The sequence below is a fragment of the Faecalicatena faecalis genome (assembly GCF_012524165.2).
Lineage (GTDB): Bacteria > Bacillota > Clostridia > Lachnospirales > Lachnospiraceae > Faecalicatena_A > Faecalicatena_A faecalis.
This window is the reverse complement of record NZ_JABACJ020000001.1, coordinates 173,015-288,357: the sequence shown is the minus strand read 5'-3', so window position 1 is coordinate 288,357 and position 115,343 is coordinate 173,015. Positions and strand designations below refer to the sequence as shown.

The 115,343-nt window shown below is 44.6% G+C and carries 123 protein-coding genes, 3 tRNA genes and 1 riboswitch (2 of these 127 running past the window's edge); of the genes, 14 read left to right on the top strand and 112 right to left on the bottom strand.

Annotated features, from left to right (window positions below):
- Positions 1–648, bottom strand: partial view of a UDP-galactopyranose mutase gene (glf, locus tag HGO97_RS01345; RefSeq protein WP_216238656.1) — the 5' portion only. It extends 450 nt beyond the left edge of the window; 648 of the gene's 1,098 nt are visible here — the first part of the coding sequence; it begins with the start codon at positions 646–648; its stop codon lies off the left edge, out of view.
- A gap of 414 nt (positions 649–1,062) precedes the next feature.
- On the opposite strand from glf, the gene HGO97_RS01340 reads away from it, so the two are divergent.
- Together HGO97_RS01340 and HGO97_RS01335 are read left to right on the top strand one after the other, a co-directional pair.
- Positions 1,063–2,295 (top strand): 6-phosphofructokinase, encoded by a 1,233-nt coding sequence (locus HGO97_RS01340; RefSeq protein ID WP_216238655.1) that lies wholly within the window; start codon positions 1,063–1,065, stop codon positions 2,293–2,295.
- 128 nt (positions 2,296–2,423) lie between these two features.
- Positions 2,424–2,497 (top strand) — tRNA-Arg (locus HGO97_RS01335).
- 61 nt (positions 2,498–2,558) lie between these two features.
- Here HGO97_RS01335 and HGO97_RS01330 read toward each other — a convergent pair.
- From HGO97_RS01330 to HGO97_RS01215, 23 genes are all read right to left on the bottom strand, one after another.
- Positions 2,559–4,778: a bifunctional diguanylate cyclase/phosphodiesterase gene (locus HGO97_RS01330; protein ID WP_216239176.1), complete on the bottom strand. Its 2,220-nt coding sequence runs from the start codon at positions 4,776–4,778 to the stop codon at positions 2,559–2,561.
- Positions 4,779–4,798: 20 nt separating this feature from the next.
- A complete protein-coding gene (trpS, locus tag HGO97_RS01325) occupies positions 4,799–5,884 on the bottom strand; it encodes a tryptophan--tRNA ligase (protein WP_216238649.1) in 1,086 nt (361 codons plus the stop codon).
- A gap of 241 nt (positions 5,885–6,125) precedes the next feature.
- Positions 6,126–6,806 (bottom strand): phosphatase PAP2 family protein, encoded by a 681-nt coding sequence (locus tag HGO97_RS01320; RefSeq protein WP_216238647.1) that lies wholly within the window; start codon positions 6,804–6,806, stop codon positions 6,126–6,128.
- 144 nt (positions 6,807–6,950) lie between these two features.
- Positions 6,951–7,766: a glycerophosphodiester phosphodiesterase gene (locus HGO97_RS01315; protein ID WP_330641428.1), complete on the bottom strand. Its 816-nt coding sequence runs from the start codon at positions 7,764–7,766 to the stop codon at positions 6,951–6,953.
- Between the two features lie 25 nt (positions 7,767–7,791).
- The gene (locus HGO97_RS01310) at positions 7,792–8,712 is read right to left on the bottom strand and encodes a diacylglycerol/lipid kinase family protein (protein WP_216238646.1); all 921 of its coding nucleotides are present in this window, start codon (positions 8,710–8,712) and stop codon (positions 7,792–7,794) included.
- A 24-nt stretch (positions 8,713–8,736) separates the two neighbouring features.
- Complete coding sequence (locus HGO97_RS01305; RefSeq protein ID WP_216238645.1) at positions 8,737–9,345, bottom strand: TetR/AcrR family transcriptional regulator; 609 nt, start codon at positions 9,343–9,345, stop codon at positions 8,737–8,739.
- 169 nt (positions 9,346–9,514) lie between these two features.
- Positions 9,515–11,254: an A/G-specific adenine glycosylase gene (gene mutY / locus HGO97_RS01300; protein ID WP_216238644.1), complete on the bottom strand. Its 1,740-nt coding sequence runs from the start codon at positions 11,252–11,254 to the stop codon at positions 9,515–9,517.
- 231 nt (positions 11,255–11,485) lie between these two features.
- Positions 11,486–12,232, bottom strand: a complete 747-nt coding sequence (locus tag HGO97_RS01295; protein WP_216238643.1) for an amino acid ABC transporter ATP-binding protein — start codon at positions 12,230–12,232, stop codon at positions 11,486–11,488.
- Positions 12,222–12,914, bottom strand: coding sequence for an amino acid ABC transporter permease (locus tag HGO97_RS01290; RefSeq protein WP_216238642.1), 693 nt, complete (start codon positions 12,912–12,914; stop codon positions 12,222–12,224). The genes HGO97_RS01295 and HGO97_RS01290 overlap by 11 nt, the downstream gene beginning before the upstream one ends.
- Before the next feature lie 14 nt (positions 12,915–12,928).
- Positions 12,929–13,705 carry a basic amino acid ABC transporter substrate-binding protein gene (locus HGO97_RS01285; protein ID WP_216238641.1) on the bottom strand — a complete coding sequence of 259 codons (777 nt, stop codon included), beginning with the start codon at positions 13,703–13,705 and terminating at the stop codon, positions 12,929–12,931.
- Positions 13,706–13,982: 277 nt separating this feature from the next.
- Positions 13,983–15,152, bottom strand: coding sequence for a putative hydroxymethylpyrimidine transporter CytX (gene cytX / locus HGO97_RS01280; RefSeq protein WP_216238639.1), 1,170 nt, complete (start codon positions 15,150–15,152; stop codon positions 13,983–13,985).
- A 1-nt stretch (position 15,153) separates the two neighbouring features.
- Positions 15,154–15,960, bottom strand: a complete 807-nt coding sequence (thiD, locus tag HGO97_RS01275) for a bifunctional hydroxymethylpyrimidine kinase/phosphomethylpyrimidine kinase (protein WP_216238638.1) — start codon at positions 15,958–15,960, stop codon at positions 15,154–15,156.
- 136 nt (positions 15,961–16,096) lie between these two features.
- Positions 16,097–16,735 (bottom strand): HAD family hydrolase, encoded by a 639-nt coding sequence (locus HGO97_RS01270; RefSeq protein ID WP_216238636.1) that lies wholly within the window; start codon positions 16,733–16,735, stop codon positions 16,097–16,099.
- Positions 16,728–17,390, bottom strand: coding sequence for a thiamine phosphate synthase (gene thiE, locus HGO97_RS01265; protein ID WP_216238634.1), 663 nt, complete (start codon positions 17,388–17,390; stop codon positions 16,728–16,730). Before thiE ends, HGO97_RS01270 begins: the two co-directional genes overlap by 8 nt.
- Positions 17,371–18,201 carry a hydroxyethylthiazole kinase gene (gene thiM / locus HGO97_RS01260; RefSeq protein ID WP_216238632.1) on the bottom strand — a complete coding sequence of 277 codons (831 nt, stop codon included), beginning with the start codon at positions 18,199–18,201 and terminating at the stop codon, positions 17,371–17,373. Before thiM ends, thiE begins: the two co-directional genes overlap by 20 nt.
- 126 nt (positions 18,202–18,327) lie before the next feature.
- Positions 18,328–18,858 (bottom strand): energy coupling factor transporter S component ThiW, encoded by a 531-nt coding sequence (gene thiW / locus HGO97_RS01255; protein ID WP_216238629.1) that lies wholly within the window; start codon positions 18,856–18,858, stop codon positions 18,328–18,330.
- Between the two features lie 90 nt (positions 18,859–18,948).
- A riboswitch (TPP riboswitch) is annotated at positions 18,949–19,052 on the bottom strand.
- Positions 19,053–19,178: 126 nt separating this feature from the next.
- Positions 19,179–21,203: a CotH kinase family protein gene (locus HGO97_RS01250; protein ID WP_246597246.1), complete on the bottom strand. Its 2,025-nt coding sequence runs from the start codon at positions 21,201–21,203 to the stop codon at positions 19,179–19,181.
- A 9-nt stretch (positions 21,204–21,212) separates the two neighbouring features.
- On the bottom strand, positions 21,213–21,908 hold the full coding sequence (locus tag HGO97_RS01240; RefSeq protein ID WP_330654135.1) for a DUF4956 domain-containing protein: 696 nt from the start codon (positions 21,906–21,908) through the stop codon (positions 21,213–21,215).
- Between the two features lie 101 nt (positions 21,909–22,009).
- Positions 22,010–22,681: a polyphosphate polymerase domain-containing protein gene (locus tag HGO97_RS01235; RefSeq protein WP_216238627.1), complete on the bottom strand. Its 672-nt coding sequence runs from the start codon at positions 22,679–22,681 to the stop codon at positions 22,010–22,012.
- Between the two features lie 300 nt (positions 22,682–22,981).
- The gene (locus HGO97_RS01230) at positions 22,982–24,217 is read right to left on the bottom strand and encodes a sensor histidine kinase (protein WP_216238626.1); all 1,236 of its coding nucleotides are present in this window, start codon (positions 24,215–24,217) and stop codon (positions 22,982–22,984) included.
- Positions 24,214–24,888 (bottom strand): response regulator transcription factor, encoded by a 675-nt coding sequence (locus HGO97_RS01225; protein WP_216238625.1) that lies wholly within the window; start codon positions 24,886–24,888, stop codon positions 24,214–24,216. The genes HGO97_RS01230 and HGO97_RS01225 overlap by 4 nt, the downstream gene beginning before the upstream one ends.
- A gap of 206 nt (positions 24,889–25,094) precedes the next feature.
- Positions 25,095–25,925: an undecaprenyl-diphosphate phosphatase gene (locus tag HGO97_RS01220; protein ID WP_216238624.1), complete on the bottom strand. Its 831-nt coding sequence runs from the start codon at positions 25,923–25,925 to the stop codon at positions 25,095–25,097.
- Positions 25,919–26,764 (bottom strand): Cof-type HAD-IIB family hydrolase, encoded by an 846-nt coding sequence (locus HGO97_RS01215; RefSeq protein WP_216238623.1) that lies wholly within the window; start codon positions 26,762–26,764, stop codon positions 25,919–25,921. The genes HGO97_RS01220 and HGO97_RS01215 overlap by 7 nt, the downstream gene beginning before the upstream one ends.
- Before the next feature lie 118 nt (positions 26,765–26,882).
- On the opposite strand from HGO97_RS01215, the gene HGO97_RS01210 reads away from it, so the two are divergent.
- Positions 26,883–28,043: a cell wall hydrolase gene (locus HGO97_RS01210; RefSeq protein WP_216238622.1), complete on the top strand. Its 1,161-nt coding sequence runs from the start codon at positions 26,883–26,885 to the stop codon at positions 28,041–28,043.
- A gap of 67 nt (positions 28,044–28,110) precedes the next feature.
- On the opposite strand, the gene HGO97_RS01205 is transcribed toward HGO97_RS01210, so the two are convergent.
- The 49 genes from HGO97_RS01205 to HGO97_RS00965 form a co-directional block, all read right to left on the bottom strand.
- Positions 28,111–28,866, bottom strand: a complete 756-nt coding sequence (locus HGO97_RS01205; protein WP_216238620.1) for an aminoglycoside phosphotransferase family protein — start codon at positions 28,864–28,866, stop codon at positions 28,111–28,113.
- A gap of 256 nt (positions 28,867–29,122) precedes the next feature.
- Positions 29,123–31,741, bottom strand: coding sequence for a bifunctional acetaldehyde-CoA/alcohol dehydrogenase (gene adhE, locus HGO97_RS01200; RefSeq protein WP_216238619.1), 2,619 nt, complete (start codon positions 31,739–31,741; stop codon positions 29,123–29,125).
- Between the two features lie 848 nt (positions 31,742–32,589).
- Complete coding sequence (gene gatY / locus HGO97_RS01195) at positions 32,590–33,441, bottom strand: tagatose-bisphosphate aldolase subunit GatY (RefSeq protein ID WP_216238618.1); 852 nt, start codon at positions 33,439–33,441, stop codon at positions 32,590–32,592.
- Positions 33,442–33,456: 15 nt separating this feature from the next.
- Complete coding sequence (locus HGO97_RS01190; RefSeq protein ID WP_246597245.1) at positions 33,457–34,419, bottom strand: ABC transporter permease; 963 nt, start codon at positions 34,417–34,419, stop codon at positions 33,457–33,459.
- 12 nt (positions 34,420–34,431) lie between these two features.
- Positions 34,432–35,931, bottom strand: coding sequence for a sugar ABC transporter ATP-binding protein (locus HGO97_RS01185; RefSeq protein WP_216238617.1), 1,500 nt, complete (start codon positions 35,929–35,931; stop codon positions 34,432–34,434).
- A gap of 73 nt (positions 35,932–36,004) precedes the next feature.
- Complete coding sequence (locus HGO97_RS01180) at positions 36,005–36,985, bottom strand: substrate-binding domain-containing protein (RefSeq protein ID WP_246597244.1); 981 nt, start codon at positions 36,983–36,985, stop codon at positions 36,005–36,007.
- Between the two features lie 2 nt (positions 36,986–36,987).
- Positions 36,988–37,941, bottom strand: coding sequence for a 1-phosphofructokinase (gene pfkB, locus HGO97_RS01175; protein ID WP_216238611.1), 954 nt, complete (start codon positions 37,939–37,941; stop codon positions 36,988–36,990).
- The gene (dhaL, locus tag HGO97_RS01170) at positions 37,934–38,566 is read right to left on the bottom strand and encodes a dihydroxyacetone kinase subunit DhaL (protein WP_216238608.1); all 633 of its coding nucleotides are present in this window, start codon (positions 38,564–38,566) and stop codon (positions 37,934–37,936) included. Before dhaL ends, pfkB begins: the two co-directional genes overlap by 8 nt.
- A gap of 6 nt (positions 38,567–38,572) precedes the next feature.
- Complete coding sequence (locus HGO97_RS01165) at positions 38,573–39,574, bottom strand: dihydroxyacetone kinase subunit DhaK (RefSeq protein WP_216238607.1); 1,002 nt, start codon at positions 39,572–39,574, stop codon at positions 38,573–38,575.
- A 14-nt stretch (positions 39,575–39,588) separates the two neighbouring features.
- Complete coding sequence (locus tag HGO97_RS01160; RefSeq protein WP_216238606.1) at positions 39,589–40,479, bottom strand: class II fructose-bisphosphate aldolase; 891 nt, start codon at positions 40,477–40,479, stop codon at positions 39,589–39,591.
- A 20-nt stretch (positions 40,480–40,499) separates the two neighbouring features.
- Complete coding sequence (locus tag HGO97_RS01155) at positions 40,500–41,360, bottom strand: MurR/RpiR family transcriptional regulator (protein ID WP_246597243.1); 861 nt, start codon at positions 41,358–41,360, stop codon at positions 40,500–40,502.
- 493 nt (positions 41,361–41,853) lie between these two features.
- Positions 41,854–42,390, bottom strand: coding sequence for a bL17 family ribosomal protein (locus HGO97_RS01150; protein WP_216238603.1), 537 nt, complete (start codon positions 42,388–42,390; stop codon positions 41,854–41,856).
- A 124-nt stretch (positions 42,391–42,514) separates the two neighbouring features.
- The gene (locus HGO97_RS01145) at positions 42,515–43,474 is read right to left on the bottom strand and encodes a DNA-directed RNA polymerase subunit alpha (protein WP_216238602.1); all 960 of its coding nucleotides are present in this window, start codon (positions 43,472–43,474) and stop codon (positions 42,515–42,517) included.
- A gap of 54 nt (positions 43,475–43,528) precedes the next feature.
- Entirely contained in the window at positions 43,529–44,122 is a 594-nt protein-coding gene (gene rpsD / locus HGO97_RS01140; RefSeq protein WP_216238601.1) for a 30S ribosomal protein S4, read from the bottom strand.
- 100 nt (positions 44,123–44,222) lie between these two features.
- Positions 44,223–44,618, bottom strand: a complete 396-nt coding sequence (rpsK, locus tag HGO97_RS01135; RefSeq protein ID WP_009001882.1) for a 30S ribosomal protein S11 — start codon at positions 44,616–44,618, stop codon at positions 44,223–44,225.
- Between the two features lie 89 nt (positions 44,619–44,707).
- Complete coding sequence (gene rpsM, locus HGO97_RS01130) at positions 44,708–45,076, bottom strand: 30S ribosomal protein S13 (protein WP_216238592.1); 369 nt, start codon at positions 45,074–45,076, stop codon at positions 44,708–44,710.
- A gap of 361 nt (positions 45,077–45,437) precedes the next feature.
- Positions 45,438–45,551, bottom strand: coding sequence for a 50S ribosomal protein L36 (gene rpmJ, locus HGO97_RS01125; protein ID WP_073105013.1), 114 nt, complete (start codon positions 45,549–45,551; stop codon positions 45,438–45,440).
- 121 nt (positions 45,552–45,672) lie between these two features.
- Entirely contained in the window at positions 45,673–45,891 is a 219-nt protein-coding gene (gene infA, locus HGO97_RS01120) for a translation initiation factor IF-1 (RefSeq protein WP_109732278.1), read from the bottom strand.
- Positions 45,892–45,896: 5 nt separating this feature from the next.
- Positions 45,897–46,178, bottom strand: coding sequence for a KOW domain-containing RNA-binding protein (locus HGO97_RS01115; RefSeq protein ID WP_216238591.1), 282 nt, complete (start codon positions 46,176–46,178; stop codon positions 45,897–45,899).
- Positions 46,179–46,235: 57 nt separating this feature from the next.
- Positions 46,236–46,880 carry an adenylate kinase gene (locus tag HGO97_RS01110; RefSeq protein ID WP_216238590.1) on the bottom strand — a complete coding sequence of 215 codons (645 nt, stop codon included), beginning with the start codon at positions 46,878–46,880 and terminating at the stop codon, positions 46,236–46,238.
- 92 nt (positions 46,881–46,972) lie between these two features.
- Positions 46,973–48,325 carry a preprotein translocase subunit SecY gene (secY, locus tag HGO97_RS01105; protein ID WP_216238589.1) on the bottom strand — a complete coding sequence of 451 codons (1,353 nt, stop codon included), beginning with the start codon at positions 48,323–48,325 and terminating at the stop codon, positions 46,973–46,975.
- Positions 48,325–48,765 carry a 50S ribosomal protein L15 gene (rplO, locus tag HGO97_RS01100; protein WP_216238588.1) on the bottom strand — a complete coding sequence of 147 codons (441 nt, stop codon included), beginning with the start codon at positions 48,763–48,765 and terminating at the stop codon, positions 48,325–48,327. The genes secY and rplO overlap by 1 nt, the downstream gene beginning before the upstream one ends.
- Before the next feature lie 26 nt (positions 48,766–48,791).
- Positions 48,792–48,974 carry a 50S ribosomal protein L30 gene (rpmD, locus tag HGO97_RS01095; protein WP_216238587.1) on the bottom strand — a complete coding sequence of 61 codons (183 nt, stop codon included), beginning with the start codon at positions 48,972–48,974 and terminating at the stop codon, positions 48,792–48,794.
- 155 nt (positions 48,975–49,129) lie between these two features.
- On the bottom strand, positions 49,130–49,639 hold the full coding sequence (gene rpsE / locus HGO97_RS01090; protein ID WP_216238586.1) for a 30S ribosomal protein S5: 510 nt from the start codon (positions 49,637–49,639) through the stop codon (positions 49,130–49,132).
- A gap of 15 nt (positions 49,640–49,654) precedes the next feature.
- Positions 49,655–50,023, bottom strand: coding sequence for a 50S ribosomal protein L18 (rplR, locus tag HGO97_RS01085; RefSeq protein ID WP_216238585.1), 369 nt, complete (start codon positions 50,021–50,023; stop codon positions 49,655–49,657).
- 17 nt (positions 50,024–50,040) lie between these two features.
- On the bottom strand, positions 50,041–50,583 hold the full coding sequence (rplF, locus tag HGO97_RS01080) for a 50S ribosomal protein L6 (RefSeq protein WP_216238584.1): 543 nt from the start codon (positions 50,581–50,583) through the stop codon (positions 50,041–50,043).
- Positions 50,584–50,797: 214 nt separating this feature from the next.
- Positions 50,798–51,199, bottom strand: coding sequence for a 30S ribosomal protein S8 (gene rpsH, locus HGO97_RS01075; protein ID WP_216238583.1), 402 nt, complete (start codon positions 51,197–51,199; stop codon positions 50,798–50,800).
- Between the two features lie 33 nt (positions 51,200–51,232).
- Entirely contained in the window at positions 51,233–51,418 is a 186-nt protein-coding gene (locus tag HGO97_RS01070) for a type Z 30S ribosomal protein S14 (protein ID WP_216238582.1), read from the bottom strand.
- A gap of 13 nt (positions 51,419–51,431) precedes the next feature.
- Complete coding sequence (rplE, locus tag HGO97_RS01065; protein ID WP_216238581.1) at positions 51,432–51,971, bottom strand: 50S ribosomal protein L5; 540 nt, start codon at positions 51,969–51,971, stop codon at positions 51,432–51,434.
- Positions 51,972–51,994: 23 nt separating this feature from the next.
- Complete coding sequence (gene rplX / locus HGO97_RS01060) at positions 51,995–52,306, bottom strand: 50S ribosomal protein L24 (protein ID WP_216238580.1); 312 nt, start codon at positions 52,304–52,306, stop codon at positions 51,995–51,997.
- A 13-nt stretch (positions 52,307–52,319) separates the two neighbouring features.
- On the bottom strand, positions 52,320–52,688 hold the full coding sequence (rplN, locus tag HGO97_RS01055; protein ID WP_025654671.1) for a 50S ribosomal protein L14: 369 nt from the start codon (positions 52,686–52,688) through the stop codon (positions 52,320–52,322).
- A 92-nt stretch (positions 52,689–52,780) separates the two neighbouring features.
- On the bottom strand, positions 52,781–53,038 hold the full coding sequence (gene rpsQ / locus HGO97_RS01050; protein WP_216238578.1) for a 30S ribosomal protein S17: 258 nt from the start codon (positions 53,036–53,038) through the stop codon (positions 52,781–52,783).
- Between the two features lie 11 nt (positions 53,039–53,049).
- Positions 53,050–53,256 (bottom strand): 50S ribosomal protein L29, encoded by a 207-nt coding sequence (rpmC, locus tag HGO97_RS01045; protein ID WP_025654669.1) that lies wholly within the window; start codon positions 53,254–53,256, stop codon positions 53,050–53,052.
- Entirely contained in the window at positions 53,246–53,683 is a 438-nt protein-coding gene (rplP, locus tag HGO97_RS01040; RefSeq protein ID WP_216238577.1) for a 50S ribosomal protein L16, read from the bottom strand. The genes rpmC and rplP overlap by 11 nt, the downstream gene beginning before the upstream one ends.
- Positions 53,683–54,339, bottom strand: coding sequence for a 30S ribosomal protein S3 (gene rpsC, locus HGO97_RS01035; RefSeq protein ID WP_109732262.1), 657 nt, complete (start codon positions 54,337–54,339; stop codon positions 53,683–53,685). Before rpsC ends, rplP begins: the two co-directional genes overlap by 1 nt.
- Positions 54,340–54,353: 14 nt before the next feature.
- The gene (rplV, locus tag HGO97_RS01030; RefSeq protein ID WP_122641714.1) at positions 54,354–54,740 is read right to left on the bottom strand and encodes a 50S ribosomal protein L22; all 387 of its coding nucleotides are present in this window, start codon (positions 54,738–54,740) and stop codon (positions 54,354–54,356) included.
- Between the two features lie 29 nt (positions 54,741–54,769).
- Positions 54,770–55,051 (bottom strand): 30S ribosomal protein S19, encoded by a 282-nt coding sequence (gene rpsS, locus HGO97_RS01025; RefSeq protein ID WP_216238576.1) that lies wholly within the window; start codon positions 55,049–55,051, stop codon positions 54,770–54,772.
- Positions 55,052–55,076: 25 nt separating this feature from the next.
- Complete coding sequence (gene rplB / locus HGO97_RS01020) at positions 55,077–55,919, bottom strand: 50S ribosomal protein L2 (RefSeq protein WP_216238575.1); 843 nt, start codon at positions 55,917–55,919, stop codon at positions 55,077–55,079.
- 209 nt (positions 55,920–56,128) lie between these two features.
- Positions 56,129–56,428, bottom strand: coding sequence for a 50S ribosomal protein L23 (rplW, locus tag HGO97_RS01015; protein ID WP_109732258.1), 300 nt, complete (start codon positions 56,426–56,428; stop codon positions 56,129–56,131).
- The gene (gene rplD, locus HGO97_RS01010; protein ID WP_216238574.1) at positions 56,428–57,048 is read right to left on the bottom strand and encodes a 50S ribosomal protein L4; all 621 of its coding nucleotides are present in this window, start codon (positions 57,046–57,048) and stop codon (positions 56,428–56,430) included. Before rplD ends, rplW begins: the two co-directional genes overlap by 1 nt.
- A gap of 32 nt (positions 57,049–57,080) precedes the next feature.
- On the bottom strand, positions 57,081–57,764 hold the full coding sequence (rplC, locus tag HGO97_RS01005; protein WP_216238573.1) for a 50S ribosomal protein L3: 684 nt from the start codon (positions 57,762–57,764) through the stop codon (positions 57,081–57,083).
- 80 nt (positions 57,765–57,844) lie between these two features.
- On the bottom strand, positions 57,845–58,162 hold the full coding sequence (gene rpsJ, locus HGO97_RS01000; protein ID WP_004607300.1) for a 30S ribosomal protein S10: 318 nt from the start codon (positions 58,160–58,162) through the stop codon (positions 57,845–57,847).
- A gap of 904 nt (positions 58,163–59,066) precedes the next feature.
- Entirely contained in the window at positions 59,067–59,534 is a 468-nt protein-coding gene (locus HGO97_RS00995) for a glycine/sarcosine/betaine reductase component B subunit (protein WP_216238572.1), read from the bottom strand.
- Between the two features lie 31 nt (positions 59,535–59,565).
- Positions 59,566–60,333 carry a proline reductase cluster protein PrdD gene (gene prdD / locus HGO97_RS00990; RefSeq protein WP_216238570.1) on the bottom strand — a complete coding sequence of 256 codons (768 nt, stop codon included), beginning with the start codon at positions 60,331–60,333 and terminating at the stop codon, positions 59,566–59,568.
- 130 nt (positions 60,334–60,463) lie between these two features.
- Positions 60,464–61,189 carry a D-proline reductase (dithiol) protein PrdB gene (gene prdB / locus HGO97_RS00985; protein ID WP_216238568.1) on the bottom strand — a complete coding sequence of 242 codons (726 nt, stop codon included), beginning with the start codon at positions 61,187–61,189 and terminating at the stop codon, positions 60,464–60,466.
- On the bottom strand, positions 61,186–61,485 hold the full coding sequence (locus tag HGO97_RS00980) for a CBO2463/CBO2479 domain-containing protein (protein ID WP_216238565.1): 300 nt from the start codon (positions 61,483–61,485) through the stop codon (positions 61,186–61,188). The genes prdB and HGO97_RS00980 overlap by 4 nt, the downstream gene beginning before the upstream one ends.
- A gap of 1 nt (position 61,486) precedes the next feature.
- Entirely contained in the window at positions 61,487–63,334 is a 1,848-nt protein-coding gene (prdA, locus tag HGO97_RS00975) for a D-proline reductase (dithiol) proprotein PrdA (protein WP_216238564.1), read from the bottom strand.
- 188 nt (positions 63,335–63,522) lie between these two features.
- A complete protein-coding gene (gene prdC / locus HGO97_RS00970; RefSeq protein WP_216238562.1) occupies positions 63,523–64,848 on the bottom strand; it encodes a proline reductase-associated electron transfer protein PrdC in 1,326 nt (441 codons plus the stop codon).
- Positions 64,849–65,047: 199 nt separating this feature from the next.
- Positions 65,048–65,145: transfer RNA gene (locus HGO97_RS00965), tRNA-Sec, on the bottom strand.
- 334 nt (positions 65,146–65,479) lie between these two features.
- Between HGO97_RS00965 and HGO97_RS00960 the strand changes: the two genes are divergently transcribed.
- From HGO97_RS00960 to HGO97_RS00950, 3 genes are all read left to right on the top strand, one after another.
- The gene (locus HGO97_RS00960; protein ID WP_216238560.1) at positions 65,480–66,514 is read left to right on the top strand and encodes a proline racemase family protein; all 1,035 of its coding nucleotides are present in this window, start codon (positions 65,480–65,482) and stop codon (positions 66,512–66,514) included.
- A 260-nt stretch (positions 66,515–66,774) separates the two neighbouring features.
- A complete protein-coding gene (locus HGO97_RS00955) occupies positions 66,775–67,362 on the top strand; it encodes a TetR/AcrR family transcriptional regulator (protein WP_216238558.1) in 588 nt (195 codons plus the stop codon).
- A 71-nt stretch (positions 67,363–67,433) separates the two neighbouring features.
- Positions 67,434–68,105 (top strand): hypothetical protein, encoded by a 672-nt coding sequence (locus HGO97_RS00950; RefSeq protein ID WP_216238556.1) that lies wholly within the window; start codon positions 67,434–67,436, stop codon positions 68,103–68,105.
- 93 nt (positions 68,106–68,198) lie between these two features.
- On the opposite strand, the gene HGO97_RS00945 is transcribed toward HGO97_RS00950, so the two are convergent.
- The 9 genes from HGO97_RS00945 to yedF all read right to left on the bottom strand — a co-directional run bounded on the left by HGO97_RS00945 (position 68,199) and on the right by yedF (position 77,196).
- Entirely contained in the window at positions 68,199–68,435 is a 237-nt protein-coding gene (locus HGO97_RS00945; RefSeq protein ID WP_216238554.1) for a DUF3343 domain-containing protein, read from the bottom strand.
- Between the two features lie 6 nt (positions 68,436–68,441).
- Positions 68,442–68,645 (bottom strand): sulfurtransferase TusA family protein, encoded by a 204-nt coding sequence (locus tag HGO97_RS00940; protein WP_216238553.1) that lies wholly within the window; start codon positions 68,643–68,645, stop codon positions 68,442–68,444.
- Between the two features lie 154 nt (positions 68,646–68,799).
- The gene (yedE, locus tag HGO97_RS00935) at positions 68,800–69,894 is read right to left on the bottom strand and encodes a YedE family putative selenium transporter (RefSeq protein ID WP_216238551.1); all 1,095 of its coding nucleotides are present in this window, start codon (positions 69,892–69,894) and stop codon (positions 68,800–68,802) included.
- Positions 69,895–69,907: 13 nt separating this feature from the next.
- Positions 69,908–71,044 (bottom strand): aminotransferase class V-fold PLP-dependent enzyme, encoded by a 1,137-nt coding sequence (locus HGO97_RS00930; protein ID WP_216238549.1) that lies wholly within the window; start codon positions 71,042–71,044, stop codon positions 69,908–69,910.
- A 148-nt stretch (positions 71,045–71,192) separates the two neighbouring features.
- Positions 71,193–72,113, bottom strand: coding sequence for a selenium metabolism-associated LysR family transcriptional regulator (locus tag HGO97_RS00925; RefSeq protein ID WP_216238547.1), 921 nt, complete (start codon positions 72,111–72,113; stop codon positions 71,193–71,195).
- Positions 72,110–74,026 (bottom strand): selenocysteine-specific translation elongation factor, encoded by a 1,917-nt coding sequence (gene selB / locus HGO97_RS00920; RefSeq protein ID WP_216238544.1) that lies wholly within the window; start codon positions 74,024–74,026, stop codon positions 72,110–72,112. Before selB ends, HGO97_RS00925 begins: the two co-directional genes overlap by 4 nt.
- A complete protein-coding gene (gene selA / locus HGO97_RS00915; RefSeq protein WP_216238542.1) occupies positions 73,989–75,443 on the bottom strand; it encodes an L-seryl-tRNA(Sec) selenium transferase in 1,455 nt (484 codons plus the stop codon). Before selA ends, selB begins: the two co-directional genes overlap by 38 nt.
- 40 nt (positions 75,444–75,483) lie before the next feature.
- On the bottom strand, positions 75,484–76,530 hold the full coding sequence (gene selD / locus HGO97_RS00910; RefSeq protein WP_216238540.1) for a selenide, water dikinase SelD: 1,047 nt from the start codon (positions 76,528–76,530) through the stop codon (positions 75,484–75,486).
- A 54-nt stretch (positions 76,531–76,584) separates the two neighbouring features.
- Complete coding sequence (gene yedF, locus HGO97_RS00905) at positions 76,585–77,196, bottom strand: sulfurtransferase-like selenium metabolism protein YedF (protein ID WP_216238539.1); 612 nt, start codon at positions 77,194–77,196, stop codon at positions 76,585–76,587.
- A gap of 237 nt (positions 77,197–77,433) precedes the next feature.
- Here yedF and HGO97_RS00900 point away from each other — a divergent pair, with 237 nt between their 5' ends.
- Positions 77,434–78,294, top strand: coding sequence for a class I SAM-dependent methyltransferase (locus HGO97_RS00900; RefSeq protein ID WP_216238537.1), 861 nt, complete (start codon positions 77,434–77,436; stop codon positions 78,292–78,294).
- A 124-nt stretch (positions 78,295–78,418) separates the two neighbouring features.
- Here the strand turns inward: HGO97_RS00900 and HGO97_RS00895 are convergent, their stop codons facing one another.
- From HGO97_RS00895 to HGO97_RS00820, 16 genes are all read right to left on the bottom strand, one after another.
- Entirely contained in the window at positions 78,419–78,943 is a 525-nt protein-coding gene (locus tag HGO97_RS00895; RefSeq protein WP_216238536.1) for a nitroreductase family protein, read from the bottom strand.
- A 38-nt stretch (positions 78,944–78,981) separates the two neighbouring features.
- Entirely contained in the window at positions 78,982–79,710 is a 729-nt protein-coding gene (locus tag HGO97_RS00890) for an NAD-dependent protein deacylase (protein WP_216238535.1), read from the bottom strand.
- Positions 79,711–79,734: 24 nt separating this feature from the next.
- Positions 79,735–80,319: an HD domain-containing protein gene (locus HGO97_RS00885; RefSeq protein WP_216238534.1), complete on the bottom strand. Its 585-nt coding sequence runs from the start codon at positions 80,317–80,319 to the stop codon at positions 79,735–79,737.
- A gap of 236 nt (positions 80,320–80,555) precedes the next feature.
- Positions 80,556–81,221 (bottom strand): DUF6465 family protein, encoded by a 666-nt coding sequence (locus tag HGO97_RS00880; RefSeq protein ID WP_216238533.1) that lies wholly within the window; start codon positions 81,219–81,221, stop codon positions 80,556–80,558.
- A 117-nt stretch (positions 81,222–81,338) separates the two neighbouring features.
- Complete coding sequence (locus HGO97_RS00875) at positions 81,339–81,785, bottom strand: MarR family winged helix-turn-helix transcriptional regulator (protein ID WP_216238532.1); 447 nt, start codon at positions 81,783–81,785, stop codon at positions 81,339–81,341.
- A gap of 41 nt (positions 81,786–81,826) precedes the next feature.
- The gene (locus HGO97_RS00870) at positions 81,827–82,888 is read right to left on the bottom strand and encodes an NAD(P)H-dependent flavin oxidoreductase (protein WP_216238531.1); all 1,062 of its coding nucleotides are present in this window, start codon (positions 82,886–82,888) and stop codon (positions 81,827–81,829) included.
- Between the two features lie 20 nt (positions 82,889–82,908).
- The gene (locus tag HGO97_RS00865; RefSeq protein WP_216238529.1) at positions 82,909–84,621 is read right to left on the bottom strand and encodes an acetyl-CoA carboxylase carboxyltransferase subunit alpha; all 1,713 of its coding nucleotides are present in this window, start codon (positions 84,619–84,621) and stop codon (positions 82,909–82,911) included.
- A 98-nt stretch (positions 84,622–84,719) separates the two neighbouring features.
- On the bottom strand, positions 84,720–86,057 hold the full coding sequence (locus tag HGO97_RS00860; RefSeq protein ID WP_216238527.1) for an acetyl-CoA carboxylase biotin carboxylase subunit: 1,338 nt from the start codon (positions 86,055–86,057) through the stop codon (positions 84,720–84,722).
- Positions 86,058–86,071: 14 nt separating this feature from the next.
- Positions 86,072–86,503 (bottom strand): 3-hydroxyacyl-ACP dehydratase FabZ, encoded by a 432-nt coding sequence (gene fabZ, locus HGO97_RS00855; RefSeq protein WP_216238526.1) that lies wholly within the window; start codon positions 86,501–86,503, stop codon positions 86,072–86,074.
- A gap of 125 nt (positions 86,504–86,628) precedes the next feature.
- The gene (gene accB / locus HGO97_RS00850) at positions 86,629–87,132 is read right to left on the bottom strand and encodes an acetyl-CoA carboxylase biotin carboxyl carrier protein (protein ID WP_216238525.1); all 504 of its coding nucleotides are present in this window, start codon (positions 87,130–87,132) and stop codon (positions 86,629–86,631) included.
- A 46-nt stretch (positions 87,133–87,178) separates the two neighbouring features.
- Positions 87,179–88,417, bottom strand: coding sequence for a beta-ketoacyl-ACP synthase II (gene fabF / locus HGO97_RS00845; protein ID WP_216238524.1), 1,239 nt, complete (start codon positions 88,415–88,417; stop codon positions 87,179–87,181).
- A gap of 12 nt (positions 88,418–88,429) precedes the next feature.
- A complete protein-coding gene (gene fabG / locus HGO97_RS00840; protein ID WP_216238523.1) occupies positions 88,430–89,170 on the bottom strand; it encodes a 3-oxoacyl-[acyl-carrier-protein] reductase in 741 nt (246 codons plus the stop codon).
- Positions 89,164–90,084 carry an ACP S-malonyltransferase gene (fabD, locus tag HGO97_RS00835; protein WP_216238522.1) on the bottom strand — a complete coding sequence of 307 codons (921 nt, stop codon included), beginning with the start codon at positions 90,082–90,084 and terminating at the stop codon, positions 89,164–89,166. Before fabD ends, fabG begins: the two co-directional genes overlap by 7 nt.
- The gene (fabK, locus tag HGO97_RS00830) at positions 90,077–91,015 is read right to left on the bottom strand and encodes an enoyl-[acyl-carrier-protein] reductase FabK (RefSeq protein ID WP_216238521.1); all 939 of its coding nucleotides are present in this window, start codon (positions 91,013–91,015) and stop codon (positions 90,077–90,079) included. Before fabK ends, fabD begins: the two co-directional genes overlap by 8 nt.
- A 50-nt stretch (positions 91,016–91,065) precedes the next feature.
- Positions 91,066–91,290 (bottom strand): acyl carrier protein, encoded by a 225-nt coding sequence (acpP, locus tag HGO97_RS00825; RefSeq protein WP_216238519.1) that lies wholly within the window; start codon positions 91,288–91,290, stop codon positions 91,066–91,068.
- A 170-nt stretch (positions 91,291–91,460) separates the two neighbouring features.
- Entirely contained in the window at positions 91,461–92,423 is a 963-nt protein-coding gene (locus HGO97_RS00820) for a beta-ketoacyl-ACP synthase III (RefSeq protein WP_216238517.1), read from the bottom strand.
- A gap of 356 nt (positions 92,424–92,779) precedes the next feature.
- Here HGO97_RS00820 and HGO97_RS00815 point away from each other — a divergent pair, with 356 nt between their 5' ends.
- The 7 genes from HGO97_RS00815 (at position 92,780) to HGO97_RS00785 (ending at position 96,800) form a co-directional block, all read left to right on the top strand.
- A complete protein-coding gene (locus tag HGO97_RS00815) occupies positions 92,780–93,142 on the top strand; it encodes a hypothetical protein (RefSeq protein ID WP_216238515.1) in 363 nt (120 codons plus the stop codon).
- Positions 93,143–93,157: 15 nt separating this feature from the next.
- Entirely contained in the window at positions 93,158–93,397 is a 240-nt protein-coding gene (locus tag HGO97_RS00810; RefSeq protein ID WP_216238514.1) for a hypothetical protein, read from the top strand.
- A 253-nt stretch (positions 93,398–93,650) separates the two neighbouring features.
- Positions 93,651–93,770 carry a winged helix-turn-helix domain-containing protein gene (locus tag HGO97_RS23620; RefSeq protein WP_330641341.1) on the top strand — a complete coding sequence of 40 codons (120 nt, stop codon included), beginning with the start codon at positions 93,651–93,653 and terminating at the stop codon, positions 93,768–93,770.
- 222 nt (positions 93,771–93,992) lie between these two features.
- Positions 93,993–95,009 (top strand): PD-(D/E)XK nuclease family transposase, encoded by a 1,017-nt coding sequence (locus HGO97_RS00800; protein ID WP_216238511.1) that lies wholly within the window; start codon positions 93,993–93,995, stop codon positions 95,007–95,009.
- A gap of 336 nt (positions 95,010–95,345) precedes the next feature.
- The gene (locus tag HGO97_RS00795) at positions 95,346–95,495 is read left to right on the top strand and encodes a hypothetical protein (RefSeq protein ID WP_216238509.1); all 150 of its coding nucleotides are present in this window, start codon (positions 95,346–95,348) and stop codon (positions 95,493–95,495) included.
- A gap of 18 nt (positions 95,496–95,513) precedes the next feature.
- Positions 95,514–95,597: transfer RNA gene (locus tag HGO97_RS00790), tRNA-Leu, on the top strand.
- A 186-nt stretch (positions 95,598–95,783) separates the two neighbouring features.
- The gene (locus tag HGO97_RS00785; protein ID WP_216238507.1) at positions 95,784–96,800 is read left to right on the top strand and encodes a uroporphyrinogen decarboxylase family protein; all 1,017 of its coding nucleotides are present in this window, start codon (positions 95,784–95,786) and stop codon (positions 96,798–96,800) included.
- A gap of 102 nt (positions 96,801–96,902) precedes the next feature.
- On the opposite strand, the gene HGO97_RS00780 is transcribed toward HGO97_RS00785, so the two are convergent.
- The 14 genes from HGO97_RS00780 to HGO97_RS00715 form a co-directional block, all read right to left on the bottom strand.
- Positions 96,903–97,655 carry a J domain-containing protein gene (locus tag HGO97_RS00780; protein WP_216238499.1) on the bottom strand — a complete coding sequence of 251 codons (753 nt, stop codon included), beginning with the start codon at positions 97,653–97,655 and terminating at the stop codon, positions 96,903–96,905.
- 95 nt (positions 97,656–97,750) lie between these two features.
- The gene (locus HGO97_RS00775; protein ID WP_216238497.1) at positions 97,751–98,158 is read right to left on the bottom strand and encodes a zinc-ribbon domain-containing protein; all 408 of its coding nucleotides are present in this window, start codon (positions 98,156–98,158) and stop codon (positions 97,751–97,753) included.
- A 135-nt stretch (positions 98,159–98,293) separates the two neighbouring features.
- Complete coding sequence (locus HGO97_RS00770) at positions 98,294–99,202, bottom strand: DUF4340 domain-containing protein (RefSeq protein WP_216238493.1); 909 nt, start codon at positions 99,200–99,202, stop codon at positions 98,294–98,296.
- 9 nt (positions 99,203–99,211) lie between these two features.
- Positions 99,212–100,717, bottom strand: coding sequence for a Gldg family protein (locus tag HGO97_RS00765; RefSeq protein WP_216238490.1), 1,506 nt, complete (start codon positions 100,715–100,717; stop codon positions 99,212–99,214).
- Positions 100,718–100,729: 12 nt separating this feature from the next.
- Positions 100,730–101,596, bottom strand: a complete 867-nt coding sequence (locus tag HGO97_RS00760; protein WP_216238488.1) for an ABC transporter permease subunit — start codon at positions 101,594–101,596, stop codon at positions 100,730–100,732.
- Positions 101,580–102,563: an ABC transporter ATP-binding protein gene (locus HGO97_RS00755; RefSeq protein WP_216238486.1), complete on the bottom strand. Its 984-nt coding sequence runs from the start codon at positions 102,561–102,563 to the stop codon at positions 101,580–101,582. The genes HGO97_RS00760 and HGO97_RS00755 overlap by 17 nt, the downstream gene beginning before the upstream one ends.
- A 179-nt stretch (positions 102,564–102,742) precedes the next feature.
- The gene (locus HGO97_RS00750; RefSeq protein WP_246597242.1) at positions 102,743–103,681 is read right to left on the bottom strand and encodes an SGNH/GDSL hydrolase family protein; all 939 of its coding nucleotides are present in this window, start codon (positions 103,679–103,681) and stop codon (positions 102,743–102,745) included.
- 44 nt (positions 103,682–103,725) lie between these two features.
- Complete coding sequence (locus HGO97_RS00745; protein ID WP_216238485.1) at positions 103,726–106,380, bottom strand: SbcC/MukB-like Walker B domain-containing protein; 2,655 nt, start codon at positions 106,378–106,380, stop codon at positions 103,726–103,728.
- Between the two features lies 1 nt (position 106,381).
- Complete coding sequence (locus HGO97_RS00740) at positions 106,382–107,542, bottom strand: exonuclease SbcCD subunit D (protein ID WP_216238483.1); 1,161 nt, start codon at positions 107,540–107,542, stop codon at positions 106,382–106,384.
- 38 nt (positions 107,543–107,580) lie between these two features.
- Entirely contained in the window at positions 107,581–109,284 is a 1,704-nt protein-coding gene (locus tag HGO97_RS00735) for an ABC-ATPase domain-containing protein (protein WP_216238481.1), read from the bottom strand.
- A 27-nt stretch (positions 109,285–109,311) separates the two neighbouring features.
- Positions 109,312–110,577, bottom strand: coding sequence for a serpin family protein (locus HGO97_RS00730; RefSeq protein ID WP_216238479.1), 1,266 nt, complete (start codon positions 110,575–110,577; stop codon positions 109,312–109,314).
- 101 nt (positions 110,578–110,678) lie between these two features.
- Positions 110,679–112,235, bottom strand: a complete 1,557-nt coding sequence (locus tag HGO97_RS00725) for an ABC-F family ATP-binding cassette domain-containing protein (protein ID WP_216238477.1) — start codon at positions 112,233–112,235, stop codon at positions 110,679–110,681.
- Between the two features lie 304 nt (positions 112,236–112,539).
- A complete protein-coding gene (locus HGO97_RS00720; protein ID WP_216238475.1) occupies positions 112,540–115,065 on the bottom strand; it encodes a heavy metal translocating P-type ATPase in 2,526 nt (841 codons plus the stop codon).
- Between the two features lie 10 nt (positions 115,066–115,075).
- Positions 115,076–115,343: the 3' portion of a metal-sensing transcriptional repressor gene (locus HGO97_RS00715; RefSeq protein WP_216238474.1), read on the bottom strand. It continues 35 nt past the right edge of the window; the window shows 268 of its 303 coding nt (coding positions 36–303); its start codon lies off the right edge, out of view; its stop codon occupies positions 115,076–115,078.

Genomic DNA, 115,343 nt, shown 5'->3' with positions numbered 1-115,343 from the left:
GAAGAAGTCCACACCTGTTCTTACCTCGATTCCCTCCAGCATCTTCTCTACGATTGCTGTATACCCGCCAATAGGGATTCCCTGATATCTGTCATTAAAATAGTTATTATCATAAGTGAATCTAAAGGGAAGACGCTTGATAATGAATGCCGGAAGCTCCTTGCAGTCTCTTCCCCACTGCTTTTCTGTATACCCCTTGATCAGTTTTTCATATACATCATGACCGCCCAGAGACAGTGCCTGTTCCTCCAGGTTCTTTGGCTCCGTGATTCCAGTCTCCGCAACCTGCTTCGCGATCATCGCCTTCGCTTCCTGTGGAGTTCTGATTCCCCACATCTTGCTGAATGTATTCATATTGAACGGCAGATTATACAGCTCGTCCTTATAGACTGCGATCGGAGAATTAATATAATGATTGAACTCCGCGAACTGGTTCATATATTCCCAAATCTTTTTATTAGAAGTATGAAAAATATGTGCACCATACTTATGCACATGAATTCCTTCTACATCCTCACAATAGATATTCCCCGCAATATGGTCCCGCTTGTCGATCACAAGACACTTCTTTCCCCTTTTATTCAATTCATGGGCCATCACAGCCCCATAAAGGCCTGATCCCACAATCAGATAGTCATACTGATGCATTTCTCGCTTTCCTCCTAAAAATCCATTCTGACTGCCTTCAAATTCTTTCTACGGCAGCATAACCAAAACCACCTACGTCTAATCTGTCAGGACACAGCCAGATACAGATTACTTCTCGCTGCGCACCTTATTCCGGGCAATATTATAACATTTTCCCACCTTTCTGTATATAGAAACTCCTTACAAAAAACTGGCTTGCAGCCCAAATTTGTTACCATTCATATCACGAGGCATATGCAGCAGCTTCATTTCATCCTTTCATTTACAACCACAGCAATGTCGAATTTAGTCATTTTTACCAGATTTTTATTTTTTTCATTTACAAATTAGTCATTATGCACTAAACTAGGACTATAGGTTGTTTTCCGGGGGGAAAGCAGGACTGACAATAATTAAGACACGGAGGTAACATACATGAAAGGAAACGTAATCGTCGGACAATCCGGTGGCCCTACTGCCGCCATCAACTCAAGTCTCGCAGGTGTATACCGCACTGCGAAGGACCGTGGAGCAAAGAAGGTATATGGAATGCTGCATGGTATCCAGGGACTGATGCAGGAGAGATATATTGATCTGTCCGAATATATACAGACAGAACTCGATGCAGAGCTTCTGAAAAGAACTCCTGCTGCATTCTTAGGTTCCTGCCGCTATAAGCTGCCTGAGATCCATGAGGATGGTTCCGTTTATGAGAAGATTTTTGCAATATTGAATAAATTAGAGATAGAGGCTTTCATTTATATCGGAGGCAATGACTCTATGGATACCATTAAGAAGTTATCCGATTATGCCATTGTCACAGGACATCCGACCCGTTTTATCGGCTGTCCTAAGACCATTGACAATGATCTCGCTCTGACTGACCACACTCCTGGCTTCGGAAGTGCAGCCAAGTATATCGGCACCTCCGTGAAGGAGATTATCCGTGACAGCTTCTGTCTGGAATATGAGAAGGGACTTGTTTCTGTTGTAGAGATCATGGGGCGTAATGCCGGATGGCTCACTGGGGCCGCAGCCCTTGCCAAAGGCGAAGACTGTGCCGGTCCAGACCTGATTTATCTTCCTGAGCTGCCGTTCGATATTGAGAAATTTGGTGCAAAGGTCAGAGAATTACTGGCAAAGAAACCGTCCGTTGTAGTGGCTGTCTCCGAGGGAATCCGTCTTGCTGATGGACGTTATGTCTGTGAACTTGGACAGAGCATCGACTTTGTGGATGCATTTGGACACAAACAGCTCTCCGGTACTGCGAACTACCTGGCTAGCTATATTGCCGGTGAGATCGGCAGTAAGACACGCGCGATCGAGCTGAGCAGCCTGCAGCGTTCCGCTTCTCACTGCGCATCCCGTGTTGATATCCTGGAGGCTTATCAGGTAGGAGGTGCTGCTGTGAAAGCTGCCGATGAGGGCGATTCCGGCAAGATGGTAGTCATCCAAAGACTTTCCGATGATCCATACCAGAGCGGTACAGAAGTAAAGGATGTACACAAAATCGCAAATGATGAGAAGCTCGTACCAAGAGAATGGGTGAATGAAGATGGAAACTATGTAACTGACGAATTTGTAAACTATGTGCGCCCACTCATCCAGGGAGACGTATCGCCAGTCATGGTAGATGGAATCCCAAGGCATTTATTCCGTACATTATAAAATCTGTCATAAAGGTGGTTCCAGAAAAAACTTTTTTCAAATTTCACAAACTTTTTTTCTGGAACCGCTTGACAAAACCTAAAATCTATTATATACTGAATTTCGCTGTGAACGAGTTATTACAGCATGTGCGCGTAGCTCAGCTGGATAGAGCGTCTGGCTACGGACCAGAAGGTCGGGAGTTCGAATCTTCTCGCGCACGTTAAAAGGGACTACATACTAAGCAATTAGTACATAGTCCTTTTTTATTTTTTAAGAACCTTCTAAAAATATCTTTTTTCAAACATCTCCGGGACAATTGGTTCCCCAAAATAAAATCCCTGAATCAGATCTAATCCAATATCTTTTACTATGTCGTACTCCTCCTGAGTCTCAACACCTTCCATACAGACGCGTTTTCCTACATTATGACACAGTTCTGTAATAGAACGGATAAAGGTTCCCGTAAAAATATCGGAAGTCAGACCTTTTACAAAGGCTCTGTCAATCTTAATAATATCCGCCGGAGTATTCTTCAGCTCAAATAAGGAAGAATATCCTACCCCAAAATCGTCCATGGCGACCTTAATGCCCTTTTTCTGCAGACATTCCATCATATCATGCACCATGCCATCCTGCTCGATCAGATAGCTTTCCGTCAGCTCCAGAGTTATATTCTCATAAGGTACCCCCAGCGACTCCATGGTCTCATCTACAAAAGAAACAAAATCCTCTTCCAGTAGCTGCAGATAGGAAAGGTTAATGCTCATTTTAAAATCTGATTTTAACCTTCTCCACTCACGGCATTGTCTGACTGCCTTCTCAAAGATCCACTTTCCTACCTGAATGATCATGCCGCTTTGTTCCAGAATCGGAATAAACTCTAATGGTGAGACCCTTCCATATACAGAACAGTTCCATCTTGCAAGAGCTTCTGCACCATACAATTCCTTTGTCACTGAATCCACCTGTGGCTGGTAACTAACGGAAAATCCAGCATATTCTCTCTCAATGCTTTCCCGGAGCAGCTCCGTTAATTTCAGTTTCTTTTCCTTCCTCTGCAGGATTTCAAACGAAAAAACAGTGATTTTATTCTTTCCCATTGCCTTTGAGCATTCCAGTGAATAATTTGCAAACTTCAAAAGCTCCTGATAATTATCAGAATCATTGGGATAGGAGACATAACCCCCAGAAATTGTACAGTAATACTTGCGTCCATTATAATCCTGCTGCTTTTGGAACTTCTGCTGTATTCTGTTGAAAATCTCCAATGCCTCATCTTCATTGCCATTCAGGATCAGAACGCCAAATTCGTCCCCGTCGAGACGGTAGACTCTGGCATTATATGGAAGCAGCGCTGCAATCTTCTGTGCTGTCACACGCAGGATTTCATCTCCAAAAGAACGATTGTACAGGTCATTGATGTTGCGGAAGCTATCCATATCCAATATCATGATACCCAGCTCTTTTGTGCCCTCTTGGTCCACCAGATACTTCTTAGCATCCCCCTCGAACTCAAAACGGTTGTACAGCCCTGTCATATGATCTATCTGATCCTTACGTCCCAGGTTCGTAATCATGCCCGCAAACATATTCGGGACTCCTTGTTCATCACGAAACATCTTCCCGCGGCAGCGCAGCCAAATCCACTCTCCTCTGACATTCTTTGCCCGATATTCGATATCATGATATTCGGTACGTCCATCTGCGATGTCCTGGTTACTCTCCAAAAATCCCTTTTCATCATGTGGATGGATAATTTCTCCCCAGAAAGCGGCTGCATTTTCCACGATCTGCCCTGGAAGCCCAAATTCCTCTACCATCGCCGGTGGATATCGGAAGGTCCCTGTCTTCATGTTGCCCACGAAAATGTAATCATCTGTACTATATAAAAGTGCATCAAATAAATGCTCTTTATCGTATTCAAACTGCTGAATCCCATTTATGCCATCCTGATGCTGCTTTAACTTCTGCTTAGCCCGCTTGATATGATAGCTGCGCTTTTGGATATACATCTTAGCATCCGCCTTCGCGATGATATCTGAAACCGTATAGTGCTCTTCTGGATAGATCTCCACGAACCCATATGAAAAAGAGACGTCATAAAAAATGCCGTTCTCCTTTCTTTTTGCCTCAAGATTGTCTAATATATCCGCCATTCGTCTCTCTGCATTGCGCTGGTCTTCATCGTAATACGCCATGACAAATTCATCACCGCTCAACCTGAAGACCAGGTCATATGCTCTCAATTGACGAGTCATTAATGATGCAACATATCGGAGCATATGGTCGCCTTCCCTATGCCCGAACTTATCGTTCACATATTTCAGATCATTAATATCACAAAGAGCCACCGAAAGGACCTTCCTCTCGCACTTTGCCTTATCCAGCAGCCCTTCCAGATACTCCTTCCCTGCCCGGCGGTTCAATACCTTGGTCAGGTCATCATAATTTGCCCGCTCCAAAAGCAGTTTATATTCCTCTGACTCCCTCATATCCAGCATCATAATGACTCCTCTATCAATTATTCACGGAACTTCTCAGACTGCGTATTGATTAATTCCTGATCTTCGAAGTAATTGATTTTCATGGCTTCTTTTACATCACGCAATGTCTCTGCAGCCACCTGTTCTGCTTTCTCACTGCCCTTTTTCAGAATCTCATATACATATGGAATATCCTTCTGATACTCTTTTCTTCTGTTCCTGATCGGCTCTAGTTCTGCCTGCAGGACATTATTCAGGAAACGCTTCACCTTCATGTCTCCCAATCCGCCTCGCTGATAATGCGCTTTCAGCTCATCCAAATTCGCATAATCCGGCAGGAATTCTGCAAAATATTCTGGTCTGCAAAAGGCATCCAGATAAGTAAATACTGTATTGCCTTCTAATTTTCCCGGATCCGTCACCTTGATATGAGTCGGGTCCGTAAACATGCTAAATACCTTCTGCTTAATCTCATCCGGCTCCTCTGAGAGGTAAATGCAGTTGTTCAAAGACTTACTCATCTTTGCCTTCCCATCAATTCCAGGAAGTCTTAAGCAGGCAGAATTCTCTGGAAGGAGGATATCCGGCTCAACAAGTGTGTCCCCGTAGATCGAATTGAACTTACGCACAATCTCCTTTGTCTGCTCCAGCATCGGAAGCTGATCCTCCCCAACCGGAACGGTAGTTGCCTTAAATGCAGTGATATCGGCTGCCTGACTGATCGGATAGGTAAAGAATCCGACCGGAATACTTGCTTCAAAATTACGCATCTGAATCTCTGACTTCACGGTAGGATTACGCTGAAGTCTGGATACTGTAACAAGATTCATATAATAAAAGGATAATTCACATAACTCCGGTATCTGTGATTGAATGAATAAAGTCGACTTTTCCGGGTCCAGCCCGCATGCCAGATAATCCAGGGCCACCTCGATAATATTCTGGCGCACCTTCTCCGGGTTGTCCGCATTGTCAGTCAAAGCCTGTGCATCTGCGATCATAATAAATATATCATCAAACTCTCCTGTATTCTGCAGTTCCACTCTGCGCTTTAAAGAGCCCACATAATGTCCCACATGCAGCCTTCCAGTCGGTCTGTCACCTGTTAACATAATCTTTCCCATAACTTTCTACATTCCTCCTAAATAAATTTCTCATCGTGTGTTAACATTATAACACTAACATCACATTCTTGGCTAGTTAATAACGTATCTATTTCATAGATTCTCTCTATATAAAAAGGAAAAGGGCCCTATCAGATGGGTCACCGGCGTATATACGCCGTAACTGTTCATCTGAAAGAACCTTTTTGTACTCAGTTCATTTTCTATTATCAATCACACCTAATACTCTGTTCTACTTTCCCTACTTATGACCCAGAGCAGTCTGTCTCGACATCTTGGGAACCTTCTTTCTGCTTGTCTCATAGACAAACTGGTACAAGGTATATGCCATCAAAAATGCCGCCATAACATCAATTACCGAATGCTGCTTCAAAAACATCGTCGCTAAAATAATCAGTCCTGCTAAAATATAAGCACCCGCACAAATCACCTTATGCTTACGCAGTGCCTCACTGTGGTAAATTGCGATACACGCCCCCAGCGAATTAAATACATGAAGGCTCGGAAGGACGTTCGTTGGAGTGTCCGCCCGATAAAGAGTCCTCACCATATCTACAAAAATATTATCCCGTTCAAAATAGATGGGCCGCAGATTCAATCCATTCGGCATCAGTGTGGAAATCACGAGGAAAATCGTCATCCCTGTAAACATCAGCTTAGAGAGCTTATAAAAACCTTCCACATCTGTAAAGAAAAAGTAGAGGAATACGGCAGCTATAAATACGAACCATAATAAATATGGTACGATAAAATATTCAATAAATGGAATCTTATCATCAATCGCTGAGTGGATGACATGATAATTCACGGTCACATGCTTTTCCAGATACATGAACCAGGGCATGTAAATGAGTATATAGGCAAATACCCACCCATGCTTATACTTTCTTATGAGGCCTGCCGCCTTACTTTTCATGTTCATATTGAACGCTCCCTTTTCGAATCCGAACCTGTATCTTTTATACTGTCCCCTTTAACTAGCCCCGATTATAACACGATTTTGAACTGACAACAATAAAGTTCATAAAACATTAACAAAATCTTTTGAATTTCCGGGTATCTTTGCTTATTTTGCGCCCCCTCTCTCGAATATATACATATCAAATCTTCTCTGAGCTTCCCTCAGTTCATCCTCTGTCCGCAGCGTCCACACAGCAACGGGCGCCCCGAACAGATGTTGCACAAGCCACAGGCTGATATTGTGACTGTCCTTTAACTTATATGAAACAAAATCTGGCTTCCCGTAACAATTGCTTAACAAATATTTCACACAAAACCGCAGTATATAATGTGGCGCTTTATCACTCTTGACCAAATCAGAGGATAACTGTCCCCGCAGAATCCCAGGCCGGTTCTTCCTAAGCCACCCTAGGACCAGACAGTTAAAGGACTGTACAAGGTATGCCCCCTGGTATTCGTCTAACAATGCAGCAAGCTTGGCACAGATGTGTGTATCCTTTGTAGGCTGCTTTACCTCGATCAGCAGAGGTACCCTTCCATTAATATAAGTCAGGACCTCTGAAAAAAGCGGGATGCGCTCTGAAGTTCCACTAAGATAGCACTGCTTGAGTTCTTCCCAATCCATGTCCTCTATCTTCCCTTTTTTCCCACAGATTCTATCCAGGGTATCGTCGTGAAAAACCACTACTTTCCCATCCCGGGTCAGATGTATATCCAACTCAATTCCGTATCCCTCCTTAACAGCCAGCCGAAAGGCTGCCATGGAGTTCTCCGGGACTCCTTTTTCAACGCAATGAAGCCCTCTATGGGCCCACATCGTTCCCAAAAAGGGCTTCATCTGACTGCGCTTTGTCATCCGCGGCGCAATCATACATAAGTAAAAAAGTAAGAACAGCAAGAATAATATTAATATCCACATCATGTTCTGCAATCCCCTCTTCCTTCTTTTAAACTGTCAGCACGCGTATCTTTTCTTTTAACAATTCCGCCTTGATTTCTTTTCTCAAAAATACTGGTTCCCCGTCTGTATGAACAGCAAGGGCTCTTTTTGTCCTGATGCACACCTTATGACAGCGCATTACCGAAATCCCCGGGAAATGCACATGCCATCCCTTATATGCCGTCGGCAGAAGAAGCAGCACGACCAGTTTCGGAAGATTGGATATCACAATCACATCCAACATTCCATCATCACTCCTAGCCTTTGGGCAAAAATAAAAACCGCCTCCCTCATATGGATGATTCATTGCTGCCGCAAAATATACCTTTTTATATTTCTTAGGCTCTCCCTCATCCAATATGATCTCTGCCTCCACGGGCTTATCATGGAACAAACGATTCAGCGCAATCCCTACATAGGTCAGCTTTCCCAATTTCAGGCGGTTCAATAACACTTTAAGCCCAGAGACCGCTGCCTGATGGCAGATTGCCGCGTCAAAACCAATCCCTGTACTGACTGCAAATCTCCGTTCTTTTCCCGCGCGTGTCAGAAGCCCTACATCCATCTTCTTTATCTGACCAGGATGTAGGACCACCTCCAGGGCTTTATCCGGGTCCTTTGGAAGGCCAAGCCCACGGGCAAAGTCGTTACTGGAACCTGTAGGAATATATCCAAGGATTACCTTCTCGACATTCTCAATCCCATTTATCACCTCATTGACTGTACCATCCCCGCCAAGTACGACCAGGGTATGCTCACAGCCGTCAGATGTAATCTGACGAACGAGCTTCGTTGCGTGCCCTGGATAAGTTGTGCGGTAACATTCATATTCTATCTGCTTCTTGATCAATTCAGGCTCAATGACTTCCCATATCATACCTCCCATACCGGAGCGTGAATTTGGATTCACTATAAAAGTATATCTCATGCTATGCACCTCCGCGTCTGCCTGCTAGCTTTCGTAAAGTGTACTGTCCAGATACTTTCCAAGAGAACGTCTCATATTTCCTTCGAAATCTGCCTCTCCGTTTCTCAGACACCACTCAAATACATTTCCAATCACAATCATTCGGATATCTGTCGTAAACTCATCAATGTCTACATTAATCTTGATAATCCCTTCCCTGACAGCTTTCTCCACATATGTCTGAACCGTTACGATCGGATACGGGCGTTCTGTACGAATGGCTGGGTTCAATGCCTGATTCTTGGTATCATAATAGCCGGACATGAACTCTACCCCCAATTCTCTGCAGTACTCTACATAATTCAGATAGACATGTATAATCGCGATCTTGGCCTCGTCAGCATTCCTTGGCAGGTCCAGAAGATCTGGATTGATATTCGGCTGATCTTCTATATAGTAAGAAAGAAGATCGTCCTTTGTCTTAAAATGGTGATAGAAGCTCCCATTAGAAACCCCTGCCTCCTCACAAATATTTTTGATAGAAAGCTCTTCATATCCTTTTTTCTGCAGAATCCTCTTCGCCGCCCTGAAAATACGCTCCTTGGTCTCCTTAGACTTCTGCTGCTGCCTGGATAATTCTACTTTATCGCTCATAACTATACACTCCTTATCATCAGATGAGAATCACACCGGGCAGTCATTATATACACACCACCGTGCCAAATGTACGACACTGCCTGATTCCTGAATCATTTATCGGGTCCTATGGCTTAGTATAGCATAAAAGTACATTGCTTTCAAGAAAACAGAGTGAGCTCTAAATTTATATCAAACTTCCTCTATAAGCCTCGAACGCAGAGGGTATTGGATACTTTTCATCCAGTTCAGACTTCCGTGCAAAAATCATTTCCTCACTGCAGTTCTTTTCCAATTCATCCACCTTAATCTCATATCCGATCATATGCCATTCTACATGACTGAAAATATGTTTGGCTTTCTCTGCCTTTTTCACATGAATTGGGGCCAGTCCAATAGAATTACTATATTCTATGACCTGTTTCCGGGTCAAATGCCCCTCCAGGTTGGGCAATTCATATAAACCGGCAAGAAGTCCCTTGGAAGGGCGTTTTCTAATAGCAAGCGTATCACCGTCTTTGAAAATCAAGACCGTCCGCTTCTCTATCCTGCGCGCCTTCGCTTTCGCCTTCACCGGAAGCTTTGTCTCCATCCCCTTCGCCCTGGCCTGGCAGAGCTGTGCAGCCGGGCATTCCTCACACTTGGGCTCTCCATTCGGAACACAGACAATCGCCCCCAGTTCGATCAGACCCTGGTTAAAATCTCCAGGTGCATCTGCGGGAATCACTTCCTCCAGCGCCTTCTCGATATCTGCTCTCACACTTGCTTTCATAATATCTTCCTCGCTTGCCAAAAGCCGGGACACGACTCTTAGTACATTCCCATCCACAGCCGGCTTTGGCAGCCCATAAGCAAAGGAACTGATTGCCCCTGCGGTATAGCTTCCTATTCCCGTCAAAGATAAAATTTCCTCATATGTTTCTGGAAATTTCCCATGAAAATCCACCATGATCTGCTGTGCTGCCTTCTGCATATTCCGTACCCGGTTATAATATCCCAGCCCCTCCCACAGCTTTAACAGTTGATCTTCCTCCACCTCGGCCAGATCCTTCACTGTGGGAAGCTTACTAAGAAATCTATCATAGTACGGCTTCACAGCCTCTACCCGGGTCTGTTGAAGCATAATTTCAGATACCCATACACGGTAAGCACTGATATCATGTCTCCACGGCAGATCCCGTTTATGTTCCCTGTACCATCGGATCAATGGGACTGCCGCCTCTTTTAAAATAGGATTCCCCAGCACGACGGATACAGGTTCATCCAGAACAATCGAATCAGGAGTGACCTGACAGTCATATGCCAGGATATTCACACCTGAGGCCTTCGCCTTTTTCAGCGCCTCACCAAATGCAGGCTGTGTATCCACATTTGGAGTAAAGTAGCGGATTCCTTTCATCTGAATCACAAAGATAATATAGGCTTCATACCCATCCTTCACTGCCTGACATAATTCCTCCACATGCTTGACTGCACGTTCACTCGGAGCATCCGGGAAACGTGCCACTCCATTTTCCTCCAGGGTAACGCCCTTTACCTCTATAAAAATTTTTCGATTCTCTAGCTCTCTGGTTTCGACGTACAGATCGAACCGTGAGTTCCCATAGGTGGTCTCCGGTCTTACATAAGGCGCCTCTCCAAAAAGGCCTCCTCCCTCGATCCATTCCTGAACCACCCGGTTCGGAATCTGAGAATCCATATTTACCATGGTGCTCCCTTTTTCCACTGCGATCAGATCCCACTTTGTCTTTCTCTCTGGGTTATCGCTCTTCTGTACATAGATGTCCGCTCGGGGCCTTAAAAGCTCGGCGCAGCGTCCAGTATTCTTCACATGAATCGTTTCTTTCCTTCCATTTATTTCCGCGTAAGCGATAAATCGGTTCGGCCGCTCCAGAAATACTGCTTTCTCTATTCTTTCATATCTCATATGTCTTCCATTTTTCTCCGTCTTTTTATTCTATAAATCTCCTGTCTTACCTGGATTTAGTTTAACATGCAGCAAACATTTTGTAAAAATATTTTCTCTTATAATTTCATCCAATCCTTCCAAAATCAGACATACAAATGAAAAAGCCCTGCCGGAATGACTCTCTCCGACAGGGCAGCTCATTATGGGAAAGGCAGCCTTCACCCACTGCCTTTTCCATACTATATTTTTTTATAAAATCTTAGATAAGAACTCTTTTAATCTTGGGTCCTTCGGATGGTCAAAGAACTCTGCTGGTGCTCCCTGCTCCTTGATTTTGCCCTCATCCATGAAAATGACCCTTGTCGCAACTTCCTTGGCAAATCCCATCTCATGTGTCACGACAACCATTGTCATACCGTCATCGGCAAGTCTCTTCATCAATTCCAGAACCTCCCCGACCATTTCCGGGTCCAGGGCAGATGTTGGCTCATCAAACAGCATTACATCCGGGTCCATTGCCAGAGAACGGATAATCGCGATACGCTGCTTCTGGCCACCTGATAACTGGGATGGATAAGAATTGGCTTTCGCCTCCAGTCCTACTAGCTTAAGAAGTTCCATTGCACGGCTCTCCGCCTCTGCCCTGCTCTTTTTCAAAAGCTTGATCGGAGCAAGTGTAATATTTTCCAGGATCGTCTTGTGAGGGAACAGGTTAAAGTGCTGGAACACCATCCCCATCTTCTGACGGTGGTGGTCAATATTCGTCTCCTTGCTCGTAATATCCACGCCCTCAAAATATACATGCCCTGAGGTCGGAACCTCCAGTAGATTCAGAGAACGCAGGAAAGTAGACTTACCGGAACCGGACGGACCGACAATTACAACGACCTCTCCTTTTAAGATTTCCTCTGAAACCCCATCCAATGCATGAAGCTTATTATGATAGACCTTGTGCAGATCTTCCACTTTAATTAAAATATCTCCATTAATGGTCACTGTTTCTCAGCCTCCTCTCCAGTATATTCACCAGTTTGGTAAAGATCATTACCATAACAAGGTATACCAAGGCTACGGCTACCAGTGGGAACATTGCATCGTATGTACGGCTGCGGATGATATCTCCGCCCTTTGTAAGATCCTGCAGTGCGATATAACCGGAAACAGAGGTTTCCTTCAAAAGTACAATAAACTCATTTCCCAATGCCGGAAGTACATTCTTAAAGGCCTGCGGCATAATGATATGAATCATCGTCTGCACATAGTTAAATCCAAGGCTCCGTCCTGCTTCAAACTGTCCGTTGTCGATGGACATGATACCAGAACGGAAAATCTCCGCAACGTAAGCCCCCGAGTTCAATCCAAAGGCCATGATCGCTACCAGCACCTTGCTGATATCTACACTCGCAAAAATTCCAAAGTATATAATCAAAAGCTGAACAACGACCGGCGTTCCACGGATGACCGTGAGATAAACTTTACAGATGACATTTAATATTTTTAATTTTCCTGTCTTATCATACGTAGACCGTATGATCGCTACCAGAAAACCAAGGACAATACCAATGATGACCGCAAAAAATGTAACCTGTAACGTAACCTTCAGTCCGTCTGCAATATATTTCCAATGATCATCTTTGATAAAATTTTGGTAAAACTTATCCTGCAATGTCTGCAACATCGTTCATTCCTCTTTTACTCTGCGTTATCAGCGCTGATATACTTCGCTACGATCTCATCCAGTTTTCCAGAATCCTTCAGGCTTGCAAGCGCTTCATTGATTTTATCTTTCAGTTCGTCATTTCCTTTTTTCACTGCAATTGCATACTCTTCTTCTGTAAATGCTTCATCCAGGATTTTAAGGTCTTCTGCTTCTTTTACGAATTCTTTTGCCGGTTCACCATCGATCACTACTGCATCGATCTTGCCCTGCTGTAATGCCTGAACAGCTTCGAAGCCTTTGTTGTAACGCTCTACTTCTGCATCCTCGATATCATCTGCATAGATATCGCCTGTTGTTCCAAGCTGAACACCGATCTTCTTACCTGTCAGATCATCTGGTCCTGCGATTGCACTGTCATTCTTTACAATGATGACCTGTGTTGCTTTCGCATATGTATCTGTAAAATCAACATTTTCCAAACGGTCTTCTGTCACTGTCATTCCGGCAGCTCCGATATCTGCTTTTCCGCTTGTCACTGCTGCGATGATGGAATCAAATGCCATATCTTCAATCTTTAACTCCATACCCATCTCTTCTGCGACTGCTGCTGCAATGTCTGCATCAATTCCGACTACCTTGTCACCCTCATAAAATTCATATGGTGGGAATTCTGCATTTGTAGCCATGACCAGAGTCTCTTTCTTATCTCCTGAGTCAGATTTTCCTGCATCATCCTTCTTGGAACCACATGCTGCCATAGAGAATACACACGCTGTCACTAATAACAAGCTTAAAAATTTCTTCTTCATCTTTCCATTCCTCCAAATTTATCTTACTATGCATAAAAATACACATTATTTTTATATTCTATCACGTTTTTAACAAAAAACAAGAGGAAACTGCGTTTTTCCAATAATCTTCGTAACTATTCAGCCATGCGGGGATATTTGTACAGGCTGTGTGTGAGCTTGCTCACTAAGCACAGCCTGTACAAATATCCCCATACGGCGTTTAGCCGAAGCGAGATGAAGCGGTTTTAGCGGAATCAAGCTTGCATGGCTGCAGGCAGTTTCTTCCTTTTATCATTTATTTATGAGCTCTTTTTACTTTCTCTGCTAAAATACAGATCAGAATCGTAATGGCCATATCCGGCAATGTGTTTCCTACAATGATATCTACTTTCATCAGCATCCGGTACACAGCAAACCCAATCACCCATATAACCAGATTCTGCACATGGACATTCCTGCCGCTGTGATCCTCTTTTAATATGAAGTAATCCGCAATCTGAATTGCGATCATCGGTGCAAATACCGATCCGATCAGATAGAGGAAATCCGTGATATCATCCATCCGAAACAGAACTGCACCGATGGTTCCAAGCACTGCTGCGCCGACTGCGAACCATTTTCCATTGATCTTTGCAAACACAGTCTCGCTGGACACACCTGCGGAGTAGGCGTCCAGAAAGGTGGTCGTCACTGTGGAAAATACGATGATGATCAGGCCTGCCACTCCAAGCCCTGCTTTAACAAGGATCTGAGCGATATCAGATTCCCCAGTAAAAATAGCGGCTCCCATACCAATCACATACATCCAGCAGCTGACAACTCCATAGACGATCACGCTTACAGCAGTTGCCTTGAAAGGAGATTCCGCCTCCCTGGTGTAATCACTGATCAGCGGCAGCCAGGATAACGGCATAGCAACAGAAAGCTCCACAGCTGCCCCGAAGGTCATTCCTTCACCCGAAACTCCGCCAACTGAGCCATCTGCAAAAATCACAAAGCTCAAGACGATTGTCAGGACAAACAGTGCCGTCATGGCAACAGTATTGATCTTTCCAAGATTCTGAATTCCAATCAGAATCCACAGTGCGATCAGTCCTCCGATCACAATGCACCAGACCAGACGGCCCGTCTTCCAGATTCCATCGGCAGCCACAGCACCATCATAGATCATGATAGCAGTCCACCCGACCAATTGTATAATATTCAGGACGGCGAACAGCAGGCTTCCCTTCTGCCCAAAACTGATTTTCACAGTCTCCATTGCACTTTTTCGTGAGCGGCCGCCGATCATTCCTGAGAAGAATAACATGCAGCATCCAATGACATGCCCGATCAGGATTGCAAGAATCCCCTTTCCAAATCCAAGCGGCGCGAAATAAGTCCCCGTCAGGATTTCCGCAATGGAGACTCCTGCGCCAAACCAGATCAGACCATTTTCGAAAACAGACGTGCGTCTTTTCTCCATCTTACTCTGCCTCCTTTGCGAATTCACCACTCAGATCAAAGGCATGGTTCATCGGACCGCTGCCCTTCCCAAGATCCAGATTAGCAGACAATGCCCGGGAAATATAGTCTTTTGCCCGCTGTACAGAAGTTTCAAGGTCAAATCCTTTGGCCAGATTGGAGGCGATTGCACTGGATAAGGTGCAGCCTGTACCGTGGGTATTGGATGTGGCAATCCGTCTTCCCGTAAACCATCTTGCCTTTCCATCCACGTAAAGCAAGTCATTTGCATCATTCACACTATGTCCGCCCTTGCACAGGACTGCACAGTGATACATTTCACTGATTTTTATGGCGGCTGCCACCATACCATCCTCATTATGGATCGTTTCACCGGACAGGATTTCTGCTTCCGGGATATTCGGTGTGACAACTGTGGCGAGTGGCAGTAGTTCTTCTTTCAATGTCTCGATTGCCTCCTCCTTGATCAGCCGTGCGCCGCTGGTCGCTGCCATAACAGGATCAACTACAATATTAGCCGCCTCATATGCACGCAGCCGCTGTGCAATGGTCCTGATCAGTTCAGAAGAAGCAACCATTCCGATCTTTACCGCATCAGGGCGGATATCCTCAAATACTGCGTCAATCTGGTTCTGTAAAAACTGTGGAGTGACCTCCATTACTGCTGTTACGCCGGTCGTGTTCTGTGCCGTCAGTGCAGTGAGCGCACTCATGGCAAAAACACCATTCATCGTCATTGTCTTCAAATCTGCTTGAATTCCGGCGCCTCCACTGGAATCACTTCCAGCGATTGATAATGCTGTTCTCATCTTGTTGTCTCCTTTTCTTCTTTTGCAATTTTTTTGCATCATTTTTCTTCTACAATATTCTTGCTTTGCATTACTTTTCTTAAGCGACAGAAGGTGGTGCCCCCAATCTGCCGCTGACAGACATTTTTATGGTAAATCAAGCTGTTCGCCAGTCCAGGATTACTTCGTCTGCAATTTCTTTCATTTCCTCCCAACGGGACGCTATACTCTCTTCATAGATTCCTACTACATAAAATCCTTCTCTCTTTGCCGTCCTGGCCGCGTAAAGCGCGTCCTCATAAATGGCTGCGTCCTGCACACCTGCGCCCAGCCTTTTTACTGCCGCATAGTAGACATCCGGCCTGTCCTTCCCGGCTCCTACACTTTCGCAGGAAATCAGGAATTCAAAACAATCCAGAACTCCAAGACGGCGCAGACATGCCTCCATCAGCGGCTCTGCCGTGGCAGATGCCACACACATGGATACCCCCTCTTCCTTAAGCTTGTGAAGGTAAGCTTTTACCCCCGGCTTTAGCGGAATGTCACTCTTATAGTGAAGGTCCATCATTTGATTCATTTCCTCCTCAACAGCCTTAGGTGTGCCGGACAGATGAAGCTCTTGGACAAACAGGGCTGCAGATTCGGACATTGTCATTGGTTTGATTTTCTCAAAAAGCTCCTGTGATATCTTGGGGATCCCTTTTGTTTTCAAATACTCTCCTGCTAAGGACTGCCAGTATTTCATAGAATCGATCAGGGTACCGTCCATATCAAAAATAGCGTACTTTTTATTCATTTTGACCTGCCATTTCCCCGGCAAGCTTAAGCAGATGCGCCGTGGCCTCTCCCGGATTTTCTGCCGCAAATATCGCAGAAACTACTGCCACACCGTCCACACCACTGCCAGACAGCTGCATCAGATTCGACGCATTGATCCCACCGATGGCGACCACAGGAATCTGCACTGCATTGACGATTTCCCGCAGTTTTTCCATGGACAGGTTCCGTGCATCTTTCTTGGTACTGGTTCCGAAAACCGCTCCAACACCTATGTAATCCGCTCCCGACTTCTCAGCCGCAACCGCCTCTTCTACTGTCCCTGCCGAGATGCCAAGGATTTTATCGGGACCGATCATCGCGCGGATATCGCGGCCTTTAATATCAGACTGCCCCACGTGTACCCCGTCTGCATTACATTGCATTGCAATCTCTACACTGTCATTGACAACGAACGGGACATGGAATTCTTCACATAAACTGCGCAGTTCCTCCGCTTCCTTCTCAAAGGAAGACTCATTCAGGTCCTTTTCCCTGATCTGCAGAAAAGTAGCCCCATTTTCCAGCACATCTTTGCACACTGAGTATAAGGTCTCCCCTTCTTTCAGCCACATCCGGTCAGTTACCGCATATAAAAGCATTGATCTTCGTATCTCATCCTTCGTAAATTTCATATTGAATTCCCTCCATTAATTGTTCTTCTGTTAAATTGAAAACTGCATCAATCAGGTCCGTACGGAATGTTGCATTTCCAGTCCCTTTCTGCAGACGCTGCTGCTCTGCAATCTCCCCACAAACACCCATGGCTGCCGTGGCAGTTACGGCTGCCGTAAATGAATCCCCAGGCAGGGCACCGCAGAAGGCACCGATCAGAGAGGTCAGCATACAGCCGCTGCCTGTGATTCTGGACATCATAGGGCAGCCATTATGGATGACCACCGTACGTGTTCCATCTGAAATCACATCCATTTTCCCGGATACGGCAATCACCGTTTTTATGCGCTGCGCAAACTGCCGGACCAGTTCTATATTTTCCATCAGGTTATCCTCTGTGATCACATCCGATACACTCACGTCTACTCCGCTTCCTGCTGCCTGTCCTCCGGCGAGACTGCGGATCTCGGATGCATTTCCCCGGATCACAGAAAAATGTACCTCATGAAGCAGACGTGCGGCAGCATCACGCCTGAGCTGTGTTCCGCCTGCTGCCACGGGGTCAAGCACTACCGGTTTGCCCAATTGGTTCGCCCGCTTTCCCGCAAGTACCATGGCCTCTGTATCCTCGATTGCACCCATGTTGCATACGAGAGCCTGAACTCCCTCCACGGCTTCCTCAACTTCCCGGATATCGTGCGCCATAGAGGGCGAGCCGCCTGCTGCCAGGATGATGTTGGCACAGTCATTAACTGTCACAAAATTTGTGATGCACTGGACAAGAGGCGCTTCCTTCCTGATTCCCGCCATTGCCTCTTTAAAATGAATCATCTTACTTTCCCTTCTTTCTTTTGTAAAATATTTTCATATTTGCTTTGTGCGTTCGTTTTCTTTTATACGGTCTGTTTCCACGTATTCTATCTTCATACATTCAGTTCAATATGCATGTATAGCGTTTTACACATTCAGTTCATTTTTCATGCGTTCCAGAAGCCTTGTCTTCCTCAGTGTCAGCAACACTGCAACGCCCATTCCTGCGCCCACGACAGCGGCAGGTGTATAAAATGGAATATAATAGAACGGCGACTGTGCATCCAGCCCATAGAACAGCTTCATCAATGGATAGGATACCATCGCCCCCACAAAACCGGTGCCGACTACCTCTCCGATAAATGTCATCACAAAACTGCCTGTCCTGCGGTAAAGAAGGCCGCCTATAATCGGTCCGAATACCGCACCTGCAACTGCCTGGATCGTACGCCCGGAGAGCATACGCATGACACCGCACAGGAAAGCGGCTGCGCAGGCATACCAGGGGCCTAAAAAAACCGCTGCCAGTACATCTACAAAGTGCTGGAACGGAGCCATCGCCGGAAAGTAGACGAATGTGTTGAGCACAAACGCCAGACAGGCAAACATGGCTGTCAGTACCATTTTTTTGGTTCTGCAATGAACACTTTGGTTCATCTTGAGTTGATTTTCTTTCATTTACAAGTCCTCCTTATGCTTCAGATTGGATAAGGTTTTTCAGAGCACGAAAAAAGGGAAGTTACCAAATGTAGTAACTTCCCATTAAAATCAATAAATTTTCCGTTTCCCTACGTTGGCATTATCCAAATCAGGTTATGGGTCGAAGGTCATACCTTCCTCTCAGCCTGTCATACAAGCTCCCCGCTATTTAATTTTCGTAGGTTATTGTACACCCTCTGCCTGTAAAATACAAGAGAATTTTATTGAAGTTTCCATATTGTCTGCCGATTCATTATCTCAATCACATTTTACTGAACATGATTTCCTGAAAAAATATTTTACTGAGCGTTGTCTCCTGCAGGTATATTCTGCTGAGCATTGCCTCCTGCAGGTATATTCTGCTGAATGTGCTCTTCGCGGGATTCATTATTTCTGCCTCCCTTTCCCATGGTATTCCCCATGCTCCCCATCGCAGAAATCGTAATACCGCTGGCATCGATCAGTGTGCTTTCATCTTCCTTCTGTGCGTCTGACGTGGAAGGAATCGAGCCGTCCAACTGTCCTGTCACGCTTTTGGCACGGAGCAGGCAGAATTCTTTCAGGGTGGAAACACCTTCCTCGAACTCTTCATAGGTACAGAACTTCGTCGGATCTTTTTCTACATAAGGAGCGATCATCTCCGAAACGGAATCAATCATTTCCTCGAAATAACCGCTGTCAAAATACTCAGAAATAAAGTCCGCGAAGTACTCATGGTACATCTCTGTATATTCCTCTTGATTGAAAATCCATGCCAGCATAGGTCTTGAATCCACAGTGCCTCCTGACACCGGGGTATCGATCGGATAGTTCACCAGGGAGTCTGCGTCCGAACCTGACATGAATCCGCCGAAAGCAAGATTGTAATCCCAGGGAATCATGGACATGACGCCATCCTTTTCATATAAGTAATAATTATGAATCATTGAACCGGTGTAACTGTCAAAATTACAAACAAAATTGTGAACAACAAAATAGCGCAGTACTTCATCCACGTCCACGACGCTTTCAATATCCTCACCTTCATTCAGTATTTTCAGAGATTCGATCAGGCGGGTCTTATCCGTATCCGAAATTTTTGTTTTGGCATTCTCAAAAATATTACTGTAGCTGTCAAAATCATCATCCGAATAAATCAGGGACACGTCATCACTGCCCATGCCTCTTCCGCCTCCCATACCGCCATTGGCCGGGAAGGCACCACCGTCCGGCATCTCCTGATCCTGGGGCGGTTTACCCATCTCCGGGAATGTACCATCCTCAGGCGGCACTCCCATCTCCGGAAATGTACCATCCTCAGGCGGCTCACCCATTTCCGGAAATGTACCATCCTCAGGCGGCTCCCCCATCTCCGGGAATGCTCCGTCTTCTGGCATCTCTCCATTTTCAGAAATGTTATCTCCTTCTTTCATCTCCCCATTTCCTGGAACGTTTTCGCCTTCTGTGGTCGTTCCATTTCCCGGGAAATTTCCCCTTCCAGGGCGCTGCATACCGGATACGGAGTCCTCATTTTCATCTGCCTCTATATTTCCCTCTGCATTTTCCTGGCTACTCTCTTCTGCTGTTCTGCCACTGTCCTTCTGGAGACTCTTCTCTGCCCCATCACTGCTTCCGGCCTCGGCACTCTCATCCGATTCCCCGTCCCCGAATTTCTCCTTGAACTCCTCCATATCGAACTCTCCGCCATTCCCACGACCGCCGCCCATGCTCATGCTGTCCGGCTTATAGAGTTCTCCGGAATCACTGCCATAATTCCGCTCCAGAAAGCTGTCTTCCACGCCTTCCACCGCAAGATACAGCCCCCAGTCCTCGCCATTCACCGTAATATACGTATAGCTGCACAGCGGGGCATCCACCCCAAAATATCCCATCATCTGATAGGAGAGGTAATCTTTCATATACGTATTATCCTGAATGATATTATTGAGACTTAGCTTATCCAGCCCATAATAATTCTTTGTATCGTCATAGTGGTCAAATTCTATCTTAAAGCTGTACCTGTCATTTCCATATGCTGCCACTGAACTGAGCGAAGTGTTGCCTTTTGCACGGATTCCCACGTTTTTATATGCCTCATTATCTATGACCACGGAGCATACGGCATATTCCTCGTTCTCACAGGAATCCAGAAATTCATCCCAGTCATCCATCACAATATTAATGGTATGTACGTTTGATGTGTCAAACAGCTTCGCTTCATACCCGGCAGTAGTTGCCATCGTCTCGACTCCCAGAGCTTTTGCATTGCAGAATACTCCTGTCAGGACCAGCACAAAAATCAGGACGGCACAGCATATTTTATCAATGTGCCTGCTTGTTGACATAATGCCTCCTTATCCCATATATTCCCCATTGTAGCTAACCAGTACCGCACTGTTCACCCCATCCATCTCGGAAAGGATATTTACAAAATCCGTATTCTCTTCTTTCATACGGATCTCCAGATTCAGCTCCACACGCCCTTTCTGTACGGTTTTGCTCTTCACCACACATTTCTGCACTTCTTTTTTCAGAAATTCTCTCGCCTTTACTTCGCTGTCATGATCTTCACACTGAATCACAACAATATAAGGATTCAGATGGCTCTTCTTGTTCACAAACACCAGCAGAATCACACCGATCACAACACTGCCGATCACAGCCAGAGGAATCATCCCTGCTGCCAGCACGATTCCCACTGCAATAGACCAGAACAGAAATGCAATATCCAGCGGCTCCTTTATCGCCGTCCTAAAACGTACGATAGACAGCGCGCCGACCATACCAAGGGACAGGACAACATTCGATGTCACAGCCAGGATCACAACGGTTGTGATCATTGTCAGGGCAATCAGAGTTACGCCAAAACTGGAGGAATACATCACCCCAGAAAACGTTTTTTTGTAAACGAAAAAGATAAACATCCCAAGCCCAAATGCAAGCACCAGAGCGATCAGCATATCCAGAATGCTCACACTTCCTATATTTTCAAGAAAACTAGATTTAAACACATCATTAAAAGTCATTTTTTCTTCTCCTTTTTCTTTCATTCTTCATTTTACATCAGATTTCCTGATATGACTGGACTGCTCAATTTGCAGGTAGCCTGGCATATCCAGTTTGATAAATCATGCCATTTTTCTAATTCTTATCAGCCATAGATACGACATGCCGCATATTTTGAAAACGCCGATGTGCGCCGTCCCTCAAGCTGTACCGCATCCCGGATGATGGAAGGCAGGAATTCATCCCACTTCACCTCCAGTATGATCTGAGCATCCCCTGCCGGGACCATCACACAATCCGGATTCAGGAAATCCGTACATTGCATCCCCGTGCGTATATTGTAATCCATCGTAACTCTGACATTTCCCGGCGCATATACGAACGGCTCTCTCGTATAATCCACGATTGTCCTCGGCATCAGCCCCTGGAAACGCATTTTTAAATACAATTCCCGGACCAGTTCCCGGTCACTGTCCATCATCCAGTTACAGCGTCCTTCCACAATTGCCTGCGCTTCTTCCTTTGTCAGAGTCGTGCTTTCCTTACTGCAAAGACCATTTAACTTACTCTTCTTTTCCAGATGTATCAGAGAAGTATCCCCATTATAAAAGCGGATACGAAACTTTTCCCTTGCGTTCACTCCGTCCAGCTTTTCCCGGAGGACCTTGTCTGAGAGGTTATCAAAATACAGGCTCCTGATCTCATACCGTCCGTTTACCGCGTGTACATCCATATCTGCCACGGCGCGAAGCCGCTGGCGAAGTGTGATCATATCTGAAACATGAATCTCATGCTTCCACTCATGTCTGAATTTCATCGAGTTGTCTCCTTTCTTTCGTTGTCACAAGTGGTATTGTACAGACAGAACCTTAGCTGAAACTTAGAGGATTTTTTCTTGTTGTGAAAAAACTGTGTCGTCAGAAAGTGCCTGCGGCTGATGTATGATCTCAACCCTCCCTTATATCCAAGATATCCGCGCATTATAAAAAGAGCAGAACACGCTGCCTGCATTCAGCCTGTTCCACTCTTCATAAAACTTTTCCTGTCCTATTGTCAAACCGGATATTCAAAATCCGCTCCGCTGCTTCCCTGATGAGGTTAAACTGCTTTACATTGCTCATATTCTGACTGTAAACGCAATCCTGTTCCCGTCCTCATACTCCGCAGTGATCGTCCCCTTATGTGCCTCCACGATAGCCTGCGCCACAGACAGTCCGATCCCATATCCTCCGCTCTTCTGTGTCCTCGCACTGTCTCCCCTGTAAAACCTGTCGAACAGCTTCTCCGGCTCTCCTTCCGGCAGTTTTTCACAGGTATTCTTCACCCGCAGGACCACTCTTTTCTCTGCTTTCTCCAGGCAGACGTCAATCTCTCCGCCTTCATTTGTATACTTCACGGCATTATCCAGTAAAACAGAAACCAGCTGTGTAAAATGCTCCTTATTTGCCCGGATCATCACATCCTGCTGAATCTCCTTTCGTATCTCTATCTGTTTCAATGCCGCAGATTCGTAAAATGGATGCAGCATCTCTTCTGTCAGCTGGCTCATGGAGAATTCTGAGGCGTGAAGTCTCAATACCTCCTCGTCCATGCGGGATAATGTCAGAAGATTCTGCATCAGGCCATTTAACCGAATCGTCTGGTTCCTGATATTCCGGCTCCATTTACTCTCCCCCTGATGCAATTCCATCGCATCCGTATTCGCCATGATAATCGCCAGCGGAGTCTTGATCTCGTGTCCTGCATTCGTCACAAACTGTTTTTGTTTTTCCATATTTGCTGCAATCGGCAGAATCGCTTTTTTCGACAGCAGGATCACCAGCAAAAGCATCAGTCCCCAGCAGATGATTCCTATAAATATAGAAAGAGCCAGCACCAGCAGAAAATTACGGCGCTGAATGGAAGTATCCAAAAACAAAAAGACCGTTCCCTGCCCATCCCGGGTCTGTGATATCCTGTAGCGGAATCCATTCATCCTGCCTGAGTCTTTCTTCTCGCTGGCAGCATCCTTGGCATATTCCCGCGCCTCATCTTCTGTCACGGATGAAATCCGGCTCACATCCGTCCTGACAATTTTGCCGTCAGAATCCATATAAACCGTAAAAAACCTCGCCGACATGGCAGTGTCCTCATTCATCGGCGGTCCGAAAAGAGTTCCCTTTTCCTTTCCCTGAGGTCCCATATCGTGCGGAGGCATCCCCTCATTCTTCGCCAACATGTCAAGCAGCACCTTTTCCTGCTGCCCTGACACCAGATAATACCCAACATTGATTGCTCCCAGCAGGACCAACAGCAGGATGGAAATCGCGAGCATAGCAGTTGTAATGAATTTTTTCTGAAGCGTCCTGATCATCCCACTACCTCCAATGTATAGCCGATATTACGTTTCGCCTTGATCTGCACATTCGCATCCAAGGCGGCCAGCCGTTTGCGCAGATAGGAAATGTATACCCAGACCGTGCCCAGCTCCGCCTCAGTCTCGTATCCCCACACCTTCACAAGCAGATCTTCTGTGGACAGGTAAATCCCCTGATTCAGCATAAAGAGCTCCATCAGCTGATATTCCAGCTTCGGCAGCACAAAGGACTGGCTTTCCCCGCTGAGTTCATAATTTTTAAGATTCAGCGAAATATTGCCGCAGGTCAGGATATCCGGCGTAAACTCTTCCCGCCTGCGCAGCATGGCACGTATCCTTGCCAGCAGTTCTCCCATGGCAAAGGGCTTCGGAAGATAGTCATCCGCTCCCAGGTCAAGCCCCTGAATCCGGTCCTCCACCTCTGCCTTTGCGGTCAACAAAAGGATCGGCGTCCTGCATCCCTCATGTCTGAGAGTTTCCAACACCTTAAGCCCACTCATTTTCGGCATCATAATATCCAGAATGATTCCGTCATAGTGTTCTGCACGCGCATATGCCAGAGCCTCCTCTCCATCATACACCGCGTCTACTACATATTTATGAAACGTCAGTATATCTACGACCGCCTCTGACATTTCCACCTCATCCTCTGCGAACAATAATTTCATCTTCTACACCTCAATTTCATGAAAGTATCCCCTTGAAGCATCATTTCCTATACTTCATTATTCTTCATCATTAAAACAGATCAAACTTAGCTGGACCTTAGATTTCCCGATAAAATCAGATTATATAAGAAGGAAGCGCCTAAAGTAAAATCCCGCACATAAACTGGATCTTACCTTAAACGCTCCCCTTTCTTAAGCTTTATTCTCTATGCTGCAAACATCGCCGTCATTCCAAAGTAAAGCAGAACGATGATACCAAGCACGATACGATAGTATCCAAATGCCTTGAAGTCATGGTTCTTGATATACTGCATCAGGAACTTGATCGCGTACACAGAAACTGCGAAGGAAATCACACATCCGAGCAGCAGCAGGAACACTTCCATCCCTGTAAAATGGAATCCGAACTTAATAATCTTCAAAAAGCTTGCCCCGAACATAACTGGAATGGCAAGGAAAAATGTAAACTCTGCCGCAACTCCTCTGGCTGCCCCAATCAGCAGTCCACCGATGATCGTAGCACCGGAACGGGAAGTTCCCGGAATCAGAGCGAGCACCTGGAAGCATCCAATTACCAACACCATCGGAATCGTCAGGTCTGACAATCTCTTCACTGCCGGCTTTGCATTCTCATGACGCTTCTCAACCACAATAAAAGCAACACCGTAAAGAATCAATGTAATCGCAACGACTACATAGTTCATTAAATGTGCATCAATAAAGTCATCAAACAAAAGTCCAATGATGGCCGCCGGTACAGACGCAATCAGAACCTTCACCCACAGCTGCAGTGTCAGCAGCTTCTGCTTCTCCGTCTTCTTCGGTGAAAATGGATTCAGCTTATGGAAATAAATCAGAACAACTGCCATGATCGCACCTAACTGTATCACTACATTAAACATGGAAACAAAGCTATCACTCATATCCAGTTTGATAAACTCCTCTACCAGGATCAGATGCCCGGTACTGCTGATTGGCAGCCACTCCGTGATTCCTTCTACAATCCCCAGTACTATTACCTTTAACGCTTCTAACATAATTCTCCTCCTCTAAGAGCAAATCTTTCTATTGCTTTTGCAGCCCCCTGCTCATCATTGGTCACAGTAATATAATCGGCTGCTTCTTTTACCTTATCTATGGCGTTTTCCATGGCCACACCAAAACCTACCTCTCTTAACATGTCAGCATCGTTATCCCCGTCGCCGCATGCCATGATTTCTTCCCGGTCGATTCCCAACATCCTGCCAAGCTCCACAAGCGCTGTGCCCTTATTCACCCCGGATGCATTGATCTCAATATTGTATCCCAGAGAACCTACAAGGGCCAGGCCCTCCTGCTGGCTAAGTTCCTTCCAGGCAGCATCCCTTTCCTCCATATCGGCAAACAAGCCCTGTATCTTATCCATATCCCGGTCCTGCTTCTCAACAAATTCTCTGATATCCGGCACTGGCTTTCTGGTCGTCAGCAAGTACTCCCACATATAGGGATTATGGTGATACCGCCCGATATGCTTCATCTTATCCTCCGGTGCATATGCCTGACCACCAAAGTACACCTCTTGTAATGTATCATATTTTGACAAAGTTTCCAATGCTTTCTTTGCCCTTTCTAATGGTAAAAGGTGTTCAATCAATACCTTTTCCCCTTCTATCTCAAGCACACGTGCCCCGTTGGATGTGAGTGCATAGCGTATGCCGGGATAGTACCTTAACTCCTCTGGGATTCCCATAAACGGCCTTCCTGTCGCCATCAGAACAAGGATTCCCTCCTTGATTGCTTTATCCAGGACTTGCCTGGTATAGGGAAGAAGCTCCTTCTTTTCTGTCAGAAGCGTACCATCCAGATCCAGTCCGATCATCTTAATTCTGCGTTCCATATATTAGTCTACCTCGTTTTTTTCTCGTTTTTATAACTTATTCTATCAAAATTTGCGTAATAAAGCAATTTATAGTATAATACTATAGCAAAATCAATTTAGAAAGGAATTGGAAATTATGAAATTGCGTTCAAAACGCAGGGGACATGCTCTCCTCGCGCTGTTTTGCTCACTTGTATTCCTCTTTTCTGCCTTCCCTGTATACGCTGAGGATCAGAAAAGCCTGGAAAGCAAAACATCTGATCTGCAGGAACAGCTTGCCGGTATCAACCAGGATCTTCTTTCCATAAGTGACAAGATTTCCACTGCAGAGATGCAAGTTGAGATAACCAATGGTGAGATCCAAAGGACAAAAGATTCCTTAGCTGAAGCGAAGGCAAACGAGGCCAGACAATATGACGACATGAAGACCCGTATTAAGTATATGTATGAAACTGGTAATGCAACACTGTTAGAGATGCTGTTTTCAGCGGAAAATATGACAGATTTCTTAAATAAAGCCGATTTTATACAGAATATCAGTAATTACGACCGGGACATGCTTGTCCAGCTTCAGAAGACCAGAAAGGAAATCAACGATAAGAAGGAGACGCTGGAAGACCAGCAGACTTCTCTGGTCAAGATTCAGAAGGACCTGGAAAAACAGCAGGATGAGCTGGAACAGAAAGCCAAAGAGACTTCAACAGATTTAGAGACATATCAAGCACAATTAGCACAGCTTCGTGCAGAAGAGGCGGCAAAGGCAAAAGCGAAGGCTGAAGCAGAAGCTAAAGCAAAAGCCGAGGCTGAGGCCAATGCTAATATCTCCGGCGGGAACCATTCTGGAGGCGGTTCCAATAGCGGCAATACTGACGGCGGAAATAGCGGCGGCGGTTCAGGCGGCGGATATGATGATACGGTCGTGAATGGCGGTGCATCTAATATCGGTGGAAGCGACCTGGATGTATTTGCAGCGATTCTGGATTGCGAGGCTATGCATGACTATAATTCCATGCTTGCTGTTGCGACAGTTATTATGAACCGTGTCAACAGCCCGATCTTCCCGAACAGCATTACTGATGTTGTCTATGCAAGCGGGCAGTTTGAACCTGTATGGAGCGGCCGTCTGGATAGTGTTCTTTCAAGCGGACCAAGCAGTCTGGCATATAATGTTGCACAGGATGCGATCAATGGGGCACGGCTTGCTGCTGTGCAGGACTGCTACTATTTCCTGTATGCAGGGGCTACCGACAGACCCGGTGTGAATATTGGCAATAACCTGTTCTTCCAAAGCTGGTAGATAGAAGAGAAAAGGCTGTCTGAAAATGAGATTTTCATTTTCAGACAGCCTTAAGTTTTCCCCATCTTTATTGATAATCAATAACGTCAATCCATTTCATCAGGAAGTCTTTCTCCAGTTCATTATCCTTGGTAAGCTGTGCTGCAGCGACGATCGGCAGCCACTGCTGTACATACTGCATCGCTGTATCGCTCTTCTTGCAGAAAAGCTTGAGATACAGATCTGCTGCCTTCTGATCCTTTAGAGCAAAGAGCAGATATGTCATAGCCGCATCAGCACTTGCATTTCCCTGTGTTGCATGGGCCCAGTCTACTACAGTCATCTTGCCGTTCTTTGCTACGATTACGTTGCTCGGATTAAAGTCGCCGTGGCATACTTTGTTGTGCTTCGGCATACTCTCCAGTCTTGTCAGGAGCTCATATCTGGTTGTCGCATCCAGCTCCTTTAAGCCATTGATCTGGCTGGACAGCTTATCTTTCAGCTTATTCAGACGCGGAGAAGTTTTACTGTGTACGGAAAGCTGGAGATCTACAAAGTCCTCCATATATTTCTCAAGATTTCCCTTATCTGTCTCCATCATGTCTTCCAGCGTCTTGCCGGCTTTATATTCAATCGCGATTGCCCATTTGCCGTCCACCTGGGTCACTTCTTTTACTTTCGGGATATCCAGGCCTGTTTCTTCTACACGTGCAGTATTCAGTGCTTCGTTAAATACGTCTGACTTCGGATGTGTCGGTTCGAATACTTTCACTACACAGTCATCGCATTTGTATACTTTCTTATAAGAACGTTCCACGATTAAGTTTTTTTCTTCCAGTTTCATAAGCCATACCTCCTGATTTTTGTTGCCGTTGTTTTAAGTTGGTTTTATTATATCTCATATTTTTTAACAATGTAAGTACCCTTCTTTATTTTTGTGCAATTTTTAACTAACTTTTTTATGCACATTTTATTGTTAGTTTTATAACAATCTAAAGTAAGCCGGAGGCACGCATATAATAATAGAAGAGGCATGACGCTGAACGCCGTGCCTCTTCCAAGTGAGAAATAAGGTATGTCTTTTGGGTCTATTTTAAATCCTATTTGCCATAGTAGCATTTCAGGTAGATCTCTTTGATCTCCTTCATCAGTGGGTATCTCGGGTTTGCTCCTGTACACTGGTCGTTGAATGCCTGTTCTACCATGTCATCCAGAGTATCCAGGAAGTATTTCTCGTCAATACCGTAATCTTTGATTGTCTTCTTGATGCCGATCTTCTCTTTCAGGTCTTCCAGTTTTGCGATAAAGTTATCGAATACTTCCTGGTCGTCCTTACCTGTGCATCCTGCGAAACGTCCTAATTCAGCGTATCTTGCAAGTGCGTGTGGGTACTGGTACTGTGAGAAGGTACCCATCTTAGTTGGAGCTTCTGCTGAGTTGTACTTCATAACCTCTGTCAGGATGACTGCGTTTGCAACACCGTGTGGCAGATGATGGAAAGCACCCAGTTTGTGAGCCATGGAGTGGTTCAGTCCAAGGAATGCATTTGCGAATGCCATACCTGCCATACAGGAAGCATTTGCCATCATTTCACGTGCCTTCGGATCATTTGCTCCATTCTCATATGCTGACGGCAGGTATTCGAATACGCTCTTTACTGCCTTCATAGCAAGACCATCTGTGTAGTCTGTAGCCATGATTGATACATATGCCTCGATGGCATGTGTCATAACGTCGATACCGGAAGCGCTTGTCAGTCCCTTCGGCTGTGTCATCATGTTGTCCACATCTACGATTGCCATGTTCGGAAGCAGCTCGTAGTCTGCCAGCGGCCACTTAACGCCTGTCTCTGCATCTGTGATGATTGCAAATGGTGTTACCTCTGAACCTGTTCCTGAGGATGTCGGGATTGCTACAAAGTATGCTTTCTCGCCCATCTTAGGGAATGTAAATACTCTCTTTCTGATGTCCATGAAATCCATAGCCATATCTTCGAAGTTTGCTTCCGGATGCTCATACATTACCCACATGATCTTAGCTGCATCCATTGCAGAACCACCACCGAGAGCGATGATCGTGTCAGGCTCGAAGGATCTCATCATATCTGCACCCTTCTGTGCACACTGCAGTGTCGGGTCCGGAGCTACTTCGTAGAAGCATGTGTGCTGGATTCCCATTTCGTCCAGTTTTGCTTCGATCGGTTTTACGTATCCGTTCTTGTACAGGAAGGAGTCTGTTACGATAAATGCTTTCTTCTTGTGCATTACTGTTCCTAACTCATCCAGTGCAACCGGCATACAGCCTTTCTTGAAGTAAACCTTTTCAGGTGTTCTGAACCAAAGCATATTTTCTCTCCTCTCAGCTACTGTCTTCACATTCAGTAAGTGTTTTACTCCTACGTTTTCAGAAACGGAGTTACCGCCCCAGGAACCGCATCCCAGTGTCAGGGATGGAGCCATCTTGAAGTTGTACAGGTCTCCGATACCGCCGTGAGAAGAAGGTGTATTGATCAGTACACGGCATGTCTTCATTGCTGCCGCATGTTTAGCGATCTTTTCTGTCTGTGCCGGATGGATGTAAAGGGATGATGTATGTCCATATCCACCATCAGCTACAAGCTGTGCTGCTTTTTCAAGTGCTTCATCAAATGATTTTGCTCTATACATACCAAGTACAGGAGATAATTTTTCATGAGCAAATTCTTCGGAAATGTCAACGGATTCTACTTCACCGATCAGGATCTTTGTATTCTCAGGAACATCTACGCCTGCCATCTTGGCAATCTCGTATGCAGACTTTCCAGGGATCTTACTGTTCAGTGCGCCATTGATAATGATGGTCTTGCGGACTTTATCAAGCTCAGCGCCTTTTTTCAGGAAGTAGCATCCACGGTATGCGAACTCTTTCTTTACTTCGTCATAAATGCTGTCCAGTACTGTTACAGACTGCTCAGAAGCACAGATCATACCATTATCAAAAGTCTTGGAGTGGATAATGGAGTTGACTGCCATCTTGATGTCTGCTGTCTCATCGATGATAACCGGTGTGTTTCCAGGTCCTACACCAAGTGCCGGCTTTCCTGATGAATAAGCTGCCTTTACCATTCCTGGGCCGCCTGTTGCAAGGATGATGTCGGAATCTCTCATAACTGTGTTAGTCAGTTCCAATGAAGGAACGTCGATCCATCCGATGATTCCCTCTGGAGCGCCTGCTTTTACTGCTGCATCCAGAACAACCTTAGCTGCTGCGATTGTACATGCCTTTGCAGCCGGGTGTGGGCTGATGATGATTGCATTTCTTGTCTTTAAGCAGATCAGAGTCTTGAAGATTGCAGTAGAAGTCGGGTTCGTTGTCGGAATAACCGCTGCTACCAGACCGATCGGCTCTGCCACTTTCTTGATTCCATATGCAGTGTCTTCTTCGATCACTCCACATGTCTTTGTGTCTTTATATGCATTATAGATGTACTCTGCTGCGTAGTGGTTCTTGATTACCTTGTCTTCTACGATACCTCTCTGAGTCTCTTCTACAGCCATCTTTGCGAGCGGAATTCTCATCTTGTTGGCTGCCATGGCTGCCTCGTAGAAAATTTTATCTACTTGTTCCTGTGTGAATGTAGCAAATACTTTTTGCGCTTCGCGCATTGCTTTCATTTTTGCTTCGAGTGTTTCCACGCTGTCAACAATCTCAGGTACTACGACCGTTTCCTTCTTTGCCATTTCAATTCTTCCTCCCGTAATTGAATTGTTCTCTTTCTTACAGGTCTCAGTATATCTCATCGTTAAAATATTGTCAATGCCGCAATTGACAAATATTTAACGTTATTTTTTTAACGTTTATTGTGTAAATTGCACAAATCTCAATAGATTTGACTTAAAAATCAAAGATCTCCAAACTGAGTCGTTCTCTAATCCATCAGTTTGGAGGTCCATATAATCTCTTTATTACATTCTGATTCAGTAATCTTTTTCCATGGTTATCTTAATAACATCATGATTGTCATCTCTATGCTTCACAAAAAATAGTTCTATATTGTCTAATGGGAATGTCTTCGTAATAAAACCATCCTAGTCAATAATTTTATGTCTCAATAGTTCAATTTCCCTCGCCATCCAAAATGCCGGTGCTGCAAAGGACGACCTCGGCTAGCGCTTCTTGAAATGAAATTGATTGGCATCGAATGTGACCGCGCCATGTTCCATATCAATCCCCCTAAAGCTGTAATATCGATTACATCCGACAGAACATGTGGTGTCGCTGTGACCATTATTTTGTTGATTACTTTTCTGGGGAATGGAAAGGTCTTTAATCTGCTTCTGAAATCAGGATTACATCTGCTGCCCCCCACAGTTTCTTTGCCAACTCAATACGTGCTTCTGCCCTGACGCTTCGCTGTACCGTATAAACATTTCGTACGCCTGTTGCCTTAACCAGCGCACGTTCTTACGTCTATAAGGACCTGACTCTCCCCCGGCTCAGTAATCGGTACATCATTGATTTCAAATATGTATGGTGCCTTAAGCATATACTACTCTCATATGTTCTCCTTCTATCCGTACAATCCCCCTCATGCCTGTCCAGCACAGCCGCAGACGCACATCTTATCCTTCACATATTGTTTGACCGCTTTTCTCCCGGCTGCACCGTATTTTTTAGGGTCTATGGCGTCGGGATGCTCGCTCAGATATTTCGTTACTCCTTTGGTAAATGCGATTCTAAGATCTGTCGCATAATTCACCTTACAGATTCCTCGTCTGATACACTCCTTTACGACATCATCCAGCACTCCAGATGTGCCATGAAGTACTAACGGCACTGTCACAAGGCTTCTGATTTCACTCAGCCTCTCTAGATCCAAATGCGGCTCACCTTTATATACACCGTGTGCAGTTCCTATTGCAACGGCAAGGTAATCAATACCGGTCCTCTCAGCAAAAATTCTTGCTTTTTCAGGATCTGTATAGAGATTCTCTTCTCCACCGACCAAATCATCTTCCTTGCCGCCTACCTTTCCCAATTCAGCTTCCACAGAAACCTTTCCCGGATGACATGCATCCACGACTGCCTTCGATATTTCAACATTATCATCAAATCCATCATGCGATCCATCTATCATGATAGAAGTATACCCCGCTCGATACGCCTGCATCGCAAGTTCAAACGAATTTCCATGATCCAAATGAATCACGACTGGGACATTCGTCTGTTCTGCTGCGACTCTAATGTTTGCATAAAAGTATTCCACGCTGGCATATTGTATCGTAGATGGAGTGGTCTGCAGAATTACAGGAGACCTCATCTCTTCTGCAGCCGCCACAACTGCCTGTACCATCTCCATATTTTCTACATTGAATGCACCAACTGCATACCCTGAATCCTGTGCTTTTATCAATAATTCTTTTGCTGCTACAAGTGACATTTTATCTCCCCTATCCTATTTTCTGAATTGATCCATGATTACAGCGATTAAAATTATGATACCCATCGCCACGGTCTGCCAATAGGACGAAACCCCCAGCAGACTCAGTGCATTATTGATGATTCCGATTACGAATAATCCGAATACAGTCTGAATGATGCCGCCACGTCCACCTGACATGCTGGTTCCCCCCATTGCTACGGCGGCGATTGCGTTCAACTCGTATCCCTGTGCTGCCGTTGCCTGTCCATTCTGCAGCTTTGACGCAAGCACCAGGCCACCCAGAGCAGAAAGCATACCAGAAATGATATAAACAGAAAACTTAATTTTCATAACACTGATGCCCGTAAGCTTTGCCACTTCCTGATTACTCCCGACCGCATAAATGTGTCGTCCGTAAGCCGTTTTTGAAAGAATGACATAAGCGATTACCAAAACGATTACCATAAGGATAATCGACACTGGTATCGCCCCCAGTTTTCTTAAGCCAACGAATCCGAAACTAGCAGGAAGCCCAAACACCGGTTTTGCATCCGTCGCAACATAAGCAAGTCCTCGCGCGACATTCATCATCGCAAGTGTCGCAATAAACGGAGGAACATTTAATTTGGATATACAGAAACCATTCACACAGCCACAGATTCCACCAATCACGACAGAAACCAGAATAATCAGCAGCAGCGACAAGCCTACGCTCGCAACAGGAAACTGTTTGATTAAGGAAGCTCCTACAACGCCTGACAGTGCAGCAACAGAACCAACTGATAAATCGATTCCATCAGACAGAATAACAAAAGTCATACCACATGCTATCAATGCATTGATCGATACCTGTATTAATACGTTTAAGATATTTCCACCTGATGCAAATCTTGGAACAAATAGCATCGACAGAATAAATAATATAATCAGAAAAAATAACATCGTATTGTTCTTAACAAAATTTTTCCCTTGTACCATCGTCTTTTTATCACTCATAATTGCACCACCTTATACTTTTCCAACACTCGCCAATGACATAATCACTTCTTCTGCTGCGTCTTTTTCATCAACAAATCCGGTTACCCGTCCTTCCCTCATAACCATTATTCTATTAGCAACCCCTAATATTTCCGGCAATTCAGATGAGATCATGATAATGCTTCCACCATTTTCTACAAAGGATTTCATCAATGCATAAATCTCAGATTTCGCATTCACATCAATACCTCTCGTCGGCTCATCCATAATTAAAATCTTCGATTCTGCTAAAAGCCATTTTGCAATTACGACCTTTTGCTGATTACCACCCGATAAATTCTTGGTTATCTCATTTTCGGAAGGTGTCTTTATGCTCATCTTCTTAATATATTCCTTAGAGGCATTTTTTTCCCATTTAAAATTGATAAATCCTTTATGTGATTTTTTCTTTATAGCAGCTAACGACGCATTTTCCTTTACCGACTTTTCAAGCAGGAGCCCCTGCTGTCTTCTGTCCTCAGGAATCAATCCAACGCCCAACCGAATTACATCTCTTGGTGTCCTGGCCTGATACAACTGGCCGAAGAGTTTACATTCGCCACTATCTGCCTTCTCTGCTCCAAACACCGTTCTCATCACTTCTGTGCGACCTGCTCCGATCAATCCGGCAATACCTAATATTTCCCCTTTATAAAGTTGGAAGGAGACATCTTCAAACTCCCCTTTTTTTGTCAGATGTGATACATCTAAGACAACTTCGTTTTCATCACTGCAGTGAGCCTTGTAATAATATTGTTTCATCTCCCGGCCGACCATCATGGCAACCATCTGATTCTCTGTGATATCCGCCACTGGAACCGTATCTATCAGTATTCCATCCCGTAATACGGTCAGCGTGTCTCCGATTTCTAATATTTCTTTCAGTCTGTGAGAAATATAGATGACGGCCACATTATCCTCCCGCAATTTGTTAATTACTTTAAATAATGCCTTCACCTCAAAATCGGATAGCGAAGAAGTCGGTTCATCCATGATTACCATTTCACTGTTCTGTGAAACTGCTCTTGCAATCTCGACCATCTGCTTTTCACCATTATTCAGGTCTCTGATGTATGATTTAGGATTGATAGATATCCCAATCGTATTCATTAATTTCTGGGCTTCTTTTATCATCTCTGACTTGTTTAAAATTTTTCCGCCTTTCTTAATCTCACGCCCCAGAAAAATATTCTCGTATACCGTCAGATCTTCAATCACACTGAGTTCCTGGTGTATCACACTTATACCATGCTGCTGTGATTGTCGGATATTTGTATAATTAGCCTTTTCTCCTCTAACGAAAACATCTCCCTTGTCGGCGTAATAAACTCCAGATATAATCTTTATAATCGTAGATTTACCAGCTCCATTTTCTCCGAGAAGGACATGCACCTTCCCCGGATAAAATGAGATTGAAATATCTTGCAGAACCTTAACACCAGGGAATTCTTTATATATATGTTTTAATTCTACTATTGGAGTTTTTTCCATTCTGCATTTCCTCCTTTTATAATGGGGATGGAAACCTTTCCATCCCCTGCCCTTTTTGTATAACTAATTCCGATTACTCTGCATTTTCCTTATCAATAATATAAGGTGCGATCTTAATTTGCTTTTCAGGTGTACCGCCATCAAGCTTTGTTTTAACAGCCTCTAATGTCTCGTTTGCAATTGCTTCAGGGTCCTGTGCCACATCAGCGACCCAGTTTCCACCAGATTTAATGGCCTCAACACCTTCTGGATTCCCATCATAACCAATAATCTTTGTATCTTTTCCTGCTGCATCAATAGAGGATAATGCACCAATAGCTGCCGGATCGCCTACTGCAAATACAACATCAATATTTTCATATTTAAGCAGCATATTCTGCATTACGTCAGCTGCTTTCTGCTGATCTCCAGAATAATTCTGAATATCGACGACATTGATGTCAGGAGCATTTTCTTTTACATAATCAGTAAATCCTTTTTCTCTCTGGATACAGGCTTCAATCTCAGAATATGTTATTACCGCAGCATCCCCCTTCTTGTCCGTAAGGATCTTGTCAATCATATATTCTGCTGCCAACTGTCCACCTGTATAATTATCAGTTGCAACGTGGCTTACTACCTCGCCGTCTGACTGAATGTCCATCGTGAAAACAGGAATACCAGCTTCATCAGCTAACTCGACCATCGATTTGCTGCCTGCTGAATTCGTAGGACAGATAATAATCGCATCTACACCCTGGGTAATAAAATCTTGTACCTGACTTAACTGTTTATTAGCATCGGCCGCTGCATCCTGGATAAGCAGATCCCATCCTAATTCATCAGCCTTGCTCTCAAGTCCCTTCTGAATATTGTTGTAGAACACATGTGTACTGTTCAGCAGACTGACGCCTACAACCACCTTATCATCCTTTGATGTACCTTCACTCTTGGTATCTGTGTCTGCTGAACTCTTTTTTGATGTATCCGGGTCTGAACCACATCCAACCGCCATGACTACTACCATCGATAATACCAGCCCAAATGATACCAATTTCTTCAAACCATTTTTCATAATCATATTCCTCCATTTCTCTTTTCAGTGATTTCTACATCGTTTACCAAATCCAATAATTCAGCTTTCTCACACAACTCTGTTCCTTCGTGGAGCAATGACCCCGTAGCCGCTGCCACTGCATATCTGAGGTATTCCGACTCGCTTAAGCCGTGATGAATCGCATAACAGATTCCTGCAACCATAGAATCACCGGCTCCCTGGATTCCTCTGATCTCCACAGACAATCCCTTCGCTGAATATACGGTATCCTTCGATATTAAAACAGCTCCCTTGCTGCCCCTAGAGACACATACATACTTCACCCCCTCCTTTATAATCATATTGGCTGCTTTAATAATTTCTTCTTCTGTTTTCGTTGGCAGATTAAATGTCAGTCTCAACTCATCCTCATTGGGCTTAATTAGAAATGGTTTCGCTTTTATCGCCTGAACCAGCAACTCCCCGGTGGCATCAACAATCACTTTGACCCCATATAGACCGGCTGTTTCTGCAATCTCTTTATAAATTTTCTGACTAATCCCCGGTGGTATGCTTCCTGATAAAATTAAAATATCCGTATGAGTCATAAGCGCTTTCATTAAATCTAATAACGCTTTCTGATACTTCCTGTCTACATTTTCCCCTTTATCGTTAAATTCACTCATCACTTTACGGGAATGATCGAAGATCTTCACATTTGTCCTGAGTTCTCCTGGAATCTGGATCAAGCGCGTTTCAATGTTTTTTCTATTCAAGAATCCCTTAAACTGGGAAGAATCTTTTGTGAATGAAAAACCTGCGACTACGTTCTCCAAATCAAAATGATCCAAAACGATACTCGTATTGATACCTTTCCCTGAAATATCTTTTTGGGTTTTTATTACTTTATTTGTGCCCCCATATAGAAACTCTTCAATCGTGACCGTCAAATCAACACAAGGATTCAAAGTAACCGTAACAATCTTCTTACTCATGCGCGTTCACCCAATCTGACATTTCCTGAAATATAATCCATATAGAAGTAGCACCGGCATCCTGATAACCAATTGCATTGTCACCAAAATATTTAGCACGTCCAAATCTAGCTCTATATTTTTTGGTATCTTCCGCTCCATTTCTTGCTGCGAGGGCTGCCCTGTTCAATGCCTGTTTCATTGTCTCTTTATTCTCTGCGCTCTCTTCAAGGGATATCACTGCTGGTTCAAAAGCATCTACCATTGTCTTATCCCCAGGTTTCGCCTTTCCCCTTTTTTTCAGAACATCTAGTGATTTTCTAAAAATATCCGCAAAATCTCCGACTATTATCTCCTGATGCGGTTCCCTTTCGGAAATACCGCTGATAAAAATGGTTCCAAACAACACTCCAGACGCTCCCCCCATCGTATCTAGAAGTGTCATCCCGACTGTTTTGAAAACAGCTTCTACAGACACGGCCTCCAACTCTTCAAGCTCCTTTTTCACATTCCGAAATCCGAATGCCATTCCAATGCCATGATCTCCATCCCCAATTTTCTCATCAATCTCTGTCAGCATTGCTTCGCTATTTACCATTTTTTCAGCTACAGCCAGGAACATCTGTCTGCACTCTTCTGAAGTCATTTCACATCACCTCTTTTCCATAATCTTGAAAAATGGCGCATCTGCCGGTGTATTATAATATTTCTCCAGCTCCTCATCTAGTTTCAGCATTGAAATGGATAAGCCAGCTGCTCCAGGTGTCACATATAGCCTTTCTATCTGAATATCATATAATTGAATCTTCTTCTCTAATAATAAATCACAGCACCTGCCTGCTATGATACTAAGCTCAATCTGACTGGTCATACTATAACCATTTAACCAAATGGCCACCCTGTCGCCGGACCGAACCCCTAAATCTTCCAGCAGGCCTTCCATCAGTGTCTCTGCGATATCGTCAGCGGTTGAGATATCCGTTCTCAGGATTCCAGTCTCTCCATTGAACCCCATCCCATATTCCATCTTACCATCCTCCAGAGCAAAGCACTGCTTGCCTGTCACCGGTGAATACGAAGGGGCCGTTGTAACACTAAACGTCCCAATGCTGTCCTTTGCTTTTTCAAGCAGCCTGAACGTCTCATCAAGGCTGTTTCCTGCATCGGTTACTGCACCTGCAAGCTTTGTAAGAATCGCGATACCGCCTATACCGCGCCGCTCTTCTTTTTCATCACTGCCTGCAGAAGTAATATCATCATTAATATAAATCTGTCTTGTTTTAATTCCCTCCATGCCGGCCAGCTCACTTACAAGCTCAAAGTTCAGGACATCTCCGGCATGGTTTGTTACAATATATACGATACCCCTTTCATGCGGAACATTTCTCGTTACTTCCAAAATTGATTTGGCAGGAGGAGCACAGAACACATTGCCAACTGCGGCTCCATCAGCGAGTCCCTCGCCCACATAGCCAATCGGCCAAGGGTCCAGGCCGCTTCCGCCTCCAACAACAACTGACACCTTCTCTTTACAGTTCGTTTTCATGATTGCATTTACACCTGGAACACTCTGTACTTTTCCCTGACTCAGTTTCACATATCCATCAATCATATCTGATATCATACGTTCTTCTTGATTCACTAATCTTTTCATGTCCATCACCCTCATCACTTAGATAATGCGAATATTTTCATGACCTCTTTTACGTTTTCTTTCATGCTGTTTATTGCACATAGTGGAATCTCATGGAAAAAGACATTATTATTATCGCCTTTCTCCACTATCATCTCTCTCACAGCTTTCCCGCCTGCCAGGGCCATGTATGTATAATAATTAATCTTTTTTACTCCATTCTTGATTGCCTGCTTGTATTCATCCTCTGACAACCCAGAACCTCCATGCATAACGAATGGGATATCAATCTTATTCTTGATTTCTGTGATCCGGTCGAGATCCAGGACCGGTTTTTTGATGTATACGCCATGGCTTGTACCGAACGCTATTGCTAAGACATCTACTCCTGTCTCTTCTACAAATTTTTTTGCCACCTCAGGATTCGTATACACATCATCCACATTCTCAAAATCCTCTGCACTTTCGATTTCATCATATGTTTTTTTCTTTCCGACTCCCATGTCAGATGTAAAGATATGTCCCAGCTCAGCCTCCACAGTAATTCCCATATTGTGTGCGATGCTAACGACTTGTTTGGTGACTCTTACATTGTCTTCATAACCCGAAGCTGATGCATCAATCATCACAGACGTAAAGCCTTCCTTCATCGCCTCTACACAGCTTTCCAGTGATTCCCCATGATCAAAATGCACACACACTGGTACTATAGCTTTTCTTGCAAAGTGAAGCATAATTGGAGCAATGTCGCTAATGGAGATGATATCCTTATGCACCTCTGCATAACTGATGATGACTGGAAGATTCACTTCTTCTGCTGCTGTTACAACTGCACATACAGACTCATAATTGCAGCAATTAAATGCACCAATCGCATTTCCATGTTCTTTCGCATATGCCATTACCTCTTTTAGTGATACTAACATTTTCTTCCTCCTTATTTGGGTTATTTTTTTATATGTTCACTTTTCAGTTCCTCTGAAATAGTCTCATATACATCACAAGTCCTCTTTTCATCCTGCATTGCTAGAAGCATATAGATACAATCCATGACCGTAACCTGAGGAATATTCTCACAAGAAGGTTCGTAATATTTCCCCATTTCTCCCGCTTCATAATCATATGCACTGAAAATACAATATTTTGATGCCCTGGCTAATGGTGATTGTGCTACACTTGTTATTCCTACCGTTGTTGCTCCGTTCTTATTCGCCCGGAGCACACCTTCGACAACAGATTTTGATACCCCGAAATTACTTACTGCAATCACTAAATCATGTTCTCTGACCAAACTTGTAATAATGACCTGCTCGTGCGGATCATTAAATACCTGAACATTATATCCGAGTCTGTACAGCCTGGAGAATAATGCTTCTGTTGTAACTTTTGACCTTCCTACGCTTAATAAAATAATGCGTTCTGCCTCGGATATTAGCTTAGTTACGTTCTCGATGCCTGAAATATCAAGGTTCTTCCAAGTGTCTTCGAGCATTTGAATACTTCGTTGGAAAATTGTTCTGCACACGTCCTTTGTATTATTTCCATCCATCTGACCACTATACTGCATCCACGTATTGCCCGTTTTTCTTTCCGGTTTCTCGGACAGCGATGACACGAGCGCAAGCTGAAATAATTTATAATTTTCATATCCCATAATCTGAACAAATCTCGATACGGATGCATCGCTCACACCACTTTTCTGAGCCATCATATGCGCCCCTTCACGGGATGCATCTTCTGAATTTGCTATGATATAATCTGCAATTTTCTTCATTGCTGCATTCATCTGCGGATACATATTTCTCATCTTAATTATAATTTCTGACATATTTTCACCTATTTTTATGAAAGTTTATTTCATGAATATTTTTTTCTTGTTTGTAATTTTAATATACTCTTTACAGTCAATATTGTCAATATAATTTCTTTCTTCTTTTTCTATTTGTGTATTTTATACAATTTTACGTTTCATTTTTCTATATAAAGCTTTTTATTTTTGTTAGTTTTCTTTTTATCTTATGTTTTGTTGTCTTGTAATATTCACCTTAGAATATGTTTGAAAATTTGCAACATACGTTTAACCGTCTCAGAGCGTAAAAAACGTATGAGAAAGTCCGCATTATTACCGGTAATCTTTCCCATACGTCTTAAGTAGTAAAATCTGCTGTTAAGGGATTCAATGATTCTAAGTAGAGTCAAAAATGCAGATTTCTGCAATCAAGTACTGAGGCTGAAAAATAAACAGACGGTAGACGTAAGCGTTTTTCAATCCGCTTTGCGTCCCCGTCTGTCTAAGATGTTTAAACTAATTCAATCAGTACTTCCATAGCTGCATCACCTTTACGCTGGCCAATCTTTACGATTCTTGTGTAACCACCGTTGCGGTCTGCATACTTAGGAGCGATCTCTGTGAATAATTTCTCTACAAGATCAACTTCCTTTGTGTTTTTCTTTCTGCCTGCAGCCTGAGTAGGAACTTCTTTAACTGGGTAAAGAACTTTCAGCATCTCTCTTCTTGCATGAAGTCTGCTTGGCATATCTTTCTTGATCTTCTTGTCAACTTCGTCGTAAACAGTTACTTTCTTACCATCAACAACTTCTTTGACTCTCTTGCCATCTTTGTCTTTACGAGCAACTTTAGCTTTTACTGTAACTTCTTCGAAGTTATCTTTTTCTTTTACTGCCATAGCAATTAATCCTTCTGCTACTTTACGGATTTCTTTTGCTTTAGCTTCTGTTGTAACAATCTTACCGTTGTTCAGTAAAGCTGTTACTTGGTTTCTGATTAAGGCTTTTCTCTGGCTGGATGTTCTGCCGAGTTTTCTATACTTTGCCATTGTTTTTATCCTCCATTTTTCAACATTTGGTTATGCATCTTCGGGCTTATTAATCAAATGCTCCTGACATGCTCTTCGGACTTACTGACAGGATAATTCAAATAATAATATCATTGACAGGGAATTATTCGTCTCCCTGGTTCAACTCAAGGTCTAACTCTTTTAACTTAGCCAACACTTCTTCAAGTGACTTACGTCCAAGGTTACGCACCTTCATCATATCTTCCGGTGTCTTGTTCGTAAGTTCCTCTACAGTATTGATGCCGGCTCTCTTCAAGCAGTTGTATGAACGTACGGAAAGTTCTAATTCGTCGATGCTCATTTCCAGTACTTTTTCCTTCTCATCATCTTCTTTTTCAATCATAACCTCAGCGGCCTGTGCAACCTCTGATAAGTCGATGAATAATTTCAGATGTTCGCTAAGTACTTTCGCAGCAAGGCTGACTGCCTCGTCTGGAAGTAATGTACCTTTTGTCCATACATCTAATGTAAGTTTGTCGTAGTCTGTGATCTGACCAACACGTGTGTTCTGTACTGTCAGGTTTACACGCTCTACCGGTGTATAGATGGAATCAATCGGAATCACATCGATCGGTAAGTCTTCGCTCTTATTCTTATCTGCGCTTACGTATCCTCTGCCTTTTGTAATGGTAAGTTCCATGTACAGCTTGCTGTCTTTGCCGCCGCTTAATGTGGCAATGACCTGCTCAGGATTCATAATCTCGATATCAGAATCCGCCTGGATGTCAGCACCTGTTACAACGCCTTCACCTTCAAATTCGATATATGCGGTCTTTACTTCGTCTGATTCTGATGTGTTCTTGATTGCCAGTGATTTTAAATTCATGATAATCTCGGTCACATCTTCTTTTACACCCGGTATGGAGCTGAACTCATGCAGAACTCCATCAATCTTTACAGAACTGATAGCCGCTCCCGGAAGAGAAGAAAGCATAATTCTTCTCAGAGAGTTGCCGAGGGTCGTTCCATATCCTCTCTCAAGAGGTTCTACAACAAATCTTCCATATTTTTTATCTTCTGAAATTTCTGTAATTTCAATATTAGGTTTATTAAAATCAAACACTACACAGACCCTCCTTATGGGTTAAAGAATGTTTCCGTTTGCTATATTCAGGGATTATTTAGAATATAACTCGACGATCAGCATCTCATCAACAGGAACATCGATTGCTTCTCTTCTTGGAAGCTCTTTTACTGTACCTTTCAGGTTTTCAGCATCCACCTCTAACCATTCAGGAACCATGTTTCCGCCTGTTGCCTCTAAGATATCTTTGTATCTCTGGCTTCCTTTGTGTTTTTCTTTGATTTCAATTGTATCTCCAGCTTTCACAAGGTAAGATGGAATGTTTACCTGCTTGCCGTTAACAAGTACATGCTTGTGGTCAACAATCTGTCTTGCTTCTTTTCTTGTTCTTGCAAATCCCATACGGAACATTACGTTGTCCAGTCTGGATTCAAGAATAATCATCAGGTTCTCACCTGTCATACCTTCTAACTGTTTTGCTTTTGCATAGTAGTTTCTGAAAGGTTTCTCTAATACACCATAGATAAATTTAGCTTTCTGCTTCTCACGTAACTGAAGACCATACTCACTCATTTTTCTGTTAGATCTTTTTAACTGTCTGTTAGATTTTTTGTTAATTCCTAAATAGATTGGGTCCATACCTAATGAACGGCATCTTTTAAGAACTGGAACTCTATTTACTGCCATTTCGCTTCCTCCTAAAATATCAGCGGAAAATTGTATCCCTCACACAGGGCATGACATCCGCACATAAGTTTCTCAAGAATCTTTGCTATCTTCCGAATCACTACACTCTTCTGCGTTTCGGTGGGCGGCATCCGTTGTGTGGTACCGGAGTTACGTCCTTGATGCTTGTTACATCAATACCGCATGCCTGAAGCGCACGGATTGCTGCTTCTCTTCCTGATCCTGGTCCCTTTACGAAAACATCAACTGTTTTCAGGCCATGTACTAATGCTGCCTTTGCTGCTGTCTCAGCTGCCATCTGTGCTGCATATGGAGTAGATTTCCTTGAACCTCTAAATCCCAGACCGCCTGCGCTTGCCCATGAAAGAGCATTTCCCTGTGCATCTGTTAATGTAACGATTGTATTATTAAAAGATGACTGGATGTGTGCTTGTCCTCGTTCAACGTTTTTCTTGACACGTTTCTTTGTCACTTTTTTGGTAACTTTCTTAGCCATTTAAACTAACCTACTTTCTTGAATACTTGTGATTTACGATTACTGATGCCTGTCATGCAGCTAATCTCAAACTGCAGAATTCAGACATATTATTTTTTCTTATTAGCTACAGTTCTCTTAGGACCCTTGCATGTTCTTGCATTTGTCTTTGTCTTCTGACCACGTACCGGAAGTCCTTTTCTATGACGGATTCCACGGTAGCATCCGATTTCTTTCAGTCTCTTGATGTTCAGCTGAATCTCTCTTCTGAGATCACCTTCTACAACCTGAGTTTCATCGATTACTTCACTAATCTTCTTTACATCTTCACTTGTTAAATCTCTTACACGAGTATCAGGATTGATTCCTGCCTCTGCTAAGATACGGCTTGCGCTTGTTCTACCGATTCCATAGATATAAGTTAAGCCGATTTCTACACGTTTGTCTCTTGGTAAGTCTACACCTGCAATACGAGCCATGTGTCTTTCCTCCATTTCAAATCTGTTAATATTGTCCCTAACTGGGATGTCCATCCGTACTCAGAAAGGTGCTTCTGTATTACGAAAAAACATCCAGGCATACATAGCTGCTATGCATACCCTTTCCCGGCACGAAATCTCTTTCGCAAATGACAGCCGGGTATTATAAGCAATATACAAAAGACCACCAACCCTACGGTACCTGCATTCTCAGCAGTCTGGTGTATCCCTACTGTATATTAAACAGCTCCACACACCTCCTGGCGTGTCGCGCTGTCAGCCGCCTAATTCATTCACAAATCTTAACAAGTTTTCCCATTTTTTCACAGCGTCATACAATTCAGACGCATATAAACGGTAATTAACCCTGTCTTTGTTTGTGTTTCGGATTCTCGCAGATTACTCTGACGCTTCCTTTTCTTTTAATGATTTTGCATTTTTCGCAGATTGGTTTTACTGATGATCTAACCTTCATGTCAAATCCTCCTTCCATCCTTTTGCTTTACCATACGTTACGGGCTAATTTTGGGCACACCTCTCCCGAAACAGCCATTTCATATTGTAACACTATTGTTCTGGCAAAGTCAATAGTTTTTTTACTTATCTCTCCAAACAATTCTTCCCTTGCTCAGGTCATATGGAGACATTTCCAACGTCACTTTGTCACCTGGTAAAATCTTAATGAAATTCATACGCAGTTTTCCGCTAATATGTGCAAGCACGATATGCTTGTTCTCCAACTCCACCTTGAACATTGCGTTAGGCAGCTTCTCAACTACGACTCCTTCAATTTCGATCACGTCAGCTTTTGACATACTTTCTAATCCTCCTGCACGTTTGGCACTTTACTATTCTCATTCGTGTCCAAACGAGAATACCTACTAATTACTTCTTTAACTGCTTCATTATCTGCATAAGAAGTACAGATCGTCTTCTTTATTATCTGCAGATGCTTTTTATTCTTTCGTTTTGTATGGCAGACGGTCCTTATCCGGCCGTCTGCCAAATATACATATTCAGCATTGACATCAATTATGACATATATACAGCCTTTATCCCGGCCTTTCTTAGACCTGACAAGCATTCCTGGTGAAAATATCATACTTTTGCTGCTCCTTTGCCCGTTAGGATCTCATTTACGGGATGCTCTGCGGATATACTATTCTCCAAGTATCTTCACGATTTCTGCAAATACATCATCGATATCAATCGTTCCGTCTACTTCTTTTAAGATACCTGCATTTGTGTAATAGTCAATCAAAGGCTGTGTCTGATCATGGTATACACCAAGGCGCTTCTTTACTGTTTCTGGTTTGTCATCATCTCTTAAGATGAGGCTGCCTCCACAGTTATCACACACGCCCTCCACCTTAGTAGGTGCATATTCCAGATGATAAGTAGCCCCGCAGTCTACACAGGCTCTTCTGCCTGACATACGGTTGATGATGTTCTCATCCGGCACTTCCACGTTGATTGCATAGTCCATCTTCTGTCCCAACTCAGCAAGAGCCTTATCCAAAGCCTCTGCCTGTGGGATGGTCCTTGGAAATCCGTCCAGAACATAGCCCTTTGAGCAGTCGTCCTGGTTCACCCTGTCAACGACTAAATCAACTACTAATTCATCTGGAACCAAAAGGCCCTGATCCATAAAAGTCTTGGCTTTTTGTCCCAGCTCTGTTCCATTCTTAATATTGGCTCTAAAAATATCCCCTGTAGAAATATGTGGGATATCATACTTTGCCGCAATCTTCTTCGCCTGTGTTCCCTTACCTGCTCCCGGAGCTCCTAACATAATAATCTTCATAATATTATCCTCGCTTTTATAGCCATATAGCACTTTAACCCGCCGGTTTTATCCACGCTGGGACAAAACTCAGGCGAGCTAAATAGTTTCAATTAATATCCAAGGAAACTGTTCTTCATGGAACTTCCCTTACTATTCAAAAAACCTGTATAGTTGCGTACGAGCATCTGTGCCTCAATCTGTTTGATTGTCTCCAGTACTACACCTACAATAATGATCAAAGAGGTTCCTCCGAAGGATACATTCGCTTTGAATACACCATTGAAGAAATATGGAATTACCTGAACAATAACAAGTCCGCATGCACCGATAAAGATGATATAATTCAAAATCTTCTGCAGATACTCAACAGTCGGCTTTCCTGGACGGATACCCGGGATGAACCCTCCGCTCTTCTTCATGTTATTTGCAATTTCCAACGGATTAAATGTTATTGACGTATAGAAATAAGCAAAGAATATGGTAAGCGCGATATACACGACCAGTCCTAATGAATATATTAAATTATCTGGGTTACACCAGTTATTGGAATTCATCGCCTTTAATATCTGGCTTCCAATTCCTGTGCCATTGCCCTTTCCTAAGAAAGAAGCGATCACAATCGGGAACTGCATCAATGAGGATGCGAAGATAACCGGAATAACACCTGCTGTATTTACTTTCAGCGGAATATGTGTTGACTGTCCGCCATATGTCTTTCTTCCCTGTACTTTCTGGGAGTACTGTACTGCAATCCTTCTCTCACCCCCCTGGAGGATGATAACGAACACTACTACTACCAATAAAACTGCAATAATAATGATTGCTGCAAGTCCCCCCTTTGCCAAAGTCTTTCCTTTGACGAACTGTTCAAACAGTGTCATGAAATCATTCGGTACACGGGAAATAATATTGATGAGCAGGACGATGGAAATACCATTCCCTACACCTTTTTCAGTAATACGCTCACCAATCCACATCAGGAATGCAGATCCTGCTGTAAGTGTACATACTACAATAGCAGCATTTACGAAGTTATATTCTACAAGAAGTCCCTGACGTCCAAATCCGACTGCCATAGCAATGGATTCGATCAGCGCCAGCGCTACTGTGACATAACGGGTAATCGCTGCAATTTTTTTTCTTCCATCTTCGCCTTCTTTCTGCATCTCTTCCAGCTTTGGAATCGCAATGGTCAGAAGCTGCATGATAATAGAAGATGTGATGTACGGTGTAATGCTTAGGGCAAACACAGACATCTGTGTAAAGGAACCGCCGGTGAATGCATCAAAAAAATTGAATGCATCACCGGTCTGATTCGCGAAAAAATTCTGAATATAGGTTGGATCCACTCCCGGCGTCGGCAGCTGGGAACCAAGTCTCACAACGACCAGCATCACGAAGGTATAGAAAAGTCTTTTTCTAATATCCTCGATGTGAAATGCTCTTCGTACTGTTTCTAGCATTAGATCACCTCTGCTTTTCCACCAAGGGCCTCGATTTTTTCAGCTGCTTTTGCACTAAATGCATTTGCCTGAACAGTAAGCTTCTTAGTTAACTCTCCATTTCCAAGAATTTTAACACCATCTTTTGGATTTTTAACAATACCGCTCTCGATCAGTGTTTCAACTGATACTGTAGCGCCATCCTCGAATGCTTCTAAAGCACTTAAGTTAATACCAACGATTTCTTTAGAGTTTCTGCATGTGAAACCTCTCTTTGGTATTCTTCTGTATAAAGGCATCTGACCACCTTCAAAGCCTGGTCTTGGTGCTCCTGAACGAGCTTTCTGACCTTTGTGGCCCTTACCGGCTGTCTTACCATTTCCAGAACCGTGTCCACGGCCCCTTCTGAAATTATCACTCTGCTTAGAGCCGTCTGCTGGTCTCAAGTTTGATAAGTCCATGATCTTACCTCCTTATCTTTTATAATTTACGCTTCTTCTTCAACTTTCACTAAGTGTCTAACCTGCTGTACCATGCCTCTGGTAGCTGCATTATCCGGTAATACAACTGTCTTGTTGAGCTTCTTGAGTCCAAGAGCTTCAACAGTTCTTTTATGCTTCGGCACAGCACCGATTGTAGACTTAACCAGTGTAATCTTTAAATTTGCCATTCTATTTACCTCCTACACGATAGAAAAAATAGCTCTATCCATCTTATACAATAGAGGCGAGCTCTACCTTCTTATGCGATAGAGACAGGCTCTACCTTTTTATGCGATAGAGACAGGCTCTATCTTCTTATGCGATAGAGCAAAGCTCTATCTTATTAGCCTACGATCTCGTCAACTGATTTTCCACGAAGTTTTGCAACTGCCTCTGGGGTCTTGATCTCTTTGAGTCCTTCGATTGTAGCAAGAACTACGTTCTGCTTGTTGTTAGAACCTAAAGATTTTGTACGGATGTTCTTGATTCCTGCCATCTCGATTACCGCACGTGCCGGACCTCCGGCAATAACTCCAGTACCGTCTGGAGCCTTCTTCAGTAATACGGAAGCGCTTCCGAATTTACCGATTACATCGTGTGTTACACTTTCGTTTTCATCCATTGCAACAGTGATCAGTTTCTTTGCTGCATCCTCTTTTCCTTTGCGGATAGCCTCTGGGATTTCAGTAGCTTTTCCTAAACCTGCACCAACATGGCCTTTACCATCGCCAACAACTACTAAAGCTGTGAATCTGAAGTTACGACCACCTTTAACAACTTTGGTAACACGCTTAATTGATACCACTTTTTCTGTTAATTCCAACTGGCTAGCATCAATACGTTCTTGTTTCATATGTGTTCTCCCTTCTTAGAAATTCAACCCAGCTTCTCTAGCTGCGTCTGCTAATGCTTTGATTTTACCCTGGTATATAAAGCCGCCTCTGTCAAAGACAACATCTGTAATACCTTTTTCTTTTGCCTTCTCAGCAATTACTTTTCCTAAATATGCTGCTGCATCAACGTTGTTGGTTTTCTCCAATTCTGCTTTCACGTCTTTCTGAAGAGTGGAAGCTGAAACCAGTGTATTTCCAACTGTATCGTCAATAATCTGAGCATACATATGATTATTACTTCTAAACACAGCTAAACGTGGTCTTTCAGCAGTACCGCTGAAACGGTTACGTAATTTCATGTGTTTTTTTCTACGAACTTCGCTTCTTGATTTCTTACTAACCATTTTCACACTCTCCTTAATTATTTCTTACCAGTCTTACCAACTTTACGTCTGATTACTTCATCAGCATACTTGATACCCTTGCCCTTATATGGCTCCGGTCTTCTCTTGTCTCTGATTTCAGCTGCGTATTGGCCTACTTTTTCTTTATCGATACCTTTGACAGTAATTTTATTCTGACCTTCCAGAACAGTCTCAACACCTTCTGGGTCAGTCATCTCAACTGGATGAGAGTATCCTAAGCTTAATGTCAATTTGTTTCCTGATTTAGCTGCTCTGTAACCAACACCGTTCACTTCCAGAACCTTCTGGTATCCGTCTGTTACACCAACAACCATGTTGTTGATCAGTGTTCTTGTCAGACCATGTAAAGATTTCATTCTCTTTAAATCATTCGGTCTTGTAACGATTACTTCTTCGCCTTCTTTTTTGATTTCCATTTCTACTGGAAGCTCTTTACAAAGAGTTCCCTTAGGACCTGTTACAGTCACTACATTGTTCTCTGCAATGTCAACAGTTACACCTGCTGGGATTGCGATTGGCAGTCTTCCTATACGTGACATACCGTACCTCCTATAACTTAAATTCTCGGAGAAGCTGCTATGTGGCTTCTCTGTTTTCAGTTGCTGTGAGTACTTGAAAATTTCTTTTCTGTACTCTTTTTCTATCGGACATGTTCTTGTCGCTAAGCTCGGAAAGACCTCGCTAAGTTCCAAGAACGGCCTCGCACTAAGTTCGTCCGGCGCTAACGCTTGGACTTACTAAGTTGCTTTCGGCCTACCAAACGAAGCAGAGAACTTCTCCGCCTACGCCAAGTTTTCTGGCTTCTTTGTCTGTGATTACACCTTTGTTTGTGGAAACGATTGCTGTTCCGAGTCCACCAAGTACCTTCGGCATATCTTCGCTGTTAGCATATACACGAAGTCCTGGCTTAGAGATTCTCTTCAGACCGGAAATAACTTTTTCGTTCTTATCTGCACCATATTTCAATGTGATGTGGATTGTCTTGAAGTTTCCATCTTCAACGATGTCAAATTTCTGAATATAACCTTCGTTGAAAAGAATCTCAGCAATCGCGATTTTCATCTTTGATGCAGGAACATCAACTGTATCATGTTTAGCAGTATTTGCATTACGGATTCTTGTAAGCATATCTGCGATTGGATCACTCATAGTCATTGATTATTGACCTCCTTATTTCTATTTGGTGAATTACCAGCTTGCTTTTCTAACACCTGGGATTTGTCCTTTATATGCCAGTTCACGGAAGCAAATACGGCAGATTCCATATTTTCTCAAATATGCATGTGGACGTCCACAGATTCTGCAGCGGTTGTATTCTCTGGTAGAGAATTTTGCATTGCGCTGCTGTTTGATTTTCATTGATGTCTTAGCCATGAATTTCCCTCCTTTACTTAGTGAATGGCATATTGAACTGAGTCAATAATTCACGAGCTTCTTCGTCAGTCTTAGCTGTTGTAACGAAAATTACATCCATACCTCTGACTTTGTCTACTTTATCGTACTCGATTTCAGGGAAAATCAGCTGCTCTTTGATACCAAGAGCGTAGTTGCCTCTTCCGTCGAATGCGTTCGGGTTAACACCTCTGAAGTCACGTACACGAGGTAATGCAAGGTTGATCAGACGATCAACGAACTCATACATTCTTTCTCCTCTTAATGTAACTTTACATCCGATAGCCATGCCTTCTCTGATCTTGAAGTTAGCGACTGAGTTCTTAGCTCTTGTAAGAACTGCTTTCTGTCCGGAAATCTTCTCAAGATCAGCTACAGCTGACTCTAATACTTTTGCGTTGTCTTTTGCTTCGCCTACACCCATGTTGATAACAACCTTGTCAAGCTTCGGCACTTCCATTATATTTTTATATCCAAATTTTTTGATCATTGCATCAACGATCTCATTCTGATATGTCTCTTTCAGTCTACTCAAAGTTCTGGACCTCCTTCCTTGAATTAATCAATCACTTCGCCTGTTGCCTTAGCAACACGTACCTTTTTGTCTCCATCCATTTTGAAACCAATTCTTGTAGCTTTTCCTTTGTGTACATACATAACATTGGAAATATCGATTGGTCCTTCCTGATGGATGATACCGCCATTCTGATTAGCAGCGCTTGGCTTTGTGTGCTTTGTCAGCATGTTGACACCTTCAACCAGAACTTTTCCGTCTTTTTTATTTACAGCAATAACTTTGCCTTCTTTGTCTTTGTCTTTTCCAGCGATTACTTTAACAGTGTCGCCTTTTTTGATCTTCATAGTTGACATTCTCGGCACCTCCCTACAGTACTTCCGGAGCTAAAGAAACAATCTTCATAAACTTCTTGTCTCTGAGCTCTCTGGCTACTGGTCCAAAAATACGTGTTCCACGTGGGTTCAAATCGTCTTTTATAATAACAGCAGCATTTTCGTCGAATCTGATATAGGAACCGTCTTTACGACGTGCGCCTTTAACAGTACGGACAACTACAGCTTTCACAACGTCACCTTTTTTTACAACGCCGCCTGGTGTTGCATCTTTAACAGTCGCAACGATCACATCTCCGATATTGGCATATCTTCTTGTAGAACCGCCAAGTACACGGATACACAGTAACTCTTTAGCACCTGTGTTGTCTGCTACTTTAAGTCTACTTTCTTGTTGTATCATGCAGGTAAACCTCCTTCAAATTATACGCTTATTGAACTATCTGTCCAACATAACCTGCCTAAGGACACATGGTCCAAACTAATGCGGGCATATTATTTTGCTTTTTCTACGATCTCTACAAGTCTCCATCTCTTATCTTTAGATAATGGTCTTGTTTCCATAACTTTTACTTTATCTCCAACGTTACACTCATTCTTCTCATCATGAGCTTTCAATTTATAAGTTCTTTTTACGATCTTCTTATAAAGTGGATGCTTAACGTGGTCTTCAACTGCAACAACGATTGTTTTGTCCATCTTGTCACTAACAACCTTGCCTGTACGGGTTTTTCTAAGATTTCTTTCTTCCACAGTACGACCTCCTATTCAGCTTTAGAAGCTTCAGTTATCACTGTCTGGATACGAGCGATATTCTTTCTCACTTCTTTGATTCTGCTTGTATTATCTAACTGGTTAGTTGCATTCTGGAATCTTAAGTTAAAGAGTTCCTTCTTAGCAGCTACTAATTCTTCATTTAATTCCTCAACGGATTTTCCTTTTAATTCTTGTACAAATGTATTAATTTTCACTGTTATCACCGCCTTCTAAGTCTGCGCGAGAAACGATTTTGCATTTGCAAGGTAACTTATGCATTGCAAGTCGAAGTGCCTCTCTAGCTGTTTCCTCTGGTACTCCTGCAATTTCAAACATAACGCGGCCCGGCTTAACTACTGCTACCCAGTATTCCAGGGCACCTTTTCCTTTACCCATACGAACTTCAAGAGGTTTATGAGTTACCGGCTTATCCGGGAAAATTTTGATCCAAACTTTACCACCACGTTTGATGTAACGTGTCATAGCAACACGGGCTGCCTCGATCTGGTTGGAACGAATCCAGCATGGCTCTGTTGCAACGATACCGTACTCACCGTAGGAAATCTTGTTGCCTCTTAAAGCTTTTCCTTTCATGGTGCCACGGAACTGTTTACGACGTTTAACTCTTTTTGGCATTAACATTATTTATCGCTCCCTTCCTTATCTGCTTTAGTCGGAAGAACTTCGCCTTTGTAAATCCAAACCTTTACACCGACTTTTCCGTAAGTTGTGTCAGCTTCTGCGAATCCATAATCAATGTCAGCTCTCAGTGTCTGAAGCGGGATAGTTCCTTCACTGTAGAACTCTGTACGGGCCATATCAGCTCCGCCAAGACGTCCTGAAACAGATGTCTTCACACCAAGTGCTCCGGACTTCATTGTTCTTGACATGCAGGACTTCATAGCACGTCTGAATGAAATACGGTTCTCAAGCTGCTGAGCAATGTTCTCAGCTACTAACTGAGCATCTTTGTCAGGTCTCTTAATTTCTTTGATATCAACGATCAGCTTCTTGTCTGTGAACTGCTTTAACTCAGCTTTCACTTTCTCGATCTCAGAACCGCCTTTACCGATTACTACACCAGGTTTAGCTGTATAGATGATGATCTTAACGCGGTCAGATGCTCTCTCGATCTCGATTCTTGAAACACCTGCGCTGTATAATTTCTTCTTAAGGAATTTTCTGATTTCATGGTCTTCTACCAGGTTGTCTGCGAAATCTTTTTCTGCATACCATTTGGAGTCCCAGTCTTTGATAACGCCGACTCTTAAGCCATGAGGATTAACTTTCTGTCCCATTATTGCCCTCCTTATTATCTTTCATTAAGCACGATTGTGATGTGGCTCATTCTCTTCTCGATTCTATAAGCTCTGCCCTGTGCTCTTGGTCTGATTCTCTTCATTGTTGGTCCTTTATTTGCGTAACACTCTTCAATATAAAGGTTCTCAACATTCATACCGTTGTTGTTCTCAGCATTTGCGATTGCTGATTTTAATAATTTCTCTATTACACTTGAAGCATATCTTGGATTATAAGCTAAAATACCAAGTGCTGTCTGTACATCCTTACCTCTGATGGCATCCAATACGAAGCAAGCTTTCTGAACTGACACTCTAGCGTAAGAAATCTTAGCTGATGGTCTTGTGTCTTTCTGCTCATTTCTTTCTCTCTTGATTTGGGATCTATGTCCTTTAGCCATGGATGAACCCTCCTTTCGAATACTCTATATTATCTAACCTTTGACTTCTTGTCGTCTTTTCCGTGTCCTCTGTATGTTCTGGTTGCTACGAACTCTCCGAGTTTGTGTCCAACCATATCTTCTGTAACATATACAGGCACATGCTTTCTTCCGTCATGGACAGCAAAAGTGTGTCCAACGAATGACGGGAAGATTGTAGAACGACGTGACCATGTCTTAATAACTGATTTATCACCTGCAGCGTTCATAGCGTCAACTTTTTTCAGTAAGCTTTCGTCTGCAAATGGTCCTTTTTTAAGTGAGCGAGCCATAAGTTCTAACCTCCTTGTAAACTAATTATTTGATTGCTTTTCCATCTCTTCTTCTTACAATTAACTTGTTAGAAGCTTTGTTTTTCTTACGTGTCTTAAGACCAAGTGCCGGTTTGCCCCATGGTGTACATGGACCTGGACGTCCGATACCTGTCTTACCTTCACCACCACCATGCGGATGGTCGTTCGGGTTCATAACGGAACCACGTACTGTAGGTCTGATACCCATGTGACGTGTACGACCTGCTTTACCAACGTTGATCAGGTTGTGCTCTCCGTTACCTACGACACCAACAGATGCTCTGCAAATGATTGGAACCATTCTCATCTCACCAGATGGAAGTCTCAGTGTTGCGTATTTTCCTTCTTTAGCCATCAACTGAGCGCTGTTTCCTGCTGAACGAACAAGCTGTCCGCCTTTTCCAGGATATAACTCGATGTTGTGGATCTGTGTACCAACCGGAATCTCAGAAAGCGGCAGGCAGTTTCCTACTCTTACTTCTGCTTCTGGTCCGTTCATAACCTTCATTCCGTCCTTTAATCCTTCTGGAGCAAGGATGTAAGCCTTCTCGCCGTCTGCATAGCAGATTAATGCGATGTTAGCTGATCTGTTCGGATCGTACTCGATTCCAACTACTGTTGCCGGAATTCCGTCTTTCTTTCTCTTGAAGTCTACGATTCTATATTTCTTCTTAGCTCCGCCTCCGCGGTGTCTAACTGTGATTTTACCCTGATTATTACGACCAGCTTTTCTGCTCTTGGAATCCAGTAAGGACTTCTCAGGAGTTGTCTTTGTGATTTCAGAGAAATCAGAGCCAGTCATCTGTCTTCTGGAAGGTGTATATGGGTTATATGTTTTGATTCCCATTACTATCTCTCCTTTCGTTTTGCCTGATTATTTGTTTCACGGAATTGCACCGTATATTGTTGACTGATGCTCGTACATCAAGCAGAGCTGCCTGATTAGGTGCATCAAGTGATATCAAGTTCCGTGCGCCTAGGCTCGATAAGACCTCGCCAAGGCTTGGGAACGGCCTTCTCACTAAGTTCGCTGTAAGCTTACTAAGTGTTCAGTGCCTACAGTCCCTCAAAGATCTCGATATCAGCGCTATCATCTGTTAACTGAACGATAGCTTTCTTTGTCTTAGCTGTTTTTCCGTATGTCATACCACGTCTTTTTGTTTTGCCATCAAGATTCATAGTATTTACGCTTTTTACCTTTGTTCCTGCGAACATTTTTTCAACAGCTTCTTTGACCTGTGACTTTGTAGCCTCTGTGTGAACTAAGAAAGTGTATTTCTTATCAGCCATGAGCTCCATTGTCTTCTCAGTAACTACTGGTTTAAGGATTACATCATAATATTGAACGTTAGCCATTATGCGTACACCTCCTCGATCGTTGCAACAGCAGCTTTCGTAGTGATTACTGTGTTGTATTTTAAGATATCAAATACGTTAAGTGTATTTGTATGAGCCGTCTTCACGCCTGCGATGTTTCTTGCAGAAATTTCAGCATTTGTATTACCATCTTCCAGAACAACCAGTGCTTTATTCACATTCAGGTTGTTTAATACTGCCTGGAATTTCTTTGTCTTGATCTCGTCGAAGCTCAGGTCATCGATTACGATGAACTTGTTCTCCTCTACTCTTGAAGTAAGAGCGGATTTCAGAGCTGCTCTCTTTTCTTTCTTGTTCATCTTGAAAGAGTAGTCTCTCGGTACTGGAGCAAATACAACTCCACCGCCTGTCCACTGCGGAGATCTTGTAGAACCCTGTCTTGCATGACCTGTTCCTTTTTGTCTCCATGGTTTTCTTCCGCCTCCGGAAACTTCAGAACGTGTCTTTGCTTTCTGTGTTCCCTGACGATTATTTGCAAGCTGGCTTACAACTGCCATGTGTACTAAGTGTTCGTTAACCTCAACACCGAATACAGCATCGTTCAAATCGATTGTACCAACTTCTTTACCTTCGATATTATAAACAGATACGTTTGCCATCTGTGTGTTCCTCCTTTCTTACGTCAATCAGACTAATTTGCAGCCTTTACAGTTTCTTTGATTGTTACCAGGCATTTCTTTGGTCCCGGTACTGAGCCTTTTACTAAAAGCAGATTGTTTTCAGCATCAACTCTTACAATTTCAAGATTCTGAACTGTAATCTTCTTGTTACCCATCTGTCCTGGCATCTTCTTGCCCTTGAATACCTTACTTGGATCAGATGCTGCACCGTTAGAACCTGCGTGACGGTGGAACTTAGAACCGTGTGTCATAGGTCCTCTGCTCTGATTGTGACGCTTGATTGCACCCTGGAATCCTTTACCTTTTGAAATTGCAGTAGCATCGATCTTATCGCCTGCTTCAAAGATATCAGCTTTGATTTCCTGAGCCAATGTATATTCCTCTGCGTTGTCAAATTTGAATTCTTTTACATATCTCTTGCCAGAAACACCAGCTTTGTCAAAGTGTCCCTTTTCAGCTCTTGTCACACCATTTCTGTGTGCAATTTCTTTCTTGCCGCTCTTGTCTTTTGTGACAATCTTTTCTTTCTTGTCAACAAATCCGACCTGAACTGCGCTGTAACCGTCATTCTCAACTGTCTTAACCTGTGTTACTACACATGGTCCAGCCTGGAGTACAGTTACCGGAGTCAAAACTCCATCTTCGTTGAAGATCTGAGTCATTCCGACTTTAGTAGCTAAGATAGCTTTCTTCATTATAATTACCTCCTGTGATTTACAGCGGAACGCGTTATGCGCTCATCCTAAATTTTAGGAATACTGTTTTCATTTTGTTCTTACTTGTTTTTCATTTTGATATCAATGTAAACACCTGCCGGCATCTCCAGTCTGGATAATGCGTCCACAGTCTTCTGTGTTGGTGTAATGATATCGATGAGTCTCTTATGAGTTCTCTGCTCGAACTGCTCTCTGGAGTCTTTGTACTTGTGTACAGCTCTCAGGATTGTTACTACTTCCTTCTTAGTCGGAAGTGGTACTGGTCCACTCACTTGTGATCCGTTCTTTTTTACAGTTTCGATGATTTTCTTTGCAGATGCATCAACCAACTGGTGATCATATGCCTTCAATGTGATTCTCATTACTTGACTTGCCATAAAAAAAGTCGCCTCCTTTTCGTACTTTTGTTTGAGTACGACAAGCGGTGACTGTACACTCTCCCGTGTGTGTCGTGAGAAACTCACACGTTGTTTCATACCTCTTATCTTTGATAATCAGTAATCAGTTGTGATTCGTACAGTGACTTGTCGTCAGTTTCCTAACTTGACATTCGCTCCACGGAAAACCTGCTATTGTGCTCTTTGCACTTAGCAGCAACCTCACGCTTCATCGCTATCATGCCACAGCTTTTTTAGTATAGCGGATTCGCCCGCATATTTCAAGTGGTTTTTCGGAATTATTGTATTTTTTTTCGTACAATCTCATCTTTTAGAAATAATGCACATTTTCTTCTCCGCCAAAACATATTTATATAGAAGAAACTACTTCAAAATATCCATTTCTATTCTCGTACCACCGTTGGAAGTATAGCTTATTTCCCTTATAAATTGCAAGGTATTCTTTCTAATCTTAATGAATTTGTGAAAACCTTATAAAAAAAATAAAATTAGAATTTCTTTCCTTGACATCACCGTGGTAAAGTGATATAGTGAAAGCAACTTAAAGGGCAGTAACCAATAACGGTTTCCCAATATTTCGGAAGGCGTTTTTTTCTTATAATATACGAATGATTGAACATCTCCTTTAAGTTTTGACCATTTTATTTATGGTTGCTATTGCAGTTATACCACTGCCGATTGTTTCCCCCAAGAACAGTCTTGCTTTGGTAAACTCCAATTAATATATACATCCTCATTGTAGGACATTCCCCAGATTTGTATATAATACAAACTGCAAGGCAACGAGGAAAAACCTCTCAATGACATACCAAAAGCGAAAAGCACGACTGCGGTCGTGCTTTTCGCTTTATCCTCTCTTTATCCGAAACAGCTTTCTCATAAATCACTTCGCCTGTCTCATTTTGAGTTTCAACATTGCTGTCACTTTCCTGGCATCCAACTCTGTTACATTATTTTCACCTACAACGCAGGTCTCTATCCCTTCCTCACTCTTATTCATATCCTTAATCCCGGAAAGGTATCTATTTTCTACCACAAATCCACCATTCACGCCGCTGAATTTCAGACCTGTGACCGGAATCCCACGGATTCCAAGTTGTTCACAGGTATTCGCATAATCCACATCACTGTTCCCCCAGCCATCAGAAGATATAATCACACCGTCCGCGCGCATACATTCCGCCATCACTGCCGCGCGAGTACCAACAAGTATTTTATCCTCATTATCATCCGGGGTACCGACCACGATGACTCCCAGAAGATCCAGATCTTCGTCTGCCGAAACCACATCCAGCAAAGGATCACGAAAATGATGCAGCGTAGTTTCCTTCGTTGATGGTCCAATTCCCATAACTTTTCCTCCCTTTACGCATCTAGTCCTGCTACTGCATAGAACGAATCATGCCATCCCGATATTCATTGGGTGTAAGCACAATCGGCATATTCCCCATATCTATAATAGAATGTCCACCTTCCACCCCGGATGGTTCTTTCGGAAAAAGCCATGTGTCATACATCGCGCCCTGGCCTGCGACCTGCTTGATAATTACAACTTTTTTCTTCCCCTGGCGTGCAACATCATGATATTCATGCCGTTCTGTACAAAGCTCACCCTTCATCTTCTTTAGCTGTTCTCTGAATAATTGAAGAAATTTATCGCACGCCCGATGAGCTGCCATTGGTCCAGGTCGTTCCTGTCCCATCCCCGCCTTAAGAGTCACATCAAATGAAATAATATAATCCTCTTCCGACGGTGTTCCCGCTCTGTTCAAAAATAATTTTTCTTTCAGGTTCCCTTCTGAGGACCCAAATTCATGAGTCTGTTTCCCTTCTGTATCTACACCGGTAAGAACCAAATAGACGCCCGTTAGCGTATGGGTAATCCCTTCCCCAAGCTTTCCCAGCACCTTTGTCGAGATTGGAATGATATCCATAATCGTATTCGTCCACCGATCATGTTCTCCCGGTGGAATAATATTGACAGCAATATCTTCAATCAGCGGCTCTTCCTTCAATATTTCAGGAATGCACGAACGATTGACAGTCATAAGGCCATCAGCAGTCACCTTATTCTCCCCGCCTTCCACTACCCGGTTCATATGAAAAGCCTTAATAACTAGCCGGCGCAGGTCTTTCACTTCTTGTTCCACGAACTAACACCTTCTTTTCTTCAAAGGGGTCAGGCCCCTTCGCTCTCCGTTTTTCGAGTTTTGTGACAAAAAAGGGACAATCCCACCGGAACGTCCCTTTTTGCGTCTGTATACTACACTTGTCTGTATATTAGACTTTAGCTACATATTCGAATGGCAGCGGAACAATCTTGCCCGGTGTCTCAATCTTGATGAGCTGTTCAAGTGTTGCTTTTACAATATTCGTCTGCATTTCTACATCATTCGGCGCACCTGCGTTGGCACCCATCGGTACTAACGGAGCTACGGCACGAGGTGTACCGGTCTGACGAACGACCGGAGGAAGAGCTGCAATAATAATTGTAGGAATTCCAGCTTCTTCAATTGCTCTCTGCACCAAAACTGCAGAGCGGTGGCAGGTGCCTCAGCCAGCGGTCAGGATGACTGCATCTACATCTTCATCTTTGAACATCTGTGCAATTGCAGGTCCTGTCTCGTTTTTGAATTTCTCCTGGTTTCCGCCGCCACCCATGAATCCAGCATGTACCGGTGCGCAGGATCTGATAAATCCTTCTGCAGCCAGTTCGTGAATTCTATCGATCGGGAACATACAGTTGATGTCTTTATTAACATCACCGTTATCATATCCACCATGGGATACCATCAGTTCACTTGATGGTGTGTCGTTCGTTATCTTTCTCCATGTAGAGTCTCCGGCCAGATTAAATCTTTCCTGACTCTTGCAGTGTACCCCGGCTGCTGTCGCAAGGGCGATGGACATGTCCTTTAATTCTTTCTTTACAGGTGTCCATACTGCCGGAGGAGTAATCGGAACGTAAATTTCTGACTGTAAACCTTTTGTGGTTGTCAAGCTCATTCTTCTACCTCCTTAGTTTTCGCGTTCGCTTTACGCATTTCTTCCTGACGTCTGTTATATGTGTCCAGATTGCTTACGTACTTATCATTGGCTTCCGGGCCGAGCTGCTCTACGAAACTCGTGTTCCAGGCAACTTCCTGTCCCACCACCAGGGGATAATCAGTGATCAGCATACGCATCGGTATCTTCAGATATCCTAGTCTGCCTTTCAGATCGATCCCAACGCATCCGTCGTGGATCTCTACGATGACCCCTTCCATACGAATAATCTTATCACCATACTTTAATTCTTTCATCTTAGTCGTATTTCTCTTTTCTCTTCTGGCTCATCGGCAGAGACTGCTCGTTCTTCACCAGTTCAATCGGCTTACCTGTTACGTTGGAAATCAATTCTACGTTTGTAGCCTTGACATTTGGATTCCACTTTCTCTCGGCAGTCTTAACTTCTTCTCCAGCCATTGCATTCTTTAACATTCCAAGTGCTCTGATTGCATCCTCATGGCACAGAGTGTTGCATGCAAGAACTTCGTTCTCGATACCTGACTCAGATTTATTATTATCAACCATATTGGTCATGTATTTGTTACCAACGACCAGAGCCCCCTGAACTGCACAGAAAGACATACCAACTACTGGGATTCCGCGCATTCCGATCTGCTCGTGATGACTTGCAAAATCAATATGGTTGTTGCCGAAGCCTTCTGTAGTAATAAATGCACCATCTGCATCCATCATTTCTACCATCATACCAACACGTTTAGAAACATAGAATTTCTCTGCGTTGATCTGTGGGCTTCCAACGAAGATGATACCGCACAGGTCCACTTCTGTGTCATGAAGTGCTTCAAGAACAAGCGGCTCTCTCCAGTAATGTCTGGACATCTCCTTTGATGCAGGTCCGATACAGGTCAGTGCATGGATACATCCATCCAGAACCTCTAACGGAGATACACAAACAGGTACATTGCCAAGGTCAACATTCGGCTTTGCCCCAAGTACGCCGACCGGCTCTACCGGAAGAATCAGGTTATCATGCATAGCTCCCTGTCCCATGATCTCTTTTACAATGACTACTTTCTTCTTACCTGGTCTTCTGACCTGGTTGAATGTTTCTGTATCAACAACCAGTGAGTCGTCCTCCAATGCCTTTAACGCCTCTCTGATTTCCTGTGTAATGTGATCTGTAGCTGTGTGTGCCGCAAGAGGACCTGGTCTCTCCATGTTGGTTCCCTCTTTGATCGTCACCTGAGTCTTAATAAAGATCTCACCCTTGTCAGGTGCACCAGGACGGTTCCACATGATATTCTCATCCAGATATCCTTCTGAAGAACCGAATTCCCCAATCTGCACTCCATTGGCATCTGTTCCTGTAACCATCATGATTACGCCGTCCAGTACTCTTGTAGTACCGCTTCCGACTTCGCTTTCACCCTCTTTGCAGGCGATTGGCTGTACGTCCATGATTGTCTCAGAATATGTGTGATAATCTTCTGGTGTGATGATATCAATCTTCAGGTCATATACTAATTCCTGAGATTCTACACACTCTTTTTCAATTCCTTCACGGATATATAATGTAGTTCCTTCGATCTTAGTCTCTGGTCCACGTTTTACTTCCGTGATCTTATAATGCTTTCTTGTAAGGCTTCTGACAATCTTCTCTTCCTCAGCTACTGCCTGAACAGCTTCTGCTGCCTGTACTGCAGGTGCCGGAATCGGTGCTGGTGCAGCTCCTCCTGCAACGCCTAACGGAAGCTCGATATCAATGTCTTTACCTTCCCCAATATGAATCTTGAGTACTCCGCCCGGTGTAGATACCGGTGCAGCTGGTGCAGCCGGAGCAACAGCTTCCGGTACTTCTTCCTCAACTGCTTCTTCTGCAGCTTCCTCAACAACCTTAGCCCCTTCTACAACATCTGCTGTCAAAGGACACAGAGAATCACAGGTCTTTGTAAGCTTTGCGCCTAATACCTGTTCAATTGTCAACGCACCCTCCAGGTCCAGGAGTCCAGAATCTACCAAATCATCAAAAATGGCAGGATCTTCCAGATTGGATGCCTGAATTGTAATGCCTTCTTCGGCCCTGCAGCAGAGCACCGCAGGATCTTTCGCATGTTCTTTCGCTGTTTCAGCTGTAATTGACATACTTTATTCCTCCTTTTATCTTATATCCCAAGGACATACCAATTTTCACGCCCTTTAGGCAGCCGCACAATAGCTGATACGGCTGTATATGGAAACAGTGCTTTCGCCGATTCCATATAGTTACTTAGTTCATCCTTCCCAGAACAAATATAATCCAGGAAAATCTATTTTCCAACAGGAAACCAGATCTACTTGCCCAAAGGCAGCTGGTCTACCTGTTTAGAAACGGTTAATCTTCTATATAATGGATGGTTGATCGTTCTCATCACATGATCTGTCTGATGGAACACTTTCAGCTTCATCTTAGGAGCTGAACCCATGACCGTATTGGAACAATCTGAACAGTTACCGATGATAATGTACTCAGCGCCATCCTTCTTGAACTGCAGACACTTCTGTGCCTGTCCAGGACAATTTCCCGGGTTCTCGCATTTCAATGTGCCATTCTTCATCTCAAGTGCCTGTTTACATCTGGCTACGGATACAACCTCTCCATGCATTTTTCCACAAATATCTCGCATCCTTTCCTCGCTTCCTCCGCAGGCACATACCAGAAGGCCTACCGGAGCGCCATGCAGGTCTGGAAGATCTATCGTAACGATGATTCCACCTGTTGTCTTAGTAACAGGGTCCTCCATAGTCGTCGCTTTTCCTGTAAATGGACCGCCCATGATAATCTCGCCATACACGCCGTCGATCCCGCCAGACATCTCGATCATATCTTTCACGCTTGTCCCTACCGGAACATCCATGTATACATGAGCCTCATTACCACCATTCAGTTTACCGATCACGGTCATATTCTTACTATAGCATGGCTTCTTAAGTTCAATTGCTTCTGCTACACGCAGTACAGTCTCTACATTAATAACGATAGAATCTGCTGCTGACGGAAGCTGGGTCGGGTCTAACAGCTTGCCCAGTGCTTCTCTTACTACCGCGCGTTCCTCTCCCATCGGATAAATGTCTGGAAGGAGATGAATTGAGATATTCTCTTCTTCACGGATTGCTTCACGAATCGTCTCTACAGCCTTCTTATTCTTCGCTTTAATTGCAAAAATAGCTTTGGCTGCATTTGAAATCTCCATGCAGTACTTCACACCTTTGAGGGTCATCTCCATGTTCTCCTCGATCTGGCGGATGTTGTGGTAAAGTCCTGGTTCACATTCAGCTGCATTCACCAGAATGTATCCACCCTTTAGATCTGTACCAAGCTTCACGCCTGTTGGGAAACCTGCGCCTCCCATTCCAACGACGCCTGCCTCTTTCACCATCTCCAGAGGTGTACCTTCATGAATTGGTACAAATTCTTCCTTCTGCTCCTCATCAGGGGCAATCACGATACGATCCTCAAGAACGGACTCAACACTTCCATAAACACTGGAAAAAATGTTCGCGCCTAATCCCTTTGGAACAGCAATCAGCGTACCCTTCTCTACCCTGTCTCCGGCTTTTACGACCGGATCACAAGGAGCACCTACATGCTGTCTTAGCAAAAACTGTAAATTCTCCATGACCTACTTCTCCTTTTAGGTTATATATTATTTATCTTATCTATACTTCATGATGCATCTTCTTGCATCTCCAGCATCCAGTCAGCAAAGCCGCTGGACCTATAGATACCTTCTATCAAACAAAAGGCAGCATACGGTGATTTGTATTATGCTGCTTAATATAGTAAGTTTGTGAAATTATTCCCACAAATCTGTTTTTTGGCGGAGGCATGTGGGAATCGAACCCACCCAGGACGCTACAAACGCCCAACACTGGTTTTGAAGACCAGGAGGCACACCAGTTACCCTTCTACCCCCATATTCAGTTTTTCTAGGTTTTACAGGCTTTTTCTATAAGCAGCACTGTAATTGTGAAAAATAAATTTTTGGAATTACACATTCAATTCGTTAATTTATTTTCTCCCTTACCTGTTTTTTATATTACCAAATAATCGTTGACTTTTCAAGGGTTTTCGTACATAATATTAAATATAAACTGAACTTCATACTAGAACGCGGTCTATTTGTGGTTTTTTTATCAATTTTACCCGTTGTGCGTAACTGGATCCCTTCTATATAATAGGGATTTTCCAATTCATTATTGGATCACTCATAGACAAGTTCTATAAACTACCAATTAGGAGGAAGGATTATGAACTACAATCCAAAAATCAATCTGGATGCATTCGAAGCAGCATTCAAAGCAATCGACACTCATACTGTCGGAGAGTTTACCCGTATCATTATGTCAGGTTTCCCGGAATTAAAGGGAGATTCCATGATGGAGCGCAAGCAGTACCTTGCTAAAAATTATGACAAGTATCGTCAAGCCCTGATGTTCGAGCCGCGCGGGCACCACGATATGTTCGGCGCACTGGTCACAGAGCCGGTGAACCCAGAAGCAGACTTCGGAGTTATTTTCATGGATACAGGTGAATACCTGAACATGTGCGGACACGGTACAATCGGAACGACAACAGCCCTGATCGAAGCAGGACTGGTTCCAGCCGTTGAACCATATACAGAAGTAGTATTGGATGCTCCGGCTGGTCTTATTCGTGTAAAAGCAGAAGTAAAGAACGGTAAAGTTCTCAACGTGACCCTTACAAATGTACCTGCTTTCCTTTATAAGGAGAATTTAACTACCGTCGTTGATGGAAAAGAAATCAAATATGACATCGCTTTCGGCGGCAGCTTCTTCGCACTCGTTGATATTGAACAGCTCGGATGGACCGTAGATGAGAACTCTATTCCCAAATTAACAGATTTTGGTATGAAGGTCGTAAAACAGGTAAATGAGGAAGTAGAAATCAAACATCCTGAATTGGATATCACAACCGTTGACTTAGCAGAGCTCTACTGTCACACACAGACAGATGGATGCAATTACCGCAATGTTGTAATTTTTGGAGACCATATGGCTGACCGTTCTCCATGTGGAACCGGAACAAGTGCAAAGCTGGCAACTCTTTATGCACGTGATGAAATCAAGATCGGAGAACCATTTGTATATGAAAGCTTCATCGGTTCTCAGTTCAAAGGCGTTATCAAAGAGGAAGCACAGGTCGGTGAATTTAAAGCAGTGATTCCACAGATTACAGGCAGTGCCTATATCACAGGAGAGTCTACTTACGTAATCGACCCAGATGATCCTCTGAAATATGGCTTCAAGGTATCAAGAGGTTAATTTAGAAACTACGTAGTTTCTAAGAAAATATCTTTTCTATCAGATATTATTTCTATAAATTATATTTTTAACCAGATTATATCACTTTCTAAAGAAATCGGTGTCGGACTTTAAGTCCACACCGATTTCACTTTTTTACTGTACGAATCGGGACTGTAAATGTTCAATAAGGTGTACTTATGGGACTACTAATGTCCCATAAGATATGATATACTATACAACGAAACCGAAATAAGCAATATGAAGGAAGTGAGGGTATTATGCCACGAAAGAAACAGACAACCAAGAGCAAGATTGTAAAGGCTGCCTGGAACTTATTTTATAAAAATGGGTACGACAATACAACTGTAGAAGATATCATTAAACTGTCAAAGACATCAAAAGGAACCTTTTACCACTATTTTAAAGGAAAAGATGCCCTTCTTACTACATTATCAGATCTGTTTGACCAGCAGTACGAAGAAATCAATAATACATTGGACCAATCGCTCTCAGCCAGGGAAAAGCTCCTTCTTCTGAACCATGAGCTGTTTTATATGATTGAAACAAGCATCGATATCAATCTGCTTGCTTCGTTGTATTCCTCACAGCTCATAACAAAAGATAACCGTTCCCTGCTGGACGATGACCGCTATTATTTTCAGTTGATCACAGAGATCATAGAGAATGGAATCCGCTCCAACGAATTCAAGAACACTTCCTCTGTGGAGGAGCTGGTTAAGATCTATACAATGTATGAAAGAGCTCTTTTATATGACTGGGCGCTCTGTGAAGGAAAATATTCACTGTCCGTATACAGTGACAGACTTCTGCCGCATGTACTGGATAACTTTGAACAGGGACTCTGATGTTGCTGTCAAACATTGTATTTTTCGACAAAAACTGATATGATTAAGAAAAACAAATGGAGGTACTACCTGTGTTAGAAGAACCAATCATTACAAACGAAGAAACCAATTGTCCGTTAGCAGAAGATACCGCAGCAGATACTACGCCTGCTGCTACTCAGGCTAATACAGATGCCTCTAATATCGTATCCTTTACCAGCGAAGCACCTGTAAAACCTGCAGCAGTTCCTGTAGTCGAAGCTGCTGCACCAGAGCCGTCTCCCGTGACTCCGCCTGTCTCATCCATTCAAACACCTAAGCCAGAACCCAAGACATCAGAACCTGTCAGGCCGCAGACCGAGAAGATCGTAAAGGACTCCTTCCAGAGCACTGCTTCTCAGATAAAGGCTGAAACGGATGATATCTTTGCAGAGGAAGATGCACCGGATAAGAAGAGGTTCCATTTTAAAAAAGAAGATAAGGAATTCTTCCGGGACAAGTGGATCCTTTCCCGTATCAGTGATGAGAATCTGATGGATTACTTAAAACTGGAGCAGAGACGTACGGAATTACAGCAGGAAGCAAAGGATATTAAAGAGAAACGGATTCTCAAAGCCTTTGAGATCACGGTCGGACTTGCTGCCGGTGTAGCCGTTGTATATCTGCTTAAGGATAATCCGTCCATTCTGGTCAATATCCTTTACATAGCAGGAATCTTAGGTGCACTCTGGGTATATAAGAATCCAAAAGATAAGAAGAAGTAATTAAAAAATGGAGGAAGTGCAAAGTGAGTGTGCACTTCCTCCGTTTTTCTTTCTGATCATAACAGCATGTCCGTCTGATTTAAATCTCCTGTCTTACACCAGACATTCCTGCATGGCTTCTGCCTCAATACCTGCATTCTCCATTGCTTTGCTGACTACCTCACGTTCCTCCAAATCAGAACACCAGGACAGCCCACATCCGGCGGATAAAGACCTCGGCACCGGTATAAGCCTCCCCGGAACCTGTTTTCCCTTACAAGCCTTCTCCATTGCCATTGCATCTGCTGTTGTATGAAATGTTACTACTAATTTTAACTCTTTTTTTCTCATCTTACCTTATTCAATGATGACAGCGAATCCATCCTCAATCTCGGAAGATGTTGTCTTCTTGCCATGATCCTTGGCATACTTCTCTACATTCATCTTCTGGTGCGGCTCTGTAACAAGTACTTTGACCGCTTCATTCGCACCTTTTAACGCTGCTGCAGTCAGCATCAGCGGTTCCGGACAGGAAAGACCTCTTGCATCTACTTCCTTCATATTATTTTACCTTCTTTCATAGAATACTACTTTATATTCAATACTTCAACTCATTTTTTATGAGAGGGTCTTCATAGGGGTCTGACCCTTTTACAAAAGGGTGTCCAAACAGGCAGTACCTTCATGGACTCCCCCTATGAAATAGTATGGACGGCTAAGCTTTTTCGCGCTTATTTGTGAATGCGATCAGGAAACATACCGCAATACAGATGATTACTGCTACTTTTCCGTTGAGCGGTACTGCACCCGCAACAATTTCCTGAGTCTCTGCGTTCATAGCAGTTCCGCTTGCTGCAAGGCCAAAGTTATGACATGCTGCTGCACCTGCGAACATTCCCAGTACGGTCACTGCAGAATCAGAAGATCCCTGGCCTGCCAGAATCAGTTGTCTTAACGGACATCCGCCTGCCAGGACTGCTGCAAAACCTACTGCATACATTCCCAAAATATTCCATAAATGCTCAGAATGTGCAATAATTCCAGGAGTATTGAATCCAAGAACGAATTTTCCTGTCGCAATATTGAAAATCAGCATTACAACAAATAATCCGCCGATTACAGTCAATAAATCGAAATTCTTCATCAGCATCACGTCACGGATACCTCCTGCGAAGCACATTCTGGACTTCTGTGCAACTGCACCGAAGATCAGGCCGCCGATCAAGGACATGATAATTGGTGCATGAAGACTTCCCGGTCCGGCTTCACTTGCTTTCAGCAGAGTCGTTGCCGTAGAAAGCACCAATACGCCCAGCATCAATGCAGGCAGTACCACGCCGCTCGTCTTATTGGTAATATGTGCTCTTCCAAGACTGAAACCATTCTTTAAAGCAAATACACCTGTTCCTACTCCGAGGATAAATCCAATCAGAGCCACCCATGCATTCAGGTCACCGGCTGACATTCTGATGACCATACGCAGAGGACATCCAAGGAATACCAGTGAACCGATCATGATGACCATTCCGAGGATGAAACGGATCATAGGTGATGAGCCTGCTGTCGAACGATACTCCTTTGTTGCTGCTGAAATAATAAAGGCACCTAATACAAGCCCGATAATCTCAGGTCTTGCGTACTGAACTACTTCTGCCTGATGCATTCCCAGTGCTCCTGCCGTATCACGGATAAAGCAGGCAATACAAAATGCCATGTTCGCAGGGTTTCCGAAATATGCAAGACACGCTGCAACAAGTCCGCATATCACGCCCGCGATTGCTAATTTTTTCTTTGAATCTGATAAATTCATGTTTGTTTCCCTCCTAGTCTGCTGCTAATTCTCTCACTGCCTTAATTGCAAACTCTACCTCTTCTTCTGTATTGAAATGTGAGAAGCTGAACCTTACAGCGCCCTGCGCCTCTGTCCCCAATGACTTGTGCATCAGCGGTGCGCAGTGTGCTCCTGGTCTGGTGGAAATCCCATAATTCATGAATAATTCATCGCTCACCTCGGAAGAGTCGTAATCTCCAATGTTAAACGTCACGATCGCACATCTTTTCTCAGCCTCAAAGTCTCCATATACCGTAACTCCGTCGATCTGGGTGATTCCCTTGTAAAACTGACGCATCAGGGAAGCTTCTTTTTCCCGGATCGTATCAATGCCTGTCCTCTCCAGATATTGAAGAGCTGCATTGAGCCCGGCAATTCCATGTCCATTCAGAGTCCCAGCCTCCAACGCTGTCGGCATTTCCTCCGGGTGATGCGGATTATATGTATCGACTCCGCTGCCGCCGCTCAGCAGAGGGCGTACCTTAACCCCCTCTTTGACATACAGCCCGCCGGTCCCTTGAGGTCCGAGCAGTCCTTTATGCCCGGTAAAACACAGGATGTCTATCTGCATCTGCTGAACATCGATTGGAAAAACTCCTGCTGTCTGGGATGCATCCACAACAAATAACAGCCCATGCGCCTTTGCAATCTCCCCTACTCTGACAAGATCGATCATATTCCCCGTCAGATTAGAACCATGGGTACAGATAATGGCACGTGTATTCTCCTGAATGGCCTTCTCCATCTCCTCATAGGAAATATTCCCTTTACAATCGCATGGCAGAATCGTCAGTTCCATACCTTTTTCCCGACACTCGAATAAGGGGCGAAGTACGGAATTATGTTCCAGAACAGTCGTGACCACGTGGTCTCCCGGATTCAGGATTCCTTTGATCGCTATATTCAGACTTTCCGTAGAATTTGCCGTAAATGCAATCTGCTTTGGGTTTTCAGCATGAAAAAGGCGGCTCAGTCTCTCTCTGGTATCAAAGATCACTCTGGATGCACTTAACGAAGCTTCTGTTGCACCTCTTCCTGCATTTCCAAGTGAATTCATCGCCTGAACCACTGCTTCTGCCACTTCCTTTGGTTTTTGCATTGTTGTTGCCGCATTATCCATGTAAATCATAGCTTTTTCCTCCCATTTCCATACATATCCAGTATACCCTCACATTTCCTGTGAGTCTAATCGAAAACTTGCATAAATAAGGATTGTTATAGATGTTATCTATAACAATCCTCCTCTTTTTCCATATAAAATATTTCCAGCATTTCTCTTATTCATGAGGATATACTTTATCCACAACACGCAGGAATTTTTCTGACAATGAAGACAACTGAAAGTTCTTATTGTATACTACGTTAATGTCTCGTTTGCCTTCCTCCCCTGCAAGAGAGAAACTTAGTATCTTTCCCTCCTTAATTTCATCTGCCGCAGCCAGACGAGAGATAATAGAAATCCCCACGCCGCGGCTCACGGAACGCTTGATGGTCTCCTGATTCTCCATGCTGGCCACTAGTTTTAGCTCGTCCACATGAATCCCCATCTTTTTTAAAAGCTTCTCTGCCTCTTTTCTGGTCCCGGATCCCTCCTCACGCAGGATGAGGGGTTCATTCTTAATCCATACCTTCTCTACCTCAGGCTCATCACCGCCCTGTTCCTTCAAAACCCTGAATTTCTCCGAATTGGGCGTGATCACGACCAGCTCATCCTGATAGAAAGGAATATACTGACAATATTTCTTTTCCAGGACCGTACCTGTGAATCCAATGTCCACATTTCCATTCACGACCTGTTCTACTACTTTAGCACTGTCTGTCTCCATGATCTTGAACTGCTCGCGCGGATACTTTTCACGGAAGCATGCCAAAATCTGCGGAAGCAGATACTGAGACGGCACACTGGATGCCGCAATATGAATGCAGTGACTGCCTTCTTTACGGGTCTGGTCAAATGCTGTCTCAATCTTTCTTTGAAGGACGATCATCTGCTTTGCATATCCGTAAAGAGTCTGTCCATCCTCCGATAGATGGACCTCTTTGGTATTACGTACGAACAGGCGCACCCCCAGTTCCTTCTCCAGTGATGAAATGTGGGCACTGACTGTAGGCTGTGTTAAGAAAAGTGCCTTTGCCGCCTTCGAAAAACTGCCATCCTCCGAGACTGCCACGAACGCCTCTAACTGTTTCAGATTCATAGATTCGATACCCTCTCACTTTCTCCGCCTGTCTTCCGGGTAATTTTAATGCTGTCCATATATTCCAGGATTGGCTTTGCGCTCTTTCTGCTCGTCTTAAACATGTCCCGAATCTCAGCAATCGTGATTTTACCGTCTGCCTTTAGCTTTTCTATAATCTTCTCTTTTGCCTCTTCCATGTAGGCCCCCAGAGTGTACATTCCATCTGTCACTTTTACGATTTCACCACTGTCAGCGAGCAAAAGGATGATGTCCTCGACAGACTGGGCAGGTGCATCAACGAAGCTGATCTCCGCAAGCCTGACGAAATCAAATTTAGCCGGTTTGATGGCGCTTAAAAGCTTCCTTCTCACCTTTTCATAAACCTCATCCTTGACGATTTCATACCCCTGTGGAGCTAAGAACTCCTCATGCCGGGAAATGATACCTTCCCTCTCCAGAAATTCGATATATTGATCGAAAACATTTGGTTTTACACGCTTCATAAAGGTACTGTGTACCTCTGCCTTTGGCATCCCATAGCGATATGGATATTTTTTTACATACTGTGACAGAGCCGCTGTAATCTTCTCCCTATAGACACGTTCATCTGCTGTATGCCAGATATACGTATCTTTTTTCAACGGAAAGACACAGACAATTCCCTGTGATGCCAGATTCCCGACCGCTTCTTCTATCTCCTCTTTGGTCAGAGCAGTCAGCTTGGCGAGCTCAGAAACCGCGGCCATCGTCTCAGCATAGTCCTTCGCGTGGAGCTCAATGACATCCTCGGCCGTTCCTGACTCTTTCTGCTTTAGACTTTCCAGTACTTCTTTTGAAAAACGTTTCTTCTTCACGGCATTTGGCTCCAGAATCACACCGCCTCCAATAGTCTCCATGGGTGAATAGAAACGGACAACGAAACGATCCCCACGCCGAAATGCTACGTCTTCCTCCATTCGAAGCTGCACATATCCGCTGTCACCAGGCCCCAGCTCCTCATCACCTAACAAGACAGCACGGCAGAGAACTTCACTCGTTCCACTGAAAAAATGAAGCCTTGCATTGTTCGTCAGGAAACGCATGGTAGAATCCAGCATATCCAGTTTAACATCCATGAGCCTGGAATCTGTCATACTTCCCGGAGGTGCAAGGACACAACCTCTTTTCAGCTCCCTCTTCTTCATATTCGAAATATTGATTGCTACACGCTGTCCGGCATAGCACCGCTCCACATCCTGTCCGTGAACCTGGATATTACGAATCTTACATTCCTGTCCGTTGGGGAACATTTCCAAAGTATCTTCCTTGGAAATCGTTCCGCTTACCAATGTACCGGTCACAATGGTCCCGAATCCTGACAAAGAAAAAACTCTGTCCACCGGAAGTCTTGGAATTGTATGGGTATCCTTTTCTTCCACCTCTTCCTCAGTCAGGCGTTCAATCAGATCAATCAGCTCTGGTATTCCCTGTCCTGTCGCTGCCGACACCTTCGCTACAGGCGCATGCTCGAGGAAGGTGCCCTCCAGCTCCTCCTTAATCTCTTCCTCCACCAGCTCCAGCCATTCTTCATCTACAAGATCGCATTTATTCAGTACGAGAATACTCTTCTGTACTCCCAACATTTCCAGGATATCCATATGTTCTCTCGTCTGCGGCATGATTCCCTCATCCGCAGCAACGACCAACAGAACAAGATCCATCCCTACGACTCCGGCAACCATATTATTAATGAACTTTTCATGGCCGGGCACATCGATAATCCCTGCGCGGTTCCCGTTCTTTAAATCAAAATAGGTGAAACCAAGGTCGATCGTAATTCCTCTGCGCTGCTCTTCCTCCCAGCGGTCCGTATTGCGCCCGGTCAGAGCCTTGATCAGCGTTGTCTTACCATGATCAATATGGCCTGCTGTTCCGATAATAATATGCTTCATATCCATTTCCTTTCTCTTCCAGAACATCCAGCTCCTTTAAGATTTTTGCTAAGTAATTCATAAACTGCGGATCATAGGTCCGCATATCCAGCAATATTTTATCATTGACCGTCCGTCCGATGACTGGGACCGGGAGATGACGCAGCCGCGTCTCCAGTTCAGATGTCGTAATCTCAGTCGGCTTGATTGTCACTGCGGTGCTTGGAAGGCGCTCAAGCGGCAGGGAACCTCCGCCAATCTGGGATTCGCAGTGCTCGATCTCGATCTCCGCTTTCAAATCTGCTCTTTTCAGCATGCGGCGGAACTTCTTTGCATCCAGTTCGACTTCTTCTGCTTTCCTCGTAATCATCCGAAGTGCCGGAATGTTCTGAATCGCCTTTTCTTCTGATAAATATTCCCGCAGCACCACTTCCAGCGCCGATGCTGTGAACTTGTCAATACGTAACGCACGGGTGAGCTGATTCTTCTTCATCAGGTCGATATACTTCTTCTTACCGACAATGATACCTGCCTGCGGCCCGCCCAGCAGCTTGTCTCCACTAAAACATACGACATCGGCACCATTTTTGATGGAATCCTGCACCGTCGGCTCATAAGTCAGGCCGTATTTGCTCAGGTCGATCAGCACACCGCTCCCTAAGTCCTCAATGACAGGGATATCGTACTTTTCCTTTAAAGATACCAGCTCTGCAATTGGAACCGTCTCCATGAAGCCCACGATTCGGTAATTGCTGGTGTGTACCTTCATGAACACCTTTGTATCCTCAGTAACTGCCTCTTCATAGTCAGAGATATGGGTCTTATTGGTCGTCCCTACTTCTCTTAAGAGGGCACCGCTCTGCTCCATCACGTCCGGGATGCGGAACTTTCCGCCAACCTCGACCAGTTCCCCTCTGGAAACGACAGCCTCTCCGCCTTTTGCCATAGAACTTAGGATCAACATCACGGCTGCGGCATTGTTGTTCACCGCCATGGCGGCCTCGGCACCCGTTATCTTGCATAATACTTCCTCAAAGTGGGAGTAACGCTCCCCTCTTCTGCCTGCTTCCAAGTCATATTCCAGATTGGAATAGCCACTGGCAATATAAGTAATATGCTCCAGATGCTTTCTCCCAAGAGGTGCACGCCCCAGATTCGTATGCAGGATTGTACCTGTCCCGTTAATGACGCGGGTCACATTCGGTCTGTACATATCCGCAAGCGTAAGCTCCACCCGGTCAAGTAGAGTATCAATCTGTTCTTCTGCTTTCTTTTCATCCTCACAGGAGGCGATATAGCCCCTCAGCTTTTCCTGCTCCGTACGGACAGCCTCCAGAACGCTGTCGTAGCTGTAGGTTTCTATCATTTCTTTTATCAAGTCGTTTTCCATCAGAACATCCACTTTAGGAATTCTGCGGAATAAGAGGTTCTTATTCATAACCGTCTCCTTTTCCCCCAAAAAGTTTATCTGCTGCCTGTTAACGAAGAAGGATATACTTCTCCTGCTTCTCCAGGACACGTCCTATAACGGACACCTTTGTATCAAGCTGCTTTTCTTTCAGACATGCTAGCATGTCATCACAATATTCCTTCGGTACACTCAATAAGAGCCCACCGGAAGTCTGCGGATCATATAAAAGATCCAGATAAAATTCTTCTACCTCTCCTGCATCGACCATATGGCCGCTGTGTTCACGGTTCTTATAAGCGCCTGCCGGCACAAGTCCCATCCTGGCATAATCCGCTGCTTCCTTGAGATATGCCACATCCTGTACCTGGATCTCCAGAGTCACTTCACTGGCTTCTGCCATCTCTGCGCAATGCCCCAGCAGTCCGAATCCGGTAATATCTGTACATGCATTCACAGGGAATGTCTCGACTGCCTGCTTCGCCTTCTTATTCAGGGACGCCATGACCGTGATTGCCTCCTTTGAGGCCTCCTTTGACGCCATCTCGGCCTTTACTGCCGTATTCACGATTCCAGTACCGATCTGCTTTGTTAGAATCAGCACATCCCCTGGCTTACAGCCATAATTCTTAAAAATCTTATCAGGATGTACGAACCCGGATACGCACAATCCATACTTCGGTTCATCATCTTGAACAGAATGCCCGCCTACCAGGACAGCACCTGCTTCTTTCACCTTATCCGCACCGCCTTTTAAAATCTCTCCCAAAATCTCCGGGTCCAGACAGTTCGGAAAACCTACAATATTCAAAGCAATCTTTGGTTCCCCCCCCATGGCATACACATCGCTCAAGGAGTTGGCTGCCGCAATCTGTCCAAATGTATACGGATCATCCACGATCGGTGTGAAAAAATCTACCGTCTGGATCATTGCGATATCATCTGTTACCTTATAGATGGCGGCATCATCGGATGTCTCAATCCCCACAATGAGATTCTCATCCTCAAATTTTGGCAGCTTGCCCAGTACCTGGGCAAGGGTCTCAGGACCTATCTTCGCTGCTCATCCGGCCGTCTTCGCCATCTGGGTAAGGCGTACATCTTTCCCTTTTATCATAACCAGTCTTCTCCTTCTTAATCTGAATTGTTCTTCTCTAATTTCTATATCTTCTTATGGACGTATGATCTTTCCTGCCTGATCCATCGTTTCCACAATACTATACATATTCGTCACTGATCCGACCTGCAGCTTTTCCTTCAATCCATAGTAATCCAGACAAGTCCCGCATGTCATGATCTCAACACCCTGTGCCTCCATGGTCTTTAGGTCTTCAAGCGAATCTGAGCCTTCACATGTCAGCTTAGCGCCGCCATTATAGAAAAGGATTGCCTTCGGCAGTTCATCGAGCTGTGACACTGCAAAGAGAAAGCCTTTGATCAGTACAGCACCGAGTGCGTCATTACCTTCCCCCATACGGTCTGAAGCGATGACGACCACCGTATCACTCCTTCGATCGGGATGACATACCACTTCCTCTTCCTTTACTTCTGTTCTCGGCATTACACGGTCTGTTCTAATGATCACTTTAAATTCCCTCTCACTGATTTTTTCTGAGGTCACATCTCCTCCTGTACTGGATGCCATCTTCGTTACATTCTGTACGGCGATCTCATTGTCCACTAATACCTCCACAACTTCTGGTCCCTGAAGTTCCTGAAGAGCTTTCTTTGCCTTGATGACTGGAATCGGGCAGGCATCTCCCATTGCATTTACTGTGATCATGTTACAATCTCCCTTCTTTTTACACTTATAGACATATTCTATCACTACCTTGCCGTCAGGTAAACCTCTTTTCTATAAAATTCCGTAATGATTCATCCGAATGGGAAATCAAGCCCAAAGGGCTGAATCAGGAAAAGTATGTTGAAAAATGTGGATATTTATGAGATGATATGTGTAGTTTTCCGCCTTCTGTTCGTTTCAGACAGGCAGTTTTCTCAAGAAAGGATTAGAAAAATTATGTGGATAGCTGATAACTGGAAAGATTATGAAGTCATAGATTGTTCGAACGGTGAAAAATTGGAGCGCTGGGGAGACTATCTCCTGATTCGCCCCGACCCGCAAGTCATCTGGGATACTCCTAAGACACATCGGGGATGGAAGAATCCCAACGGACACTACCACCGCAGCAAAAAAGGCGGCGGAGAATGGGAATTTTTTGACCTCCCTCATCAATGGCAGATTCACTACGGCAGCCTCACCTTTAACTTAAAGCCGTTCAACTTCAAACATACCGGGCTTTTCCCGGAGCAGGCCGTGAACTGGGACTGGTTCTCCAAGAAGATTCGAGACGCTGGACGTCCTGTCAAGGTGCTTAACCTGTTCGCCTATACAGGCGGCGCTACTTTAGCAGCAGCGGCTGCGGGTGCACAGGTGACCCATGTGGATGCTTCCAAGGGGATGGTCAACTGGGCAAAGGAGAATGCTGCATCATCCGGGCTGAAAGATGCTCCGATCCGCTGGCTGGTGGATGACTGTGTAAAGTTTGTGGAGCGGGAGATTCGCAGAGGCAATACCTATGATGCCATCATCATGGACCCGCCTTCTTATGGAAGAGGACCGAAAGGAGAAATCTGGAAGATTGAGGATATGATTCATCCTCTGATCAAGCTTTGTACGCAGATTCTTTCCAAAGATGCAATTTTCTTTCTCATCAATTCCTATACAACAGGATTAGCCCCGGCAGTTCTGACGTATATGATTTCTACCGAATTAAAGGATTGGAAGGGAAGTGTAGATTCTCAGGAGATTGGACTTCCGGTAAGCTCAAACGGACTGGTGCTCCCATGCGGCGCTTCCGGGCGGTGGGCAAGAGATTAAACATGTGCGAAGTGCGCATCCCCAGGAGTTTTTATTGTTATAATAAAAAAGGACGCTGCTCTGTATGTGTAGTATCATCATAGATACTCTCACTGACAGGGCATACGTCCTTTTTATTTTATTCTTAAAAATGCTCTCTGTGTATTTTCCCCGTCGGCAGCTCTTCGAGACGATGCGGCGTTAATTCTTCTGCTGGCATCCCCAATGACAGAATTGCCTCAAGCTTATAATTTTCAGGGAAACGTAAAAGTGAACGGAGATATTCTTCAGTAGACTGCCCATTCTCTGCTTCCCTTAACCGCCCTTGTATCCAGCAGCTCCCCACACCCAGGGAGGATGCCATCAAATGCATATTGGCAAGAGCAATGGAGCAATCCTCTGTCCATACATCCGTCACCTCAGGGTCTGCTGTCACCACGATGGCACAGGCCGCTCCTTCCAGCATCTTCGCTCCTGCAGCCCTGGCTTTTGACATTTTCTCCAAAGTCTCCTTCTCCTCTACTACGATAAAATCCCATGGACGCCTGTTTCGGCTGGACGCTGACAGCATTCCCGCCTGAAGAATCTTCAAAAGCTTCTCCTCTCCAATAGACTCCTTCGTATACTTTCTAATACTGCGCCGGTTCTTCATAACCTCCAGTAAATCCATCTTTTTTCCTCCTTCTCTGTCAAAACAAATATTCTTAATTATCTTACCTGAATCTGTCCCAGTATCTCACCGATCGGGGCAGAGATATTGAGCTCTGCTCTGACAGCTTTTGCTGTCTGCGATTTATTGATGACAACCAGATGTCTTCCTCTGAAATAATCAATAAATCCTGCCGCCGGGTATACGACCAGGGATGTGCCTCCGATAATCAGCGTATCCGCTTCTGTAATTGCCTTGACGGCACCCTGAATCGTCTGAGCATCCAGACCTTCCTCATACAGGACCACATCCGGCTTAATAATGCCGCCACATTCACAGCGCGGGATTCCTTTTGATTCCTTCACATACTTCGCGTCATAGAATCTGCCGCACTCCATACAATAATTACGATGGATGCTCCCATGAAGCTCATATACCTTCTGACTTCCTGCTGCCTGATGCAGTCCATCAATATTCTGTGTAATGACTGCTTTGAGCTTTCCAGCCTGTTCCAGCTCGGCCAGCTTTTGATGGGCCGGGTTGGACTTTGCATCCAATATCATCATCTTTTCTCTATAAAAGTCGTAAAAGGCTTCTGTATACAGCATGAAAAAACTGTGACTGACGACCTGTTCCGGCGAATACTTGTATGCCTGATGATAGATGCCGTCCGCACTTCTGAAATCCGGGATATTACTCTCTGTTGAAACTCCGGCACCGCCAAAGAAAACAATCTTGTTGCTTTCATCTATGATTTTCTGCAGCTGGTCAACTTCCTTTTCATACATCCTGCTACCTCCTGATCCTACATTCTATTCATCGATAATGTTTCCTTTTTCAATATGTTTCTGCACAATATTCTTCATAAATTCCCATACATCCTCGGATGTCTCCTCGATTTTCTCATTCCTCTTATAAATCTGGGACTTCTTCACACCGTGCTCTGCCCAGCTTTTTCCACCGCTTGCATCGTTTAAGAGGAGAGGCTGGAAGTTATCCAAAAGATGTGCATATTTAGCTTCTTTTGTCTCATAGGATTCGAATTCTTCCCATAATTCTCGGAAGTACTCTCCCTGATCCTTTGGAAGCAGTCCGAAGATCCGATCCGCAGCCTGAACCTCCCTGGCACGCTTCGTCTCCGCTCCCCGGGAATCATACGCATAGGTATCTCCCGCATCAATTTCGACCAGATCGTGAATCAAGACCATGACCATCACCTTCATCACATCCACACCGGGCACATATTCCTTAAGGAGCATTGCCATCAGTGCGATATGCCAGGAGTGTTCGGCATCATTTTCCTTCCTCTCTCCGTCAGCCAAATAGGTCTGACGATAAATATTCTTCACTTTGTCGATCTCTCTGATAAATTGAATCTGCTGTTCTATTCTCGTCATCTTATTCCCTCTTTCCTCCATCACTGATTCTTTCCGCTGCCAGGATTGCCTGACGGCGTTTGTCCTATCTGCAATTTTATCACATTCTGCAGAGGATTGCCATGTACTCTGCCAAAAAGCCCGCCTCGGTTCCTTTTCTAAATGGTAGTTTAATATAGAAAAAACCCCGAATGCCGGAATGAAATTTCAATCTCATCCCGCATTCGGAGTCTTATGATTATGTATCATGAATTTTATTATAAGTCTACTTTCCCTGTTGTGTCTCCATTAATTACATAATATGCAGCAAATTCTTCTGGCTTTAAGTAAATCTTGACGTCTTTCATGTCGCCGACTTTGTTTTTTAACTCTTTTGTCCATACATCTTTGACCTTCTGGAGAATCTCCTTCTGAGTATACTCTCTTCCGGCAAACTGCAGGAATAATTCGGTGCTTACTTCTGCCTTCTTTGTCGTTCTCTTTGCTGTCGTTTTTGCCGCTGTAGTCTTTGCTGTTGTTGTCTTCGCCGTTGTCTTTCTGGCTGCTCTCTTAGCTGCCGGCTTTTCTTCTTTTGCAGGTTCAGGATCTTTTAAAACTGCGGCTCTTGTCTCGATGGCCTTGGTGGTATCCTTCTTCGTCTCAATCGCTTTTGCCTTGCCCGCCTTTGTCTCGATGGCTTCTGTCTTAACCTGTACTTTCTTGACCGTATCCTTGTCAACTGATTCAGCCTTAACTGCTTCTGTCTTTGCAGGCTCTGCCTTCACAGGCTCTGTCTTCTTCGGTTCCGCCTTCACTGGTTCTGTTTTTACTGCCTCTACTTTTACCGGAGTCTCTGCTGCTTTTTCTTCAGCCTTTGCTACCGGAGTCTCTACTGCGGTTACTGGTTTCTTCGTTGTTTTCGTTGTTGTTTTCTTTGTTGCCATACTTGCTCCCTCCTGCCAAAACACACTCAAGTATTTAGACTTCAACATAAACATTAATTTTGCTACAAGGTGTATTGTACCTCATTTTCCCGGAAACGTCAAAAAAAGTTTCCATTGTCATTCTTCTGCTTTGTATCCGCGGAAAAATTTTGAAAGGCTCTCCAGTGTTTTTAAAAGAACCGGAATCTCTGTCTCGTCCAGATTCTGAATCACCGCATCTGTCATCTGCATGTGAAAATCTTCATGATGCCGATAGGCCCTGCGCCCCTTCTCGGTCAGACGGATATAGACTACACGTCTGTCAGTCTCACTTCTCTCACGGATGATATACTTCTTATTGACTAGGCTGTTCACAGACGTGGTAAGAGACCCGGCAGTGATGCCGAGCTTCTTGGCTACCACGGACATAGTGCTGTCATCGCCCAGTCCAACGGCCTCTATGATATGCATATCATTGTTGCTGATATCTTTATACTCATCCGTTATAATCGCATCTTCCTCCAATTCCCAGATTTCGTTAAACAGATGTACGAGGATATCGTTGATTGTCTCGTGTGCATTCACAGATGCTGTGCTCCTTTCCGGATTCCTTTTCTGATGTCAGATTACGATGTTAGCCCAAACAGGGAATCCATCACTTCTTTTACTGTCTCCATATGTTCCGCTCTATATGCTTCGGCTCCGCAGAATAATAATGCATCATCCACCTCACCTAACGCAGCATGCACCAGGCTGTCTGTGATGCAGTACGGAATCTCTGCCGGATTACATCTCGCCAGACACCCGTGGCATGGGGTGTGCGCAATCTTCTCTCCTAGCATAACACGTTTCATAAATGGATTCAAGATTGCACGACCCGGCATTCCAACCGGGCTCTTCACGATCACGATGTCATCCTTTTTAGCATTCAGATATGCTTCTTTGTAGCGGATATGTGCATCACATTCCACTGTCGTCACAAATCTGGTCGCCACCTGGACACCGTCCACGCCCAGAGAAAACGCCTTCTTAACATCTTCCTGGTCATAGATACCTCCTGCGAGCACCACCGGAATCTCTGTCTGATATTCCTCTGCGTAAGAACGTACGACCGCAATAATCTTTTTAATCTCCTCTTCATATACCTCTTCGGTATAGGTCTCCAGCTCTTCCTTCTTAAATCCCAGATGTCCTCCTGCCTTTGGCCCCTCGATCACGACCAGATCCGCAGTTCTGTGATACTTTTTGCCCCAGTATTTTAAGATGACTTTAGCCGACTTTTCCGTGGAGACGATTGGAGCGATCTTCACACTACTGTCTTTGACAAGTCCCGGCAATTCTGTCGGAAGCCCCGCCCCGGAGATGATGATGTCTGCTCCTGCCGAAACGGCTGCCTCCACATGCTGCTTATAGTCCCGCAAAGCTACCATGATGTTATATCCAATGATGCCGCCCGGAGAAATGGCCCTTGCCTTTTCCATCTCTTTTGATATGGCCCGGATATTTGCCGCAGATGGATGCTGGTCAAAATCTGGCTCCCGAAAGCCAATCTGAGCAGTGGAAATGATACCGATGCCGCCTTCTTTTGCTACGTTTCCGGCAAGGCTCCCAAGGCTGATGCCGACTCCCATTCCTCCCTGTATCAAAGGGATTTTCGCTGTTTTTTCCCCTATTTTAAGTGCATTCATAATGCTACCTCTCTTTTCTTCTACATCCTTCTAAAGCGCTCATACCGCTTATCTGTCAGCTCCTCTTTAGAGAGTTGTGTGTACGCCTCCAGAAAACAGCTGATCTGCCCGCTCAATGCCGCACAGACCTCTGACAGGTTTTCGTGGGTATAAGATGCGGGCTCGGGAATGACCTTTTCAATCACTTTTAATTCCAGTAGATCTGCGGCTGTCAAACGCATTACCTCTGCCGCCTCACTTGCACGTTTGCTGTCTTTCCACAGAATGCTCGCAAAGCCTTCCGGGGAAAGAATAGAATAGATGGAGTTCTCCAGCATCCACACCTCATCTGCGACCGCCATTGCCAGGGCACCGCCGCTCCCGCCTTCTCCAATTACAATGGAAAGGACAGGCACTCTCAAACCGGACATCTCGAACAGATTTCTGGCGATTGCCTCTCCCTGTCCGCGTTCCTCCGCTTCCAGGCCGCAGAATGCTCCCGGGGTATCGACAAAACAAATGACCGGACGGTTGAATTTCTCCGCCTGTTTCATCAGACGCAGAGCCTTTCTGTAGCCATCCGGGGAAGGCATTCCAAAATTGCGTTCGATATTCTCTTTGGTCGTGTTTCCCTTCGCCTGGGCAATCACGGTAACCGGCATTCCTTTAAAGTAAGCAATTCCTCCGATAATCGCCTGATCGTCCTTAAAGCAGCGGTCCCCATGGAATTCCATAAATCCCTCGAATAAAGCATCGATGTAATCTACCCCTACCGGACGGTCTTTTCTTCTGGATACCTGTACCCGGTCCCAGGAACTGCGGTGCTTATGAATCTGCTCCTGATGGTTCTCCACCACAGCTTCCTCTTGTACGTGTGCCTCTTTGGACATCTCACATCTGCTTCCATCCATCTTGTGAAGAGAAAGAATCCGGGACAATTCTTCTTTCATGTTTTCACGTTCTACAATCTTATCGATAAAGCCATGCTCAAGCAGGAACTCGGAGCGCTGGAAGCCTTTCGGCAGCTTTTCGCCTATGGTCTGCTCAATCACGCGCGGTCCGGCAAATCCAATCAGTGCATTCGGCTCCGCCAGGATGATATCTCCCAGCATGGCAAAACTCGCCGTCACACCACCTGTGGTCGGGTCTGTCAAAACAGAGACATAGAGCTGTCCTGCGTCACTATGGCGTTTCAAGGCTGCGGAGGTCTTTGCCATCTGCATCAAAGAGACGATTCCCTCCTGCATTCTGGCTCCGCCTGAACATGCAAAGATGATCACAGGCAGTTTTTCCTTTGTTGCGCGCTCCACTGCCCGGGCAATCTTCTCCCCTACAGCCTCGCCCATGCTGGCCATCAAGAAGCGCCCGTCGCAGACACCGATCACAGCCGGGTTGCCGTCAATTTGAATCTTCCCTGTGACGATTGCCTCCTCCAGGTTCGTCTTTTCCTTTAAAGCCTGGATTTTCTCCTCGTATCCCTTGAAATCAAGAGGATTCCTTGTTGTAAGGCCGCGGTCCCATTCTTCAAAAGACCCTTCATCCGCAAGCATCTCAATCCTTCTGTATGCGTGGACCCGGAAATATCCATGGCATTTCGGACAGATGTAATATCCATTCTTTACATCCTCCGTAATAATCGCGGCCCCACACTTATTACATTTCCGAAGCAGTCCCTCCGGTACCTCCGGTCTGGATTCCTTTAACGAAATATAACCTTTTCTGCTCGTCTTCTTAAACATATTCTGTAACTTCATAGACAGCTCCTAACTTCTTGTTTGCAAAGGGATTTGCAAAAGGGTCAGGCCCTTTTGCTCTCCGTTTTCTGAATAATCTTAAAACATCGTCGGCACTTTTACTGCATTTTTTCTATAAACTCTATATCTATATCGCCTGACTCGAAATCAGGATGATGCAAAATTTCATATTGATAATCTACATTTGTATCAATTCCTTCAATTATGATCTCGCCCAGGGCGCTCCTCATCTTCCGAATCGCTTCTTTACGGTTCTTGGCATGAACAATCAGCTTTGCCAGCATGGAATCGTAATATGGAGTGACCGTGTAACCGCTGTAAATTGCAGAATCGATACGGACACCTTTTCCACCGGGCAGATACATATCGGTGATGGTGCCAGGTGACGGGCGGAAATTCTTTTTCGGATTCTCCGCATTGATCCGGCATTCAATGGCATGACCTGTTATGGTTACGTCATCCTGGGTATAGCTTAGTTCTCTGCCGTCAGCAATCTTGATCTGCTCCTTGATCAGGTCGATTCCTGTGACCCACTCTGTGACAGGATGCTCCACCTGAATCCTGGTGTTCATCTCCATAAAATAGAAGTTCCCACTCTTCTCCAGAAGAAATTCAATAGTGCCTGCATTGGTGTAATTAGCAGCCTTCGCCGCTTTGACCGCTGCCTCTCCCATCTTCTTCCGCAACTTATCAGAGAGTGCGATAGATGGAGATTCCTCAATCATCTTCTGATGATTTCTCTGCACAGAGCAGTCACGTTCACCAAGGTGAATGACATTTCCATGTTTATCCGCCAGAATCTGAAATTCAATATGCCTCGGGTGCTGCACGAAATGTTCGATATACATGGTTCCGTCGCCGAAAGCCATCTGCGCTTCCTTCTGAGCCGTGTTAAAGCTGCTTTCAAATTCTTCTGGCGTCTCTGCCACACGCATTCCCTTTCCACCGCCACCAAGGGCCGCCTTTACAATAACTGGATACCCGATTTCTGCTGCAATATCAGCCCCTGCTTTTGCATCGTAGATGGGCTCCGTGCTTCCAGGAATCACAGGAACTCCAGCGGCAATCATCGTATTTCTTGCCTCCTGCTTATTTCCCATCTTGCGGATGACCTGTGAAGATGGCCCAATAAATGTGATATTACAGTGCTCACACAATTCTGCAAATCTGCTGTTTTCAGAGAGAAATCCGAATCCCGGATGAATCGCATCAGCCCCGGAAACAAGTGTCGCACTGATAATCTGCTCCATACTCAGATAACTCTGTGTGGATGGAGCCGGACCAATACATACGGCCTCGTCAGCTAACTGGGTGTGTAGCGCTTCTTTGTCTGCCTCTGAGTAGACCGCCACTGTCTCAATTCCCATCTCCCGGCAGGCACGGATAATCCGCACGGCAATCTCGCCCCGGTTTGCAATCAATACCTTTTCAATCATACCTGAACTTCTCCTTACTTCCCAACCATGAACGTCAACTCTGCACTGACAACTACTTTCCCATCCACAGAAGCCGTCGCCTCACCGATTCCAACAGGCCCCTTCTGCTTGATGATCTTCGTCTCCAGCCTTACCTTATCGCCCGGAACGATTTTTCCTCTGAACTTACATTTCTGGATGCCGCCAAAATATGCGACCTTCCCTTTATTATCTTCCTGACTTAAGATTGCCACCGCACCGACCTGTGCCAATGCCTCTACGGTCAGAACTCCCGGCATGACCGGCTCCTGCGGGAAATGTCCCTTGAAGAAATCTTCCCGGTATGTGACGCATTTATATCCCACGGCATACTGCCCTGGTTCATAATCCTCGATATAATCCACCAGCAAAAACGGGTGTCTGTGAGGAATAATCTCCTGAATCTGTTTGATATCTAATCTATTCATCTTTAACCTTCTTTCTCAGTTCCCAATCCACGTACAATTAGACCCAAAAAGCATTTGTCAAGCTCTTGAACTGAACTGTAAACAGAAAATTTCAAAGGGGGGCAGCCCCCTTTGCACCTGATTGTCTATTCTATAACGAACAATGGCTGTCCGTATTCTACGGCCTCTCCATTCTGGACGAGGATTTCCGTGATGGTTCCTGTGAAATCGCTCTCGATGTCATTCATCAACTTCATCGCCTCTACGATTGCAAGAACCTGGCCTTCCTTTACGGTGTCTCCTACCTGTACGTATGGTTCTGCATCCTCGGAAGGAGCCGCATAAAAGGTTCCCACCAGTGGGGATTTCACGATATTGCCGCGGGCCGCTTCGCCCTGCTCCTCATTTTTCGCTGCCGAAGCCAGATCTGATACCGGGGCTTGGGCATTCACCGCGCTTGTCGGAACGATTGTCTGCACAATGGGCTGTAAGGAGGCCTGGCTGGAATCCTGCCCTAAAGCCTGTATCGTGCCTGTCATAGCTGCTGCCTTTTTCAGAGAAAGTTTGACTCCGCCTTCCTCATATTTAAACTCTGCAAGGTTGGATCTGGATATGGAATCCACCAGCTGCAATATTTCCTCTATTCTCATACTATCCGCCTTTCGCACTAACGTACCGTCTCAATGATGCAGTACATTAGCCTTCATACTTCTTCAACAACAAAGTCGCATTATGTCCGCCAAAGCCAAGGGAATTGGTCAGCACATAATTTACCTCTTTTTCTACCGGTGCTCCGACTGCATAATTCAAATCGCACTCTTCATCCGTTTCAACGGTTCCCATGGTCTGATGAATATAACCGTCCAGTATACTTTTCACGCATACGACAAACTCTACGCCACCGGCTGCCCCAAGCAGATGTCCGATCATGGATTTCGTGGAGTTGATGACCACATCCTTCGCCGCATCTCCCAGTGCATACTTAATTGCCCTTGTCTCGAACAAGTCATTGTGGTGTGTGCTGGTTCCATGGGCATTGATATAGTCGATCTGTTCCGGCGCTACATCAGCCTCTTTCATGGCAATCTTCATCGCCATCCCGGCACCTTCTCCATCCTCCTGCGGAGAGGTGATGTGGTAAGCATCTCCTGTTGCACCATAGCCGACTACCTCTGCATAGATTTTCGCACCTCTGGCCTTCGCGTGTTCGAGTTCTTCCAGCACTACAATTCCGGCACCCTCTCCGAGCACGAAGCCGTCCCGTTCCTTATCAAACGGAATGGAAGCACGCCTCGGGTCTGTGGAAGTAGAAAGTGCAGTCAGTCCGGCAAATCCGGCTACCCCTGTCGGGCAGATACAGCTCTCTGTTCCTCCTGCCACCATGATATCGGCATCATCATACTGAATCGCACGGAACGCATCTCCGATACAATTCGTACCGGAAGCACATGCCGTCACCACGTTGGTACATTTCCCCTTCAGACCTAACTGGATGGAAACATTACCTGCTGCCATGTTGGAGATCATCAGAGGCACCATCAGAGGATTTACTCTGCTCGGTCCCTTTTCCACGATCTTCGTGTAATTCTTCTCCACCGTCTGCAGGCTTCCGATTCCAGAGCCGACGATGACACCCGCACGGTATGCATCTTCCTTCTCCATATCGATCCCTGCATCCGTAAATGCTTCCTTTGCTGCAGCGACCGCATACTGGGAAAATAATTCCATTCGCTTTGCCGCTTTAAAATCCATGCGCTCTTTCGCCACGAAATCCTTCACTTCTGCCGCAATCTGTACTTTATATTCTGAGGCGTCAAACTTCGTGATTGGTCCGATTCCGACTTTTCCTGCCCGAATTCCACTCCAGAATTCCTCTACTGTATTTCCAATCGGGGTGACTGCTCCCAGCCCGGTTACTACAACTCTTCTCTTCATAATTCTCTCCTTTTACATTGCCATTCCGCCGTCTACACACAGCACCTGTCCTGTGATATAACGAGCCTTGTCAGAAGCCAGAAATGCCGCTGCCTCTGCGATATCCTCCGGTTCTCCGAAGCTGCCCAGTGGAATCTGTGCCACCGCGCCTTCCTTTACCTTTTCAGGCAGATCCTGTGTCATCTCTGTATTGATAAATCCCGGTGCGATTGCATTGACTGTGATTCCCCTGGATGCCAGCTCTCTCGCCGCTGATTTTGTCAGTCCGATCACGCCTGCCTTAGACGCAGAATAATTCGCCTGCCCCGCATTTCCCAGGACGCCGGATACAGAAGAAAGGTTGATGATTCTACCACATCTCTGCTTCATCATCTGTCTGGATGCAAAACGGATACAATTGAAGGTCCCTTTCAGATTCGTATCCACAACCGCATCAAAATCCTCTTCAGACATTCTCATCAGAAGACCGTCTCTTGTAATTCCCGCATTATTCACGAGGATATCCAGTCTGCCAAATTCAGAAATCACTTCTTTTATAAAATTCTCACAAGCCTGGAAGTCAGACACATTACACTGCATAACTGCTGCCTTCCCGCCATTTTTTTCAATCTCACTTTTCACTTCCTCTGCTCTGTCGGCAGAGCCATTATAATTGATCACAACTGCCGCACCCTCAGAGGCCAGTTTCAAGGCAACAGCCCTTCCGATTCCTCTGGATGCCCCTGTGACAACCGCTACTTTTCCTTCTAACATAATTCACTGACCACCTTGTCTACATCTTCCCATGAACCTACATTGTATACCTTTACATTTCTGTCTATCTTCCGCATGAAGCCTGCCAGCGTTTTTCCCGGGCCTACTTCCACAAAAGTGTCCACACCGGCCGCGATCATATTTTCCACACTCTGCTGCCAGCGGACCGAGGATGCCACCTGCTGTTCAAGCAAAGCCTTCGTCTCACTGATATCCGTCACATATGCCGCAGTTACATTCGTCACATAAGGGAATTCCAGAGTATGTAATTCCACGCTTTCCAGTACCTTCCCAAGTTCCCTGCCTGCTTCTGTAAGCAGCGGGGAGTGGAACGGTCCACTCACATTCAGTGGGAGTACCCGCTTTGCCCCGGCAGCCTTCAATGCTTCAGAGGCTTTTTCCACGCTTTCCTTCCAGCCGGTAATCACGATCTGTCCCGGGCAATTGTAGTTTGCGATACTTGCACCCTCGATCTCACTGAGTACCTTCTCAATCTCCTCTGCCGCCATGCCAAGCACAGCCGCCATGGAGCCTTTTCCTCCCGGAACGGCATTCTGCATCAGGATTCCACGCTTTCTGACCGTCGTAATTGCATCCTCTGCGCTCATCCCGCCTGCCAGAGCGATCGCACAATATTCTCCCAGACTCAATCCGGCGGCCACATCCGGCTTTAACCCTCTCTCTTCCAGGGCCTTTGCCATAGCAAGACAGGTTGTCACCAAAGCAGCCTGTGTATATTCGGTCTGATCCAGCAAATCATTTTCCTCAAAGCACAATGCCTTCATATCTATATCCAACAGTTCAGATGCTTTGTCAAAAATCTGAGCCGCTGTTTCACTTTGTTCATAAAAATCTTTTCCCATTCCAGCTTTCTGCGCGCCTTGTCCGGGAAATATAAATGCAGTCTTACTCATAAAATCCTTTTCCTCCAATCAGGTCGTCGGTCTCCTTCACAAGCTTCATAATCAGCTCCTGACAGGACAACTCTTCCTTGACCATTCCTGCGATCTGGCCTGCCATCACACTGCCGTTCACGACGTCGCCCTCTACCACGGCTTTTCTAAGGCCGCCTAAAGTCAGGAGTTCCAGCTCCTCAAAGGAAGCGCCCCCCTGCTCTTTTTGCAGATATTCCTTTGTCATCTGGTTGCGTAGGGCGCGCACCGGATGTCCTGTCGTGCGTCCGGTCACTCTGGAGTCGATATCCCGGGCCTTTATGATACATTTTTTATAATTTTCATGAACAATAGATTCTTTCGTAACCACAAAGTGAGTTCCCATCTGTACGGCCTGTGCACCTAACATAAATGCTGCCGCGATTCCTCTGCCGTCCGCAATTCCTCCAGCAGCGATGACTGGAATACTCACCGCATCTACAACCTGCGGTACCAGTACCATGGTTGTATTTTCACCGATGTGTCCGCCTGCCTCTGTTCCTTCTGCCACCAGGGCATCTGCCCCGCAGCGCTCCATACGCTTTGCCAGTGCAACAGATGCAACAACAGGAATCACCTTTACTCCTGCTTCTTTCCACATCTTCATATATTTTTCAGGAGACCCGGCACCAGTCGTTACGACCTTCACGCCCTCCTCCACAATCACTTTTGCCACTTCGTCCGCATAAGGACTCATCAGCATGATATTCACGCCAAATGGCTTTTTCGTCAGCTTCTTCGCTTCTTTAATCTGTTCCCGTACCCAGTCGGCCGGCGCGCTCGCCGCACCAATCAGTCCAAGCCCGCCGGCTTCTGATACGGCGGCTGCAAGATGATATTCAGCAACCCATGCCATTCCACCCTGGATGATCGGATATTCAATTCCTAAAATTTCGGTTACTTTTGTCTTCATACTAACAACCTTTCCTTTTTAAACTTATGAATCTACTTATTTGAATCTTCTTATTTGTGAGCTTCCAGATATTTTACAACATCACCGATGGTACCGATCTGCTCTAAATCTTCTGATGGGATCTCCACATCAAATTCTTCCTCGAAAGCCATAACTACTTCAAATAAGTCCAGTGAGTCTGCTGCCAGGTCCTCTTTGAATGAAGTTGCCTCTGTAAGTGTTGTAATTTCTGCTCCTAATGATTCTGCTACGATTTCTTTTACTTTCTCTAACATAGTTTTAAATTCCTTTCTTACTCTTCTCTTTTATTTTCATAGATATTTTTTCGGATTGTGGGAGCACCAGGTGCTGTACAATCCATAGATATGTAATCCGGCATGACCGGGTATTACCTGAAACACTGCGTTTCATCCTGTTTTTGAGACTGGCTGCTTCTCTTAAGCTTCTACCACTCAAGGCAGACAGCCCCCCAGGACAAGCCTGCCCCGAAACCTGCCATGACCAGCTTATCTCCCTTTTTGAGCATGCCCTTCCGATTGACCTCATCCAGAAGAATCGGGATGCTGGCCGAGGAGGTATTCCCATACTCCTGCAGGTTCATCGGAAATTTACCGATCTCTGCTTTCAATCGTTTTGCGACAGACTCTACAATACGTTTATTAGCCTGATGCAGGATAAAATAGTCAATATCGCTGACCGAAAATCCTGTCCCCTCAAGCGCCTCTCCAATCACCTCCGGCACCCTTCTGACTGCAAATTTAAAAACTGCCTGCCCATTCATATGCATATAAGAATCTAAATCCTCTTCCTCTGCCGGACGGTACTTCCTGTGCCTGCTCATACAGGTCAGTGCATCGCCTAAGCTTCCGTCTGAATGCGTGACCGGCTGATAAAACGTGCCTTCCTCTGCTTTCAGTACTGCCGCTCCGGCTCCGTCTCCAAACAAAATGCAGGTCCCACGGTCTTCCCAGTTCACCGTATTTGACAGACTCTCCGCCCCAATGAGCAATATCGTCTTATATACGCCAGAAGCGATATATGCCTGCGCTGTATTATAGGCAAATAAAAATCCCGTACATGCTGCATTCAGGTCGAACCCGGTGGCATTGACTGCCCCCAGCTCCTTCTGCACCTCGCAGGCCGTGCATGGAAGCATCACCTCTGAAGTAAACGTCGAAACCAGGATCAGATCTAATTCCTCCGGCGCAGTGTCACTGTTCTCAAGTGCACGCCTTGCCGCCTCCACGGACATGGAAACCGTTGTCTCTTCTTCTATAATATGTCTCCTGACGACCCCGGTCCGCTCACGTATCCACTCGTCATTTGTGTCCACCATCTTAGACAGATCGTTATTGTCCAGAAAATGTGCTGGCACGTATGAACCTGTTCCACATATCTTTCCTATCATAATTATTCTCCATGTTTAATTTCATTTCCAAATATTTTTATTTTAAAATACTTTGATTATCAAAGTATATCATAATTCTCTTAATTGTCAATAAGAAATTTTTAGTAACTATTCAGCCATGCGGAAAGATTCGTACAGTTTCTGCGTGGGAGCTTGCTCACCAAGCATAAACTGTACAAATCTTTCCATACGGCGTTTAGCCGAAGCGAGATGAAGCGGTTTTAGCGAAATCGAGCTTGTATTGAAGATTTATGTGCAAAAGCAGGAATATCAAGGACGCATTTTATTTATTCTATGCTTCAAAAGAAGAACTATTTTTTGATGTTATAATGAGAATTCAAACTAGGGTAGTTAATTTGACCAAAGCAACACTAGGTGAAACACCTACGAAGGAAAGTTTGTGTAATACTCTAAAGTTGATTTATAGAGAATACATTAAAATACCTTTCATCTTAGAAATGAATTCGCCAGATTTTATAGCATTTATGAATAGATTGCCTAAAGAAAAAAAAATTGAAGAATTAGCATTTCACGGTGATAATGATATTCGTAATATCATCAAGGATTCTAAGCTACAATACAAGATAAATGAAGACAAGGGTAACTCTGCATTTGCTATTCTATTTATGCCGAATTCTAATAAAGAAAAATTGCCATATAATCATTTAGAAGTAATTGATTTTATGATAGAAGTTTTAATTGAAAGTGTATTTGAATAAAAAGGAGGAATTCAAATGAACAACGGATTAGAAGGATTAAGTAAATTCAGAAATTATCTAATTAAGAATTGTAAACATCTAAATACTGGCAGGTCACCTGTTTTTATTTCTATAAGTTTAATTGCAGGCATTTCTCTTGCTACTGGCAGTGTTTTGTTAGCTCCAAAAACAACCGCTGGGCAAATCTGCTTTGGTATAGGTTCAGTTACTGCTGTTCTAAATGGCGCTCAATTAATTTGTAAAAAGTATATTTAAAAACTTTGCAAAAATTTGAGGTGATAAAATGCAAAGGTCAGTAATAAAAAAATATGGAATATATTCAACTTTTCTATTTGTTGTAATATTTCTATCGGTATTATCTGTTATGTTAATATTGACAGGGATTTTATTCCCAATAGGAATGATACTTTTTGAAATAGGGCTATTTGAGCAAATATTTCAATATTATGCTTTTACCATAGAACCTTTTTCCAAAACATTTATGAACGAAAAGGGAGAATGTATATAATTGACCGCAAAAGAATTTGACCTCTTGTACTTTCTCTTTTGTCGTAAGGGACAGGTATTCACTAAAGAACAGCTTTATGATACTGGGGTATCGGCTATAAATTCAATGTTTAAGCGATAATTGGTATTGATGTTTTAAATTTCATCGAAACTTTATAAATTATTAATTGACTGTACATACAGGCTATGGTAGTCTGTACCTATCTTAAGTGGAAGGCACTCATGCCAGTTTCGGTCCACAAGATTTCTATTTAATTCGGTACTTCATTTTCGAAGTTTTATCCGTGATTTAGAACAGTTCCCTTATAAGAACAGATTCATTTTACAAAGGAGAAACGCGCCTATGGCAAAAACACTGAAAGACTATTTCCCGTCGATTCAAACAAGGAAGGGGGTACTGAAAGAAATCGAGAACAGTAAGGAACTTTGGAATACCTTTGACTTGTGGGCGGAAGAACAGCAGGAAGAATTCCTGGATTTCTGTACCGGGGCAAGAGGGGTAAAGATACTTTATGATTCCTTTTTTAAAGAAATATTCAGCCCGGAATATCATCCAGAAAGGCTGGAGACGATTCTGTCCCTGCTTTTGAAAAAAAAAGTAATCATCCGCCAGATCCTGCCCAACGATTCTGTGAGAATTGCAGATGAACAAAGCCTTTTGATAACAGATATGTTGGTAGAACTGGAGGACGGAAGCTTAGCCAATATCGAAGTTCAAAAGCTTGGTTATGCATTTCCCGGTCAGCGGGTCGCCTGCTACTCGGCAGATACACTGCTCAGACAGTACAAGAGGGTGAAAAGCAAGCGAAAGAAACGTTTTACATACAGGGATATCAAAAACGTCTATACCATCGTCTTCTTTGAAAAAAGTACCCAGGAGTTCCGGCAATTCCTGGATCAATATATCCACAGGTCCCGGCAGGTTTTTGACACGGGGCTTGAGTTGGAGACACTACAGGAATACATTCTGATTCCACTTGACATCTTTAAAGAAAGCATGCACAATAAAACTGTAACAAATGAACTGGATGCATGGCTGTCTTTTATGACTTTTGATGAACCCAAACGGATTATCGAGCTGATTGAGTCCTACCCAGAATTCAAGGTCATGTATGAAGAAGTTTATGATATATGCCGTAATATCGAAAGGGTGATGCAGATGTACTCAAAGGAACTGGCGGAACTGGACAAAAATACTGTGCAGTATATGATAGAAGAACAAGAAAAAGTTATTAAGGAGCAGGAACAAATATTGAATCAGCAGGCTAATAAACTAGACCAGCAGGAAGTTCAATTAAATGCACAGAAAGAAGAAATCGAGGCGTTAAAAAAGAAACTTGAAAAATTCTGCAAAAAATAGAATATAAGATACCAGGGTAAATGCAGCCATCAGATAAAAAATATGGCTGCTTTACTTTAAATCTGATTGCACCTAGAGGCTGCGGTATGGTATCATTTAAACAACCTCATTGTTAATTTTCTTAATTGGAGATGAGAATATGGAAAAATTCTTTCTAGTTTTAGCAGTTATATCTATCACAGTTTTAATGGTTTGCTTTTTGATTTACTGTATAACCGGAGAATTTGTGTCCTGGTCGCCACTTTGTATTTTCTTTGAACTTATTTCTATTAGAGGATACAATTATTTAAAAAAGCAGCGTAATTTTTAAGACCATGGCATGCATGGATGTCCTTTATGGCTTATTTGAAGAACTCTGTAAAGAATAAACAAGAAAGAAATGCAGCCCCAGTAAAAAATGTGGCTGCATTTACTTTGAAAATAAACGAATTGCAAAAAAATACAAAAAAATTAATTTTAGGGGTTTACAAACTCAAATCTATATGATATTATATCACTTGTCGAGCGGAAGTGGCGGAATGGCAGACGCGCTAGATTCAGGTTCTAGTGGGAGTTAATCCTGTGAGAGTTCAAGTCTCTTCTTCCGCATAAAGGCTGTAGTCCTAAGGGTTACAGTCTTTTTGTTTTTATCGTCTTTCTACATCTTTTCTTTCTCCCCACCTTATTAAGACCTTAAAAAAACACCAAAAAAAGAATATTGTTTCAAAAATTCCCTTCCTCGATTCGCTATACTTTTCAACATAAAGAGAGTGATTCCCACAGGAGGTAATTAGTATGAAATGTAATATGAAACAATGGGTCGCAGATACAATCAATCAGCCCGTAAAAAAAGGAATGCCCATCTTATCTTTCCCCGCTATCCAGAAAATGAACATTACCGTAAAGGATTTAATCTCCAGCAGTGACCTCCAGGCACGTGCTATGCAGATCGTTGCTAAGAATACAGATGCCGCGGCTTCTGTCAGCTTGATGGATCTTTCTGTAGAGGCGGAATGCTTTGGCTCTTCTATCCGCGTATCAGAAGAGGAGGTTCCGACAGTCATTGGAAGTATCGTAAACTCCGAAGAAGATGCCGATGCCCTTTTAATCCCTGAGATTGGTACAGGACGCACCTCCATCTATATTGAAGCAATAGAAAAGGCCGCCAAGCTGATTGAAGGCAGGCCCATCCTCGCCGGAGCCATCGGACCTTTCTCTCTTGCCGGAAGACTCATGGATGTGTCTGAAGCTATGATCTACTGCTATGAAGAGCCAGATATGGTACATACGGTCCTTAAAAAAGTCACTAAGTTTATTATCAACTACTGCAAAGAATATAAAAAAGCAGGAGCAAACGGAATCGTCCTCGCAGAGCCTCTTGCAGGACTTCTTTCCCCATCACTCGCAGAGGAGTTCTCCGCTGATTACGTAAAACAGATTGTAGATGCCGTACAGGATGATGAGTTCATCATTGTCTACCACAACTGCGGAAACTGTACAATCCAGCAGATCGACTCCATCATTGCGACAGGCAGTCCGTTCCTCCACTTCGGCAATGCGATCGATATGGCAGAAATCATGCCGCACATTCCGGCAGATGTGATTGCCGCAGGCAATGTCGATCCTGCCGGACAGTTCAAAAACGGCACCATGGAATCTGTGAAAGCTGCCACAAAAGAAATCATGGAAAAATGCTGCAAATATCCGAACTTTGTCATTTCCTCTGGATGTGATATCCCGCCACTTTCCAAGTGGGAAAATATAGATGCATTCTTCGAGGCAGTCCATGAATATTACCAGGCAAACGCTTAGGTGCCAGGCCTTTGATATCAAAAAGACAGATACTTTCAAGTAAACTCCCTCTTGAAAGTATCTGTCTTTTTCTAGTTTCTATTGCCTTAAACTGGATATCTCTTACGTATATCCGCCGAAACCGCCACCGTATCCACCCCCGTTACAGCAGATTCCACTGCCGCAGCATAGGTTGCATGCAAGGTTGGCTACACACAACTTTACACAGAAATCATTGCCACCCATTGTTGGATATCCATATGCTCTCTGCCGCTGCTGGTACCAGCCTCCTGTGCCTTGAAGACGGTTGAGCAGCATTTGATACTGCATATTATTAGGCTCCAGCCGTACAGCCTCCTTTGCATGTTCCAGAGCAGTTACATTGTTCCCCATACCGGAATGAGCCGATGCACTGTAAAAATACCACAGGGCGCCTCTGTCCCGAATCCCATCCAAAACATTCAATGCTTCTTTATAATGTCCACTCTGTATGTAGTTGACTGTTGCCCGCAGATGTATATCCGACTCACTATTCCCTGTATAGCCCTGGCTGCTTCCCGGACCATAGCCTCCAAAACCGCCGAAATTTCCAAAGCCGCCATACCGTCCAAAACCTCCATAGCTTCCAGCTCCCTGCTGCCCGCCATATCCTGGTCCATATCCGCCCGCCTGACCAGTATATCCTTTCTCGCGTTCATCCATGATCTGCTGGTAGGCCTGCTGTACCTCTTTGAACTTTGCTTCTGCCTCTTCCTTCAGAGGATTGTTAATATTTGCATCCGGGTGGTACTTCCTGCTTAACGCCCGGTAAGCCTTCTTTACTTCATCGTCAGAAGCGTCCCTTGACACCCCCAACACCTTATAAGGATCTATCATTTTCCCTTTATACCCTCACTTAGTATTTCTTCCATCCAGCATAACGTCCCCAAAATAACAGGACAATAAATCAATCTATTCTACCTAATATCGTACTAGCTCTTCTTTATAAATGTGGTACTGCATTTCGGACATCGTACCTCGATCTTACCTTTTCCCTTCGGAATTCGGATCTTCTGTCCGCAGCTTGGGCATTTATAAATGTGATATGCCTTTCTCTGCTTCCACAGATTCTTCTGCTTCTGGAAAAAGCAGCGGATCTTGTAGGTCTTTGCCAGATACGTCTGATTCTCCGCATATCTCTTTGTCACATTCCTGGAAAACATTCGGAAATAGCAGTAGATGATGAGAACCCACCCTAATAAGTAACAGAATGTTCCGACTGTCTTTCCTGCAAAAATAGAAGACAGGAATACGACCACCAATCCCAAAATAAGCAAAAACTTAGAACAGTTGTCTATTCCATAACGTCCCTGCATGAACCGCATGAATTTTTCTCTCATTTTTTCAACCTCTCTTTATTTGCGGCCGCAGGGAATCTGCTGAATCATTCCCCCACGGCGCTTCACTTACATGAAAGATATTGTCCTCTGTTTTCAGCAGATTGTCAAGAAAACTCTTATTAAATAAATATAAATTTATTCTTCATTTAATATATTTTTACATACTTCATCTGAAATCAGATATACGATCCTGGAATCGTTCATCATCACGTACCGGTTCTTATCAGCATCCGTATTTCCTATATAGAGTGTCAATGTCTTCTCCTTTTTATCCAAAGTATAGGCTGCCTCAACTGTCGTTCTGGACGCTTCATCCAATCCGTATTGTGCAAGATCTTTATCCTCCACAGAATAGTCTGCCACCTTCTGAAGTGTCACTGCACCCAGACCGCCTGCGACGGCTGCAATATTCTTAGAGTCCTCTTCCTTCTCAGAATCATAGGTCGTTGTCTTACCATCCTTTGTTATGATTTCCTTTTTCAGGTTGCCGCTTCCGATGGTAGGGAAGGTATCGAGCTGTGCCATATCATCCAGCGAATACTGCAGGTCAGAGATCGTTGTATTGCTGACCGTATAGACCTTTTTTGTATCTCCTACCGTCACATAATAAGAATCCCCTGTGGAGCTGCCGTAATACAACGTCGTCTCTTTTCCTTCGGCATCCTTTAACACCACCGTATACACCGGGTCCGTCAGCCCGTATGCTTCCAGAGAATCACCATCCTTTAGTTCACGCTCCGCCTTCAAATGTCCGAACTCTTCTGCCATTTTTTTAGGATAGCTCTGCGCCAGAGGGAAATCCATATCCGGGGCATAATACCATACATCCCCCTCCTTCTTGAACTCCATATCACCGCTGCCTGTATCATATTGAATTCCTTTCACTTCCCCTATATCCGTGAGATAGACCTGCTTTGCCTCTTCCTTTGCCTGCTGTTTTTTCTCCTGGCTTTTATTCCACGACTGCAGGATAAAATATACTGCCGCAAGAATCAGAAGAACACTCAGCAGCAGGATCATCGATTTCTTCTTTTTCTGTCCCATATGCCCACCTTATGCCTTTCTTCTTCTGAACCATACCACAAATCCTGAAATCAATACTGCCAGTGGAATCCCAAAAATGACCAGTAGACTGAACAGGCCTGCATGTTGTACTGTATTATATTCTGTCGCAAGGCTCTTTGCCTCGATTGAAATATTCTGTACACCATCAAAATTGCTACTGACTGCATTCATAAATAATGTGGTATTTTCAAGCTGTGTGAACGTATCCGTAATCTGTGAATCGATCAGACTTCCCGCAGAGATGACCGTAAAGCGGCTTTCCTTCGTGTTGTCGGCGCTCTTTTTTTCTGAACTGTCAGACTGATCCTCTGATTTTTTACTGTCTGAGTCTCCACTGTCCTCAGACTTGCTGTCTGATGACTTACTTTTATCTTCCTGGCTCACGCTCTCCACTGCCGACGCACCAAGTACATAAGTCCCCTGCTTCTGGTCCTTCTCTGTTACAGCATATGCCTGATCAGATGTGGACATAAAAGGAGTGGTCGTGATCGTATCCCTTGCCGGGTCTACCAGGTTCATCCCATGTGCATTTGTAAGAAGTACCATCTGGGAGCTGATTCTTTTTGCCATATCACCGGATACAGAGAGCAATGGGAAGATATAATAATAATTTCCCTGATAGCATCTGGATGTATCTGCAATATAGCCATCTGCCTCTTCCATTCCGTAATCCTTCATAATAGATGCAAGATTCGGAAGCTGGGAAGAAGTGGTATCTCCCAGCAAGAGCATGACCTTTCCGCCCTTTGAAAGATATTCCTGAATGACCGTCTTCTCGTCATTCGTCAGATCATTGGAAGGGGCATACATCAGAAGCAGGTCACAGTCGTCGGGTATGGCCGTATTCATTACGAGATTCAGTTCCTGTACCTGATAGTTATTTTTATCCATCAGATCTGTGATGGAACCAGGTAAGGTCGCCTCTCCGTGTCCAGTGGTCCTGTATATCTTTTTATTCACATCACTGACCACATAGTTTACAGCACTGGTCAACTGTCCCTCCCCGTCAAACTCTGATTCGGATACATTTCCTGTATAATAGTAGGATGAGGTATCCATAACGATAATATCATCAAAGGAGACGGTAGTGCTTTTTCCTGTATCTGCGCAGGCTACTACGATTGTATTCTCATTCGTATCATATTCGTTGAGTGCGGAAGGATGAAGTACCGGATCGATCCATTCCACGGAAATGTCCTTTGACAAGGATGCATATTTACTTAGAAATGTTTTAATCCTGTCATCCGTACTTTCCTTTACAGCAAGCACGGTAAACGTGACTTTATGATCCAGTCCTTTTAAAAGCTCCTTACTTGTATCTGTGATCTCATATATTTTTGTGCTGCTGACATCGATATTCCTATACTTTTCCGGAATCTGCCCAAAGATCAGATTTGCCACCACTACAATCGCAATGACAAGAACCGTCACCCCCACGCTGTATGTTCCATTCTTTGTTCCGGTTGTCTTAAATACATTTTTTATTTTCTGCACGCTTAAGTCCTCCTAACTCCAACGTCTTTTCTGAATGGCCTGCACTGTCAGGAAAATAAATACTACGATAATAGACAGATACAGAACAATACCGCTGATATCTACAATGCTTTTTGACGTAATGTCTGTAAAAACATTTGCGAGGGCAAGGTTTCCCAGGACCTTGGTCAGCATGTTCTCAAAAAGATTGGATTTTAAAATATAGGTCACGATGCATATAGCAGCTCCGATCAGCTCGATACCGCCGCTAAGTATCCAGTTTCCCGTCATATGCTGGATATAGGCCGCCACAATCGTGATGAGGATCAAGATTCCCACCATGCCGCTGATCGCGGAGCTTGGAAGGAATGACAGAATTCCGTCCCACAAATACAGCATGAGCAGGACGCCGAATGTCGTAATAAAGGCAATGATCTGGCTCTCCGTCAGAGAGGAGAGGAACATTCCAATTGCAATATAAACGCATCCCAGCAGGAAGAAAACACCGATGGAGATATAGTCCACCTTGAGATAAGCCGTTCCCTGCAGCTTGATGATCAGCGGGAACAGACAGAAAATCAAATTCGGGACTGCAAGTACCGATACCATCGCAAGATACTTTCCAAGGACGACCTTCCCGATTCCTACCGGAGCGGTTAAAAGAAGCTGATCCGTCTTGTTCTTGCGCTCCTCGGAAAAGCTTTTCATTGTAATCAGTGGAATCCCTACGAGGAACACGATCAATGAGCCTGACAGAGTATAAGAAAAATACGGATACCCTGCATTCAGGTTATATGCCATAAAATAGATTCCGGTAAAGGCTACCAGAAATGCAACAAATACACATCCAATCATGGACTGGAAGTAAGACCTAAGTTCTCTCTTATAAATCGCCAGCATTTGTCTCATCCTCCTTTTCGTCTTTGTTCAATACTGCCTCCCCCTGGGTCAGTTCCAGGAAGATTTCTTCCAGGCTCGCCCGGTTCGACTTCAATGTAAGCAGCGGACATTTTGCCTCCGCAAAGGTAAGGAATATTTTTTCCCGGATGTCTTGATGCTGTTTTGTTGTTATGACTGCGGCTGTTATACCGTTTTCCTGCGCTTCTGTCTTCACCGATGCAATCTCAGGAATCCTGTCTAGGATTTCCCGCATTTTGGACGCATCTGCTTTCGCCTCGATTTCTACGGATTCTGCCCCATCCATCAAATGCTCCAGATTCTCAGGTGTATCACTGGCGACCAGCTTTCCTTTCGAGATGATCATGATATAATCACAGACCTCCCGGACCTCAGCCAGAATATGAGAGCTCAGGATGACTGTGTGCTTCTTCGCCAGATTCCGAATCAATTCTCTGATCTCAATAATCTGCTTCGGGTCCAATCCTACAGTCGGTTCATCCAAAATGATAATATCGGGAAACCCTAACACTGCCTGGGCCAGCCCGACTCTCTGCTTATATCCTTTTGAAAGATTGCGGATCAATCGGTCTCTGACATCCATAAGCTTCGTAAGCTTCATGACCTCCTCAATGGAAGACTCCCACTCCCCCTTCGGAATCCTCTTTAACTCCGCGGCAAACCCCAGATATTCCCGTACGGTCATCTCTGTATACAATGGAGGAATCTCTGGAAGATATCCGATATCCTTCTTGGCCTCCTCTGGTTCTTTCAGGATGTCATGTCCATTGATAATGACCTCCCCTTGTGTTGCTCCCAGGTATCCTGTCATGATGTTCATCGTTGTCGATTTTCCTGCACCATTCGGACCCAAAAAGCCATAGATCTTACCCTGTTCAATCTTGAAATCCAGGTGATCTATGGCTAGATGATTTCCATATTTTTTTACCAAGTTCTTAACCTCTATCAAGTCCTTACCTCCCTGTATTCTATGTACTTGCTACTGACAGCGCGCCGGCCTTTACTTGGATCGATGTCCATGAAAAATGTTGGAGTCGGATCATCTGACCAGAACCGGTGCCGCTGCCTCATGAAACAAAGCTGTTTCACATAGAAATTACGGTATCAGAACTTTGTGAAGTTTTTGTGTTACAAATGTGATATTGTTTTGTAGTTTCTGTGTACTTGTCCTTCTTCTTTTTCTTCCTTTTTCGTTCCTCCTTTCTGTTTTCTTTTTTGTCCGGGGACATTTGTTTTCCCCTGCTCATCGGGATTCTCAATCATTTTATATATCATCCGGGCAATCAGCTCCTGCCCTTCCTGGCTGGGATGAAGACCATCCCCCTGAACAAAGGCTGCTACATTAGAGTTATATAAATCTACGACCTCATATCCGTATTCTGTGGAACGCTTTTCAATAATACTGTTCATGTTCTTGATGATATTCTCTACCACCTTATTCAGTGTCCCGGGCATTTCCACATTGGAAATGGGGTTATAGATATTGGTCACAATAATCTGAGCATCCGCCTTTTTTTGCTGAGTGATCGTGTCCATTGCCTGAATCCATTGGTTTTCAAAGCTTCCATAATCCCAGTTGCTCAAAGCGTCAATAATTTTAAATACGATCAGAGGATTCTTTTTTCCCCCTTCTTTTAATTCTCCTACCGCCTGGGATGCGCTCCTGAACTTCGTGTCTGAGTTCAGGATTTCCTGTGCCTCGCGCTTAAATTCGTTCAGCAGGTCGTTAGACCCCATTGTCAGAAGAATCACATCCGACTTATTCAGGCTCCATTTGACCGTATCTCTGGACAGAATCTGTTCATTCAGGCCAGTTGTATCCAAACCATTTTTTGCAAAGTTATGATAGTCGAACCAGGTCCCATATTCCTTAGAAAGACGTTCTGTTACAATGCGGCCATAGCATTTGATTGGATTTACTTTATCTGTTGAATATCCTTTTGCAATGCTGTCCCCCAGAATCGTACAGGTAATCATCTCATCCCACGCCCTTACAGGAAGGACCTGATGCATGCACAAGATTCCTGTCAATAAGAAAACTGCAAAAACTTTCAGGTATTTTCTCATCTGCCTCACTCCTATTTTTGTCCGTTCATCGTAAAAACGATGCTCTAATCGAATACCCACTTCGTATGGCTGCCCTGCTCCGTTTTCGTCACCACCAGTTTCCACTCTATCTGTTCTTTTAATTCATTCACATGGGATATGATCCCGACCAGCCCCTTCTCTCCTGCCAACTCCTGTAATATCTGAATCGCCCGCTCTCTTGCAGCATCATCCAGAGAGCCGAACCCTTCATCCACGAACATGGTCTCCAGACTGATCGCACCTGCCGTATTCTGTACAATATCTGCCAGCCCCAAAGCCATCGCCAGAGAGGCCATGAAAGATTCTCCTCCTGAGAGAGTCTTCACATCCCTCACAGAATCGTTGACCATATGGTACACATCCAGATCAAGTCCTGCCTGCCCCTGGCTGCTTAAGTCCTTGATTTCCCTGCACTGCAGGATGAACTCGTTGGAAGTCATCTTACTCAGCCTTCTGTTCGCCGCATGAATGATCTGTTTAAAATATTTTCTCTGCACATAGGTCTCAAAATCCAGTTTGACGCTGCCGCTCAAGGTTCCATTGGCTGTCCTGCTCAAGTTATTGACCATCTCATACTGCGCGGTCAAATCCCCTCTTGCTTCAAAATACTGGTTCAGCTTTTTCTTCGCATCTTGATTTTTCTGGTTCTGGCTATGAAGGTGAAGCCACTGTGCCCTTTGTTCCTTCTGCGCGCTCTGCACCTTGAACAGCCTCTCCTTCTCACTGGTCAGATCGGCCTTTTTTCTTCCCTCTGTCTGCTGCTTAAGCATCTCAAGCCTTGTCTTTACCTCGACTGACTGTGCCTCATACTCCTTCAAGTGCTTTTCCTTTTCTTCTCTTCCATTGATCCATGCTTTTGCCTGCTGATATTCTTCCTCGGATGGAAAGTCCTGCGCCCTTAATTCCTGTCTAAAATCAGCCTGCTCCTCTTCCTCTTTCCTAAAAAGCTCACCAAGCTGTGCTTCCTGGCTTTCCAGAAGCCCGCTTCTTCGTTTCAGCTCCTCCTTAAGCTCCCGGAATTGCTTTTCCTTCCTCTGATACTTTGTTTTTTGGTCCCTCAGCCTGGTTCTGCATTGATCCAGCTTTTCTTTGACCTGCACCTCACTGATTTCACCACTTCCCTGTATTTCTATAGCAGCTTCTTTCAGAAGATTTCTCTCGGATTCTAGATTGCTTTTAGACTCCTGGAAAGTTTCCTGTATCAAAGTCCGTTCTTTTTCCTTCTTATCCCGCTTTTCCTTTGCCTTTTCGACCGCTTTCTGATCCGGCGCTTTCCCGGACAGCTCTGCCTTCTTTGGATGTGTTGTAGAACCACACACCGGACACGGACTGCCCTCCTTTAGCTCTTTCGCCAGAATTCCCGCCTGCTCCTCAAAGAAACGCTTGTATTTCTCCTCATACTCCTCTGACGCAGCACGGCATTGTTCTAATACCTCCTGCATCTTCCCGAGATTCTGCGCATATGCCTTCTCCAGTCTTCGTATCCGCTCATACCTGGGAAGAATATCATCCAGCCGCATAATCTGCTTCTGCCAAAGCGGTTCCATCCTTTGGAGCTCCTCTGCAGCGGTCTGTACCTCTTTTTCTTCAACTGCTGCTCTCTTCCCTTCTTTGTCCAGCCATTCCTTGGTATCCAGGATCTGCTGCTTCAACCGTTTTCCTTCGGCACTGGTCTTTATAAACTGCTTTTCTTTGATAAAGACCTTTTCTGCACGTGCCCCCAGATCGACTTCTCTTCGCTTACGCTCAATTTCTTCTTTCTTTGCTTCTAATTGTTGCTGTTTTTCCTGGGCCTGCTGCCTCTGGAGGAATAATCTGTTGATTTCTTCCCCGCTTCGGATTACCGCATTTAACTCTTCTGCCTGTTTCTGCAGATCTAAAGATTTCTTTTCCGCCTCGCTCTCCCGGATTTTCCCTTGACGGCAGATTTCTTTTAATGTATCCATCACCGGTTGGGCAGGCGGAAGCTTTAACTCCAGATACCCCTTCCAGGCTTCTGCCTCACCCTCTCCTGAAAATGGTTCCACATGTTCCATCTCCCGAAGACAATCCTTTGTGTTATCCTCAAGACTGATGTAAAGCCGCTTTGCCTGTTCTTTGAGTTCCTCCTGTACCTGCCAGTACAGCTTTGTCTGAAAAATCCTTGAAAAAATCCGTTTCCGCTCTTTGGATTCTGCATGGAGCAATTTCAGGAAATCTCCCTGGGCAATCATCGCAATCTGTGTGAACTGATCCACATCCAAACCGATGATCTCTTCTATTTTATGATCGACTTCCTTTTTCTTTCCCTGGAATTCACTTCCATCGGGCAGAATAAGGCTGACCTTTGTCAGTTCCTTTACAAGTCTTGGAGAACCATCCGCATAATTTCGTTTTCCTTTCCGCATATACTCAGGATTTCTCCTGATCGTATAGACCTGTCCCCGATAGGAAAATACATATTCCACGAAGGTCTCTATATCATCCGCCGCATACTGGCTGCGCATCATATTGCCATCCCTGCTGCCTCCGCTGGTCCTGTCATACAGCGCATAGGTAATGGCATCAAAGATCGTAGTCTTCCCTGCCCCTGTATCTCCGGTCACGAGGAACAGTCCATGCTGCATTTTTGTAAAATCAATCTCTTCCACGCCCGCATAAGAACCAAATGCGGACATCGTTAGTTTTACCGGCCTCATGCTATTCCCCCTTCACCTGTTCTAAGATATGCTCCAAATATCCGCACTCTTCCCTGGAAAGGCTGCGTCCCTGTATTTCCCGGAAAAAGTCTTGAAACACCGTAAGGGGATCCGCGATTTCCGCCTCATCGTTGAATTCCTCCAGGCGTTTCCTCGTCCTCGTGTTATCCATTCGGATTTCAAGTATATGCGAATACACCTTCTCCAGCTGTTCCTTCGGCCGGTAAGGGTCCTTCTCATCCGTCAATGTCACGCTGATATAATCATCCCGGTTCTCTTCCCCAGCGCTCTCCAGGATGTCCGTCAGTTCCCCGCGGATTGTACGCACATCACGCAGCGGATGCAACGGATGCAACGTAACACTGGCCTCCTTTCCTTTTGCGCCCAGTTCCACTACATGCAGGGATTTCGTATGTCCTGCCTCACTCACAGAATATTTTAAAAGTGTGCCGCAGTAACGGATTGTCGGGACCTGTACCTGTTGTGCGCCATGCAGATGTCCCAGGGCCGTATACTCGAACCCCATCAATGGTCCGATCTCTACATTATCGATTCCACCCACGGAAAACAACTCCGAATCGCAGGTATCTGGTACACCGCCATTTCCTGTATAGAACTGATGAGATACCAATACATTTCTTTTCGCCGTATCGATTTCTTCCCGCTCCAGAACATAACGCACTGCCTCACTGTAAGTCTCAGGAAGTTCTTCCCCTTCTTCCTGCAGTCCCCTTATATATCCCGGCTTCATAAAAGGAAGGAGATAAAAATCCACCTCCCCAAATTCATCCGTGAGCGTCACTTTTTTCAAATACTCTCCCTTTTGAGATGGCACACTTCCCGCAATATGGATATTCTGTCTCCCCAGTATTCGGCTGGCATAATCCAGACGCTGGGCAGAATCATGGTTGCCGCTGATGATGAGAACTGCCGTAGAAGGCTGGATGTCCGCCAGTCTGGTCAAAAATTCATCGAACAGTGAAACCGCCTCCGCCGAGGGAACCGATTTATCATAGATATCCCCTGCAATTACGACCGCATCCGGTGCAAGCTCCTTCACATAACCGATTACCTCGTTCAGGATATGTTCCTGGTCCTCGATCAGGCTGTAATGATGCAGCTGCTTACCGATATGCAGATCCGATAAATGAAAAAATTTCATATACTTTCCCCTCTGTCTTTCTTCTAAATACAGATCATTTACAGCTTCAGCCCACGGTATCGGTTCAGACAAGCGTGGATCTCCTGTTTTCTCGGCACAGCCAGGGCAGCGACATTTGAACTGCTCTCACAAAGACCAGCCAGCCCGTCTTTCCTGATCTTCTTCTCCAACTCTTCCACAACCGTCTGTATACTCTTTCTTCCATCTAACAAATGCTTCTCCGCATATTTCACACAGTATCCGAGTGCTGACACCTGTTCGCTGTCCACAAGCTGCTCCACATAACGCAGGTCAATAGATTCCCGGTTGATCTGTACAGCCTCTTTTCCCAGTGTCTTCATCTTGATTCTGTCATTCCCGCTCAATGCACGGTTCTGTCCCGGACATCTGGTAAATACAGGATCTTCTGCCTTTTGCTCTGGCCCGCTGAGCACCGGGAAGCCTTCCGCCTCTTTTTTCGCCAGCTCTGTAATATCCCGCGGCACATACCGGTCCATCTGAACAATGCTGTCCGCAATCTGGAAGTATGCCCCGGAACTACCTGCTACAATAATCGTAGAAACTCCATAATTATCGTACAATTCCCTGATTCGCTCGATAAACGGCGTGATTGGCTCCATATCCCTGTGGATCACGCGCTGCATCAGCTCATCCCGGATCATAAAGTTAGTCGCACTGGTATCCTCATCGATCAGAAGCAGCTTCGCCCCTGCCTCCATCCCCTCGATTACATTTGCCGCCTGGGAGGTGCTGCCGCTGGCATCCTCTGTGTAGAATCCCCTGGTCTCCTTCCCATTCGGAAGGTCATTGATGAACATGGAAATATCCGTCTTCTTGATACTTCTTCCATCCTCAGCACGGATTTTCATCGCAGTATCATCCGTAATCACATATTCTCGTCCATCGCCGGAAATATGATTGTAAACACCCAATTCAAGCGCTTTTAAAAGTGTCGATTTTCCGTGGTAGCCGCCGCCCACGATCAAGGTAATGCCTTTGCGGATTCCCATTCCGCTGATTTTTCCCTGATGCGGAAGCTCCATCGTCACTTTCAGTTCCTCCGGTGAAGTAAACGCAACCGCACCCTTCATCGGACGGGAAGAGATTCCGGACTCCCTCGGAAGAATGGAGCCATCTGCAACAAAAGCTGCCAGTCCCATTTTCGGGAGCTGTTCCCGGATATACTGCTGGTCATCCGCAAGAAATACTGTCTGCTGGATTTTCTTTTTGTCACTGTTCTTATAATAAAGAGAGTTTTCCACACTCTCCGGCAAAAATTCAAATAATATCTTCATTAATTCCCTGGCATTAATGGTTCTTCCATTTGCCGGAAACCCCGCTTCCAGTCTGAGAATCAAGTCTCCGCTTTTTGGATCGATCTTGCAGGCAGTCCGCTCCAGAACCTCCTGATTACAACGGCTGATTGCAATCAGCCCGCTCTTTCCCGATCCCTTCGCTTTAAAAGCATAACGCTCCACAGCCCGGGCGAACTGCCTGGTCAGATAATCCTGAAGCGCGATCCTTCTGTGCTCTGTCTCATACAATTCCTTCGGAAACGCAGAGACAGCACCCTTCATATGAATACTCAGCTTAGATGGCGAAGCAAACGGGTCGCCCTGCACATGGTCAATGGAAAGCTGATAGCCAGGGAACTGATATACCCCTTTTGTGTCCTTGTACGCAGGATAACTCTTGTGGTCGATCCTGTTCAAAAGATTCTTTAACTCTGTTGATGTCTGCATTGTGTTAAACTTCCTTTCCTGATGTTTTTACTTTTCTTCGATATCCAGCACTGTGCCGATGAAAATAGGGACTCTATTCTCACAATCAATCAGCATATACACAAATGGGCGGTCCAGATGCACGACTTTCGGTTCCTCCTCTACCATCGCAGACTCAGTCTTCATCTCCACAGCCGTTGCCGCCCCGGCCTTTGTCCCTTTTTCATCCACTGCAATATATGTCTTATGCAGGACACGGCCGATAAATATATTTCCGTCCTTTGAGTGCCCAAGTGCTGTAAAATTAGCAGTTGCCGGATCAAACGCATCGTTCATTCCCATTCCGATCAGCACATCATTCATCTTGACGCTGTATTCGCTTTCAAACTTAGGCATGGAGACAAGAACCTTTATCTGCTCCGGCTGATTCAAAATCTGCGACAACCTCTCTCCGGTAAGAGATGCAGCATATTCACTGATACTGCATCCTTCATCCGGGAGCAACGCTGCAAAGGCATATTTTTCCCCTTTATAATACTTTAAGAATCCTGCTGCATCTTCATCCTCCAGATATTCCCATTCCTTTGAGTCCATAAATTTTACATTTCTCACAGTACCTGATTCTGTAGTAAACATTCCATCATGTACCTGATTTTCCTCGTAGATTTTTTCCCACTGTGCATCAAATGCAAGCGCATTCACCAGATACATCACCACTTTCCGATCTATGGGCTTCTCCAAGATTTCATTGATCATCCCATCCGTATGATCATGGACCCAGTGATTGATATCTGCTCTTGTGGATTCATCAAACGGGGCCTTGTAGATTCCTGCATCATACCAGGTGGCATTGGTTGTTAAGAAATCCGGTTCCACAGTGAGACTCTCAACATCCTTAATCCAGATCGAATTCGCTGCGTTGAGTGTATTCTTTTTATCTTCAGATAACATCTGGCTGTAGGAATAGAGATATTGATTCAATTCCCCCGCCTCCAGACCAAATACCTCCTGCATCTGCGCCAGCGTCTCACCTTTGGCCCCGTTGGCAGTCATACCTAGGGCATAAAGGACCGATAATGGCGAAATCAGTACATTTTCACTTTCATCCGCTTTCAGACTCTGTTGAAAAAGACGTACCGCAAAATCCGTAACTATAGCAGAATCTTCCGGAGTCACATCACCAACTCTGTCTGTTTGGGCCGCCTTAACCCCTTTCATCAAATCCTCTGCATGAATCTTAGCACTGCATCCTGATACTCCCAGCAGTACAGTTAACATAGAAACGAGAATGATTGCAATGATACGCTTCTTCATATGGCAGTCTCCTTTCCGCCTATCGGCCCAAAATGCTCCTAAAGCTATTCTGGAATTGATTACTATCAAGTAACAGATACATTCCTTTTTTGAAATATTTTTTAAACGAGCTTGGTCGTCCACTTGGAACAGTCCCAGACCTCCTGTACAATGTCCTGATAAAATTCCGGCTCATGGCAGATCAGAAGCAGTGTTCCCTGATATTCCTGCAGCGCCTTTTTCAAAGCATCTTTCGCATCCACATCCAGGTGGTTCGTCGGCTCGTCAAGCATCAGTACATTCGTCTCCTTATTGATCAGCTTGCACAGCCGCACCTTCGCCTGCTCACCTCCACTCAACACCCGGACCTGGCTTTCGATATGTTTCGTCGTCAGACCGCATTTTGCCAGCGCTGACCGCACCTCATACTGCGTAAATGAAGGGAATTCGCTCCAAATTTCCTCAATGCAGGTGGATTTGTTCTCCCCTTTCATTTCCTGCTCAAAATAACCAATCGCCAGGTTCTCTCCCAACTCGCATTTCCCACTGATCGGTTCCACAAGTCCCATGATACTTCTAATCAGCGTCGTCTTCCCGATTCCATTTGCCCCGGTCAGTGCGATCTTCTGTCCACGCTCCAAAGAGATGTTGAGAGGCTTTGACAGTGGTTCATCGTATCCGATCACAAAATCCTTCGTCTCAAAGATATATCTTCCTGGTGTCCTGCCCTTCTTAAAATGAAATTCCGGCTTCGGGCGCTCTGCCGCCAGCTCGATCACATCCATTTTATCCAGCTTTTTCTGTCGTGACATCGCCATATTTCTAGTGGAGACTCTGGCCTTATTGCGTGCCACAAAATCCTTGAGCTGGCTGATCTCCTGCTGCTGTCTCTTGTACGCTGCCTCCAACTGTGACTTCTTCACCTCATATACTCTCTGGAAATCCTCATAATTTCCAACATATCGGTTCAATTCCTGGTTCTCCATGTGGTAAATAATATTAACTACCTCGTCCAGAAACGGAATATCATGTGAAATCAAAATAAACGCATTTTCATATTCGATCAGATAACGCTTCAGCCAGTTAATATGTTCCTCGTCCAAATAGTTGGTCGGCTCGTCCAAAAGCAGGATATCCGGCTTTTCCAACAGGAGCTTGCCCAGCAGAATCCGGGTCCGCTGACCACCGCTTAAGTCTGTCACATCCTTATCCAGTCCCAGGTCCAATAGTCCCAGTGCACGAGCCACCTCTTCTACTTTTGCATCAATAATATAAAAATCATGTAATGTCAAAGTATCCTGTATCGTACCCAGCTCCTCCATCAACTGCATCATCGTCTCTTCATCCACTTCTCCCAGACGGTCACAGATCGCATTCATCTTCTGCTCCAGCTCGAACAGATAAGAAAAAGCCGATTTCAGGACATCTCTGATACTCATTCCCTTTTTCAGCACTGTATGCTGATCCAGATATCCTACACGGACATCTTTTGCCCATTCTACCTTTCCCTCATCCGGTGTCAGCTTCCCGGTCACAATATTAAAAAATGTGGATTTTCCCTCTCCATTTGCCCCGATCAGCCCAATATGTTCTCCGCGCAGCAGTCGGAAAGAAACATCCTGAAAAATTGCACGGTCACCAAAACCATAAGAAAGATGTTCTACATTTAAAATACTCATGTCATGTCTCCTTTAGTATTTATCTTTTTGTATTTTTGCTCTTTTTTCATTCTATTTTAGCATGTTTGATTCACGCATATTGTAACATTTGAAAAGGTAATTGTAAAACAATTGTTCCTGTCTTTGTCACAACATATTATTATAGAAGGAATCCCATCATCCACTTGCATCTAGGAAAGAACAGACTGCTCCATATATAGCAGAAATCCCACCCTTCGCTGGGCTTAAGGCCCTTCTGAAAGGTGGGATTTCGCATGTTATTTTTTACAGGTATTCAATGAACCTTATGTTCGATACGACACACTTATTGAATCTCAAGAACCTTATAATCCTGGTCCTCCACTGTTTTTTTCAACACATCGTCTGCGATCTCAGCATTTAAAGTCACAACTGCTGTCCCAGCCTCGTGGCTGACAACTGCTGCATCCACTTCTGCAAGAGCCTCCAGAGACTTCTTTACGCGGGCCTCACAGTGACCGCACATCATACCTTCGATTTTCATTGTTTTTTCCATTGTTGCTTCCTCCTGATTCTTTTTTGTTCTTATTTTTTTATCCCTTCTTGCATCATGCATCTTAAACAAGTTAAGGCGCAGTGCATTGGTAACTACACAGAAGCTGGACAGGCTCATCGCCGCAGCTCCGAACATCGGGTTTAATTTCCAGCCAAGAAGCGGGTACCATACACCTGCCGCAAGCGGAATCCCGATCACATTATAGAAAAATGCCCAGAACAGATTTTCATGAATATTCCGAAGTGTGGCCCTGCTCAATCGAATTGCTGCAGGTACATCACTCAGACGGCTCTTCATCAACACCACATCCGCAGCATCAATCGCGATATCCGTCCCCGCCCCAATTGCGATTCCGATATCTGCTCTCGTAAGTGCCGGCGCATCATTGATTCCATCCCCGACCATGGCGACCTTCCCTTTACGTTTCAGGGAGCGGATCACACTCTCTTTGCCATCCGGCAGGACTCCTGCAATGACTTCATCTACGCCGGCCTGCCGCCCGATCGCCCTTGCAGTTCTTTCATTGTCTCCGGTCAGCATGACCACATGGATTCCCATGTTCTGCAATTCTTTCACTGCTCTCGGACTGTCCTCCTTGATGACATCGGCAACTGCGATGATTCCTGTCAATTGACCATTTCTGCTAAAGAACAGAGGAGTCTTTCCTTCCTCCGCCAAACTGCCTGCAGTCTTTTGCATCCTCTCTGAAACCAAAGCATTCTCACTGATGAATTTCAGATTTCCTCCTGCAAGTATATCCTCTCCTAGTTTACCAGAAAGCCCATTCCCCGGAACTGCCTGGAACTCGGTCACTTCCTTAAGATCTATAGTCTCATTCTCCTTCGCCTTCTGCAGTATGGCATGCGCCAAGGGATGCTCGCTCTTCTTCTCCAGAGCGTAAGCCATCTCAAGAAGTGCCTCCTTCGCGACACCATCAGCCGGAATCATATCTGTGACCTTCGGCTCGCCGCTGGTGATCGTCCCAGTCTTATCCAATGCTACGATCTGCATCTTTCCTGCCTCTTCCAGAGATACCGCCGTCTTAAACATGATTCCGTGCTTTGCGCCCATTCCATTCCCCACCATGATTGCAACAGGTGTAGCCAGTCCTAGGGCACATGGACAGCTAATCACGAGCACAGAAATTCCTCTTGCGAGTGCGAATCCCACACTCTGTCCTGCAATCAGCCAGACAAGAATCGTCACGGCAGCAATTGCGATGACTGCAGGTACAAACACGCCCGATACCCGGTCCGCCACCTTCGCGATCGGAGCCTTCGTAGCCGCCGCATCACTGACCATCTGGATGATCTGGGAAAGCGTGGTGTCCTCCCCGACCCTCGTAGCCTCACATTTCAGAAAACCGGAATGATTTAAGGTGGCCGCCGATACTGCATCTCCTGATGCTTTATCTACCGGGATACTTTCCCCTGTCAGAGCCGATTCGTTCACCGCACTGCTCCCTTCGAGCACGATACCATCTACAGGTATATTTTCACCGGGCCTTACTACAAAAATATCCCCTTTTCTTACTTCCTCAATAGTAACCTCCGTCTCGATTCCTTCCCGCAGAATCACGGCAGTCTTAGGGGCGAGCTTCATCAGGCTCTTAAGCGCATCCGTCGTCTTCCCCTTGGAACGCGCTTCCAGCATCTTACCGACTGTAATCAATGTCAGGATCATCGCCGCAGACTCAAAATAAAACTCATGCATATAGGTCATGACACCCGCCATATCCTGATGCATCTGCGCATCCGTCATGGCAAATAAGGCATAGGTACTATAACCATAAGAGGCCCCTGCCCCAAGTGCCACCAATGTATCCATATTCGGCGCCCTATGCCACAGACTCCTGAATCCACTGACAAAAAACTTCTGGTTAATGACCATGACTGCCGTCGTAAATAACAACTGTATCAGCCCCATAGCGACATGATTGCCCTCCAGCCATCCCGGTACAGGCCAGTTCCACATCATATGTCCCATAGAAAAATACATCAGCGGGATCAAAAAGCAGAGGGAAGCAATCAGTCTTTTCTTTAAAACCGGCGTCTCCCTGTCCTTTAAAAGGTCGCTCTCTGCCGGACCTGACACCGCTTTTCTCTCCTTGGCGCCGGAGGTCTTCGTGGATGCCCCATACCCTGCTTCCTCAACGGCGGCAATAATATCCGTTGAGGAGGCCGTTCCCTCCACTCCCATAGAGTTCGTCAGCAGGCTGACGGAACAGGACGTCACTCCGGGCACCTTCGATACAGCCTTTTCCACCCGGGCGCTGCACGCCGCGCAGCTCATCCCCGTTACTGAATATTGCTCCATTTTATGCCTCCTATCTCATCAATTTCTGTAGAGTTACCACCAGTTCGTCAATGGTCTCTTCCTTTCCATTCTTAATATCTTCTGCGACACAAGTCCTGATGTGGTTCGCCAGAAGAACTTTATTAAAACTATTCAAAGCCGCATTGACCGCTGAAACCTGGATTAAAATATCTGTACAATAAGTATTGCTCTCAACCATCTTTTTAATACCACGTACCTGTCCTTCAATACGGTTCAGACGGTTCACTAAATCCTTATATTCCTTATCAGAACGCTCC

Excerpts from the sequence above, each read along its gene's own strand:
- HGO97_RS01235 (WP_216238627.1), bottom strand. The coding sequence starts at position 22,681 with ATGAAATTCAGACATGAGTGGAAGCATGAGATTCATGTTTCAGATATG.
- HGO97_RS00885 (WP_216238534.1), bottom strand. The coding sequence starts at position 80,319 with ATGACGAGAATAGAACAGCAGATTCAATTTATCAGAGAGATCGACAAA.
- thiM (WP_216238632.1), bottom strand. The coding sequence starts at position 18,201 with ATGATTCATTTTAAAGAGGCAATGGCGGGAATCAGGAAGGAAGCGCCT.
- rplB (WP_216238575.1), bottom strand. The coding sequence starts at position 55,919 with ATGGGAATCAAAACATATAACCCATATACACCTTCCAGAAGACAGATG.
- rplD (WP_216238574.1), bottom strand. The coding sequence starts at position 57,048 with ATGGCAAACGTATCTGTTTATAATATCGAAGGTAAAGAAGTTGGTACA.
- HGO97_RS01330 (WP_216239176.1), bottom strand. The coding sequence starts at position 4,778 with ATGCTGGATATGAGGGAGTCAGAGGAATATAAACTGCTTTTGGAGCGG.
- HGO97_RS00770 (WP_216238493.1), bottom strand. The coding sequence starts at position 99,202 with ATGGGACAGAAAAAGAAGAAATCGATGATCCTGCTGCTGAGTGTTCTT.
- rpsC (WP_109732262.1), bottom strand. The coding sequence starts at position 54,339 with ATGGGACAGAAAGTTAATCCTCATGGCTTAAGAGTCGGCGTTATCAAA.
- HGO97_RS01225 (WP_216238625.1), bottom strand. The coding sequence starts at position 24,888 with ATGAAATTATTGTTCGCAGAGGATGAGGTGGAAATGTCAGAGGCGGTC.
- rplX (WP_216238580.1), bottom strand. The coding sequence starts at position 52,306 with ATGTCAACTATGAAGATCAAAAAAGGCGACACTGTTAAAGTAATCGCT.
- HGO97_RS00785 (WP_216238507.1), top strand. The coding sequence starts at position 95,784 with ATGAAATGTAATATGAAACAATGGGTCGCAGATACAATCAATCAGCCC.
- yedE (WP_216238551.1), bottom strand. The coding sequence starts at position 69,894 with ATGAATTTATCAGATTCAAAGAAAAAATTAGCAATCGCGGGCGTGATA.
- prdA (WP_216238564.1), bottom strand. The coding sequence starts at position 63,334 with ATGTCAATTACAGCTGAAACAGCGAAAGAACATGCGAAAGATCCTGCG.
- HGO97_RS01110 (WP_216238590.1), bottom strand. The coding sequence starts at position 46,880 with ATGAAGATTATTATGTTAGGAGCTCCGGGAGCAGGTAAGGGAACACAG.
- rplR (WP_216238585.1), bottom strand. The coding sequence starts at position 50,023 with ATGGTTAGTAAGAAATCAAGAAGCGAAGTTCGTAGAAAAAAACACATG.
- rplO (WP_216238588.1), bottom strand. The coding sequence starts at position 48,765 with ATGGACTTATCAAACTTGAGACCAGCAGACGGCTCTAAGCAGAGTGAT.
- rplW (WP_109732258.1), bottom strand. The coding sequence starts at position 56,428 with ATGGCTAACGTTCAATATTATGATGTAATCCTTAAACCAGTAGTTACT.
- HGO97_RS00780 (WP_216238499.1), bottom strand. The coding sequence starts at position 97,655 with ATGATAGATCCTTATAAGGTGTTGGGGGTGTCAAGGGACGCTTCTGAC.
- fabZ (WP_216238526.1), bottom strand. The coding sequence starts at position 86,503 with ATGAATAGATTAGATATCAAACAGATTCAGGAGATTATTCCTCACAGA.
- HGO97_RS01215 (WP_216238623.1), bottom strand. The coding sequence starts at position 26,764 with ATGGAACGCAGAATTAAGATGATCGGACTGGATCTGGATGGTACGCTT.
- prdC (WP_216238562.1), bottom strand. The coding sequence starts at position 64,848 with ATGGAGAATTTACAGTTTTTGCTAAGACAGCATGTAGGTGCTCCTTGT.
- fabF (WP_216238524.1), bottom strand. The coding sequence starts at position 88,417 with ATGAAGAGAAGAGTTGTAGTAACCGGGCTGGGAGCAGTCACCCCGATT.
- HGO97_RS01115 (WP_216238591.1), bottom strand. The coding sequence starts at position 46,178 with ATGATATTTTCACCAGGAATGCTTGTCAGGTCTAAGAAAGGCCGGGAT.
- HGO97_RS01285 (WP_216238641.1), bottom strand. The coding sequence starts at position 13,705 with ATGAAGAAGAAATTTTTAAGCTTGTTATTAGTGACAGCGTGTGTATTC.
- HGO97_RS00775 (WP_216238497.1), bottom strand. The coding sequence starts at position 98,158 with ATGAGAGAAAAATTCATGCGGTTCATGCAGGGACGTTATGGAATAGAC.
- HGO97_RS00930 (WP_216238549.1), bottom strand. The coding sequence starts at position 71,044 with ATGATTTACATGGATAATGCGGCAACAACAATGCAAAAACCAAAGGAA.
- HGO97_RS01290 (WP_216238642.1), bottom strand. The coding sequence starts at position 12,914 with ATGTTGCAGACATTGCAGGATAAGTTTTACCAAAATTTTATCAAAGAT.
- HGO97_RS00900 (WP_216238537.1), top strand. The coding sequence starts at position 77,434 with ATGTGGATAGCTGATAACTGGAAAGATTATGAAGTCATAGATTGTTCG.
- rplF (WP_216238584.1), bottom strand. The coding sequence starts at position 50,583 with ATGTCACGTATAGGAAGACTGCCAATCGCAATCCCAGCAGGTGTAACT.
- fabK (WP_216238521.1), bottom strand. The coding sequence starts at position 91,015 with ATGAAGACAAAAGTAACCGAAATTTTAGGAATTGAATATCCGATCATC.
- HGO97_RS01315 (WP_330641428.1), bottom strand. The coding sequence starts at position 7,766 with ATGATGTGGATATTAATATTATTCTTGCTGTTCTTACTTTTTTACTTA.
- HGO97_RS00980 (WP_216238565.1), bottom strand. The coding sequence starts at position 61,485 with ATGAAAGAATTAAAGTATGGTGATAAGATTATTCGTATGGAAGGGGTC.
- secY (WP_216238589.1), bottom strand. The coding sequence starts at position 48,325 with ATGCTAGAAACAGTACGAAGAGCATTTCACATCGAGGATATTAGAAAA.
- HGO97_RS00960 (WP_216238560.1), top strand. The coding sequence starts at position 65,480 with ATGAACTACAATCCAAAAATCAATCTGGATGCATTCGAAGCAGCATTC.
- HGO97_RS01155 (WP_246597243.1), bottom strand. The coding sequence starts at position 41,360 with ATGAGAAATATGTATCCGCAGATGAATGCAGCAATGAAGAAAATTGCA.
- HGO97_RS00870 (WP_216238531.1), bottom strand. The coding sequence starts at position 82,888 with ATGAATGCACTTAAAATAGGGGAAAAAACAGCGAAAATCCCTTTGATA.
- HGO97_RS01220 (WP_216238624.1), bottom strand. The coding sequence starts at position 25,925 with ATGTTAGAAGCGTTAAAGGTAATAGTACTGGGGATTGTAGAAGGAATC.
- gatY (WP_216238618.1), bottom strand. The coding sequence starts at position 33,441 with ATGTCACTTGTAGCAGCAAAAGAATTATTGATAAAAGCACAGGATTCA.
- HGO97_RS00955 (WP_216238558.1), top strand. The coding sequence starts at position 66,775 with ATGCCACGAAAGAAACAGACAACCAAGAGCAAGATTGTAAAGGCTGCC.
- yedF (WP_216238539.1), bottom strand. The coding sequence starts at position 77,196 with ATGATCACAGTAAATGCAATGGGAGATGCCTGCCCGATTCCAGTCATC.
- HGO97_RS01270 (WP_216238636.1), bottom strand. The coding sequence starts at position 16,735 with ATGAATAAAAAGTACGCTATTTTTGATATGGACGGTACCCTGATCGAT.
- rpsE (WP_216238586.1), bottom strand. The coding sequence starts at position 49,639 with ATGAAACAAGAACGTATTGATGCTAGCCAGTTGGAATTAACAGAAAAA.
- fabD (WP_216238522.1), bottom strand. The coding sequence starts at position 90,084 with ATGAGTAAGACTGCATTTATATTTCCCGGACAAGGCGCGCAGAAAGCT.
- HGO97_RS00725 (WP_216238477.1), bottom strand. The coding sequence starts at position 112,235 with ATGAGTATTTTAAATGTAGAACATCTTTCTTATGGTTTTGGTGACCGT.
- dhaL (WP_216238608.1), bottom strand. The coding sequence starts at position 38,566 with ATGACTTCAGAAGAGTGCAGACAGATGTTCCTGGCTGTAGCTGAAAAA.
- thiD (WP_216238638.1), bottom strand. The coding sequence starts at position 15,960 with ATGAGAACAGCATTATCAATCGCTGGAAGTGATTCCAGTGGAGGCGCC.
- HGO97_RS00890 (WP_216238535.1), bottom strand. The coding sequence starts at position 79,710 with ATGTATGAAAAGGAAGTTGACCAGCTGCAGAAAATCATAGATGAAAGC.
- infA (WP_109732278.1), bottom strand. The coding sequence starts at position 45,891 with ATGTCAAAAGCTGACGTGATCGAAATTGAAGGAGTCGTAGTTGAGAAG.
- adhE (WP_216238619.1), bottom strand. The coding sequence starts at position 31,741 with ATGGCAAAGAAGGAAACGGTCGTAGTACCTGAGATTGTTGACAGCGTG.
- selA (WP_216238542.1), bottom strand. The coding sequence starts at position 75,443 with ATGAATAAGAACCTCTTATTCCGCAGAATTCCTAAAGTGGATGTTCTG.
- HGO97_RS01150 (WP_216238603.1), bottom strand. The coding sequence starts at position 42,390 with ATGGCAAAGTATAGAAAACTCGGCAGAACATCCAGCCAGAGAAAAGCC.
- HGO97_RS00795 (WP_216238509.1), top strand. The coding sequence starts at position 95,346 with ATGGCTTATTTGAAGAACTCTGTAAAGAATAAACAAGAAAGAAATGCA.
- HGO97_RS01230 (WP_216238626.1), bottom strand. The coding sequence starts at position 24,217 with ATGATCAGGACGCTTCAGAAAAAATTCATTACAACTGCTATGCTCGCG.
- HGO97_RS01305 (WP_216238645.1), bottom strand. The coding sequence starts at position 9,345 with ATGAGCGATAAAGTAGAATTATCCAGGCAGCAGCAGAAGTCTAAGGAG.
- HGO97_RS00740 (WP_216238483.1), bottom strand. The coding sequence starts at position 107,542 with ATGAAATTTTTTCATTTATCGGATCTGCATATCGGTAAGCAGCTGCAT.
- HGO97_RS00995 (WP_216238572.1), bottom strand. The coding sequence starts at position 59,534 with ATGGGAATTGGACCATCAACGAAGGAAACTACGCTGCATCATTTTCGT.
- cytX (WP_216238639.1), bottom strand. The coding sequence starts at position 15,152 with ATGGAGAAAAGACGCACGTCTGTTTTCGAAAATGGTCTGATCTGGTTT.
- thiE (WP_216238634.1), bottom strand. The coding sequence starts at position 17,390 with ATGAAATTTACGAAGGATGAGATACGAAGATCAATGCTTTTATATGCG.
- HGO97_RS00945 (WP_216238554.1), bottom strand. The coding sequence starts at position 68,435 with ATGAGAAAAAAAGAGTTAAAATTAGTAGTAACATTTCATACAACAGCA.
- rpsK (WP_009001882.1), bottom strand. The coding sequence starts at position 44,618 with ATGGCTAAGAAAGTTACCAAAAAAGTGACAAAGAAACGTGTCAAGAAA.
- HGO97_RS01165 (WP_216238607.1), bottom strand. The coding sequence starts at position 39,574 with ATGAAAAGATTAGTGAATCAAGAAGAACGTATGATATCAGATATGATT.
- rpsJ (WP_004607300.1), bottom strand. The coding sequence starts at position 58,162 with ATGGCAAGTCAAGTAATGAGAATCACATTGAAGGCATATGATCACCAG.
- rplN (WP_025654671.1), bottom strand. The coding sequence starts at position 52,688 with ATGATACAACAAGAAAGTAGACTTAAAGTAGCAGACAACACAGGTGCT.
- rplC (WP_216238573.1), bottom strand. The coding sequence starts at position 57,764 with ATGAAGAAAGCTATCTTAGCTACTAAAGTCGGAATGACTCAGATCTTC.
- HGO97_RS00940 (WP_216238553.1), bottom strand. The coding sequence starts at position 68,645 with ATGAAGGAAGTAGATGCAAGAGGTCTTTCCTGTCCGGAACCGCTGATG.
- acpP (WP_216238519.1), bottom strand. The coding sequence starts at position 91,290 with ATGTTAGAGAAAGTAAAAGAAATCGTAGCAGAATCATTAGGAGCAGAA.
- HGO97_RS01180 (WP_246597244.1), bottom strand. The coding sequence starts at position 36,985 with ATGAAAAATGGTTTGAAGAAATTGGTATCATTTGGGCTGGTATTATCG.
- rplP (WP_216238577.1), bottom strand. The coding sequence starts at position 53,683 with ATGTTAATGCCAAAAAGAGTTAAACGTCGTAAACAGTTCCGTGGCACC.
- HGO97_RS01210 (WP_216238622.1), top strand. The coding sequence starts at position 26,883 with ATGAAATTGCGTTCAAAACGCAGGGGACATGCTCTCCTCGCGCTGTTT.
- HGO97_RS01310 (WP_216238646.1), bottom strand. The coding sequence starts at position 8,712 with ATGAGATATACTTTTATAGTGAATCCAAATTCACGCTCCGGTATGGGA.
- fabG (WP_216238523.1), bottom strand. The coding sequence starts at position 89,170 with ATGTTAGAAGGAAAAGTAGCGGTTGTCACAGGGGCATCCAGAGGAATC.
- HGO97_RS00820 (WP_216238517.1), bottom strand. The coding sequence starts at position 92,423 with ATGATAGGAAAGATATGTGGAACAGGTTCATACGTGCCAGCACATTTT.
- HGO97_RS01160 (WP_216238606.1), bottom strand. The coding sequence starts at position 40,479 with ATGTTAGTATCACTAAAAGAGGTAATGGCATATGCGAAAGAACATGGA.
- HGO97_RS00860 (WP_216238527.1), bottom strand. The coding sequence starts at position 86,057 with ATGATTGAAAAGGTATTGATTGCAAACCGGGGCGAGATTGCCGTGCGG.
- HGO97_RS01190 (WP_246597245.1), bottom strand. The coding sequence starts at position 34,419 with ATGAGTGATAAAAAGACGATGGTACAAGGGAAAAATTTTGTTAAGAAC.
- HGO97_RS01070 (WP_216238582.1), bottom strand. The coding sequence starts at position 51,418 with ATGGCTAAGACATCAATGAAAATCAAACAGCAGCGCAATGCAAAATTC.
- HGO97_RS00865 (WP_216238529.1), bottom strand. The coding sequence starts at position 84,621 with ATGAAGTTACAGAATATGTTTAAGAAGACGAGCAGAAAAGGTTATATT.
- rplV (WP_122641714.1), bottom strand. The coding sequence starts at position 54,740 with ATGGCTAAAGGACATAGATCCCAAATCAAGAGAGAAAGAAATGAGCAG.
- selB (WP_216238544.1), bottom strand. The coding sequence starts at position 74,026 with ATGAAGCATATTATTATCGGAACAGCAGGCCATATTGATCATGGTAAG.
- accB (WP_216238525.1), bottom strand. The coding sequence starts at position 87,132 with ATGAGAATAGAGGAAATATTGCAGCTGGTGGATTCCATATCCAGATCC.
- HGO97_RS01340 (WP_216238655.1), top strand. The coding sequence starts at position 1,063 with ATGAAAGGAAACGTAATCGTCGGACAATCCGGTGGCCCTACTGCCGCC.
- trpS (WP_216238649.1), bottom strand. The coding sequence starts at position 5,884 with ATGGGAAAGATTATGTTAACAGGTGACAGACCGACTGGAAGGCTGCAT.
- HGO97_RS00745 (WP_216238485.1), bottom strand. The coding sequence starts at position 106,380 with ATGAGGCCGGTAAAACTAACGATGTCCGCATTTGGTTCTTATGCGGGC.
- HGO97_RS00925 (WP_216238547.1), bottom strand. The coding sequence starts at position 72,113 with ATGAATCTGAAACAGTTAGAGGCGTTCGTGGCAGTCTCGGAGGATGGC.
- HGO97_RS00880 (WP_216238533.1), bottom strand. The coding sequence starts at position 81,221 with ATGGCAACAAAGAAAACAACAACGAAAACAACGAAGAAACCAGTAACC.
- rpsD (WP_216238601.1), bottom strand. The coding sequence starts at position 44,122 with ATGGCAGTAAATAGAGTTCCAGTTCTTAAAAGATGCCGTTCATTAGGT.
- rpsH (WP_216238583.1), bottom strand. The coding sequence starts at position 51,199 with ATGACTATGAGTGATCCAATCGCAGATATGCTTACAAGAATCCGTAAT.
- HGO97_RS00720 (WP_216238475.1), bottom strand. The coding sequence starts at position 115,065 with ATGGAGCAATATTCAGTAACGGGGATGAGCTGCGCGGCGTGCAGCGCC.
- rpmJ (WP_073105013.1), bottom strand. The coding sequence starts at position 45,551 with ATGAAGGTTAGATCATCAGTAAAACCAATCTGCGAAAAATGCAAAATC.
- HGO97_RS00800 (WP_216238511.1), top strand. The coding sequence starts at position 93,993 with ATGGCAAAAACACTGAAAGACTATTTCCCGTCGATTCAAACAAGGAAG.
- HGO97_RS00750 (WP_246597242.1), bottom strand. The coding sequence starts at position 103,681 with ATGAGAAAATACCTGAAAGTTTTTGCAGTTTTCTTATTGACAGGAATC.
- HGO97_RS00895 (WP_216238536.1), bottom strand. The coding sequence starts at position 78,943 with ATGGATTTACTGGAGGTTATGAAGAACCGGCGCAGTATTAGAAAGTAT.
- HGO97_RS00730 (WP_216238479.1), bottom strand. The coding sequence starts at position 110,577 with ATGAAGAAGCGTATCATTGCAATCATTCTCGTTTCTATGTTAACTGTA.
- HGO97_RS00760 (WP_216238488.1), bottom strand. The coding sequence starts at position 101,596 with ATGCTGGCGATTTATAAGAGAGAACTTAGGTCTTACTTCCAGTCCATG.
- pfkB (WP_216238611.1), bottom strand. The coding sequence starts at position 37,941 with ATGAGTAAGAAGATTGTTACGGTTACTTTGAATCCTTGTGTTGATTTG.
- rpmD (WP_216238587.1), bottom strand. The coding sequence starts at position 48,974 with ATGGCAAATTTAAAGATTACACTGGTTAAGTCTACAATCGGTGCTGTG.
- HGO97_RS01320 (WP_216238647.1), bottom strand. The coding sequence starts at position 6,806 with ATGAACATGAAAAGTAAGGCGGCAGGCCTCATAAGAAAGTATAAGCAT.
- rpsM (WP_216238592.1), bottom strand. The coding sequence starts at position 45,076 with ATGGCTCGTATTGCAGGTGTAGACTTACCAAGAGACAAACGTGTAGAA.
- HGO97_RS01205 (WP_216238620.1), bottom strand. The coding sequence starts at position 28,866 with ATGAAACTGGAAGAAAAAAACTTAATCGTGGAACGTTCTTATAAGAAA.
- HGO97_RS01250 (WP_246597246.1), bottom strand. The coding sequence starts at position 21,203 with ATGTCAACAAGCAGGCACATTGATAAAATATGCTGTGCCGTCCTGATT.
- thiW (WP_216238629.1), bottom strand. The coding sequence starts at position 18,858 with ATGAAAGAAAATCAACTCAAGATGAACCAAAGTGTTCATTGCAGAACC.
- mutY (WP_216238644.1), bottom strand. The coding sequence starts at position 11,254 with ATGAGATATGAAAGAATAGAGAAAGCAGTATTTCTGGAGCGGCCGAAC.
- HGO97_RS00735 (WP_216238481.1), bottom strand. The coding sequence starts at position 109,284 with ATGCAGACATCAACAGAGTTAAAGAATCTTTTGAACAGGATCGACCAC.
- HGO97_RS01240 (WP_330654135.1), bottom strand. The coding sequence starts at position 21,908 with ATGAAAGAAAAAGGAGAAGAAAAAATGACTTTTAATGATGTGTTTAAA.
- HGO97_RS00810 (WP_216238514.1), top strand. The coding sequence starts at position 93,158 with ATGAACAACGGATTAGAAGGATTAAGTAAATTCAGAAATTATCTAATT.
- rpsS (WP_216238576.1), bottom strand. The coding sequence starts at position 55,051 with ATGGCTCGCTCACTTAAAAAAGGACCATTTGCAGACGAAAGCTTACTG.
- HGO97_RS01185 (WP_216238617.1), bottom strand. The coding sequence starts at position 35,931 with ATGGAAAAAACTCCAATAGTAGAATTAAAACATATATATAAAGAATTC.